Raw genomic sequence first — 115343 nt, forward strand, 5'->3', positions numbered from 1 at the left:
GGCTGTCACGGTAGGCGAAGTTGCATTCTTCCAGGGTGAAATCCCGCAGCTCGCCGGTCTGGCGATCCAGCGCGGTCAGGCCGGCGAACACGTCCTTGATCTCGACGCCATAGGCGCCGATGTTCTGCATCGGTGCCGCGCCCACGGTGCCGGGAATCAGGCTGAGGTTCTCCAGCCCCGACAACCCCTGCGCCAGGGTGTGCTGCACGAAAGGATGCCAAGGCTCGCCGGCCTCGGCTTCGATCACGACCTTGCTGCCGTCATCGCTCAGGATCCGAATCCCGTGAGTGGCCATGCGCAGCACCAGCGCCTGGATATCAGCCGTCAGCAGCAAGTTGCTGCCGCCACCGATCACCAGCAATGGCACGTCATGGGCCGACGCATACGCCAGGGCTTCTCGCACATCGGCGTCGCTGTGGGCCTCGGCAAACAACCGGGCCTGAACGTCGACACCAAAGCTATTGAACGGCTTGAGCGAAACCCGGGGTTGAACCTGCAAACTCATAACCGTCCCTTCAATTCGATCACCAGCCGATCGCTGGCGCGCTCGATCAAGTCCAGTACTTGCTCGAAACCCTGGTCGCCGTCGTAATACGGGTCCGGCACTTCATCGACGTCCGACTCGTAGCGACGCAGGAACAAGTCCAGCTCGGCCTTGCCCTTGGCCGGTTGCAGAGCCTTGAGGTTGCGCAGGTTGCTGTTGTCCATCGCCAGAATCAGGTCGTAAGTGGCGAAATCGGCGCGGGTCACTTGCTGGGCGCGCTGGGCGGACAGGTCATATCCACGCAGCTTCGCGGCGGCCTGACTGCGTTTGTCCGGGGCCTTGCCGACATGCCAGTCGCCGGTCCCGGCGGAGGCGACCTCGATGTGATCGGCCAGCCCCGCTTCGCGCAATTTATGCCGCAGCACGCCTTCGGCCGTCGGAGAACGGCAGATGTTGCCCAGGCAGACGAACAGAACGCGCATCAGGCCTCCAGCAGGCGACGAACGCGCTCAAGGTCTTCGACGGTGTCGACACCGGTGGGCGGTGCGATCAGTGCGTCGGCGACGTGAATCCGCACGCCATGCCACAAAGCACGCAGCTGCTCCAGGGATTCGGTATTTTCCAGCCAGCACGGGCCCCAGCTGACGAAGTCATGAAGGAAACCGGCGCGGTAGGCATAAATGCCAATGTGGCGGCGGTACGGCACGCCTTCCGGCACTTGCTCGCGGCTTTTGGCAAACGCGTCCCGGGCCCACGGCAAGGTAGCGCGACTGAAGGTCAGCGCCAGGCCATTGAGGTCGCTGACGACCTTGACCACGTTGGGGTTGAACAGGGTTTCGACGTCTTCGATCGGCTCGGCCAGGGTGGCCATGCGCGCTTCGGTGTGGGCGGCCAGGTTGGCCGCGACCTGATCGATCACGCTCGGCGGGATCAGCGGTTCGTCGCCCTGGACGTTGACCACGATGGCATCGGCGGCCAGGCCCAGTTTTGCGGCGACTTCCGCCAGCCGATCGGTGCCGGAATTGTGATCTTCGCGAGTCAGCACCACTTCGGCGCCAAACGAATTGCACGCCTCAACGATGCGCGCGTCATCAGTGGCGACCACGACACGCTCGGCACTGCTTTTGCTCGCCTGTTCCCAGACGTGCTGGATCATCGGCTTGCCGGCGATCAGCAGCAGCGGTTTGCCCGGCAGACGGGTGGAGGCATAACGCGATGGAATGACAACAGTAAAGGCTGTGGTCATTTATCCAGACGCTCGTCGGTGGTCAGGGTGCGGGCTTCGGTTTCGAGCATCACCGGGATGCCGTCGCGAATCGGGTAAGCCAGGCCGGCGCCCTTGCTGATCAGCTCGGTCTTGTCGGCGCTGAGCTTGAGCGGGCCTTTGGTGACCGGGCAAGCGAGGATATCGAGCAATTTGGTGTCCATGAGCATTCCCTGGATTAGAACGGAGTTAAGGCAAAAGACGAGCCGGCAACAGGCGCATCAGCTGCGTATCGAACCAGGCCACGAAGGCCGGCGATGGCGCAGCATCGACCGCCAGGTACCACCAATCGGCGGCGGCGAAGGCACGGCACTTCACCGCGTCCTTTTCGGTCATCACCAACGGCAATGACGGTGTGAAATTCAAGGCCTGCACGCTGTATTCGGCGTGGTCGGCAAACGCATGCGGCACTGGCTTCCAGTGTAGCGTTTCGAGGGTCGTGAAGAAACGCTGCGGATTGCCGATCCCGGCCACGGCGTGCAACGCCTGGCCTGCGGGGAAGTGGTCGAGGGGACGACGTTCATCGCTTTGCAGGTTGATCAGTTCGGTGGGTTGCAACTGGAAGGCAAAACCGTCTTCGCGATCATTGGTGGCGCCGTTGTACAGCACCGCGTCGACGCTTTGCAGGCGTTCGATCGGTTCACGCAAGGGGCCGGCCGGCAGGCAGCGTTTGTTGCCCAGGCCTCGGGCGGCATCGATCAGCACCAGCTCCAGGTCTCGGGCCAGCCGGTAATGCTGCATGCCGTCATCGGACAGGATGAGGTCCAGCGGCTCGCTCGCCAGCAGCGCTTTGACGGCGCTGCTGCGATCCGGGTCGATCATCAGCGGCACGCCGGTGCGCTGGACGATCAATAGCGGTTCGTCGCCAGCAATGTCGGCGCTCTGATCCGGCTCGACGCGCCACGGTAATTGCGGCGGTTTGGCGCCGTAACCCCGGCTGACCACGCCGACCCGCAAGCCGCTGCGCTGGCAGTGCTGGATCATCCACAGGATCAGCGGTGTCTTGCCGGTGCCGCCGACGGTGATGTTGCCGACCACGATCAGCGGCACAGGTGGCTGGTAGATCTCGCCCTCGCCCGCCAGAAAGCGCTTGCGCTTGTTCATGACCACGCGTCGATACAGCCACTCCAGTGGCTGCAACAGCTTCAGGGCCGGATGACCTTGGTACCACGCGGCGAGCAAGCGATCAGACATGGCCATCAGGGCGCGGGCGGTGCCGCTTCGACCGTGGTCATGCGCAAGTGGCTGAAACCCAGCTTGCCAGCGGCGTCCATGGCGGTGATGACCGACTGATGCTGGGTCTTGCCATCAGCGCTGATAGACAGCGGCAAATTGGTGTCGCCATTGGATTCTTTCTGTAACGCGTCCATCAACGTGGCCAGGTCGTTCTTCGGCAATACCTGATTGTTCACCGAGAACGCGCCTTCGGCACTGATGGCCACGTCCAGGTGTTTGACCTGCTGGTCTTCGGCAGGTGAACCGCTGACCGCTTCCGGCAGATCGACGCGCAACTGGGTTTCACGGGTAAACGTAGTGGTGACCACGAAAAACAGCAGCAGGATAAACACCACGTCGATCAGCGACGCGAGGTTGATGTCTACCGTTTCCCGCGGTTTGCGGCGGAATTTCACGCTTTGCCCTCGGCCAGGTCCACATCACGGTCGCCCTGCACCACTTCGACCAGTTTGATCGCTTCCTGCTCCATGCCCACCACCAGCTCATCGATCCGGCGTTGCAGGAATCGGTGAAAAAACACTGCCGGGATACCGACCATCAGGCCGGCGGCCGTGGTGATCAGCGCCTTGGAGATACCGCCCGCCAACACCGCGGCATTGGTGCCCATGCCCGTGCCCATGAACGCGCTGAAAATATCGATCATGCCCAGCACCGTACCCAGCAAGCCCAACAACGGGGCCATCGCGGCGATGGTGCCCAGCGCATTGATGTAGCGCTCGAGTTCATGAATCACCCGCGCGGCGGCTTCTTCGATGCACTCTTTCATGATCTCGCGACCATGCTTGGAGTTGGCAAGGCCCGCCGCCAGGATTTCGCCCAACGGTGAGTTGGCGCGCAGCTCCTTGAGTTTTTCTTTATTGAGCTGCTTGTCCTTGATCCACACCCAGACCTGCCCGAGCAAATGCTCCGGGGTCACACGGCTGGCTCGCAGGGTCCAGAGACGCTCGGCGACAATCGCCATGGCCGCGATGGAACTCAAAATGATCGGCAGCATCATCCAGCCGCCGGATTTGACCAATTCCCACACAGTGACAGTCCCCTCGAAAAAGTGCGCCACTCTAACATAGGGGTCGGATGCACCGAAGACTGTGATGTCGCATCCGGTCGGGCTTTCATAACTTGCGGTTATGGGCCGGACAGTGGCGGATCACGCCAGAAATGCCGTTCCAGACGCATCGTCCATGGCGGCTTGAACCGTCCCAGTTGCAGACGAATGGCGCCATGCGCGGCGCTGTCGTAGATCGCCATCCCGCGCTTTTGATAACGCGCTATGACCGTGGGATGCGGGTGACCAAAGGAATTGCCCTGGCCGCGGGAAATCAGTACAGCCGTGGGTTGCAACGCGGTGAGCAGCGCCATCGAAGAGGAACTGCGGCTGCCGTGGTGCGGCGATTGCAGCCAATCGGTCGGCACGGCGAGCGGACTGTCGAGCAACGCCCGTTCGGCAGCGGTGTCGATGTCGCCGGTCAACAGCAATCGCTCGCCATTGGCTTCGATCTGCAAAACACAGGATTTTTGATTGCTGTCGTGGGCGGATGTCCATTGCCAGAGCTGGAAGTTCACACCGTCCCAGTTCCATCGCCGGCCGCTTTCACAGCCCTCGGCGTGCAATTCGGCTGGCAGCGCTTCGGGATCGCCGCTCAGGACCCGCGCCACCGGCAATCCGTAGGCGACCGCGCGTGCACCGCCGGCATGATCGGCGTCAGCGTGACTGATGAGCATCAGGTCGATCCCGGCCACGCCCAGTTTGCGCAATGTCGGCAGGACCACTCGCTCTCCAAGGTCGAAATCTCCGAAACGCGGCCCGGTGTCATACAGCAATGTGTGATGGCGGGTGCGCACGAGAATGGCCAGGCCCTGGCCGACGTCCAGTTGCCAGACGTCCGCGACGCCTTCGGCAAGCATCGGGCGAGGTGGAAAAGCCAGCAACAACAGCAGCGGCCAACCCAATGGGCGCAACGGCACACCGCTGGGCAGTAATAGAAGAAAGGCCCCCAACATGCCGAGCGCCCAAATCCACACCGGCACCGCGACCGGGACCCAGGCGGGCAATCGTCCGGCCATCAATGCCAGCCCCTTGAACAAAAGGTCGACCAGACCGCCCGCCAGCCATAGCAATCCCTCGCCCACATAAGGCAGCGGCAATAACAACGTCCCGAGCAAGGCTGGCGGCAATACCACCAGACTGACCCAGGGCACCGCCAGCAAATTGGCCACCGGCCCGCTGACGCTGATCGGCAACCCGAGGATCAATAGCAACGGGCACAGTCCGATCGCAATCAGCCATTGCGCCCGGGTCCAGGTTTGCCACCAGCGCCAGGGGCCCAGCCGCCCACCAAAGGAGAAGATCAACACCGCCACCGCCGCGAAGGACAACCAGAACCCCGGCTGCAGGCTCGCCAGCGGGTCGAGCACTAAAACGCCGTTGAGCGCCAGCAACAGCGGCCACCAGGCGCCGAGGTGATGAAACCGCAGCCGCCACAACAGCACCAGACCGATCATCACGCAGGCCCGCCGCACCGGCACCTCGAAACCGGCCAGCAACCCGTAACCCAGCGCGGCAGCAAACGCCAATCCGCAGGCCCATGGCAACCAGGGCAAACGGCTCGGCCACAGACCATAGCGGGCCAGCCCGGCGATCAGCAGATACACCAGCCCCGCCAGCAGCCCGATGTGCTGCCCGGAAATCACCAATAGATGCACGGTGCCGGTGTCTTGCAGCACCTGCCAATCCTCTCGGCTCAGCCCGCCGCCGTCGCCCAATACCAAGGCTGTCAGCGCCCCCGTCCGGCCTTGGGCATCGACGGCTTGCAAGCGTTGGCGAATGCTGTCGCGCCAGGCCCATTGGGCGGAGGCAAGCCGCTGGCCATCCTTGACCGTCCCGGTAGCGCCGATGCGTTGCGCCAACAGCCAGGCGTCGTAGTCGAAGGCATGCGGATTGAGCAGCCCGGCAGGACGCTTCAATTTGACCGCCAGTCGCCAGCGTTCGCCACTGTTGACGGGCGGTCCGTCATACCAGGCAAGACGTAGGTGCCGGGGCAGCCGGGTGCTTCGGGACTGACTGTCGGTCAGCTCGAAGCGCACCACACCTTCGGCATTCTGCGGCAGGCCCGTCACCCGACCTTCGACCCAACGAGTCTCTCCGTCGAGCTTCAGCGGCAGGCGATCATCCAGCGCCCATTGCGCACTTGCGCACGCCCAACTGAAACCGAACAGGAAGAACGCCAACGGGTAAGTCCGAAACGGCAGCAGCATCAAACCCACAACCGGCAGCAACATCCATAACCAGACCGGCGGTAAAACCGGTAAAAACCGCAGGGCCAGCAGACCCAACGCCAGCGCCATCATCCCTGTGCGCATACGCCCGTCCTTGAGAGTCCCACCCTAGGCATAGCTGCCCGAACGCACGCGCACGGTTATTAATTGTCACAAAGTCTGAATGGGCGATTCATGGAATCCAGACATACTTGCCGCCTTAACCGACCGAGAAGCCTTATGCCCCGGCGCTTATTCAAACGTTACATGCCAGACCCGACCAGCATCAGGGAGCACAAATCCTTACGCTTTCTCGGCACCCTGCTGCATGACCCGAACCTCTGGCACCTCAACCGTCATTCCGTCGCACGGGCCATGGCGGTGGGTCTGTTCGCGGCTTTCCTGCCCATTCCGTTGCAGATGCTGGTCGCGGCCATTCTGGCAATTGTGGTGCGGGGCAACATGCCCATTGCCGTCAGCCTGGTCTGGCTGACCAATCCGATCACCATGCCTGCAGTGTTCTTCTGCACTTATCAGACTGGGGCGTGGTTGATGGATGTGCCAGCCAGGCATTTGCCGGACGAGCTGACCTGGGAGTGGATCAGCGGCGAGCTGTCTACTCTGTGGCAGCCATTTCTGTTGGGATCGGTGGTGACGGGTCTGGTGCTGGGCGCCCTCGCCTATTGCCTGGTGATGATGTATTGGCGCTGGTGGGTGAGCCGGCAGTGGAAACGGCGCAAGAAAAACCGGATGCAGTAAATGCAAAACGGCCTCCAATTATGGAGGCCGTTTTTTTGTGGTGTCTGGGCTGACGCCTTCGCGGTCTTACTTTAGGTACGCATCCCGCGCCCACTGACCAGCAGCCGCGCACAACCGATGTACAAAACCACGGTCGCCACCAGCATGAAGGTAATCGCCACGCTGATCCTGATGTCCGAAACGCCAAGAATGCCGTAGCGGAAGGCGTTGACCATGTGCAGCACCGGGTTCGCCAGGGACACGGTCTGCCAGAACGGCGGCAGCAAGCTGATCGAGTAGAACACCCCGCCCAGGTACGTCAGCGGTGTTAGCACGAAAGTCGGGATGATCGAGATGTCATCGAAGTTGCGTGCAAACACGGCGTTGATGAAGCCCAGCAGCGAGAAGATCGTCGCCGTCAGCACCACCACCAGAATGGTCACTCCCAGGTGATGCACCTGCAACTCGGTGAAGAACAGTGACAGCAGGGTCACGATGAGCCCGACCATCAAGCCGCGCAGCACGCCGCCCAAGGTGTAACCGATCAAAATCGTATGGGGTGACACCGGCGACACCATCAATTCCTCGATGGAACGCTGGAACTTGCTGCCGAAGAAACTCGACACCACGTTGCCGTAGGAGTTGGTGATCACCGACATCATGATCAGGCCCGGCACGATGTATTCCATATAGGTGAAGCCACCCATGTCACCGATCTGCCGGCCGATCAGGTTACCGAAGATCACGAAGTACAGGACCATGGTGATTGCCGGCGGCAGCAGGGTCTGCGGCCAGATCCGGGTAAAGCGCTTCACCTCGCGGTAAACGATAGTGTTGAGGGCAACGAGGTTGGGTTGCAGCTCGGAACTCATACCGCCACCTTCGACAGATTTTTCTCCACCAGGGACACGAACAACTCCTCAAGGCGATTGGTTTTGTTACGCAGGCTCAGCACTTCGATGTTCTGCTGCGCCAACTGGGTGAACAGCGCGGTGATGCCCATGGCCTTGTCGACCTGAACTTCGAGGGTGTGGCTGTCGAGCAGCTTGGTCGGGTAACCGAGCAACTGCGGCGCAACGCTCAGCGTGTTCTTGAGGTCGAGCAGAAAGGTTTCCACATGCAGCTGGCCGAGCAGCTGTTTCATGCTGGTGTTCTCGACAATGGTGCCGTGGTCGATGATCCCGATGTTGCGGCACAACTGCTCAGCCTCTTCCAGGTAGTGGGTGGTGAGGATGATGGTGATGCCTTTCTGGTTCAGCTCGGTGAGGAAGGTCCACATCGAGCGACGCAGTTCGATATCAACACCCGCGGTCGGTTCGTCGAGGATCAGCAAGCGCGGTTCGTGAACCAGTGCGCGGGCGATCATCAAGCGCCGCTTCATGCCGCCGGACAGCGAACGCGACGGCACATCGCGCTTGTCCCACAGCCCGAGCTGGGTCAGATACTGTTCGGCGCGCTCCTTGGCGATCTTCGGCGGGATGCCGTAGTAACCGGCCTGGGTCACGACGATGTCGAAGGTTTTTTCGAACTGGTTGAAGTTGAATTCCTGGGGCACCACGCCGATGGAGCGCTTGAGCTGCGCAGGATTCTTGTCCAGGTCGTGACCGAAGATATTCACGGTGCCGCTGGTCTTGTTCACCAGGGTCGAGAGAATGCCGATGGTCGTGGATTTGCCGGCACCGTTAGGGCCGAGCAAGGCGAAAAAGTCACCTTCGGCGACGTCCAGATCGATACCACTCAAGGCCTGGAAACCGTTGCCGTAGGTTTTGGTTAACTGCCGGATGGACAGAGCGGAACTCATATCGGATTTACGCACCAAGAAGGGAAGAAAGGGATAACTATGGGCGGGCGGCGAGCAATACAACCGCGGCGCACGAGCGCAATGGTGCTTGTCGCCGCCACACAAGTACAGTCAAGTGTGTCGATAGTGAGTATTAAGTCAACGCGGTCATAACGGCTTTTTTATACGCCGGACGCTGTTTCAGTCGTGCGTACCAGGCTTCAAGATGAGGGTGCGGCGCACGCTCGATCGGCATCTCGAACCAGGCATAAATGAAACTGCCGAGAGGGATGTCGCCCATGCCGATTTCGTCGCCGGACAGGTACGGCTTGGCCGCCAATGCCTGGTCGGCCATCACCAGCAGGTCATCGCATTCCTTGATCGCGGCATTGATGGCGGGCCAGTCCTGCTTGTCTTCCGGTGTGCGCAACACGCCCCAGAACACGGTGCGGAACGGGCCGGCAAAACTTGAGGTGGTCCAGTCCATCCACTTGTCAGCAGCAGCGCGGGCTTTCAAATCCACCGGATACCAGGCCGTGCCATCGGCGTGGCTGGCCATCAGGTAACGCACGATCGCGTTCGATTCCCAGAGCACGAAGCCGTCGTCTTCGATCACCGGCACGCGGCCGTTTGGATTCATCGCCCGGTACTGCGGCGTATCGACCACACCAAAGGCGCCGCCCGCATCGATGGCTTCATAGGCCAGGCCCAGTTCCTCGGCGGCCCACAATGGCTTTCTGACATTCGACGAATTTTTCCGACCCCAGATCTTCAGCATGACCGCCTCTTTATGGATGAATGCGCAGGCAGCATACGCCGGATCAGGCGCGGCTCAAATCGCTCTGCATATCACCCAGCAACGCTGGCAGTGTGTCGCTGAAGAGATGTGGATAGCACTTTTCCAGGTGCTCGAAAAAGAACGTTTCAGGCACGTCGGTAAACTGGCCGTGATCGATCAGGTACTCCATCAGCTGCTCGCCGTCGCGGTTGAAGGGATGAAAAACGCTGTCGTTGATGCCGTCGAATTCCAGCGGCGCCACATTGAACAATTCACAGAGTTTCTGGTTGAAGGCCGGCGTCGCCTTGACCCAGCGACCGTTCAGATACAGCTCCGTATAGCCGTGCATGGCGAACACGTCGCTCCTCAGCAATTCGAGCAACCGCGGGGTCGACAGATGGTTGCGCACGTCCGCCAGACCGATGCGAGCCGGGATCCCGCAATGTCGCGCGGCACCGGCCAGAAGCGTGGCCTTGGGCACGCAATAACTTTCCCCGGCCGCCAAGGCATAACTGCCGCGCAACGTATCCGGGTCGCGACTGAACGTATAGGGGTTGTAGCGCACGGCCTCGCGCACGGCGTAATAGAGGTTGATCGCTTGCTCAAGCGGATCGCGACTGGCGCCCCGATGTTTTTCGGCGAACTCCACCACCGAGGGGTGGTCACTATCGATGAAGCGGCCGGGACTCAGATACTCGTGCATGAGAACAATCTCCTGGGGAAGCCACGAGTCTAGCGACACCCTCAGCACAGAGATAACGACGTTTCGGCCAAACATGGGCGCATAGCCGCGTAGGAACCGAACGATTTCCCGGGCGTGTTGCCAACCCAACCTACAAAACTCATCGGTGGTTTCCCACGAATTCAATCACCTCGCTCCGACCACCCTGTTTTGCGGATGCCGTCTAAGCTCTGAAGGTTGGTTTTGCCCTGGTTCACGGAGGATTAAATATGCTGCTGTTGTGGATACTGGTTCTGGTTATCGGGATAGCTTATCTAGCCCACCGTCGCGTCGCCCCCCTGCCTGCCCTGTGCATCGTCGCCGTCTATGTTGTCGCGATGGGTGCCTTCAGCCGCGCGCCAGGCTGGCTGCTGCTGGTGTTCTGGGTGTTGATCGCAGCCGTCGCGGCGCCGTTGTTGCTGCCCGATCTGCGTCGCAAATACTTCAGCGCGCCGCTGTTCAGCTGGTTCCAGAAAACCCTGCCGCCGATGTCGCAAACCGAACGCGATGCGATCGACGCCGGGACCGTATGGTGGGACGGCGAACTGTTCAGCGGCCGCCCGGACTGGAACAAGCTGCTTTCCTACCCGAAAGTGCAGCTGAGTGAAGAGGAACAGGCCTTTATCGACGGTCCGACCGAAGAACTCTGCGCCATGGTCACCGACTGGCAGATCGGGCAAGACATGGACCTGCCGCCCGAAGCCTGGACCCACATCAAGGAAAACGGCTTCTTTGCGCTGATCATTCCCAAGGAGTTCGGCGGCAAGGGCTTCTCGGCCTATGCCCACTCCCAGGTGGCGATGAAACTGGCGACCCGCAGTGGCGACCTCGCCTCCACCGTGATGGTCCCCAACTCGCTTGGCCCCGCCGAACTGCTGCTGCATTACGGCACCGACGAACAACGTAACCATTACCTGCCACGGCTGGCCCGTGGTGACGACATCCCGTGCTTCGCACTGACCGGTCCGCTGGCGGGCTCCGATGCCGGCGCCATGCCTGACACCGGGGTGATCTGCAAAGGTGAATGGGAAGGCAAGGAAACCCTCGGTCTGCGTCTGAACTGGGAAAAGCGTTACATCACGCTGGGCCCGGTGGCCACCCTCCTCGGCCTGGCCTTCAAGGCCTATGACCCGGACCATTTGCTCGGTGACAAGGAAGACCTGGGCATCAGCCTGGCGCTGATCCCGACCGACACCGCCGGTGTTGAAATCGGCCGCCGTCACCTGCCGCTGGGTGCCGCCTTCATGAATGGTCCGAACTCCGGCAAGGACGTCTTCGTGCCGCTGGACTTCCTCATCGGCGGCCAGGAAATGCTCGGCAAGGGCTGGATGATGCTGATGAACTGCCTGTCGGTCGGGCGTTCGATTTCCCTGCCGGCAGTCGGCACCGGCGCGGCCAAGTTCACCAGTCTGGTGACCGGTCAGTACGCGCAGGTGCGTGAACAATTCAACGTGCCACTGTCGGCGTTCGAAGGTATCCAGGAAGCCATGGCGCGCATCGGCGGCAATGCCTGGATGATGGACGCCGCCCGGATGCTCACCGCCAACGCGGTGGACCTGGGCGAGAAACCGTCAGTGCTGTCGGCGATTCTCAAGTACCACCTCACCGAACGCGGCCGCGAGTGCATCAGCCACGCCATGGACGTCCACGGCGGCAAGGCGATCATCATGGGGCCGAACAACTACCTCGGTCGCAGCTGGAACGGCGCGCCCATCTTCATCACCGTCGAAGGCGCGAACATTCTCTCTCGCAACCTGATGATCTTCGGTCAGGGCGCCATTCGCTGCCATCCGTTCGTGCTCAAGGAAATGGCCCTCGCCGGCCGTGAAGACAAGGATCAGGCACTCACCGAGTTCGATGGGCTGTTGCTCAAGCACATCGGTTTCGCTGTGAGCAACGCGGCCAGCACGCTGGTGCTGAACCTCGGCTTCGGGCACTTCGAACATGCGCCCGGGAACAAGCTCAGTCAGGGTTACTTCCGCGCGCTTAATCGTCAGGCCGCTGCGTTCGCCATGCTCGCCGACCTCAGCATGATGCTGCTGGGCGGTGAACTGAAACGTCGCGAACGTCTGTCGGCGCGTCTTGGGGATGTGCTCAGCAACATGTACCTCGCTTCCGCCGCGCTCAAGCGTTATCACGATCTCGATTCGCCGGAGCACATGGCGCCACTGTTTACCTGGGCCATGGAAGAAAGCCTTAGCCAGTCGGAACGTGCGCTGGATGAATTGCTGAGCAACTTCCCGAACAAGGTGCTGGGTTGCCTGTTGCGGGTGATCGTGTTCACGTTCGGCCGTCGTCACAAAGGCCCATCGGACAAACTCGGTGCCGAAGTCGCCGCAGTGATTGGCCGTGCCAAAGGCGATCCGACGCTCGAAGAACTGCTCGGCGGTTGCTACCGTCCGCAGTCGGCGGACGACGCGGTCGGTGCCCTGCAACATGCCTGCAACCTGTTGAACGCGGCGCAGCCGTTGCAGAAAAAACTGCACGTGGCACTCAAAAGCGGTCAGGTTAAACCGGCTGCCGGCGAACATGTCATCGATGCAGGGCTGGAGGCTGGGGTGTTGCAAGCGGTGGAAGCGCAGACCCTGCGTGAAGCCGAAACCGCGCGGCGCAAGGTGATCGATGTCGATGATTTCGACAAAGAGGAACTCACGCTGGCCGACGGAAAGGTCCGCTGATCCTGTAAAAAGGGGCGTGGGGGCTTTATACTCCCGCGCCCGTTTTGCTCTTGAGGACTTATCTCGTGTCCAACGTCGTTGCCGATCATCTTGTCTTGCTCGACCACCTGCGCAGCATCCTGGTCGCCGTAGGTGAGGCCGAACAGGTTCCCGAAGAAAGCCATGCCTTGTTCCTGGAGCGCTTCGACGAACTGCGTGCATTGCTGCCGGTCGACCCGATCGAAAGCCAATACCTGGGCCAGGACATTCTGTGCCAGGTGATCACTCGCTACCCGCAAATTGCCCACCTGGTCCCGCGCGACCTGCTGTGGTACTTCGCCGGTGACTGCCTGCATTACATGCCCGATGATGAAATCGACTTGTACCAGGCACTGGAAGAGCGTCGTTTCGAAGCTGAACAGAACGATGAACCGTTCGACTGGAACCAGGAAAAACAGCTGCTGGCAATGTCGAACGACGAGCCGAAGCACTGATTCCCGTCTGGAAATGCAAAAGGCCCGCATGGTTATCATGCGGGCCTTTTTTATGGCATTTCCGAGTGGTGTAGTGTTCGAGCAGCCGCCATCGCGGGCAAGCCCGCTCCACAGGTTTTTGTGGTGAAGCTGCAATCTCAGGCATCACACACATCACTGTGGGAGCGGGCTTGCCCGCGAAGGCGTCCGTCAAAGCAACCCGTCACTCTCAGGCAACTCATACTCCGCCGCGACCTTCCCCGCCTTCCCTGGCTTGCCCAACGTCGGCTCCTTCTCCAGACACTCCACCAGATAATCAATGAACACCCGCAACTTCGGCGGTAAATAGCGCGTCGGCGAATGCAGCAACCAGGCGCCGCCATGGTAAGACGCGAGGAACGTCCAGTCCGGCAACACCTGCACAATCAACCCCTGCTCCAGCGCATAACGCGCGGTGAAGTACGGCAGGCTGCCAATCCCGATGTGCTGCAACACCGCGCCCAGTCGCACGCCCGTGTGATTCGCCGCATACCGGCCGCGGACACCGACCGTCACAGCCTTGGTGCCTTTCTTGAATTTCCAGCGCGCATCGCTCGGGGTTTCACCCAGGTAGATGCAACTGTGGTTGAGCAAGTCATGGGGATGCGTCGGCGTGCCATGTTCGGCCAGGTACTGCGGCGTAGCGCAGAGCAAATGGTCAATGGTCAGCAACTGCCGCCCGACCAATCCAGCGGGTGGTCGATCGGTAATACGGATCGCCAGATCAACGTGGTCGTCGATCAGATCCACCTGTCGATCCTCCAGCAACAACTCCACATCCACTTTGGGATAACGGCGCAGAAATTCCGGCATATGCGGGTGAATCACAAATCGGCCGACCGCTTTGGGCACGCTGACCCGCACCAGCCCTTCCGCTTCATGGGTGAACTGCCCGCTGATTTCCATCACGGACTTGGCCGCGCTGACCATCTCCTGGCAACGCTTGAACACCTCTTCGCCACCGTCGCTCAAGCGCAGTTTGCGCGTGGTTCGCTGCAGCAATCGCGTGGCCAGCGCCTTTTCCAGACGGGAGATGCTGCGACTCACCGCCGAGGGTGAAGAACCCAATTGGCGAGCTGCTTCGGAAAAGCTGCCGGTCTCGACAACCTTGACGAATATTGCCATTTCACCCAGTAGTGGCAGTGGAAGATTTATGCTCACAGCGCAACAGTCCTTTGATGTTTGAACGGATTATCACGCAATTCCACGCTTCATATAATAAAAAAAGAAACTTTAATGAGGACATGGAATATGACGCTTCGCCTCTTTTTCCATAGTGATGACCTCAAGGCCAATGTGGAAGTCCTGGATTGCACGCCCCAGGAGAACGAGTTTGCCGTGGTGCTGCGCGCCACGCTGTTTCACCCCCAGGGTGGCGGCCAGCCTTGCGATACCGGCTGGATCGGCGAAAGCCAGGTCCTGCGCGTGATGCAGGACCCGGACCGGATCATTCATTTTGTCGACCACCCGGTGAAGCTCGGCATGACCCAGATTCGGGTTGACGAGCCACGTCGCCAGTTCAATTCGCGCATGCATTCGGCCGGGCACCTGATCGGCCATTTTGTCCAGGCGCTGGGCTGGATGCCGATCAAGGCCCATCACTGGCCGGGCGAAGGACGCGTGCAATTCAAACCGGCAGAGTCGGCAAAAGAGGTGGAGGCCGAGATGATTCAGCACGCCATCGAGCAATGGGTTGCCCAAGATTTGCCACGCCTGACGTCGATGCGCGAAGGCGCCCGGGAAATTGGTTTCGGTGAACTGCCCGCCTACGGCTGCGGCGGCACCCATGTACGTAGCCTGAAGGATTTGGGCACGGTCACGATCGCTTCCCTTTCACTGAAAAAGGGAACGCTGTCAGTCCACTACAGCGTGGATTGAGCATTTGGGCGATGGCGTCCTCGTCATCGCCTGACGCCCGGGGGAGCCTGCATTCGCGGGTTCTGTTGACTATCTATAGATGGACCTAAGACATGATGCTTGACGTCGAGCGTCTCGATGAGACGTGCATAAAAAAACTGGCCAACGAAGAAGTCCTCGCCATCCGCGTCAAAGGCCTGTTGCCCCAGCCGCTGGCGATTCAGATTGGCGACAAGATTCTTGCCCCCGGCTTCGAAGGCTATATCAATGCACCGAGCATCGGTCGCATCGGCATGGCGTTTTATGAGGCGGAAAACCAGCCGTTGCTGATCGAAGATTATTTCGAGCATGCCTCGCGCAACATCACTGAGTTGCGCAACCGCTGCGCACCCTACTCGTCCCCGGTCGACACCCTGCGCTGCATGCTCGATGAGTCCTGGCCGGCGGGCGCGCATCTGGAAAATCTCTACGGTCGCAAGATGTATGTCGGGCTGTCCCGCGTGGTGAAACCGGGTGTGTGCTTCCTCGCCCATCACGACATTTTCGCCAAGGACGCCCCGGACAGTTACCAGGCCAGAAGTCTGGAAGCGCAGTTCGCCTGCAACGTTTACCTGAACATGCCGAGCGAGGGCGGCGCGCTGCAGATGTGGGACCACGACATTTCTCCGGATCAATTCGACGAAATGCGTGGCGACAGTTATGGCATCGACCCGGCCCTGCTCGGCACTCCGACCCTGGAGATTCGTCCTGAGCCGGGGGATTTCATCATGTTCAATTCGCGCTGCATGCACTCGGTGACGCCGGGCGTGGCGGATCCGCGATTGAGCCTTTCGTTCTTTGTCGGCTATCGCGGCAATGCTTCACCCCTTACTTTCTGGAGTTGAAATGCTTTCGAATTACCTGGGCGAGTTCCTGGCGCTGGCGACCATTCACTTTCTGGCTGTGGTTGCACCGGGACCGGACTTCGCGGTCACCATCCGTCAGAGTGTACGTTTCGGCCGATTGGTCGGGATCTGCACGGCACTGGGCATTGGTGCGGGGATTTCCGTGCACGTGCTTTACACCCTGCTCGGGGTCGGCGCGTTGATGCACACGACGCCCTGGCTATTGACCGTGGCCAAGGTGGTGGGCGGTGCTTACATTTTGTACCTCGGTGTCAGCCTGCTGCGCAGTAAACCCAAGTCTGTGCTTGAGGGAGACAAAGTCAGCGATGAGCCGGTCGTCGAGCAAACGTTGCTCAAGGCATTCACCACCGGGTTTCTGACCAACGCGACCAACCCCAAGGCGACGCTGTTTTTCCTGGCGATTTTCACAACGATCATCAGCGCCACCACACCGCTGAAGGTCCAGGCGCTGTACGGGGTGTGGATGTGTTTTGTGAACGCGCTGTGGTTCGTGATCGTTGCGCTGTTCTTTTCCAGCGCCCGGGTGCGACTGCTGTTCATGCGCATGGGGCATTGGTTCGAACGCACCATGGGGGTGATTCTGATCCTGTTCGCCGGGCGCCTGATTCTGTCGATGTAAAACCGTCTGAAACGCAAAAGGCCCGTTCAGTTCGACTGACGGGCCTTTTTCGTTTCTGCGCCGCTTTTGCATTTCTGTGCGACAGATCCCACTTCAGGACTCCCGTAACACTCCGTTACAGTGTTAGGTTGGAAACGTTTCTGTCTCATCGATCAGAAACCTCTCACAAACTGCCTGCAAAGGAATGCCCCCAGCAATGAATTTCTCACTCAAGCACCTGGCCGCGTCAACCCTGATTCTGGCCAGCCTTTCGTCGTTCACTCTGACCGCACAGGCCAACATCACCCCGCAACAGAGCGCGGCGATCCTCAAGACCTTCAGCGATGCATCGGTCACAGATTTCCGGCAATTCCTGGGAGGCTTGGCCACGAGCGACCTCGGCAAAACCGACAATCTCGGCCCGGCCATCAGCGCCTTCCTCGGCAACAAGACCCTCACGCCAGAACAGCAGAACGAAATCCATCGCCTGCTTGGCCTCTACGCACGAGTCAAGTACGGCGCCGCAGCCACCGAGACCCTGCGCGAACTGGTGGCCATCCCGACTTTCCGCGTCGATGGCGTTGACCAGCATGACAATCCCGAATTCATCAAGATCGCCGAGAAGATCAAGGGCCTGGCCCAGGCGTTCAACCTGAACTTCCGCAACATCGACAACCGTGTCTATGAAATCTCCCTTGAAGGCAGCAGCGATGAGGTCGTGGGCATTCACGCGCATGCCGACGTCGTGCCCGTGACGCCGGAGAACTGGATCCTGAAAGACGGCACCAAACTCGATCCGTTCAAAGTCACCCTGATCGGTGACCGCATGTATGGCCGGGGCACCGAGGATGACAAGAACGGCATCGTGGTGGCGCTGTATGCGATGAAGATCATCAAGGAAGAGAAGCTGCCGCTGGCGCGCAATTTCAAGCTGCTGGTCGACACCACCGAAGAAACCACCGGCGACGCCATCCCTTACTACTTCGAACACAACCCGACACCCAACTACAACCTGGCGCTGGATGGCGGCTACCCGGTGGTGATCGCCGAGAAAGGCTACGGCACCGTGATGGCGAACTTTGCCAAGCGTAAGGCCGAGGGCACGGGCGCTGAAATCATCTCGATGACCGGCGGCATGGCCACCAACCAGATTCCGTCGACATCGGTCGTCACCCTTTTGACTGAGAAACCTGCTGAATTGGCCGCCAGCCTGCAGAAGTCCGGCGCCGATTACGCCAAACGCAATGGCGGCAACTTCGACGTCACCGCCAAGGTCGATGGCAAAGACGTCAAACTGACGGTCACCGGCGTTTCTGCACACTCCTCCGAGCCCGAGTCCGGCGTCAATCCGGTGGCCAGGATGCTGGAGTTCATCAACAGCCAGGACGGCAAGGTCGCGCTCAAGCATAACCACATCACCGACGCCGCCCGTTATGCCTCGGATAACTGGGGCCTGGATTACCAGGGTGGGAAATTGGGGGTTGGCTTTTCCGACGCCTTCATGGGACCGCTGACCGCTTCCCTGACCTATGTCGCCATGGATGACAAAACCTTCAAGCTCGCGGTCAACCTGCGGGTGCCAAAGGGCAAGTCCCCGGAAACCCTCAAGAGCGAAATCGCCGACAAGCTTGGCGCCTGGAGCAAGAAGACCGACGTAGCGGTGGCCTTCGACTACTCGATCGCCGAGCCGATGTACCGCAATCCTGAAGGTGAATGGGTCAAGGCCTTGCTCGCCGTAGCCAGCGAAAACCTGGGCATGGAACACAAGTACGGCACCTCCGCCGGCGCCACCTCGGTCCACGAACTGCCCAATGGGGTGCAATTCGGCCTGGCTCGACCTGAGGTCAAATACACCGGCCACACCGACAACGAGTTCAAGACGGTCGACCAGTTCCTGCTGGACCTGCAGATCGTGACGGAAATGATGGGGCGCATCGGGCAGCTACCGAAGCTCTGATCGCTTGTCGGACCCGCTGTTATGGCGGGTCCGACGCGTTGATCGTGTTGATTCCAGCACCCACAAAAAAAGGACCTTGAGGTCCTTTTTTATGGATCACGCACAAACAAAAACGCCGCTCATTGCTGAGCGGCGTTTTCGTTAAATATGGAGCGGGAAACGAGACTCGAACTCGCGACCCCGACCTTGGCAAGGTCGTGCTCTACCAACTGAGCTATTCCCGCAAATGGCGTCCCCTAGGGGACTCGAACCCCTGTTACCGCCGTGAAAGGGCGGTGTCCTAGGCCACTAGACGAAGGGGACACGCTAACTGAAACACATGGTGTGTATTTCAGTGCCCAAATCCGCATCCGAAGATGTCGGCTCTGGCTTCACTCAGCCTTGCCCGAAAGCAACGCTGCTTAAAATTGGAGCGGGAAACGAGACTCGAACTCGCGACCCCGACCTTGGCAAGGTCGTGCTCTACCAACTGAGCTATTCCCGCATTGGCGTCCCCTAGGGGACTCGAACCCCTGTTACCGCCGTGAAAGGGCGGTGTCCTAGGCCACTAGACGAAGGGGACACACGTACAACATTCACTCCCTACCGCGTTTCGCTGTGTGCTTTACGCTGTAAGTGGCGCGCATTCTATGGATGGATTGAGGGGTCGTCAACCCCCAGATATAAATTTATTTAAATCAATGACTTCGCCCTGCTTTCAGCCGGGATTCCGGGTTTTCCTTCTCCTGACCTTGGGCGGCTATATTCTGGCAACCACCAAGACGTTATAGTCCGCCGCCGAAGATGATGGCAATGTGACCCACCTTTGCCAGCATTTATATAAGTAGAACCCCGGCCGATATAAAGACAGCCACAACCGATTCATCTCGTCGAGCGGCCCTATGCGCCCAAATGCCAAGCCACTACACTCGATCGCGAACCCTATAAAGAGGTCTTACCGGTGACACCACTCATGATCACCCTGCTAGTCGTAGCCGGGATTGCACTATTGATCGCCATTGGCTACATGAACCATGTGGTGGAAAACAACAAGCTGGAAAAGGCCCGTACCAAGGTTGAACTCAACGACCGCCTGCGTCGCTGCGGCGAAATCACCGAGACCTTCCCCGGTCAGCTGATGACACCGGCGCTCAAACTGCTGTTGACCCGTCTGGAGCTCAACGTCTGCCAGCGTTTGCTCAACCTGGAAAAAACCAGCTCCAACCTCAGGGCGCGGATTACCGAACTGGAAGCCCTGGCCGCGCAAGGCGAATCGATCCCGGTCAACAACCCGCCGGCACCGATCCAGACCGAAGCCAAGGCCAAGGACGTGCGTTTCCTGCTCGAAGCCCTGCACGGCCAAATCACCCGCGCGGCGCAGGACGGTTTTCTGCCGACCAACGAAGCCAAGCGCTGGATCCGCGAAGTGCGCCACATTCTGGTGCTGCTGCACATCGAGTTCTTCAACAACCTCGGCCAGCACTGCCTGCAACAAAACCAGCCAGGCCAGGCCCGCCTCGCCTTCGAGCGCGGCGTGCAATACTTGCGTAAACAGCAGGAACCCCAGGTCTACGCCGAACAGCTCGAATACCTGGAAAAACTCCTGGCTCGCGCCAACGCCATGGTGATGGACAACATCGCCGCCGTTGAAAGCGAGACCAACCAGTTGAACGCCGGCCTCAAAGAAGTCGAGGCGGATGCGGACTGGAAGAAGAAAGTGATCTACGACTGATCAGACGAAGTAAAAAGAAGCCACCGCGAGGTGGTTTTTTTTTGCGGTGGGTGTGGTGGGTGAGTAATGCCGGGGAAGATTGGTTGGCTGTCAGGTCGCGATCGCTGGCAAGCCAGCTCCCACAGGGATTTGGTGTGCATCGGCTAGAGATTGGTCGGCTGTCAGGCCGCCATCGCTGGCAAGCCAGCTCCCACAGGAATCGGCGTGTACCGCTCGCTTCTCACCACTCATTAGGCCGAGCGTTAGCTCGCCTGCTTTTGATCTTGATCTGCCCGCCCCTTTCGGGAGGCTGAGTGGAGGTGTTCATCCGGGGAGTGGCGCGCAGCGCCGTTCGACGCAGTCGAACACGCTGCATGTAGGTCGTCGCGAAGCAGACCGGAGGGCAGTGTCCCCGGATGGATACCGGAGCGAAGGTACGCCGAGCCCAGGCGAGGGGCCGGACGCTTGGGGCGAGCCTTTTTGGGTACTTTTTTGGCGTTTGAAAAAAGTGCCTCGCCGTAAGGGCGAAACCGCCAGCCGCCGTTACCGCAGGAATGGATATGTACACCAGCAAGAGACTGGTCGGCTATCAGGCCGCCATCGCGAGCAGGCTCACTCCCACATTAGATCTGTGCACATTCGCCGGGAGACAGATCAGAGCCGAAAGTGCCCAACCATCCCCTTCAACTCAACCCCCAACTGCGCCAGCTCAATACTCGACGCCGCATTCCCCTGCATCGCCAACGAAGACTGATCCGCACTCGCGCGGATACTCGTCACACTGCGATTAATCTCCTCAGCCACCGAACTCTGCTCCTCGGCAGCCGCCGCAATCTGCTGGTTCATCTGCTGAATCAACGACACCGCCGCCGCAATACTCCCCAACGCACTCTCGGTTTGCAACGCGTCACTCACCGCCAGCTTCACCAACTCACCACTGTTCTGAATCTGCTGCACCGATGACTGCGCCGCCGAACGCAAGGCGCTCACCAGACGCTCAATTTCCTCGGTCGATTGCTGAGTGCGCTTGGCCAACGCCCGAACCTCATCCGCCACGACCGCGAACCCCCTGCCCTGCTCGCCGGCCCGGGCAGCCTCGATCGCCGCATTGAGCGCCAACAGATTGGTTTGCTCGGCGACGCTCTTGATCACACTGAGCACCGTGCCGATGTTCTGGATTTCCGCACTCAAGCTTTCGATGCTCGAACTGGCCGACGTCGCCGAGTCCGCCAACTGCTCGATCCGCGCCATGCTCTGACGCACCACCTGCTGGCCACTTTCAACCTTACCGTCCGCGGTTTGCGCAGCCTGAGCGGCTTCCTCCGCGTTACGCGCCACGTCATGCACCGTCGCCGTCATCTGATTCATCGCCGTGGCGACCTGCTCGGTTTCTTCCTTCTGGCTACTGACCTCCAGATTGGTCTGCTCGGTCACCGCCGACAGCGATTGCGCCGAACTCGCCAACTGCTCGATACCGGCCTGCAAACCGCTGACGATGGTGCTCAGCCCCGCCCCCATCTGTTGCATGGCCTGCATCAACTGGCCGATTTCGTCTCGGCGCGTCACTTCGACCGTCGCACTCAAATCACCCGCGGCAATCTGCTGCGCAACACGAATCACACTGCGCAGCGGCGCCACGATCAACCGGGTAATCACCCATGCCGCAATCAACCCGACCAGCAACGCCAGGGCCGAGGAGCCGATGATCAGCAGCGAGTTCTTTTTCAGTTCGGCCTGCATCGACTGGTCTTCGGCGGCATACGCCTGATCGACCCGCTCCACCACCTGTGCAGCTCGCTGGTGCAGTTGCTCGTAGACGGTTTTTTCCTCGGCCAACAGGCCGGTGTACTCAGTCAGTTTCTCGCTGAAACTGTTGATGTGGCCCGCCACTTCATTGAGGACGGTCTGATAGCCCTCATCTTTGACCGTGGTTTTCAACTGCTCGGCCTGAACCTGCGCCTGATCGGCCTGCTCGATCTTGCCCTGGCCGGCGCTGTCGTCGCCCTTGCGGCTCTGGTCCAGACGCACGCGCGCTTCGTTCATGGCCTGCAGCATCAACCGCGACACCTGGCTGACCTGATTGGCCTGCTCGATGAACTGCCCACCGTCCTTGCCTTCGGACTCCTTCAAGGTATAGGCGCCGTCATCGGCAAGCCCGGCTTGCAGGACATCCAGGTTATTGGCCACGCTGGACACCGACCAACTGGCCATTTCCAGGGCCAGGTCCTTGGCCTGACTCAGCGAGACGAATTCGTCGAAGGCCTTGCGATAGGCCATCAGGGACTGCTCGACGTCATTCATCACCGGTACATTGGCCGCTGACGCAGCCTTGAGCTGCGTCGCCAAAGCGATCAGGCCATCAACGCCCTGGCGCAGGGCATCGGCGGTTTTCGGATTGCCGTGCAAGGCGTAATCCTGCTCAAGCAGTCGCACCTTGAGCAAACCGCTGTTGAGCGACGACATCTGCTTGAGCCCGTCGAAGCGATGACTGATGGTTTGCAGGGACCAAACGCCAATGGCTGCCACCAGAGCCGTCAGCAGCAGCACCAATACAAACCCGACACCCATTTTTTTTGCCATACCGAGGTTGGCAAAACGTCCTTGCACGGCCGAAATCATTGCACTTAGTCCCCTGACATAGTCTGTTGACGCAGATTCGCAATGGGCATACGCCAGCACAAGTCTCTGGCGTCGGAATAATGGCAAAAAGCTACGCCCACGTCGTTTTCAGAACGTTTTAGGTCGATTCGCAGCGGTTGCCTGAAAAAATGCCCGGGCTCGGGGATCGCAGGCATAAGCCACGTTGATGCGCTGCCAGTCATTGGCCTGGCCGTCAGGACTGAAGGCCGTGGCAGAAGACAGCAGCACACCGAAGCGCCTGGCCTGTTTGCGCACCTGAGCGTAGTCGGACATGCGCGATCGCGCCCAGATGAACAGTCCACCGGCTGGCTTGCCGAAAACCTCCCAATCGGCGTCTTCGAGCACTTGCAAGGCCGCCTCTCGGTCCGTATTCAAACGCTGGCGCTGACGCTGGACCAGTTTGCGATAAGCACCACTGGCCAACAGGCAAGCCAGCACCGACTCGCAGAACCTTGAGGCGCCCATGCTGCTGATCATCTTGACCTCGGCCAGTCGCGAAACAACCTCCTCACTGGCCACGACAAAGCCGACCCGCAATGAACTGCTGAGGGTTTTCGAGTAGCTGCCAATGTAGATCACGTTGTCATCGATACCCAACGCAGCGAGGCGAGTCCCGGGGCCGCGGTGCAAGTCCGCATAGACGTCATCTTCAATCACCAGCACGCCATGCATTCTGGTCAGTTGCAGAACCTGCTGTGCCACCACGGGCGTCAGGCAACTGCCCGTCGGGTTGTGGTAGAAGCTGTTGATGAATAGCGCGCGCGGCCTGTGCTTCACCAGCAACGCTTCAAGCCGTGCCGTGTCAGGCCCGCGCGGGGTGCGCGGCACCTCGATCATGGTCACGCCGTGCAGCCTGAGCAGGTCGAACAGCAACGGATACCCCGGACTTTCCACCACCGCGCAATCACCCGGCTTGAGCAAGGTGCGCACGATCAGGTCGAGCCCCTGACTGGCACCTGCTGTGGTCAGAATACGGTTTTCGTCCACGTCGACACTGAGCTGTCCAAGGCGTTTGAGGATTTGCAGACGCAAGGCAGGCAGGCCCCGTGATGGGCTGTAGTTGAACAACCCGGCCATGTCGGTACGGCTGACCTGACGAATCGCGTAGCTCAGGTCGTCCGTTTCGCGCCAGCTTTCGGGCAACCCGCCACAACCCAGTCTGAGTTCGCTCGAGAGACCGCCCTGTTTCACGTCCGCCCCTTCGAACCAGAAACAATCCTGTTGCCCCTGAACGGCCAGCGCCGGCGTGGCGACGATGAATCCGGCGCCATGACGCGAGGCCAGTACACCTTGAGTCACCAGCCGCTCACAGGCTTCGACGACGCAGGACTGACTAAGCAGATTGACCCGCGCGATGTGCCGCGCAGAAGGTAAACGCGTCCCTGGCAGCACCTCGCTCTGACGGAGCCAGACGGCCAACGCGTCGACGATTTGCTGTACGACCGGCACCAATGCCTGTCGATCGATTCTCAATTCCATGAGCAAGCAAACTCCTGTCCATTTGCGGGAAACAGTTAATCACAGGTCTGCTTGATCGGATGTGCGACAACGCCGCCAAAACCCTCGGTTCTAACCATTTGAAACACAATGTTCATCCCTTTCTCGGAACCATGAAAAAGCCCGCACGAATGCGGGCTTTTTCCTACGCTACAAACCTTGTTTGTCAGAACGCCGTAACACCACCGTCCACGGCCAGGGAGTGACCTGTGGTAAACGCCGCGCCATCGCTGCACAGATACAGCACCGCGCTGGCGATTTCCTCGACCTTGCCGATGCGTCCGACCGGGTGCATGGCGTTGGCGAATTCGCCCTTCTTCGGGTCTGCTTCATAGGCACGACGGAACATGTCGGTGTCGATCACTGCCGGGCAGACCGCATTCACACGAATCTTCTTCTTGGCGTATTCGATGGCCGCCGACTTGGTCAGGCCGATCACCGCATGTTTCGACGCCGCGTATATGCTCATCTTCGGCGCCGCACCGAGGCCCGCCACCGACGCGGTGTTGACGATCGCACCGCCGCCCTGGGCCAGCAGCAACGGCAACTGGTACTTCATGCACAACCAGACGCCTTTGACGTTGACGCCCATGATCGCGTCGAACTCATCGATCGTGCCTTCTGCCAGTTTGCCTTTTTCGATCTCGATGCCGGCGTTGTTGAAGGCATAGTCGAGACGACCGTAGGTATTCACCACTTCGTCCATCAGATTTTTTACATCGCTTTCCAGCGTGACGTTGCAGCGCACGAAGGTCGCTTCGCCACCCGCTGTACGAATCAGCGCCACGGTGCCTTCGCCCCCGGCCGTGTCCATGTCGGCCACCACCACTTTCAACCCTTCAGCGGCGAATGCCTGGGCGGTCGCGCGGCCAATACCGTTGGCAGCGCCAGTCACCACAGCGACCTGGCCGGAAAACGTCATGCTCATTGTTATGCCCTCAAAGAGAAGAATGCGGGGGATCGCGTGTTTCCAGTCTAGCCACGGGGTGTATGACACGGCAGCACTATCAGAAGCCCGGTTGTTTGCCCATGAGTTGCAGTGATAGAACGGCGGCACCGACTATCACTGCACTGGATCGATGTGCATTCGCCGCATCAGCCAAACTTGCGGCATCGATCATGAAGGGCTATCAACAAAGCTTCATTCATCTTGAGTGCCTGTCATGACTTCCCAGACCAATCGCCAGTTCCTGCTTGCCAAACGTCCGGTGGGCGCGGCTACCCGCGAGACCTTTACCTATCAAGAAGTGCCAGTCGGCGAACCGGCTGCGGGTCAGATCCTGGTCAAAAACGAATACCTGTCCCTGGACCCGGCCATGCGTGGCTGGATGAACGAGGGCAAGTCCTACATTCCTCCGGTCGGTATCGGCGAAGTCATGCGCGCATTGGGTGTAGGCAAAGTCGTTGCCTCGAACAATCCCGGCTTCGCGGTCGGGGACTACGTCAACGGTGCACTGGGCGTGCAGGATTATTTCCTCGGCGAGCCACGAGGTTTCTACAAGGTCGATCCGACACTGGCACCGCTGCCGCGTTACCTGTCCGCACTGGGCATGACCGGGATGACCGCCTACTTCGCGCTGCTCGATGTCGGCGCACCGAAGGAAGGTGACACTGTGGTGTTGTCCGGCGCCGCCGGTGCAGTGGGCAGCATTGCCGGGCAGATCGCCAAGATAAAAGGCTGCCGTGTGATCGGCATCGCGGGCGGCGCGGACAAGTGCAAGTTCCTGATCGATGAACTGGGGTTTGACGGCGTCATCGACTACAAGAACGAAGACGTGCATGCGGGCCTGAAGCGTGAATGCCCGAAAGGCGTCGACGTGTATTTCGATAACGTCGGCGGCGATATTCTCGACGCGGTGCTGGGTCGCCTGGCCATGAAAGCGCGCGTGGTGATTTGTGGCGCGATCAGCCAGTACAACAACAAGGAAGCGGTCAAGGGCCCGGCCAACTACCTGTCGTTGCTGGTCAACCGCGCGCGGATGGAAGGTTTCGTGGTGATGGACTACGCCGCGCAGTTCGCCGCCGCCGGACAGGAAATGGCCGGCTGGATGGCCAAGGGGCAGCTCAAGAGCAAGGAAGATATTGTTGAAGGGCTGGAGACGTTCCCGGAGACGCTGATGAAGTTGTTCAGCGGCGAGAATTTCGGGAAGTTGGTTCTGAAGGTTTAACGACCTGACAACAAAAAAAACCTGTGGGAGCGGGCTTGCCCGCGATGGGGGCGTGTCAGCCACCATCAATGTGTCTGATACACCGCCATCGCGGGCAAGCCCGCTCCCACAGGTTCCGCAGCGTTTAGGCGATTTCGGCCACGACGGCAGCCAACGCCTTGGCCGGATCCGCTGCCTGGCTGATCGGACGACCAATCACCAGGTAATCGGAACCGGCATCCAGCGCCTGACGCGGCGTCAGGATACGGCGCTGATCGTCCTGGGCGCTGCCCGCCGGGCGAATCCCCGGGGTCACCAGTCGCAGCGACGGGTGCGCCGATTTCAGCGCCTGGGCTTCCAGGGCCGAGCACACCAGACCGTCCATCCCGGCTTTTTCCGCCAGTGCGGCCAGGCGCAGCACCTGCTCTTGTGGCTCGATGTCCAGGCCGATACCCGCCAGATCTTCACGCTCCATGCTGGTCAGCACGGTCACGCCGATCAACAGCGGTTTAGGGCCGGTACGCTGATCGAGCACTTCACGGCAGGCGGCCATCATGCGCAGACCGCCGGAGCAGTGCACATTGACCATCCACACACCCATCTCCGCCGCCGCTTTAACCGCCATGGCGGTGGTGTTCGGGATGTCGTGGAACTTGAGGTCCAGGAACACTTCGAAACCCTTGTCACGCAGGGTGCCGACGATTTCCGAGGCGCAGCTGGTGAACAGTTCCTTGCCTACTTTGACCCGGCACAGCTTCGGGTCCAACTGGTCGGCCAGCTTCAGTGCGGCGTCACGGGTAGGGAAATCCAGGGCGACGATGATAGGAGTCTGGCAGACGGACATGTGCGGGCTCTCAGGCAGGACGAAATCGGCGCGCATTGTAGCGGAACCAGCGCCACTGCGGGACCCGATGATCGGTAAATCGTCCCGAAGACTCAAGCAAGCCTAGCCCCTGCAGCGATTGTGTCGAGTTCGATACACACACGACACGCCCACAACATCCTTGCTCGCTACCCTCGGCAGCCGCAACACGTCCTTACAGCACTTCCCGCCTCCGGGCCGGACGCCTATGCTGGAACCACAACCTCGCAGCCCATCTTTGTGGTTGGCAGCCTACCTGGCAGATGAACACACGCATGCACAGCACTCCAGCACCTCTGAATGACGATCAAAAAGCGCCCGCTGACGACAAACGCTGGAGCATTCGCGCCCTGATCGTTGACGATGACGTCCCGATCCGCGAACTGATGATCGACTACCTGGCCCGGTTCAATATTCACGCCAGCGGCGTCACCGACGGCGCCGCCATGCGCCTGGCACTGCAAGCGGAGCATTTCGACGTGGTGGTGCTCGACCTGATGCTGCCCGGTGAAGACGGGTTGTCGCTGTGCCGCTGGCTGCGCGCCGAGTCTGACATTCCGATCCTGATGCTCACCGCGCGCTGCGAACCCACTGACCGCATTATCGGCCTGGAACTGGGCGCCGATGACTACATGGCCAAGCCCTTCGAACCGCGAGAACTGGTCGCGCGGATTCAGACCATTCTGCGCAGAGTGCGCGACGACCGTACTGAACAGCGTGCGAATATTCGCTTCGACAACTGGCGCCTGAACAGCGTGCTGCGTCAGCTGATTGCCGCTGATGGCCTGGTGGTGCCGTTGTCGAACGCTGAATTCCGCCTGCTCTGGGTGTTCATCGAACGTCCGCGTCGGGTGCTCAGCCGCGAACAACTGCTGGATGCCGCCCGTGGTCGTTCGATTGAAGCGTTTGATCGCAGCATCGACTTGCTGGTCTCGCGCCTGCGCCAGAAGCTCGGCGATGACCCAAAAGCCCCGCAGCTGATCAAGACCGTTCGCGGTGAGGGTTATCTGTTCGACGCGAGGGACATCGGCTGATGCGGGCGCGCTTCGATACGCTGTTCGGCCGCCTGTTTGGCGTGCTGTTGCTGGCGATCATCCTGGCGCACCTGTTGGCGTTTGCCTGGTTTCACCATTACGGCCCTCCGCCGCCTCCGCCGCCACCGGCGTTTTCCCAAGGCATCGACGGTCAGCGTCCGCCGATGGACCCGCGCTTCGAAAACCGACCGCCGCGGCCGTGGTTCGGCGGACCGTTGGTGCCGCTGACGTTCCAGTTTGTCTCGCTGATCATTGCCGCCTGGTACGGTGCCAAACTGCTGAGTCGACCGATCCAGCGCTTGAGCGACGCTGCTGAGCGCTTGAGCGAAAACCTCGACAGCCCGCCGCTGGATGAATCCGGCCCACGGGAAGCTCGGCAAGCGGCCTACACCTTCAATCTGATGCAGAAACGCATTATCGAGCAGGTGCAGCAGCGCTCGCGGATGCTCGGCGCAGTGTCCCACGACCTGCGCACGCCGCTCTCACGTCTCAAGTTGCGTCTGGAACAGATCGACGACGACAAGCTGCAGGGCCAGATGCGCCAGGATCTGGACGACATGATCAGCATGCTCGACGCCACCCTCACCTATTTGCACGAACAGCGCACCAGCGAAGCCGAACAATGGATGGACGTGCAGGCGCTGGTGGAATCGTTGAGCGAAAACGCCCAGGATCAGGGTGCCGATGTCCAGACCAGCGGCCACTGCGCACCGTTGCAAGTGCAGCCGATGGCCTTGCGCTCATGCATCAACAATCTGCTGGACAACGCCCTGCGCTATGCCGGGCATGCGCGGATCACTCTGGAAGATAACCGCGAGCAACTGGTGATCCGCGTCATCGACCACGGCCCGGGAATTGCGGCGGACAAACGTGAAGCGGTGTTCGAGCCGTTCTTTCGTCTGGAAGGTTCGCGCAATCGCAATTCGGGCGGCGTCGGCCTGGGCATGACCATTGCCCGCGAAGCGGCGGACCGGCTGGGCGGGCAGTTGAGCCTTGAAGAAACACCCGGCGGCGGCCTCACTGCAGTGATCCACCTGCCCCGCACCTGAGCCACCCCCAAATCCCTTGTGGGAGCGAGCCTGCTCGCGATAGCGGTGTATCAGTCGCCATTGATGTTGACTGACACACCGCTATCGCGAGCAGGCTCGCTCCCACAGGGTTTGCGGCGCTTTTGATTCCTGCGCATGTGTACCACTCGGTACAAACCCCACACACCCACGACACCTTGCCCCTTGACGCTGCATAAGCCGGTGCACCCGCCGGTTTTCCATTCCAGGGAGTGAGCCCAATGATTGGTAGCGTCAGCAATTACACGAGCTATACCAGCACCAGCAGCACCTCGACCAACAGCGCCCGCAGCCAGCAATTCCAGAAAGAACTGTTCGCCAAGCTCGACAGCAACAGCGACGGCGCGGTGGATCAGGACGAGCTCAAAAGCGCTCTGTCGCAGAAAACCGATGAGGGTCTTCTGGTCAGCCTGAGCAAAAACTTTGGCGACCTTGACAGCGACGACAGCGGCAGCCTGAGCAGCGAGGAAATGGCGGCAATGGCACCACCGCCACCGCCGCCACAGCAGGTGTCCAGCGAAGAACTGTTCAGCCAGTTGGATGCGGACAGCGACGGCAGCGTGACCGCCACCGAATTGAGCAGCGCGTTGCAGGCCAGCAACAACACCTCATCAACCAGCACCGACACCAGCGCCGCATTGCTCAAAGTGCTGGACAGTGACAGCAGTGGCGCGGTCAGCAGCGATGAACTGCAAGCGGCGTTGCAAGCGGGTCGCGAGAAAACCAGCGACAGCTCCACCACGCAGTTCAACGTCAATGAAGCGCTGAACAAAATGATCGCCAACCTGAGCAAGCAGTATTCGCTTGATAACGTGGCGAGCGTGGGCAAGTACCTGAACGTATCGACCTGAGTCAAAAGCTTCGCGGGCAAGCCCGCTCCCACAGGATTCAGTGGTGTTCACGCTTTCGTGTGTTACATCCAGATCCCTGTGGGAGCGGGCTTGCTCGCGAAGAGGTCATCAGCCACGACATACGATTAAGGCTGGCGATCCTCTACCCGCGCATGACTCTTGCTCCAGTCCGTCAACAGACTGTACGCAACTGCCAGCAACGTCGGCCCGATAAACAAGCCGATAAACCCAAACGCAATCAAACCGCCAAACACGCCCAGCAACACGATCACCAACGGCAAATTCCCGCCCCGGCTGATCAGATATGGCTTCAGCACGTTGTCGACGCCGCTGATGATGAACGTGCCCCAGCACCCGAGGAACACCGCCATCCCGTACTCGCCTTTCCAGGCTAGCCACGCGGTGGCCGGAATCCACACCAACGGTGGCCCCATCGGAATCAGGCTGAGCATGAAAGTCACGATGCCCAGCACCAGCGCCCCGGGCACCCCGGCAATCAGGAACCCGATCAACGCCAGAACCGCCTGCGCCGCCGCCGTGCCGATCACTCCGTTCACCACCCGCTGCACGGTGCCCGCCACCAGATCAATGTAATAGCCGGCGCGATCGCCAATCAGCCGCTGCAGCAAGCCATGGACAAACGCTGCCAACCGCGGCCCGTCACGGTAGAAAAAGAACACGAACACAATGCTCAACGTCAGCTCGAGAATCCCGCCGCCAATCTGTGCACTGCGCGCCAGCAGCCAGTTGCCGACCTGGCCCAGATAAGGTTTGACCGCGACCATCATCGCCGCGCCTTGCTGATCGATGCTGTTCCAGATCACCACCAACCGCTCGCCCACCAAAGGCACACCCCCCAGCCAGGTCGGTGCCTCCGGCAAACCGTCCATCTGCACATCCTTTATCAGCGCCGTGGCGTCACGCACGTGGTCCGCCAGGTTGAACCCGAGCCAGACCAGCGGCACCGCCACCAGCAACATCCAGCCCAGTGTCAGCACCAGCGCGGCCAGGGATTCGCGGCCATTGAGCCAACGGGTCAGCAATCGCATCAGCGGCCAACTGGCGAACGCCAGCACCGCGCCCCAGAACAAGGCCGACCAGAACGGCGCCATCACCCAGAGGCTCGCGCCAAACAGCACCAGGAGCAGAATCTGCACCAACAGCCGATCGTTATTGAGCATGTAGGTTCTCGAAAAAATCAGTCAACAAAGAACAGGCGAACGCGCCAACCGCGTTCGCCTGATGAAGCTTATCGCAACAGTTCGATGTGCAGGCCAGGGCTTTCGACGCTGCCGGCTTCCATTCGCGCAGCGCGCACGCCCTGCCCGATCAGCGCCTGGCGCCAGGCTTCGGCATTCGGCCCGGAAACACTGACCCGCAACGTGGTATCCAGGTTCAACCCGCGGGAAAGCAACCGCAGCCAGGTGGCATCAGGATCGGCGCTCAATGTGGGGAAATCGAGTACACCGGTACTTTTCAGCTCTCGCAGCAAGGTCGCCGACGTCGGCAGCAAATCGCCCAGCGGCGCCGCGGCGTCGAATTGTTCGACGTGCAGATAGGCTTTGCGATTGCCGCGAGTGATGCTGTAAAGCGCGACGAGCGTGTTGTCCTGTGGCGCCGCCAGTCGCAGCAGCAAATACGCCTGCTGATCATCGGCGCCATAGAGCTTGGCGTTGGTGAACACTTCGTTGGCCCACAGGCTGCTTTCGCCGCAATCGCGCGCCTGGCACCAGAACAGCAACTCGGCGCCCTGCTTCTGCAAGGCTTCACGCGCCGCAGTGAAGGCATCGTTGGAGGAGTGTTCCGGCGGCAACTCGTAGGTTACCGAGGTGGTTTGCCCGCGCGCGCTGACCTGCCCATCGAAGCGCAACTGGCCACTGATTTTACGGATCGAACCCAGCGGATAAATCCGCTCGAGTTCCACCGCCGGGCGATAGTCGACGATCTGCGCATCGGCCATGCGCGGCACGATCGGCAAGTCCTGACTGCCCGGGACATCGGCGGCAAATAACATGGGGCTGAAACAACACAGCGCCAGCACACTGAATGAACGCATGGATAGACTCATCGGATCAGCATGGCCTGGGCACCTTTGACGACACTGGCATCATCGATGCGCTCGGGCACCAGCAAACCGCTCTGGACCGCCGGACGCGCTTCCATGGTCGCCATCCAGCGCTGCAAGGCCGGCAAACCGTCCACCTCGACACCGGACCACTCATGGCCCCGCACCCAAGGATAGGTGGCGATGTCGGCAATGCTGTACTCGTCCGCCAGAAACTCCATGGCTTGCAGGCGCGTGTCGAGCACCTCATAGAGGCGGCGGGTTTCATGTTGATAGCGGTCGATGGCGCCCTGGAGCTTTTCCGGAAAGTAGCGGAAAAACACGTTGGCCTGGCCCTGCATCGGGCCGATCCCACCCATCTGGAACATCAGCCATTGCAGGACGACCGAGCGCCCCTTCGGGTCCTTGGGCAGCAGTTTGCCGCTCAGTTCAGCCAGGTAAATCAGGATAGCGCCGGATTCGAACACGGCAAAATCGCCGTTGGCGCGGTCGACAATCGCCGGAATCCGGCCATTGGGATTGATCTTGAGGAAGTCCGGTGACTTCTGTTCCTTTTTGTCGAAACTCAAGGCGTGCACCGTGTAGGGCAGGCCGAGTTCCTCGAGCACGATAGAGACCTTGTGGCCATTCGGGGTCGCAGCGGTGTAGAGATCTATCATGGTTGTCTCCCATTTCAACCCGCCCAGCCTCGACAGTTGCCCGGCGCAAGTCAAGGAACGGCGAAGAACCTATTGAAACAGTCTGCGACAAGGTCGGCGCCGGGTTCGTCATTCAGGTGCAAATGATGACCGCCAGGCAGCTGTTCACGGCTAAAGGGTAGACGCTCCAGTAATTCAGGATGTTTGGCGAGCATGCCGTCCGCTGCAACCACCAACAACGCAGGACAACTGACCCGCTGGACGAAAGCCATCGCCTGTTCGGTGGTAAGACGCAACGGCGACGGTAGCGTGAGACGGTTGTCGGTGCGCCAGGTGTAACCGCCGGGCACCGGCATCAAACCCCGTTGAGCCAACAGCTCGGCCGCTTCGCGACTGACCGCCACCAAACCTTTCATGCGAGCCTCGATGGCACGGTCCAGGGTGTTGTAGACCGGTTTGCGTTTTTCCCGCAAATCCAGCTGCGCTTGCAGGGCCATGCCCATGCGTTCGGCGGCATTTTCGCCTTTGTCCGTAGGAGGAATGATGCCGTCGATCAACGCCAGATGCGTGACGCGTTCCGGCATCGACCCGGCGATGATCAACGAAGCGATCGCGCCCATGGAGTGCCCCATCAGTGCAAAACGCTTCAGGCCCAACTGTTCGGCAACTTGCAGCACGTCGTGGGCGTAATCCCACATCGCGTAACCGGCACCGGTCGGGCGATGCCCGGAGTGACCGTGACCGGCCATGTCCAGCGCGATGATGCGCAGGCCTTTGAGCTTCGGTGCCAGCCGGGCAAAGCTGTTGGCGTTGTCCAGCCAGCCGTGCAAGGCAATCACCGGCAGGCCGTCTTCGGGGCCGAACAAATGCGCGGCCAGTTCGATGTGCGGCAGGCTCAGGCGAACTTCTTCGACGACATGGCTCATGCGCAATCCTGCTGGCGACGACCTTCCCAGCGGCTGAACAGGTTTTTCAGCAGCGCGGCAGTGTCTTGCGGACGTTCGAGGGGAAACATGTGGCCGCCGGGCATGGTCAGGGACTCACCCAACGGCATGCGCCCGACGGAGCTTGCGTGATGACGCATCACCACCCGGCTCTTGTGCCCACGCACCACCGCCAACGGCACTTTCAACTGCCGTGCCTGGCCTGGACTGGTGTGCGGGACGCCGCGGTAGATGCTGATTTCCGTGGCCGGGTCGAAACGCAGGCGCAGCTTGTCGCCGACTTTTTGCAAACCGTGTTGCAGGTACGCGTCGAAGCATTCCGGATCGAAGCTGCGGAACAGGGTTTTACCCGCGAAATACAGTCGCGCCGCTTCCAGATCGGCGAACTCTTCCCGGCGCCCCAGCGTGCGGCCGGCCGGGGTCAGACGGTCGATGAAACCAAAGCGCTTGGCGGCACGGATCACCCATTGATCGGCACGGGTCAATACCGGCGAATCGAGCATCACCACGCCGCGATACAGTTCAGGGCAACGCAATGCCGCGTGCAGGTGCAACACACCGCCGAAGGAGTGACCGACGCCCCAGACCGGTTCCGGTTGCTGTTTGAGGTGATGGATCAGCTCATCCACCAGGTTGCGCCAATTGTCGTCCGCCGGGAAACGCGGATCGTGGGCGTGCTGTTCCAGATGCGTCACCTGATACTCGGGCGCCAGCGCCGCGAACAACTTGCCGTAGGTGCCCGACGGAAATCCATTGGCGTGGGCGAAAAATATCTGTTGCGACATACCGGCAAATCCATGAGCGAGAACAGGGGTTGATTGTCCGTAAGACGCGAGCCTGCGGCAATGACTGTAAGTGCCAGGAATGATGACAGTCCGGTCAAGGGAATGGCGTGTCAGATGAATCCACCCCTCACCCCAGCCCTCTCCCCACGGGGGAGAGGGGGAAAGGGAGCAGATCTGCGTTGGCTTCCAGACCTGAGTTCGACTCGATATTTCAGGTCGATGTAGCTCCAGAAACAACTCGGTCAGTCCCCTCGCCCCTTGGGGAGAGGGTTAGGGTGAGGGGGCGGAATGAATTGAAGAAACACACTCTCAGCGGGCCGGAGGATTTTCGCCCAATGGCACAACCGCCATGGTCAACCGCGACACGCAACTGGCCTTGCCCTCATCGCTGGTCAAGCGAATGTCCCAGACATGGGTCGTGCGCCCAATGTGAATCGGCTTGGCCACCGCCGTCACTCGCCCGCTGCGCAGACCTCGCAAGTGGTTGGCGTTGATTTCCAGACCCACGCAATAGAACTTGCTCGCATCGATGCACAGGTAACTGGCCATGGAACCGACCGTTTCAGCCAGCACCAGCGAGGCGCCGCCGTGCAGTAAACCGTATGGCTGATGCGTGCGGTGGTCGATGACCATGCTCGCGGTCAGGGATTCCTCATCAAAGGCTTCGAAGCGAATATCCAGCACTTCGCCGATGGTGTTTTTCTGGATTGCGTTCAACTGCTCGACGTTGGGAGTGGTACGCCACAAACTCATCGTTGCTTTCCTTTGTTGGTTTTATTCGTCGCTCAATCCTGCCACAGCACCGCCTCGCTGCGCTCGCTCCATTCTTCGAAGCGAGCGCCGTACGCCGCTTCGATCACGTTGCGCTTGATCTTCAGGGTCGGCGTCAGGAAGCCGTTTTCCACCGCCCAACTGTCCTTGACCACCACCAACCGACGCAAGCGCTCGTGTTTGTCGAGCCCGCCATTGACCTCCTCCAGCAGTTTTTCCAGGCTTGAATGCAGCCCCGCCCGCGCCGTTCCGCTGGCATCCTGCTGACCGACAGCGGACAGCACGCACAACCCCAGCGGCGCACTCAAACCATCGCCGACCACGCACACCTGTTCGATCCGCGAATGCACCGCCAGCCGGTTTTCGATCGGCGCCGGGGCGACGTATTTGCCTTTGCTGGTCTTGAAGATTTCTTTCAGCCGCCCGGTCAGGCGCAGGTAGCCCTCGGTATCTTGCTCGCCCTTGTCACCGGTGCGCAGGAAGCCGTCCTCGGTGATGGTTTCTGCGGTTTTCTCAGGGTCCTTGAAATAACCAAGCATGGTCGCGCCGCTGCGCACCATGACTTCGCCGGAGTCGGCGATCCGCACTTCAACTTCCGGGCAAGGCTTGCCGATCCAGCCGGGTTTATCGTCCCCGGGGCGGCCGATGTGGGAGTAACCGCAGCTCTCGGTCATGCCGTAGACCTCCAGCACGTCCAGCCCCAATTTGCGATACCACAGCAACAAGGTCTGCGGCACGGGTGCGGCGCCGGACAACGCCACGCGCAACGCATCCAGCCCCAACCCGGCGAGCACTTTGTGCCCGACCCGCTTGCCGATGAAGGGCAGCCCGAGCAGGAAGTCGAGGCGTTTTGCCGGGATCTTGCTGTACACGCCCATCTGGAACTTGGTCCAGATCCGCGGCACGCCAAACAATGCGGTCGGCCGCGCGCGCTGCAAATCGGTGAGGAAGGTGTCGAGGCTCTCGGCAAAGAACACGGTTTGCCCGGTGTAGATCGACGCCAACTCGACAAACATCCGCTCGGCAACGTGGCACAGCGGCAGGTAGGACAGCAGTCGGTCCGACTCGTTGAGGCCAAACAACTGAGTGCCGCGGGTGGTAGCGAACCCCAGATTGCCGAAGCTGTGCATGACGCCTTTAGGCAGCCCGGTGGTGCCGGAGGTGTAAATGATGGTCGCCAATTGATCGGCAGCGGGTTTGGGGTCGTCCTGGATCGGTGAGCTGCGCTGCAGGTCAGCCCAGCTGAAATCAAAGGTGCCAGGGGGATGCAGTGGCAGGCTGATGGTCGGCAGGTCGGCGCTGACCCCGCGGGACATGCCCGGCCAGTCATCGAGTTTACCGATGAACGCCAGCGCCGCTTCTGAGTGTTGAAGCACTTGCGCCACGGATTCGGCCGTGAGGTTCGGGTACAGCGGCACTGAAACGTGGCCGGCCATCCAGATTGCCAGGTCGGCGATGATCCAGTGGGCACAGTTTTTCGAGATCAGGGCGATGTGGCTGCCTTGGGGCAGTTCGCGGGCCCGCAGCCAGTGCGCGGCGCAGCGAGCCTGATGGCCGACGTCGGCCCAGGTCAGGGTCTCGACTTGTCCGCCGCCGGTAGGCTGGACCAGATACCGCTGGCGGGGATGACGGGCTTCACGCTCGTAAAAGACGTCCAGCGGCAAACGAAAAGCAGCTGACATGCGACTCGCTCCTTTATTTTTGGTCTGGAGCAAGCGTAGTCAACCAAGCGGTTGCTTGGTTGACTATTTCACACAAAAAAAACAGGTGCGCAGCAGAACCTGTGGGAGCGGGCTTGCTCGCGAAAGCGGTGTGTCAGGCAACATTGATAGGGACTGACACTCCCTCTTCGCGAGCAAGCCCGCTCTCACACTTGATCAGTGTCGCTCACATGTTTCGGGCACCCACCATCCCCCCCGGAAACACCAGGGTTACGGGTGTTTGATGCCTTTGAGTTTCATCGCACCGGCCAGCGGCAAGTCACCTTCGAGTTCTGCAAGGCCGGCCGTTTTCACCGCTTCCGGATCTTGCACATGCCCGTTCTGCAGGTAACCCAGCAAATTGCCTACCAGCGGGTTATGGCTGACCAGCAGCGCGTGATCGACAGACACCAACTGCTCGGCTACCGCTTGCGGACGATTGTCGGGGGTCAACCATTCAACGGTGCGGATCTCTGGCTGGAAGCCCAGCGCTTCGCGTACCAGCTGCGCGGTCTCCTGCGCTCGCAGGAAAGGACTGGCATAAATCGCGGTAATCGGCTGGCCGATCAACTCGGCGGCGGTGCGCAGCACTTCTTCACGACCGTGGGCGGTCAATGCCCGCTCGGAATCAGGACGACTGCCGTGTGGCTCGGCTTCACCATGACGCAATACCCAGAGTTTCATAGTTTCGGCTCCTCATCTCGGGCCGGATGTGGCGCGGGCGGCACGGCGTGCGGCGCTTCGCCTTCCGGTGTACGCGGCGTCGGCCAGTCGGCGAACGGCCAGGGTTTCTGGTCGCTGTGGAAGGTGCCGAAACGACCGATCTGCGCCAGGAACTGGCTCAGGCTGTCGCCGAAGTTCATCAGGCTGGCGCTCGGGGCGCCATAAATCAAACGATAGATCAGTTGCACCAGCACCACCGCGCCGAGGATGAACTGCGCCACTTGCCAGACCAGCAAGAAGACGATCATCCATAACACCCGCAGCAGAATGGACTCGTAGGTGGCCTCTGTTTTCGGATCGTTCATGTGCATCTCCCTGGAAAGCGTGATCAGTTGAAACCACTGGTGGAAATGAAGTCCACATCGGTTTTGGGTTCGCCGCGCATCAACAGTTCAATCACTTGATTGAGCGTGCGCCCTTCGAACAGGATCGCGTGCAACCCGGCGACCAGCGGCATATAGACGCCCACTTCCTGAGCCTTGGCCTTGAGCACCTTGAGCGTGTTCACGCCTTCGGCGACTTCGCCCAGGCGGGTGACCGCATCTTCAAGGCTCAACCCCTGGCCGAGGGCAAACCCGACCTGGTAGTTGCGGCTTTTCGGCGACGAGCACGTGACGATCAAGTCGCCCACGCCGGCCAGCCCCAGGAACGTCATCGGGTTGGCGCCCTGATTCACCGCGAAGCGGGTCATTTCCGCCAACGCGCGAGTGATCAGCATGCTCTTGGTGTTTTCGCCCATGCCCAGCGCCACCGCCATGCCGGCGATGATCGCGTACACATTTTTCAGTGCCCCGCCCAACTCCACGCCAAAACGGTCGGCGCTGGCGTAAACGCGGAAGGTGCGACCATGCAGCGCTTCCTGGACTCGTTGGCAGAGTTCTTCGTCTTCGCTGGCGACCACCGTGGCGGTCAGCGCGTGTTCGGCGATTTCACGGGCCAGGTTCGGCCCGGACAGCACGCCGATGCGCGCTTGCGGGGCGATTTCCTCGAGGATCTCGCTCATCAGCTTGAAGGTGTGGGCTTCGATGCCTTTGGTCAGGCTGACCAGCAATTTGCCGTTCAAACGGTCGGCGTGCGGGACCAGTACCGAGCGCAGCGCGCTGGACGGCAGCGCGACAAAGCACAGGTCGCAGGCGTCCAGGGTCGCTTGCAAGTCGGTCACCGGTTCGACTGCCGGAAGAATCTTGATGCCTTTGAGGTAACGCGGGTTCTCGCGATTGACCCGAATGGACTCGGCCTGTTCGGGATCACGCATCCACTGCCGGACCTGATGCCCGTTCTCGGCCAACAGATTAGCCACGGCGGTACCAAAACTTCCGCCCCCCAGGACCGCAATTGGGCGCTGTTCAGTCATATGCAATCCGTTAATCCATACCAGTGGCGATGTCGGCATTATACGGAGCGTCCCAGTGGCGGCCAGCCCCCGCATCAATTACCGATACTTGTAGGAAGAAGACCAATAAATCCTAGGAAAATGCCGGCATCGTGAATGGAAAAGTCGACCAGCTCGGTTAACATGCGCGCCAACTCATCGTTATCAAGGACGTTTCGTGTCGTTTGGCTCCCCTTCACCCCGCTCGCCGCTGGTTCTGGCACTGATTTTCAGCTCGCCATTGCTGGCCGACGACTTGTTCCTCGACAACGAAACGCTGCCGCAAGTGCTCACGGCCACCCGCCTGAAGCAGTCGCCGGCCGCCGTCCCGGGGAGCATGACGGTGATCGACAGCGAGCTGATCAACGCCAGCGGCGCGCGGGACATCAGCGAATTGCTGCGGCTGGTGCCGGGCATGATGGTCGGCAATATCAGCGGCAATCAGGCGACGGTGAATTACCACGGCACCAACGCCACAGAAGCGCGGCGCATGCAGGTGCTGATCGACGGCCGTTCGGTATACCGCGCCGGCCTGGCCACGGTGGACTGGAGTGATATTCCGGTGGCCATGGAAGACATCGAGCGCATCGAGGTTTTCCGCGGCCCCAACACCGTCAGCTATGGCGCCAATGCGCTGATGGCGGTGGTCAACATCATCACCCGCAACCCGGCCGACAGCCACGGCACGCGGATGAAAGTCACTCGTGGCCAGCGCGGCATCAACGACTTTTATGCCAGCCAGGGCACGGGGTGGGACGGCGGCGACCTGCGCCTGTCGTTGTCCGGCCAGGAAGACGACGGCTTCGACACCGATCGCAACGGCGCCGATTATCGCGACAGCCGCCGTCTGAACCGCTTCAACCTGGCCGTCAGCCAGACGCTGAACGAAAACCAGAGCATCGACTGGCAGTTGAACGCCAAGGACGGGACCAACCAGCGGCCTTATACCTACCGCCCGGTATTCTCCGGGATTACCGCGGCCGGGAACAATTCCGACGTCGTCGCCAAGGACTACGCCGGTTCGTTGCGCTGGAACCTGGATATCAATCCCGATCACAGCCTTTATATCCAGGGTTCGGCCCAGCACTGGGACCGCCAGCAGACCTGGCGCGCCTGCGATGCCGAGGTTTCGTTCAGCCCGGAACTGACCGAACTCTGGCAGCTCAACCCGAACTACACCGAACGCCTGGCGCGCAACATGGAACGCTTTACCGGGCCCGGCGCACCGGCCGGCACGGCGGCGGAACAAGCGCTGGGCAATCAAGTGCTGGCGCAATGGCGCAACGGCGCCCGGCAAACCCTCTGTGGCGACATCGACCAGAGCGCACGGGAGTCGCGCTACGACCTTGAACTGCAAGACACCCTCAGCCTGTCCGACAGTCTGCGACTGGTCAGTGGCATGAACTATCGTTACGACCGGGCAGATTCCGAAACCTACTTCAATGGCACGCTCGACGACACCACCTGGCGGGCATTCGGCCAACTCGAGTGGCGCGCCACCGAGCACTGGTTGCTGCAGGGTGGAGCCATGTTCGAAGACACGCAATTGACCGGCAGTTCGTTGACCCCTCGGGTGGCGGTCAATTACCTGATCAACCCGCGCCACGGCCTGCGCGCGGTGTACTCGGAAGCGATCCGTTCCCCGGACATGTTCGAGAACAACGTCAACTGGAGTTACCAGGTGACCAACCTGCGACCCAGTGCCTACGGCCAGACCAGCGCCCGTTATTTCGTCAAGACCCGCGGCCCCGGCGACCTCGAACAAGAACGCATGCGCTCGCGCGAACTGGGCTACAACGGCTACTTCGCGGAGCTTGGGCTGACGGTCGATGTGAAGCTGTTCTACGACGAAATCAGCGGCATGATCAGCGAGCCGCTGCGCAACAATCAGTACATCGCCAGCAATTCCAACAGCTCGCGTTTCAAGGGCACCGAAACCCAGCTGGACTGGCGCCTGAGCAGCGCCGACCGGCTGCGCCTGACTTACGCCTACGTCGATGCCGAGGCGAGCAATCCGCAAGATGAGCAACTGACGGCGCGCAACAGCGGTTCCGCCGGCTGGCTGCGCAATTGGGGTCACGGCTGGAACAGCGCCCTCTTCTATTACGGGGACGACGCCCTCAACGGCTACCGTTTCGAACGCGTCGATACGCGCATCGCCAAACGCATCGGCCTGGGCAAGGCCAGCCTGGAACTGGCCGGTGTGCTCCAGCAGCGCCTCGACCATCAACCCACCACCTTCGTCGACAACAACTACGACGAGCGTCGGGTGCTCTACTTCAGCGCGGAGCTGACGTTTTAAATGCTGCATCGCCGGTCGCGGAAGTCGCCAAGCCTTGGCCGCCTGCTGGCAGGGTTGTGCCTGACGTTTGCCGGCCTGCTCGGCAGCCTGTCGGCACAAGCCGTCGACATTCTGCTGACCGGCACCGAAGACAGTCCCGGCGTGCAATCCTTTGTGCAGGCGCTGAGCGGCATGCGCCCTGCCGACAGCGTGCGTTTCCAGGCACTGGACAGCTTGCCGACGCCGGGCAAACTATCCGCCGATACCCGTTTGATCCTGCTCGATCTGCCGAGCCTCGACTGGCGCCTGCAGGAGACTCAAGGTCCGCCGACTTTGGTGCTGCGCATCAGTCGCCTGCAAGCCCACCAACGTTTCGGCGCTGACTTTCCAACGAACCTCAGCCTGCTCTGGAGCGATCCACCGCTGGATCGGCAATTGCGCCTGATCCGGCTCATCCTGCCCGAGGCCCGACGCATCGGCGTGCTGTACGACAGTCACAGCGAATTCCTGCTCAAGGAATTGCGTCTGTCGGCACAAGCGTTGGGCCTTGAAGTGATTGCCGAGCGATGGGACAACACCAACGACAGCCGCCCCTTACAGGATTTGCTGAAGAACTGCGATGTGCTGCTGGGCCTCGACGACTCCGATTTGTACAACCCCAAAACCGCAAAAAACCTGCTGTTGAGCAGCTACTCGCGACAACTTGCGCTGGTCGGCCCCAACGCCGCGTTCGTCAAGGCCGGCAGCCTGGCCAGCACCTACAGCGATCAGAACGATTGGCTGGAAGTGCTCGACGCATTGCTCAATCGCCCGCCCACTGCCTGGCCGCGTGCGTTGTATCCGCAACACTTCAAAGTGTTAAGTAATCCGCAGGTGGCTCGTTCATTGGGTATTGAACAGGTGACTGAAGCGTTTGTCGCAGCACAGTTGGCCGAAGGAGAACGCCGCCCATGACCTTCCGTCGCGGATGGGACATCAATACCCGCACGCAGATCATCAGCCTCGGCCCCGCCCTGTTGCTGACCTTGCTGCTGATCAGTTTCTTCACCTTCGTGCGGATCCAGGACTTGCGTCAGGAGCTCAACCACACCGGCCAGCTGATCGCCAACCAACTGGCGCCCGCGACGGAATACGGGGTGATCTCGGGCAACAACGAGGTGCTCGAAAGCTTGCTCAAGGCCACGCTGGCCACGCCAAACGTGCGCTTTCTGGAAGTCCAGGACAGCGCCAACCGGATTCTGGTGTATGTCGAGCAACCGTCGGAAACCCACGCTCGCTCGCACCAGGTCGAAGTGTTCCAGGCGCCGGTACGGCTGCAACGGATCGCCCTGAACAATGATTTTTTCCAGGGCAGCAAAGCCGATAACACGGCGCCGCCCGAAGACTATCTGGGCCGGGTGATCGTCGGTTTGTCCAATGACGCCTTCAGCCAGCGCCAGCAGGAAATCCTGTTCAAGGCCGGGATCCTCGCCTTGTTCGCGCTGCTATTTACCTTTCTGGTGGCCCGGCGCCTGGCCGGCAGCCTGTCGCAGCCGATCCGCGACATCGGCCACGCCGTGAAGGCGATTCAGGACGGCGACTATAAAACGCCGCTGCCGATTGTCGACGACACCGAATTGGGCGCGTTGTCGCAGCACATCAACAACCTCGCGCAGGGCCTCGAGCAGGCCAGCCGTGAGCAGCATCAGGCCATGGCGCAATTGATCCAGACTCGCGAAGAAGCGGAAAAGGCCAACAACGCCAAATCCGATTTCCTAGCGATGATGAGCCACGAACTGCGCACGCCGATGAATGGTGTGCTGGGCATGCTGCAACTGCTGGAAACCACCGACATGACCGAGGAGCAGATCGAGTATGCGGCGCTGGCGTCGGAGTCCACTGAACACCTGCTCAAAGTCATCAACGATATTCTCGACTTCTCGCGCATCGAGCGTTCGGAACTGGAGCTTGAACACATTCCGTTCAACCTCGCGGACCTGATCAGCAGCTGCGCCCAGTCGTTCCAGCACAGCGCGGCGCAACGCCGGCTCGATCTGGCTCTGGCGATTCCCGAGGACATGCGCGCCCTGCAGGTTCAGGGCGACCCGACGCGGATCCGGCAAATTCTGGTCAACCTGGTGGGCAACGCGCTGAAATTCACCGAGCAAGGCCGCGTCAGCATCGAACCGCAGTGGCAGTCACTGGATCACGAACTGCTGTGGTTCACCTGCACCGTGCGCGACAGCGGGATTGGCATCTCGGCCGAAAGCCTGGAATTGATGTTCAATGCGTTCCAGCAAGCCGACAGTTCTATTTCAAGGCGTTACGGCGGCACCGGGCTGGGATTGCCGATTGCCCGCACACTGGCCGAACGCATGGGCGGCACCTTGCGCGCGCAGAGTGAAGAAGGCCGCGGCTCGGTGTTCACCCTGGAAATACCGCTGGCCCTGTATAAGCAATCGCTGCCGGAATTGAAGCCACGAACACAGGCTGGCGACGGCCATGGTGAAGGGCGCAATGTGTTGCTGGTGGAGGACAACCCGGTCAACCAGACGGTCATCGAAGCAATGTTGCGCAGCCTGGGCTTTACTGTCAGCGTCGCGACCGATGGCGCACAGGCGGTACGAAGTGCCGAGAGCCTGATTTTCGAAGCGATTCTGATGGATTGCCGACTGCCGATCATCGACGGCTACGAAGCCACCCGCCAGATCCGCCGGTTGCCCGGTTGTGCAGACTTGCCGATCATCGCCCTGACTGCCAATGCCTTGCAGGGTGATCGTGAGGCATGTTTATCCGCCGGAATGAACGATTACTTGGCCAAGCCGTTCAAACGCACTGATCTGCAGCAAATTCTGCAGCGTTGGGTGCAGTAGTGCAGGCCTTTCGACCATCTGCGACTGGCGTGAAAGGCGAAAGTGCGGCAGTCTTAGGCACCCGAACAGGCCCGAAAAGGGGCTTGAATAATAATTTCAGTGCACAAGTGTACATTCATGTCCTTGGTGCTGTGACTTTCACCACAACGCAATAGTCTATGAGTAGGCTGCTGATTCGAGGCATGAACGCCTCGGTCGGCCGGGAAGATTTGCCCCACCCTGCCGCATGGGACTATTGAGGAGCTCGCATGACCCAACAAAACGCCTTTACTCGGGAAGACCTGCTGCGCTGCAGTCGCGGTGAGCTGTTCGGCCCAGGTAACGCACAACTGCCCGCCCCGAACATGCTGATGGTGGATCGCATCACCCATATCAGTGCCGAGGGTGGCAAGTACGGCAAAGGTGAATTGGTCGCCGAGCTGGATATCACTCCGGACCTGTGGTTTTTCGCCTGCCACTTCGAAGGTGATCCGGTGATGCCAGGCTGCCTGGGCCTCGACGCCATGTGGCAACTGGTCGGCTTCTTCCTCGGCTGGCAAGGCCTGCCGGGCCGCGGCCGTGCGCTGGGTTCGGGCGAAGTGAAATTCTTTGGCCAGGTCCTGCCGACCGCCAAGAAAGTCACCTATAACATTCAGATCAAGCGCGTGCTCAAGGGCAAGCTGAACCTGGCCATCGCCGATGGTTCGGTCAGTGTCGACGGCCGCGAGATCTACACCGCCGAAGGCCTTCGGGTCGGCGTTTTTACCTCCACTGACAACTTCTAAGGGTTATCCGCATGCGCCGCGTCGTTATCACTGGTCTGGGCATCGTATCGTGCCTGGGCAATGACAAAGAGACCGTCTCCGCTAACCTGCGTGCAAGCCGCCCTGGCATCCGGTTCAACCCGGAATATGCCGAAATGGGTCTGCGTAGCCAGGTTTCCGGCTCCATTGACCTTCCCCTCGAAGAGCTGATCGATCGCAAGATCTATCGCTTCGTCGGCCACGCGGCGGCGTACGCCTACCTGGCCATGAAAGATGCCATCGCAGACTCCGGCCTGACCGATGAGCAAGTCTCCAACCCGCGTACCGGCCTGATCGCCGGTTCCGGTGGCGCCTCCACGCTGAACCAGATGGAAGCGCTGGATATCCTGCGCGAGAAAGGCGTGAAGCGCGTTGGCCCATACCGTGTAACGCGGACCATGAGCAGCACCGTTTCCGCTTGCCTGGCCACGCCGTTCAAGATCAAGGGCCTGAACTACTCCATCGCGTCTGCCTGCGCCACCAGTGCTCACTGCATCGGTAACGCCATGGAACAGATCCAGATGGGCAAGCAGGACGTCGTGTTCGCCGGCGGTGGTGAAGAAGAGCATTGGAGCCAGTCGTTCCTGTTCGACGCCATGGGCGCACTGTCCAGCCAGTACAACGAAACCCCGGAAAAAGCTTCCCGTGCCTACGACGCCAAGCGTGACGGTTTCGTCATCGCCGGCGGTGGCGGCATGGTCGTGGTCGAAGAGCTGGAACATGCTCTGGCCCGCGGCGCGAAGATTTACGCGGAAATCGTTGGCTACGGCGCGACCTCCGACGGCTACGACATGGTCGCTCCAAGCGGCGAAGGCGCCATCCGCTGCATGCAGATGGCCATGTCCACCGTTGATACTCCGATCGACTACCTGAACACCCACGGCACTTCGACTCCGGTCGGCGACGTCGCGGAAATGAAAGGTGTGCGTGAAGTGTTCGGCGACAAGGCTCCAGCCATCAGCTCCACCAAGAGCCTGTCGGGTCACTCCCTGGGCGCCGCCGGCGTTCACGAAGCGATCTACTGCATGCTGATGATGGAAGGCAACTTCATGGCGGGTTCCGCCAACATCGACGAACTGGACCCGGAAGTGGCTGACATGCCGATCCTGACCAAGACTCGCGAAGACGCCACCATCAACACCGTGATGAGCAACAGCTTCGGCTTCGGTGGCACCAACGCCACCCTGGTACTGAAGCGCTGGGCCGGCAAGTAATACCCCGCCGTCTCGCAGCACACAAAAACGCCCCGACTGGTTCGGGGCGTTTTTTTGTGCCTGAAAAAATGTGGAACGCCGCGATTCCTGTGGGAGTGAGCCTGCTCGCGATAGCGGACTTCCAGGCAATTAATGTATCGGCTGAAACACCGTCATCGCCAGCAGGCTAGCTCCCACAGGGTCGGCGTTAAACCTGCATTTTCCTGGTCGCAAACATGAAGCTTTTGTCATGAAACTCAACACCCTGCGACCGAATGCCGCGTGTTTGGCGGGCTGCAGGACTTTTGTCGATTTCGCAAAAATTCGTTACCGAACTCAGTCGTTTACTTAGCAGGCTAACAAAACATATAACAGAGTCCTGCACACGCCTTGCTGCAGATAACAGAGATTGGAGCTAGCAGATGACTGTAAAAGTAACTGAACGCGACGATTCACATAAATCCCATGAAGGCATCGCCGCCGGTATCCGGATTTGGGATGTACATCAACAAGACATGCTGGTGGGGATGTTTCATTCCGAAACCGACGCCCACAGCTACAAGGCCGAACTGGAAATACAGGAGCAGCAACGAGCGCTCCGATCCGCATAAGCAACTACAGCATTGAAAACGACAAACCCCGCCATGAGCGGGGTTTGTCGTTGTTGCAGTCTTTAAAGCCTTACCACATCAGATCGTCAGGGATCTGATAGGCCGCGTACGGATCGTCCTCGGCAGCGACTTCTTCCTTCTTGACGTTCATCTGCACGATGCGTTGTGGATCGCGTTCCTGGATCTTCAGGGCGGCCTCACGGGGGATCACTTCGTAACCGCCAGCGTGGTGCACGATCGCCAGGAAGCCATTGCTCAACTGGTTACGCATCAGCGTGTTGACGGATATGCGCTTGACCTTCTTGTCGTCAACGAAGTTGTAGTAGTCCTCGGTGGTCAGCTTCGGCAGGCGCGAGACTTCGATCAATTGCTTGATCTGCGCCGCACGGGCTTTGGCCTCGACTTTCTCCTGCTGCTGGCGGTTCAGCTCCTGGTCGCGCTTGACCTTCTCGGCCATCGCTTCCTGGGCTGCACGCTGCTGCGAGTCATCGAGTTCAATCTGGCCTTTATGGGCCAGGCGTTGCTGCTTCTGCTTCTCTTTGCCGACCTGTTTGGCCTGCTTTTGGTTGACCAGCCCTGCTTTGAGCAACTGGTCGCGAAGGGAAATGCTCATGGTGCTTATTTCTCACTTAGGCCACTGCTCAACCGCAGCTGGGCAAATTCTTTTCCTGACGTTTGGCTTCGCCCCACAAGGCGTCCAACTCTTCGAGGGTGCAATCTTCCATGGGACGGTGGGTGTCGCGCAATGCCTGTTCGATAAAACGGAAGCGTCTTTCGAACTTGCTGTTGGCGCCACGCAGTGCGGTTTCCGGATCGACCTTCAAATGACGCGCCAGATTGACCACGGAAAACAGCAGGTCACCGACTTCATCGGCAATCGCTGCCGAGTCGTTGTCGGCCATGGCTTCGAGCACTTCATCGAGTTCTTCACGAACCTTGTCCAGCACCGGCAAGGCGTCCGGCCAGTCGAAACCGACCTGCCCTGCGCGCTTCTGCAACTTCGCTGAGCGCGACAATGCAGGCAGTGCGGCCGGCACATCATCGAGCAAGGACAGCTGTTCGGGTGCGGCTGATTTCTCGGCGCGTTCTTCAGCCTTGATCTCTTCCCAGCGCTGCTTGACCTGTTCTTCACTCAGACGCGGAACGTCCAGCGGCGCGTACAGATCGCCGGTGGGAAACACGTGAGGATGACGACGGATCAGCTTGCGGGTGATGCTGTCGATCACGCCGGCGAATTCAAAACGCCCTTCTTCCCGGGCCAGCTGGCTGTAATAAACCACCTGGAACAGCAAATCGCCCAGCTCACCCTGCAAGTGATCGAAGTCACCGCGCTCGATGGCGTCAGCGACTTCGTAGGCTTCCTCGAGGGTGTGCGGGACGATGGTGGCGTAGGTTTGCTTGATATCCCACGGACAGCCGAACTGCGGGTCGCGCAGACGGCTCATCAGGTGCAGCAAGTCTTCAAGTGAATACATCAATCAGTCTCTACATCTGCAATGCGGTATGTCGGACGCAACCGTAACCCTGTAGGAGCGAGGCTTGCCCGCGAAGGCGGTATGTCAGGTATGACGCCTTCGCGGGCAAGCCTCGCTCCTACAGAGATCATCATCACGGCGTACGGTTACGCCGGGTTTCGATGATGTTCGGCAACTGGGAAATCCGCCCCAGCAACCGCCCCAGTGCATCCAGCCCCGGAATCTCGATGGTCAGGGACATCAACGCGGTGTTGTCCTCTTTGTTCGAGCGGGTGTTGACCGCCAGCACGTTGATCCGCTCGTTGAGCAGCACTTGCGAGACGTCACGCAGCAGACCGGAGCGGTCGTAGGCGCGGATGATGATGTCCACCGGATAGGTGAGCACCGGCACCGGGCCCCAGCTGACCTGGATGATCCGCTCCGGCTCGCGCCCGCCCAGTTGCAGCACCGAGGCGCAGTCCTGACGGTGAATGCTCACGCCGCGGCCCTGGGTGATGTAGCCGACGATGGCATCGCCCGGCAACGGCTGACAGCAACCGGCCATTTGCGTCATGAGATTGCCGACGCCCTGGATCTGAATGTCGCCACGCTTGCCCGGTTTGTAGCCAGTGGCTTTGCGCGGAATCAATTCCAGCTGCTCGTTGCCGCGTTCCGGCTCGACCAGTTGCTGCGCCAGGTTCACCAGTTGCGCCAGACGCAAATCACCGGCGCCCAACGCGGCGTACATGTCCTCGGCGGTCTTCATGTTGGCCTTGTCGGCCAGCTTGTCGAAGTCCACCGCCGGCAGACCGAGGCGACTCAACTCACGTTCGAGCAACGTTTTACCGGCCGCGACGTTCTGATCGCGCGCCTGCAACTTGAACCAGTGAACAATCTTCGCCCGCGCCCGCGAGGTGGTGATGTAACCCAGGTTCGGGTTCAGCCAGTCACGGCTCGGAGTACCGTGCTTGCTGGTGATGATCTCGACTTGCTCACCGGTTTGCAGGCTGTAGTTGAGCGGTACGATGCGCCCGTTGATCTTCGCGCCACGGCAGTTGTGGCCGATCTCGGTGTGCACGCGGTAGGCGAAGTCCAGCGGTGTCGCGCCTTTCGGCAAGTCGATGGCGTGACCGTCCGGGGTGAAGATGTAGACCCGATCCGGCTCGATATCGACCCGCAGTTGTTCGGCCAGACCGCCGATATCGCCCAGCTCTTCATGCCACTCGAGGACCTGACGCAGCCAGGAGATTTTCTCTTCGTAGTGGTTGGAGCCGGATTTGACGTCGGTGCCCTTGTACTTCCAGTGCGCGCAAACGCCCAACTCGGCTTCTTCGTGCATGGCGTGGGTGCGGATCTGCACTTCCAGCACCTTGCCCTCGGGGCCGATCACCGCGGTGTGCAGCGAGCGGTAGCCGTTCTCTTTCGGGTTGGCGATGTAGTCGTCGAACTCTTTCGGGATGTGCCGCCACAAGGTGTGGACGATGCCGAGCGCGGTGTAGCAGTCGCGCATTTCCGGCACCAGCACACGCACGGCGCGCACGTCGTAGATCTGGCTGAACTCCAGACCCTTGCGCTGCATTTTGCGCCAGATCGAATAGATGTGTTTGGCCCGACCGCTGATGTCGGCGTCGACGCCGGTGGCCTGCAATTCGACTTTCAGCTGGTTCATCACATCGGCGATGAAGCGCTCGCGATCCAGCCGTCGCTCGTGGAGCAACTTGGCGATCTGCTTGTACTGATCGGGCTCGAGGTAACGGAAGGACAAGTCCTCCAGTTCCCACTTGATATGACCGATACCGAGACGGTGAGCCAGCGGCGCGTAGATGTCGAAGACTTCACGGGCAACGCGGTTGCGCTTCTCGTCGTCGGCGGTTTTCACCGCACGGATCGCGCAGGTGCGTTCGGCCAGTTTGATCAGCGCGACGCGAACGTCGTCGACCATGGCCACGAGCATTTTGCGCAGGTTCTCGACCTGCCCCTGAGTGCCCAGCACCAACGATTGACGGGGGCTCAGGCTGGCGCTGATCGCCGCCATGCGCAACACGCCGTCGATGAGTTTGGCGACCACCGGACCAAAGCGCTGGCTGACCGCCGGCAGTTCGATCTGGCCTTCGCGCACGCCGCGGTACAGGACCGCCGCGACCAACGAATCCTGATCCAGTTTGAGGTCGGCGAGAATCTCGGCGATCTCAAGGCCCGTGCGGAAACTCGAGGTCCCTTCGGACCATAGATTCTTCGCCGCATTGGCTTGTTGTTCAGACACGCGAGCGAACTCGCACGCTTCCTTCAAGGCTTCGCGATCCAGTGCCAGATCGACACTGACCGCATGATCGAGCCAAGCCTCGAGATTGATACTGCCGTCGGTGTTGATCGGCTGGTGTGCTCTCACCTGTACCATCTTGCTTACCTTCCCTACGACGCAGATTCAATGCGTCAATTCGCTGACCTTCATTGCCCGATTGCCCTCACGGGGCTATGCGAGAGCAGCACGGGCGGCCAGTCGGACCAGACGAGCCGTCCTAGCTCGCTTCAAATAACGCCATGGCCTCGACATGTGCCGTCTGAGGAAACATATCGAGAATCCCGGCACGTTTTAACCGGTAGCCCTGCTTGATCAATTCGGCCGTATCGCGCGCCAGCGTTGCCGGGTTGCACGATACGTACACCAATCGTTTGGCGCCCAGGGACGCCAGCTTGCGCACGACCTCGAAAGCACCGTCTCGCGGTGGGTCCAAGAGTACCGCACAAAAGCCTTCGCGCGCCCATTCGGCATCGGACAAAGGCTGGGATAAATCGGCCTGAAAAAACTTTGCGTTATGCAGATTATTGCTAGCCGCATTGTCGGCGGCCCGCTCGACCATCGCCTGCACGCCTTCCACCGCCACCACTTCGCGAACGGCTTTGGCCAAGGGCAAGGCAAAGTTACCCAACCCACAGAATAGATCGAGAACCCGCTCATCCGAGGTCGGCTTCAACCAGTCCAGCGCCTGGGCAATCATCGCTTCGTTGACCCCGGCGTTGACCTGGATGAAATCCCCCGGCCGGTACGCCAGGTTCAAATCCCACTGCTCCAGGCGATAACCCAGCGACTGATCGGCCTCGACCGGTTGCGGGTCGCCGTCTCCATGCAGCCACAACTGAGCGTCATGGAACGCGCAGAAATCCTTGAGGATTGTCAGGTCGGCTTCGGACAACGGCGCCATGTGCCGCAGCAAAACGGCCAGCGACGATCCGGCGAACAATTCCACATGCCCCAGCGCCTGAGGTTTGCTCAAGCGTCGAAGCATTTCCGGCAAGCGGGTCATGATCGGCTGCAACGGCTGGACCAGCACCGTGCATTCGTTGATGGCCACGATGTCCTGACTGCCTGCCGCTCGGAATCCGACTTCGAGTTTCTTCGCTTTCATGTCCCAACGCACCGCCACTCGGGCGCGACGGCGGTAACCGAATTCCGGACCGCTCAACGGCGCTGCCCATTCCTGGGGTTCGACACCGGCGACCTTGGACAGTTGCTCGGCGAGCATGCGCTGCTTGAGGGCGAGTTGTTCGGTGTGCGGCAGATGCTGCACGCTGCAACCGCCGCAGCGACCGGCATGCGGACACGGTGCCGGGCGACGCAATTCGCTGGCCTGGAACACCCGTTCGGTGCGCGCCTCGACCACTTTGCCGTGAGCGCCCAACACGCGCGCCTCGATTTCTTCACCGGCCAATGCGCCGATGACGAACCAGGTGCGACCTTCGAAAAACGCGATACCGCGACCGTCATTGGCCAGGCGCTCAATGTTCAAGCGCTGCTTTTTGCCGGTCGGAATTTGCGGGGCCTTGCTGCCACCGGTGGGTTGGAAGCGCAGGCCTCTCTCTTGCTTGGCCATCAGTTGGGCGCGTCGAAAATGCCGGTCGACAAGTAACGGTCGCCACGGTCGCAGATGATCGCGACGATCACCGCGTTTTCAACTTCCTGGGACAGGCGCAGCATCGCTGCCACGGCACCGCCCGAGGACACACCGCAGAAGATGCCTTCTTCGCGAGCCAGACGACGGGTCACGTCTTCGGCTTCGCTTTGCGCCATGTCGACGATCCGGTCCACGCGATCGGCCTGGTAGATCTTCGGCAGGTATTCCTGCGGCCAGCGACGGATGCCCGGAATCGCCGAACCTTCCATCGGTTGCAGGCCGATGATCTGCACGTTGTCGTTCTGCTCTTTCAAGTAGCGCGACACGCCCATGATGGTGCCGGTGGTGCCCATCGAACTGACGAAGTGAGTGATGGAGCCTTCGGTCTGGCGCCAGATTTCCGGACCGGTGGTGGTGTAGTGCGCCTCGGGGTTATCACCGTTGGCGAACTGGTCCAGCACCTTGCCGCGGCCTTCGGCTTCCATTCGCTGAGCGAGGTCGCGCGCGCCTTCCATGCCTTCTTCCTGGGTCACCAGGATCAGCTCGGCGCCATAGGCCGTCATCGCGGCTTTACGTTCGGCGCTGGAGTTGTCCGGCATGATCAGGATCATCTTGTAACCCTTGATCGCGGCAGCCATGGCCAGCGCGATACCGGTGTTACCCGAGGTCGCTTCGATCAGCGTATCGCCGGCGTGGATCTGCCCGCGCAATTCAGCGCGGGTAATCATCGACAGCGCCGGTCGGTCCTTGACCGAACCCGCCGGGTTATTCCCTTCGAGCTTGAGCAAAAGGGTATTGCTGGTGGCGCCAGGCAGACGCTGCAAACGGACCAGCGGAGTGTTGCCGACGCAATCGGCGATGGTTGGGTACTGCAAGGTCATGGCGTATTCGCAATCCAGACTGCGGGGGCGCCTATCATACCGGCAAACGTTCGCAGGCCATATCACGCAAAGTGCGGTGCTTATGGCTTATGGGAATAAGCAACGATGATCAGGTTGCTCGGCTAGGGAATTGTCGCACCGGTGGTGCGACTTTTTCGGGATGGTGACCCGACCGGCCTAATCGCGGGCAAGCCCGCTCCCACAGGGTTCTATGTTGGTTAAACAGTTTGTGGCTTACACGCGGTCATTGTGGGAGCGGCGGTGCGACGATTCGACTTGCCCGCGATGGTGTCATCACTGACGCCATCGCTCTCAGCCACTAACCGAATATTTAGCCGCAGCCCACGCCCAGTGTTCTGCGCCCAAAGACTCCCGCCCTGACGCTTCACCGCATTCCTCGCGATGCTCAGTCCCAACCCGAACCCGCCATCCCCCGGCCGTGAACCGTCGAGTCGAATGAACGGGCAGAAGATCCGCTCCAGATCCGCCTCAGCCACTCCTCCACCCTCATCCTCCAGCCACAAATGCCAGAAGTCGCCGTCACGTTGCCCGCCGAAACGCACGATGCCGCCACTGGGTGAATGACGAATGGCATTGCGCAGAATGTTTTCCAGCGCCTGGGCCAAGGTGTTGAGATTGCCCCGGACCCAGCACGATGAATCCACCGCACACTGCAACTGACTCGCCGGCCAGGCGCTTTCATAGCAGGCGTTTTCCGTGAGCATTTCCCACAGCGCCTGGACCTGAATCGCTTCGTCGGGCAACGGCGCGCGCTCGGTGTCGAGCCAGGCCAGTTGCAGCGTGTCTTCAACCAAACGCTGCATGCCATCGACTTCTCGCCCGATGCGCTCGCGCAATTGCGCCAGCCCTTGCTCGCTTTCGCTGGCGACCCGCAGACGGCTCAGCGGCGTTCGCAGTTCGTGGGACAAGTCGCGCAGCAATTGCTGTTGCAGGGCCACGGTGCTCTGCAGTCGCTCGGCCATGTGATCGAACGCCCGGCCCAGTTCACCGAGTTCATCTGTTCGATTGGTGGTGTGTCTCGACAGACGCACGTTCAACTGATCGGCGCGCCAGGCGTTGGCCTGTTCGCGTAAATGGTTCAGCGGCACGACCAGCAATCGATAAAGACCGACGCACAATAAAAGGGTGAACAGGCCGGGGATCACGCCGTTGGTGATCACGCGCCAAAACACCCGGTATTGGCCGGGCATGAAGCGTTGGGGCAGTTCGATGACCAGACTGCCAGCGGTCGGATCGCCGGGAAACGGCACCCGCAGCCACGGCTGGCGTTTCTTGTGTATGGGCCAATCCAGGCCGCGCAGAAAGGTCAGACGCTCGATCTCCTTGTTCGTCAGCGCCTGGCTGCTCAATGACTGTAAATCGCCGCCAATCACACCGGCCCAGCCCGCTTCGCGCTGGCGCATGGTGTGCAGCCAGCGATCCACACCCGCACGCTGGTCCTGGCGCCACGCCTGTTCGACTTCGGCGGCATAACTCGTCAGCGTGCCTCGAGCTTCATCCGACAGGAACTGGTTTCGCTGCTCCATGTAGCGACCCCAGGACCAACTCAGCCAGATCATCAGCAGACAGAACGCCACCAACAGACACGCCAGTTTCCAGAACAGCGAGTGCCGGCCGGGCAGGTCAGACCATTTCATCGCCGGCACTCAACACGTAACCCTTGCCCCAGACCGTGCGCACTTCGCGCTCGGTGTAGCCGATGCCTTTGAGTTTGCGACGGATCTGGCTGATGTGCATATCGAGGCTGCGATCATGGGCCGCGAAACCGCGTTGCAGCACGTGCTGATAAAGGAAAGCTTTGCTCAGCACTTCATCGCCATTGCGATTCAGTGTGTCGAGCAATCGATACTCGCTGCGGGTCAGTCCGGCGGCGTGCTCACCATAGGAAACGTCACAGAGTTCGTCATCGAAACGCAAGCTGTCGACCGAAGCCGCGACCGCTGCCGGCTCTGGTCGACGGTCGAGCGCCACCCGGCGCAGGATCGCTTCGATGCGCACCCGCAACTCGGCCATGCTGAAGGGTTTGGGCAGGTAATCATCGGCCCCGAGGCGAAAACCGCTGATGCGATCCGCCTCGGCGCCCAGCGCCGACATCAGCACCACCGGGGTCGAATGGCTCTGGCGCAGTTGCGTCAGCACGTTCAACCCGTTCAGGCCAGGCAGCAAAATATCCATCAACACCACGTCAAAGGGCCGCTGACGGGCAATGTCCAGGCCTTCCTGTCCGTTCTGGCACCAGGTCACCTGAAAACCGCAACGACCCAGATGCTCGTGCACGTAGGCGCCGAGGACGAGGTCGTCTTCAATGGACAGGATGCGCGGGTGGCCAACAGAGATGGGAGTCATGAGTATCTGCAAATAATTCTCAGTTGGCGATTATTCAAGATTGCCTGCCGATGGGCAACCCAAGGTTTGCCCATGGCGCAAAAGCGCCGATCCGGCCGACGAATGACGACATCAATTTTACGAAGATTGCCTGCCTGCAAATCGCTACACTGGCCCGATGGCGCGTGCCGGATGTACGTGCAGGTCAATCAATAGCTGGATGCAGGAGAGATGCGTGCTCAAGAAACTGGGAATTAAAGGCCGCGTGCTGTTGCTGACCCTGTTGCCGACCACCCTGATGGCGCTGGTCCTGGGCGGCTATTTCACCTGGACGCAGCAATCGGACCTGCAAACCCAATTGATGCAGCGCGGCGAGATGATCGCCGAACAGCTCGCGCCCTTGGTCGCCCCGGCCATGGGCCACAAAGACAATGAGTTGCTGGAGCGCATCGCCACCCAGTCGCTGGAAACGCCGGACGTACGCGCCGTGACCTTCCTCGCTCCCGACCGCACGCCCGTGGCCCACGCCGGCCCGACCATGCTCAACCCCGCGCCGATGGGCAGTGGCTCGCAGATGCTGCGCCGAAGTGGCAACGATGCGACGCGTTATCTGCTGCCGGTATTCGGCAAGCACCGCAACCTCGCGGGCGATTTGATACCTGATGAAGCCGAGCGTCTGCTGGGCTGGGTCGAGCTCGAACTGTCCCACAGCGGCATGCTGCTGCGCGGTTACCGCAGCCTGTTCGCCAGCCTGCTGCTGATCGGCGCGGGCCTGGCCGGTGCGGCACTGCTCGCCTTGCGCATGGGCCGGACCATCAATCGGCCGATCAGCCAGATCAAACTGGCGGTGGCGCAACTCAAGGACGGTCACCTGGAAACCCGCCTGCCGCCCCTTGGCAGTCAGGAACTGGATGAACTCGCGTCCGGCATCAACCGCATGGCCGGCACCCTGCAAAACGCTCAGGAAGAATTGCAGAACAGCGTCGACCAGGCCACCGAAGACGTGCGCCAGAACCTGGAAACCATCGAGATCCAGAACATCGAGCTGGATCTGGCGCGCAAAGAAGCCCTGGAAGCGAGCCGGATCAAATCCGAATTCCTGGCCAACATGAGCCATGAAATCCGCACGCCGCTCAATGGCATTCTCGGCTTCACGCACCTCTTGCAAAAAAGCGAGCTGACCCCGCGCCAGCTCGACTATCTGGGCACCATAGAGAAGTCTGCCGACAGCCTGCTGGGGATCATCAACGAGATTCTCGACTTCTCGAAAATCGAGGCCGGCAAACTGGTGCTCGACAATATTCCGTTCAACCTGCGCGACCTGCTGCAAGACACCCTGACCATCCTCGCCCCGGCCGCCCATGCCAAACAGCTTGAGCTGGTGAGCCTGGTGTATCGCGACACGCCGTTGTCGCTGGTGGGCGATCCGCTGCGACTCAAGCAGATCCTCACGAACCTGGTGAGCAACGCGATCAAGTTCACCCGCGAAGGCACCATCGTCGCCCGGGCCATGCTCGAAGAAGAGCACGAAGACAGCGTACAACTGCGCATCAGCATTCAGGACACCGGCATCGGCCTGTCGAACCAGGACGTGCGCGCGTTGTTCCAGGCGTTCAGCCAGGCCGACAACTCGCTGTCCCGTCAGCCTGGGGGCACCGGCCTTGGGCTGGTGATTTCCAAGCGCCTGATCGAACAGATGGGCGGCGAGATCGGCGTCGACAGTACACCGGGCGAAGGCTCGGAGTTCTGGATCAGCCTGAGCCTGCCCAAGACCCGTGACGACGCTGAAGACCTGCCCGGTCCTCCGCTGCTCGGACGCCGTGTGGCGGTGCTGGAAAATCATGAACTGGCCCGTCAGGCCTTGCAGCATCAGCTGGAAGATTGCGGCCTGGTCGTGACGCCGTTCAACACTCTGGAAAGCCTGGCCAATGGCGTCACCGGCGCGCATCAGACCGATCAGGCAATCGATCTGGCGGTGCTCGGCATCACCAGCAACGATATGCCGCCGGAGCGCCTCAACCAACACATCTGGGACCTCGAACACCTGGGCTGCAAAGTGTTGGTGCTGTGCCCGACCACCGAACAGACGCTGTTCCACCTCTCGGTGCCCAACCCGCACAGTCAGTTGCAGGCCAAACCGGCCTGCACCCGCAAGTTGCGCCGGGCGTTGTCCGATCTGGTCAACCCGCGCCAGCAGCGCAGCGAACCCGGCGAACCGGTTTCCAGCCGCGCACCAAAAGTGCTGTGCGTCGACGACAATCCGGCCAACCTGCTGCTGGTGCAAACCCTGCTCGAAGACATGGGCGCCAAGGTGCTCGCGGTCGAAAGCGGTTACGCGGCCGTCAAAGCGGTGCAAAGCGAAACGTTTGACCTGGTCTTGATGGACGTGCAGATGCCCGGCATGGACGGGCGTCAAAGCACCGAGGCGATTCGCCAGTGGGAAAGCGAGCGGCATTGCACGCCGCTGCCGATCGTCGCCCTCACCGCCCACGCCATGGCCAACGAAAAACGCGCGCTGCTGCAAAGCGGCATGGACGACTACCTGACCAAACCGATCAGCGAACGGCAACTGGCCCAGGTGGTGTTGAAGTGGACCGGCCTGGCGTTGCGCAATCACGGGCCGGAGCGTTCCAGTGACAGCCATGGCGGCGCCCATGAATTGCAGGTGCTCGACCACGACGAAGGCTTGCGCCTGGCCGCTGGCAAAGCCGATCTTGCCGCGGACATGCTGGCGATGTTGCTGGCCTCCCTGGAAGCCGACCGCGAGGCGATTCGTATGGCCCGGGAAACCAATGACCACAACGCCCTGATCGAACGCGTCCACCGCTTGCACGGCGCGACCCGTTATTGCGGCGTCCCGCAACTGCGTGCCGCCTGCCAGCGCAGCGAAACCCTGCTCAAGCAACAGGACCCGAAAGCCCCCGGCGCACTGGAAGAACTCGACCGGGCGATCAATCGCCTGGCTGCCCACGCCCGGATCAACGCTTGATGCAGCGCAATGGCACCGAACACCCTCGGCGCTAAGCTCACCGGTCCTGTAGCAGCTGGCGAAGCCCTGTGGCGAGGGGATTTATCCCCGTTCGGCTGCGAAGCAGTCGTGAAACCATTCAACCACGGTGTTTCAGGAAAACCGTGCATACCGGGTTTACGACTGCTGCGCAGCCGAACGGGGATAAATCCCCTCGCCACTGGGCTTCTCCAGCGGCTACATAAAAGCGTGAATCAGTTATCCAGGAGGACCGCATGCGCACGATTCTTTTCAGCAGCCAGACCTACGACCGCGACAGTTTCCTCGGCGCCGAGCTGCCCGCCGGTATCGAGTTGCACTTTCAATCGGCGCGGCTGAGCCTCGATACCGTGGCGTTGGCGGAGTATCACGAGGTGGTCTGCGCCTTCATCAATGATGACTTGAGCGCCCCGGTGCTGGAACGTCTGGCTGCGGGCGGCACACGCTTGATCGCCCTGCGTTCGGCCGGCTACAACCATGTCGACCTGGCGGTGGCGAAGCTGCTGGGACTTTCGATTGTGCGGGTTCCGGCCTACTCGCCGCACGCGGTGGCCGAGCACGCGGTGGCCTTGATCCTGGCGCTCAACCGGCGCCTGCACCGCGCCTACAACCGCACCCGCGAAGGGGATTTCAGCCTGCACGGTCTGACCGGTTTCGACCTGGTGGGCAAGACTGTCGGCGTGGTCGGCACCGGACAGATCGGCGCGACTTTCGCGAAAATCATGAACGGGTTCGGCTGCCGGTTGCTGGCCTTCGACCCCTACCCTAACCCGCAAGTCGAAGCCCTCGGCGCTCGTTACCTGAGCTTGCCCGAGCTGCTCGCCGAATCACAGATCATCAGCCTGCACTGCCCGCTCAACGAGCAGAGCAAACACTTGATCAACCGCGAGTCACTGGCGCACATGCAGCCTGGCGCAATGTTGATCAACACCGGCCGTGGAGGTCTGGTGGACACGCCGGCGCTGATCGACGCGTTGAAGGACGGTCAATTGGGTTATCTGGGGCTGGATGTCTATGAAGAAGAGGCGCAGCTGTTTTTCGAAGACCGCTCCGACCTGCCGTTGCAGGACGATGTGCTGGCGCGGCTGCTGACCTTTCCCAACGTGATCATCACCGCGCACCAGGCCTTCCTGACCCGCGAAGCCCTGGACGCGATTGCCACGACGACCCTGCAGAACATCGCGGCCTGGGCTGCCGGCACGCCGCAGAATCGGGTCGAGGGCTGAGCCGGTCAGGCCTTGGACAAGAGGATCATCAAGCCCAGCCAGCCGAACCCCAGCAAGCGTTGCCCCACGGAATGCCCGCGACGCAGCAGGAACCAGACAAAAAACGGCGGCAGAAAGAAAATCATCAATTTCAGCCACAGCTCCACCGGACGCACGCCGTTGGGGACGGGCATCGGCGCCGCCATTTCAGCTGGGGCTTCAGTTTTGCGTTTACGTCCGAACGCGGCCGGGGTCACCCTGGCGACTTTCTCGTCGGCCGGCAAACGCCCGAAAGAAAGGGGTGCCTGCACAGGCGCTGCCGTCGAAGTGGCCGCTTGCACCGTTCCCGCCGGTGCACCGCAATGAATGCAAGCAGGCGCCGTGGAGCTGATGCTTTGCTTGCACTCATAACATTCGATTAACGCCATGTCCGTTCCTTAGAAATGCAAAAGCGGCAGTGTGCCATGAGTCGGCAGGCAATTTGAACCAGATCGAAGGTCATCCGCCCGCGCCATGCTGCGTGCAGGCCCGTGATAGCATACCGCGCATATTTGGAGGACCCATGGTCGAACACGATTTCCGCTACAGCCTGATGAACCCGCAACACACCCTCACCGAATGCCGCGCCCTTGTGCCGGGGCGTTATCAAGTCACCGGCAACGGCGGCTCGATTCGTAATAACGACGTGCTGGTCGTGACCCTCAAGGGCGCCAAGGACTTGTCCATGCGCCTGACCGTGGAAACGGTTCGTCACTTGATCAACCCGCCCGGCCAATGGGTCGCGGTGGCCAGTGGTCCGGTGTTCGGCGAATTGGCGATCCACACCTGGAAAGTCAACTGCGACAGCTGCGCCAAAGAGTTGAGCTTCGAGTTCGCAGTCGACGCCAAACTGGGCAACAAGGCTGAAAAACCGGCCGCCACCGCGCGGATTGCCGAGTTGGGCTGGTCCACCGTTGGCGACAAGCACCTGTGCCCGACATGCCAGGAGCCCGCGTGATGAAACGCCTCGCCCTGACCGCCCTGGTCGGTGCCAGCCTGCTGGGCTGCGCCGCCGAGCCGGTAAAATTGCAACAAAACCGCAGCTACATCCTGGAATGGATCGGCGAACGTCCGTTGATGGATTACAGCCACCTGACCATCACCCTCGGTGAAGACGGCCGGGCTTACGGCAATGGCGGCTGCAACCACTGGTTTGCGCCGTACACGCTGGAAGGCGACAAGCTGAGCTTCGGCAGAATCGGCAGCACCCGCAAAATGTGCGCGCCGGCGGTGATGGAGCAGGAAAAACGCTTCATGCAGGCTTTGGAAAACGTGCAGCGCTGGGATGTATCGCCAATCGAGCAGATGCGCTTCTGGCCGGCGCAAGGCAAGCCGTTGCGTTGGTGGCTTGAAGAGGGTTGATCACCCTGGCCTGTGGCCAAGTAAATACCTGTGGCGAGGGAGCTTTTGTGGTGAGGGGATTTATCCCCGTTGGACTGCGCAGCAGTCCCTTTTTTGGGGTCGCTGCGCAACCCAACGGGGATAAATCCCCTCGCCACAAAAGCCCCGAACCACAAAGCCCCTCACCATGGAAGCGCCCTAGCCACAAAGCCCTGCGCAGTCAGTTAAGCGCCTGCAACGCCTCAAGCTTGGCCATCACCCCTGCCGCTGTCTGCTCGCCCATCAATTGCTCACGCACCTTGCCCTTGTTATCGATGATGTACGTCACCGGCAACGCTTCGCTACGCGGCAACTCGAAAAGATCCGCCGGGTCCGACGCCAGCACGGTGAACTTGATCCCCAGTTTTTCACTGGCGCTTTTCAGCTCTTCCCCCTGCACATTGTCAAAATTGACCCCGAACACACCAATCTTCTTGTCCTTCAACTGATCCGCCAAGCCATTCAACTCCGGGATCTCGGTCCGGCACGGGCCACACCATTCGGCCCAGTAATTGAGCACCACCCATTGTTTGTCCAGACGTTCGGCGGCGACTTTCTGGCCGTTCTGGTCGATGCCATAGTCGTTGCCACAGCCCCCCAGCATCAACGTCCCGATGATCGCCAATGCTGCTGCCAGTCGTCTTGTCATGTCGTAATCCTTGTTCAAAATTGAATGCGCCTGCGACCCATCGCCTCCCGAGGTTCTGGATTACGCGCTGCACAGTTAGAATAGCCGCCACCTTACGCAAGATGCGACCCGCACATGACCGATCTGACGCTTTATCACAATCCGCGCTGCTCGAAATCCCGCGGTGCGCTCGAACTGCTGCAAGCCCGTGGCTTGACGCCGACCGTGGTCCGCTACCTGGAAACCCCGCTGGACGCCGCGCAAATCCAGAGCCTGCTGGGCAAGCTTGGCATCAGCGCCCGGCAACTGCTGCGCACCGGCGAGGACGAGTACAAAACCCTCAACCTGGCCGACAGCAACCTCGGCGAGGCGCAATTGATCGCCGCCATCGCCGCTCATCCGAAGCTCATGGAGCGACCGATTCTCGAAGTCGGCGACAAAGCCATCATCGGCCGTCCGCCGGAGAAAGTATTGGAGTTGCTGCCGTGAGCGCACCGTACATTCTGGTTCTGTATTACAGCCGCAGCGGCTCGACCAATGAGATGGCCCGGCAGATTGCCCGCGGCGTCGAGCAGGCCGGGATGGAAGCGCGCCTGCGCACGGTCCCGCCGATCTCCACTGAATGCGAAGCCGTGTCGCCGGACATCCCCGACGAAGGCGCGCTGTACGCCAGCCTCGATGACTTAAAGAACTGCGCGGGCCTGGCCATGGGCAGCCCGACCCGGTTCGGCAACATGGCGGCGCCGCTCAAGTACTTCCTCGACGGCACCAGCAATCTTTGGCTGACCGGCGCCCTCGTGGGCAAACCGGCCGGGGTGTTCACCTCCACCGCGAGCCTGCACGGCGGTCAGGAAACCACGTTGCTGTCGATGATGTTGCCGTTGTTGCACCACGGCATGCTGATCACCGGCCTGCCTTACAGCGAATCGGCGCTGCTGGAAACCCGTGGCGGCGGCACGCCGTATGGCGCCAGTCATCACGCCGGGGCGGATGGCAAAAGCGGTTTGAATGAACATGAAGTCGCGCTGTGCCGGGCCTTGGGCCTGCGTCTGGCGAAGACTGCGCAAAAACTGGGGAACTGACGTGGCGAAGAAGCCGAAGATTCTGCCCTCCATCGAATGGCTCGAACCGCGGGTCCGGGCGATGCGGGTGATCAGCCTGCTGTGCTTTTTCGGCCTGGTGGGGCTGCTGTGCGCGTATTACCTGGTGTTTGCCGACCTGCACGGCGCCCGGCCGTGGGTGATTTTGCTGATCGAATTGGTGCCGCTGCTGTTGCTGGCGCCGGGGATGATCATCGGCAGCGCGCGCGGGCATTCGTGGATGTGTTTTGTGGTGAACCTGTATTTCATCAAGGGCGCATTGGCCGCGTATGACCCGAACCGGCAGCTGTTTGGCTTGCTGGAGATGGGCGCGAGCCTGGCGGTGTTTTGTTCGGCGCTGTTGTATGTGCGGTGGCGGTTTCAGTTGAATCGCAAACTGGCGGGTGAAGGCGAGATTTCCGCCGCCTGACAGATTGCAATCGCTAGCAGGCTAGCTCCCACAGGGGGACTTGTTTGCGCCACAGATCCAATGTGGGAGCCAGCCTGCTGGCGATTGCCGCGACTCGGTCTCAATGGTTGACGGTGTAGGCCAACATCATCGAAATCTGGCTCATCGCCCGCCCGCCACTCTGTTCATGCCACTGGTTGAACACATCCTGCACCAACGCCAGGTCCCGCTGGCTGGTCGGCACCTTGTCGACGATCTTCTGCGCATTCAACCCCGCGACCACGTCGTAGCTCGGCACGAACGTGTCCTTGCCGACCATGCGCAGGAAGCGCGGCGCCGACAACCCGCCCAATTGATGGCCGCGTTTTTTCAGGTAGGTCCACAGCCCGACGATATCGGTTACCGGCCAATCAGCGATCAGTTCGCCAAAGCTGCCCTTCTCATGCGCCACGTCCAGCACGAACTGCGCATTGCGCGGCACGCTCTTGAGTTTGCCCAGGTGACGGATGATCCGCGCGTCCTGCATCAGGCGCTCAAGGTGTTCGGCGCTCATCAACACGACCTTTTCCGGATCGAACTTGAAGAACACTTCTTCGAACGACGGCCACTTGGCGTCCACCAGGCTGTGCTTGAGCCCGGCGCGGAACACGCGCAGCGCCATGGTCGAGAGGTAGCGGTCGTCGCTAATCTTGCGCAATTGCGCCGGGGTCTTGGGAACGGGCAGATGGGCTTCCAGTTCAGCTGCCGAGCCAAAGCGGTTCAGACAGTATTCGTGCAGCCACTTGTAATCGCGCATGCCCTCTCCTGATGAATAAGTGAAATAGATCCCTGTGGGAGCCAGCCTGCTGGCGATGGCTGAAGGTCAGTCAACAATGATTTGTCTGACCCACCGCCATCGCCAGCAGGCTGGCTCCCACAGTGATTATGTTTAGAGGTTGACCACGTTGACGAAGCGCGAAGCCGCCGTTTCGTCGATCTTGAGGCTGGTGAAGTCGAACAGGTTGCGGTCCGCCAGTTGCGACGGAATCACGTTCTGCAGGCTGCGGAAAATGCTTTCGGTACGGCCCGGGGTCTTGCGTTCCCACTCTTGCAGCATGTCCTTGACCACCTGACGCTGCAGGTTTTCCTGGGAGCCGCAGAGGTTGCACGGAATGATCGGGAATTGCTTGAAGTCCGAGTAAGCCTGGATGTCTTTCTCGTTGCAGTAGGCCAGCGGGCGGATCACCACGTTGCGGCCATCGTCGGCGCGCAGTTTTGGCGGCATGGCCTTGAGCGAACCGTTGAAGAACATGTTGAGGAAGAACGTCTCGACGATGTCGTCGCGGTGATGACCGAGGGCCATTTTGGTCGCGCCGATTTCGTCGGCAAAGGTGTAGAGCGTGCCGCGACGCAGGCGCGAGCACAGCGAGCAGGTGGTCTTGCCTTCCGGAATCAACTCCTTGACCACCGAGTAAGTGTCTTTCTCGACGATGTGGTACTCGATGCCCAGCTCTTTGAGGTAGGCCGGCAGCACGTGCTCAGGGAAGCCTGGCTGCTTCTGGTCCATGTTCACGGCCACGATCTCGAACTTGATCGGAGCGACCTTCTGCAGGTGCAAGAGCACGTCGAGCATGGTGTAACTGTCCTTGCCACCGGACAGGCAGACCATGACCTTGTCGCCGTCTTCAATCATGTTGAAATCGGCAACAGCCTCACCCGCCTGGCGGCGAAGGCGCTTTTGCAGTTTGTTCTGGTTGACCGTGAGAGTGCCCATGACGCGAAATCCGTGAGGTGTGACGAAAGGCCGGCATTTTACGCAAAAACCCATCGTCGGCGAAGTACCTGGCGACGGCACTTTATCTGAGCTGAGCATACCCCTGTGGCGAGGGAGCTTGCTCCCGCTGGGTCGCGCAGCGGCCCCAAAACCATCCTGTCCCATTGTGTCAGGCAACCCCCATCGACCGTTTTTTGCGACTGCTGCGCAGCCGAACGGGAGCAAGCTCCCTCGCCACAATGGTTACGCAAGATCCTGCGGCGATAAACAGCAGTGTTTACAGCGCAATTTGCTCTAACGCCCTGCAACCTGCGTCGTTAAGACCTTTCTATACTGCGACATAAGGTCGCATACATATTCAGACCTATTACTTACTTGGCCACTTTGGCCTGTAGGCGCTCCACTGGGGGGCGACGGTAAAAACAAGAGGAGTGACTGGCATGATCCATCACGTAGTGGGGCTCTTCACCCACCCCGACCAGGAATGGAAAGAAATCCGTGGCGACCAAGAGGAAAGCATCAGCCACATGTACCTGACCCACACGCTGATTCTGGCGGCGATCCCCGCCGTGTCGGCGTTTATCGGCACCACTCAGGTCGGCTGGGTGATCGGCAACCGAGCGCCGGTCATGCTGACCCAGGAAAGCGCGCTATGGATGACGATCATGTCGTACCTGGCGATGCTCGGCGGCGTCGCGGTCATGGGCGCATTCATCCACTGGATGGCCCGTACCTATGACGCCAATCCAAGTCTGGCCCGCTGCGTTGCATTTGCGACCTACACCGCGACCCCGCTGTTCATCGGCGGTCTGGCGGCGCTGTACCCACACATGTGGCTGGGGATGATCGTCGGGACGGCGGCCATCTGCTACACGGTGTACTTGCTGTATGTAGGGCTACCCACTTTCATGAACATTCCATCAGACGAGGGCTTCCTGTTTTCCAGTTCGGTACTTGCCGTAGGCCTGGTGGTGCTGGTCGCCATCATGGCGTTTACAGTGATTGTCTGGGGACTCGGCGTGGGGCCGGTCTATACCAATTAGCAACACATCACCCAAAAACAAGATCTGCCAACACAGGCCGCCGCAAGGCGGCCTTCTAATGTAAGGAGTAACGACCATTCGGCGCCTCGGCGATTCGCAAGGCCCCGGCGTTGCGGCATACTCGACGTCTCTGGAGATCCATCAAGCATGCCCGAGCAACTCAATACCCGCGTCGAAGACTGTTACCAACTAGCCGAATCCTTTTTCAAACGACCTTTCAAACGCCCCGTGGTGAGCCTCAAGCTGCGCGGTCAAAAAGCCGGTGTCGCGCATTTGCACGAGAACCTGCTGCGCTTCAATCCGCAGCTGTACCGGGAAAACACTGAAGACTTCCTCAAGCAGACAGTGGCCCATGAAGTGGCGCACCTGATCGCCCATCAACTGTTTGGCGACCGCATTCAGCCGCACGGTGAAGAGTGGCAATTGATCATGCGCGGCGTGTACGAACTGCCGCCCAACCGCTGCCACACCTACGACGTCAAACGCCGCAGCGTGACCCGCTACATCTACAAATGCCCGTGCGTCGACAGCGATTTCCCGTTTTCGGCGCAGCGCCATGGCCTGGTGCGGCAAGGGCGGCGGTATTTGTGCCGGCGGTGCCGGAGCACGTTGGTGTTTAGTGGGGAGATGCGGGTTGAATAGCCAGATCTGTGGTGGCTGGTCTGGCCTCATCGCGGGCAAGCCCGCTCCCACAGGTATTGATTTCGAGCACAAGATTTGTGAACGACACAGATCCTGTGGGAGCGAGGCTTGCCCGCGAAGAGGCCGATACAGACGCTAAAGAATCACCTTGGCACGGCGCAAATCGGCAATCCGCTCAGCACTAAACCCCAGCTCCCCCAGCACCTGATCCGTATGCTGCCCCAGCGTCGCGCCAATGTGCTTCGGCTCCGGCAACCCCTCGGAAAACTTCAACGGACAAGCCATCTGCCGCTGCGTAGAACCATCCCCCCGCGGCACCTCGGTCACCAACTCCCGAGCCCTCAACTGCGGATGCCGCACCGCCTCACCCAGACTCAGCACCGGTTCGACACAGGCATCGAGTTCGGCAAACAGCGCGCACAAGTCCGAATAGTCGTGCTTTTCAAATTCCGTTTTCAGCGCCTCTTTGAGCTTCTTCTGCTGGGCTGGTTGAGGTGACAAGCCCAGAGCCGCCAACTCCTCCAGCCCCAGCGCCGTACACAGTCGCTTCATGAACACCGGTTCCAGGCTGCCTACCGACAGCCAGCGCCCGTCCCGCGAACGGTAATAGTCGTAGAAACTGCCACCATTGAGCATCTGGTCCTCCCTGCCCGGCTCCACGCCACAGGCCAGGTACCCGGCGCCGGCCATCGCGTTGAGGCTGAAGGCGCAGTCGGTCATGCTCACATCCAGATGCTGCCCCACCCCGCTGTGCTGCCGCGCGATCACCGCCGCCAGCAACCCGATCACGCCGTGCAGCGAGCCACCGGCGATATCCGCCACCTGCATGCCCAACGGCAGCGGCCCGCTTTCGGTGCGGCCGGTGTAGCTGGCCAGCCCCGCCAACGCCAGGTAGTTGATGTCGTGGCCGGCGCGGTCCTTGTAGGGGCCGGTCTGGCCGTAGCCGGTAATCGACACGTAGATCAGCCGTGGATTGATCACCTTCAAGGCTTCATAGCCCAGGCCCAGGCGCTCCATCACTCCGGGGCGGAACTGCTCCAGCACGATGTCGTGGTCCGCCAGCAACTGCTTGATCACCTCCAGTGCGTCAGGCTGCTTGAGGTCCAGCGCCAGGCTGCGCTTGTTGCGATTGAGGTAGGCGTGACTCGCCGAGACCCCGTGATCGTGCGGCGGCAACACCCGCAGCAGATCCATGCGCGTCGGCGATTCGATGCGCAAGACTTCCGCGCCCATGTCCGCCAGCAGCAACGAGGCAAACGGCCCCGGCAGCAGTGTCGAGAAATCCAGAACCTTGAGTGATGCCAGTGGACCGGGCATGAGTAATCTCCGTGAACGATGCCTCCAGCCTAGGCAGGCAATGGCATTGCAGCAATCACCTGAAGTGTCAGCAGCTGTGACCGTTACGCTCAATTCCCGGGCATGAAAAAACCCGCCGAAGCGGGTTTTTCATGACAGCCAGTCTTACTTGACGTTGCTTGGGGTTGGGCCTTCGGCCACGCCCAGGTCGTCTTCTTCACGAGTGTCGGAGATACCGCGACCACCGGAAGCCAACTCGACTTGCAGCTTGTCTTCGTCCAGCTCTTTCACCCACTTGGCCACGACCAGGGTCGCAACAGCGTTACCAACAAGGTTGGTCAGCGCGCGGGCTTCAGACATGAAGCGGTCGATACCGAGGATCAGCGCCAGGCCGGCAACCGGCAGGTGACCCACGGCAGACAGGGTAGCGGCCAGCACGATGAAACCACTGCCGGTTACGCCCGCAGCACCTTTGGAGGACAACAACAGCACCAGCAACAGAGTGATCTGGTGGGTGATGTCCATTTGGGTGTCGGTCGCCTGAGCGATGAACACTGCGGCCATGGTCAGGTAGATCGAAGTACCGTCGAGGTTGAACGAATAACCCGTCGGGATCACCAGACCGACAACGGATTTCTGCGCGCCCAGGCGTTCCATCTTGATCAGCATGCGCGGCAGCGCGGATTCCGAAGAGGAAGTGCCCAGTACGATCAGCAGTTCTTCACGGATGTAGCGAATCAATTTGATTACGCTGAAGCCGTGCGCGCGGCAGATGCCGCCCAGTACCACGAGCACGAACAGGATGCAGGTGATGTAGAAGCAGATCATCAACTGACCCAGTTGCACCAGCGAGCCTACACCGTAAGCACCAATGGTGAAGGCCATGGCACCAAAGGCACCAACCGGGGCGAGCTTCATGATCATGTTGATGATGTTGAACATCACGTGGGCAAAGCGATCGATGAAGTCCAGAACCGGCTTGCCGTAGGCACCCAGTCGATGCAGGGCGAAACCGAAGATCACCGAGAACATCAGCACTTGCAGGATATCGCCGTTGGCGAACGCACCGACGATGGTGTTCGGGATCACATTGAGGATAAAGGCAACGATGCTCTGGTCTTTACCGGCCGAAATGAAACCAGCGATTTTGCTGGTATCCAGCGTCGTCACGTCGATGTGCATGCCGGCGCCCGGTTGCACAACGTTGACCACGACCAGACCGATCAGCAAGGCAATGGTGGAAACGATTTCGAAGTACAGCAGCGCATAACCGCCGGTCTTGCCGACCGACTTCATGTTCTGCATGCCGGCGATACCGCTGACGACCGTACAGAAAATGATCGGCGCGATGACCATTTTGATCAGTTTGATGAACCCGTCACCCAGTGGCTTGAGGGCCACACCGGTCTGCGGGTAGAAGTGACCAAGCAGGATGCCGATGGCAATTGCAACGATCACCTGGAAATACAGGGATTTGTACAGTGGCTGACGAGTCGTCATTGCAAAGTTCCTCAAGAGTGCCCCGTGACAACATCCATCTGTTGCCCAAGACACTTCAATTGCGAACCCTCCTGCACTGGAGGGATTTGTTTTGTCGAGCTGCACAACGGCAGGCATCTGCTTGCTGTATCGCAAGGCCCGTGCCACGTTTCAAAAAATGCCTGCAAGCCTTATGACATCAAGGGTTACAGGTTCAACCTGTCACTGACCGGCAATAGCAATGTGGCGGATTTCCGCCCATCGATCCGACCTCGTCCTACAATTTGGCGGATATCCGCCTGTTCATCATCAGGAGCGACAGCTACCATCCGTCGATCAATGGGTCGGACCTGCCTGCTATGCGTGAACGCACCATCGCCAGTCATTTCGCCCGTGCCGTCCTTGGTGGCGCGCGCCGGTTGGGTTATGACTATTCAGAGCTGTTGCAGCAATTGGGGATCAGCCCCGAATTGCTCGAAGAGCCGCGCGCGCGGATTGCGCCGGAGCAGTTCACGCGATTGATCCAGGGTTTGTGGCTGGCCCTCGACGACGAGTACCTGGGCTTCGGACCGACGCCGAGTAAAACCGGCACCTTCGCGATGATGTGCCACGCCGTGATCCACTGCCGCAACCTCGATAAGGCCCTGCATCGCGGCCTGTTGTTCTATAGCCTGTTCCCCGACGGTCCGAGCCTGACTCTGACCCGCGAGGACGAAATGATCCGTCTGAGTCTCGATGATTCGAAATTCCACGACCCGGACCATTTCCTCACCGAAAGCCAGTTGATGGTGTGGCATCGCCTCGGCAGCTGGCTGATCGGCCAGCGCATTCGGCTGGAGCAGGCGACGTTCAGCTACCCAAGGCCCGAACACGGTGCCGAATACGACCTGCTGTTCCCCTGCCCCATGGTGTTTTCCTCGGCGCAGAGCAGCCTGCTGTTTCACAGCCGCTACCTGAACATGCCGTTGTTGCAGGACGAACGCACCCTCAAGCATTTCCTCCAACACTCCCCCGCCGACCTGCTCTCGCGCCCGGATGATGGCGACAGTTTGAGCAGCCAGTTACGCCGCTTGCTCAGTCGCGACAGTTCACGCTGGCCGGATCTTGAGGCCGTCGCCGCTCACCTGCACATCAGCCCGCAGACCTTGCGCCGACACTTGCGTGAAGAAGGGTCGAGTTTCCAGGAGTTGAAGGATCAGTTGCGCCGGGACATTGCGATTTATCACCTGGGGCGGGCGGATCTGTCGTTGCAACAGATTGCCGAGCAGCTGGGGTTTTCCGAGCCTTCGGCGTTTCACCGGGCGTTCAAGAAGTGGACGGGGCTGACGCCGGGGGCCTATCGCGCGCAAGAGAATTGAATTTTCGGTTGAACTGACCGGCCCCTTCGCGAGCAAGCCCCCACCTTTGATCTCGGGTATCCACAAATTCTGTGGTCACCGAAGCCCCCTGTGGGAGCGGGCTTGAACTGGTCAAGTAAATCCGGACACCGTTTACGGTGCTTATGCCGCTTTTTGCTCCATAGCTATGGGCGACAGGTAGTTGTTGTAGCTGTGTAGCCGGGTGCGGTTGTAGTACATGAAGAAGCGGACCATGTCGGTTTGTGCTTCCTCGCTCGTGCCATAGCCGCCGCGAGGCACCCATTCTGACTTCAGGGTGCCGAAAAACCGCTCTGTTGGCGCATTGTCCCAGCACTGACCACGATGGCTCATGCTTTGCAAAATGCCATGGCGCATCAGCTCCTCTTGAAACTTGCGACTGGTGTACTGACAACCTTGATCCGAATGAAACATCAATCCAGGTGAGCACGTTCGAAGCTCTGTGGCCATGCGCAGCGCCTTGCTGACCAGGTTGGCATCATTGATCAGGGAAAACGCCCAACCGATCACTCGGCGCGCAAACAGGTCGATCACGACGGCCAGATGAACCCAGCGCTTACCCACCATCAAGCTTGTAACGTCGCCACACCAGACTTGATTGACCGCCGCCGGCTTGAAATTGCGCTTAAGCAGATTGGGCGCGACAAATGCTTCCACTCCTTTGGACCTGAACGGGTGAGGCTGGCGTTGCTTACTGACAATGTTGGCCTCTCTCATCAGCGCCTGAACAAGGCTTCTGCCGACCGCTATGTTTTGGGCCTTCAGATTTTTGCTAATCGTTCTGGACCCCATGGCTTCGCGGCTTTCGCTGTGCAACTCAACCACTTTCCCTTTGAGCTCTTCGCGCCTGATCCTTGGTCTGGCACGCCGCTGCATCCATTCATAAAAGCTGCTGCGCTTCACATCGAAAACGCGACACAGGGTGGCGGTCGGAAATGACTCTCTTAGCTCCGCGATCATCGAAAACGATCGGGGTCCGACATCAAGAGAGCGGTAGCCTTTTTTAAGATATCGGCTTCCATTTCCATGCGCTTGATCTTAGCTTTCAAGTCCTGAATCTGGCGCTGATCCTCGGTAATGGCCTTGGTGCCTTGAATCGGCTCCCCCTTGTGTTCCTTGCGAACCTGATCTACCCAGCGCCGTAACGCGGTGGCACTGATGTCCAGCGAGGCGCAGACTTCCTGTACCGAACAATGATCATCAATCACCATGCTGGCCGCACGGTGTTTGAACTCGCGGGAAAAGACTCTTCTTTCTTTCATGGAACCTCCAAATTGGCGAAATCATATCGCCCTTAAGAGGTGTCCGGAATTATTAGGCCAGTTCAGCTTGCTCGCGAAGAACGAGGACGCGGTCTACCTGACCAAACGACTAAGGCGGATCAAGCCGATCCAGCATCCGATTCACCGCCAACTCCCCAAGCATCACCACCTGCTGAATCCCCAGCACGGTGTTGCGATGCGGCCCTTCCATCAACCCCGCGAAATTACTCAGCATCACGCTCGCCGACGCCATGGATTCACAGGCGTTAACCAGCAGGGTTTCGTCATCGGTATCAGGGGCCACGAGATAAATGGTGCTGGGTTTGCGCGGGGTGTCTTGGGGAATGGCTGGTTTGAGGTAGTAATCGAGGGCGCGGTCGGCGGCTTCGTTGAGTTTTTTGGGGTCGGTGGAATCGTACGGCGAAACGTCGTCGGTTTCGGGTGGGTTGGGCGTAATTTTGAACATGTGAAGCTCCGTGGTTGGTTGAGCCGCCACGACCTATCGCTAAACAAGTAAAGGTGGCGGCTGTACGCAGGTTAGCGATCCGGGACACAGAAACCCCGGGTAGACCCGAAGGTCTCCCACGCACAGCCACCATTACGCGAATTGCAGGCACTGAAAACTGCAATCACAACTTGGGCGCTTTTGCGTCTGTGTAGAGGATCGGATCGCTAAACCCGATCGCTGATTCGTCAGCGACCCGGAAACAATAAAACCCACGCCCCAGACGCACAAGCCGGCGGATTCTGGCGTAGTCGTAGGCAGCGGCGCAAGGATGTGTAGCCTGAGTGAGTGTCTGGAGATGTCTTTTAAACAGCGCTGTTTATTGACCTTGCCTGCACGCTTTGTAGTGAATGGGCCGACCTCATCGCGGGCAAGCCCGCTCCCACAGGTTTCGAGTCTGAACACAAAATTTGTGGACGACATATCCCCCTGTGGGAGCGGGCTTGCCCGCGATGAAGCCCGCAAGAACACCATCAAATACCGGATCAAACCACCGGAAAATGAATCCGGAACGCCGCCCCGCCCATCGGCGAATCCCCGAGCGTCAGCTTCGCGCTGTAGCTCTCGATAATGTCCTTCACCACCGCCAACCCGATCCCCTGCCCCGGATGCTGGCGATCCAGCCGCTCGCCCCTTTGCAGAATCCGCGCGCGCTGATCCGGCGGAACGCCCGGCCCGTCATCTTCAACGCACAGCTCAACGCCGCTCAGGGTTTCGCGCACGCTGATGCGCACTTCGCTCAGGCACAGCCGATAGGCGTTTTCCAGCAGGTTGCCCATCATTTCCAACAGCGCGCCTTGCTCGATCGGCACGTAGCACTGATCCGGCAAATCGAAAGCGACGCGCACGCGTTTGTCGCGGTAGACCTTGTCCAGCGTGTCGCACAGGCTTTGCAGCACCGGTTGCAGGCGCACTTGGTGGCGCACCAAGCCGCTTTTGCGCAGGCTGGCGCGTTGCAGTTGATAGCCGATCTGCTGGCTCATGCGTTCGATCTGGGTTTGCAGCACCCAGGCCTGATCGCGGTCTTCCGGGCGTTGGGCCATGTCTTCGCTGACACCTTGCAGCACGGTCAGCGGGGTTTTCAGGCTGTGGGCGAGGTCGTCGAGGGAATCGCGGTAGCGGCTGCGCTGTTCGCGTTCGCTGTGCAGCAAGCGGTTGAGGGAGCCGGTCAGGCGCAGCAGCTCGCGCGGGTGTTGTTCGCTGAGGCTTTCGCGGGCACCGCTTTCGATTTCATCGAGTTCCTGACTGAGCCGCCGCAAGGCTTGCAGACCCCAGGTCAGGCCAATCCACAGCAACGCCAGCAGCACCAGCAACGCGGCGCCGAAACCGAGGTAGAGGTTTTCGCGCAGGCCTTCGAGGGTGACTTCGTATTCGTGCACCGGTTGCAGGGCGACGATGCTGAACGCCGCGCTTTTGCCGCCGAGCAGTTTGACTTCGACGTCGTAGACGAAGAATTCCTGACCGTCGGCCTCGCTAATGCGCGCGAACTCATTGCCGCGTCCGTCGTAACGCGGTTTGTAGTTGATCTTCTCTTCGCCGGTGGCCTTCGAGCGCCAGACCAAATGACCTTCGCGGTCATAGATGTAGCCGAGCAAGCGGCTGTCAGTCAGGTTGAAGCGCTCATCGGGCAACTGCGCCGGCATCTGCAGGGCGTTGTTTTCGATCCGCGCTGCGGAAATCAACGTGTTTACGTCCGACGCCAGGCGTTGCTCGATGGAATCCTGCAACGCCAGGCTGAACGCGCCCTGCATCGCTGGCAGCAACGCCAGCATAAACAACACCGCCAGGGTGGCGGCGGCAAGCATCAAGCGGACACGAAGGGAGCGAATCAACTGCAGCGCTCATTGAACAGGTAGCCGAGGCCACGCACGGTGTCGATCGGTTTGAAACCTGCCGGGCCTTCGAGTTTGCGGCGCAGACGGCCGACCAGCACTTCGATGACGTTCGGATCGCGCTCGTCGTCGTCCGGGTAGAGCTGCTCCATCAAGCGGTCCTTGGCCACCACTTGCTGGTGATGGCGCATCAGGTACTCGAGGATTCGGTACTCGTAGGCGGTCAGCGCCAGCGGTTGTTCATCGAGGGACGCCTGTTTGCGATTGAGGTCCAGCAGCAGCGGCCCGGCGACGATGGTCGACTGGGTGAAGCCGCTGGAGCGGCGCAGCAAGGCATTAAGGCGTGCGTCGAGTTCTTCGAACTGGAACGGCTTGACCACGTAATCGTCGGCGCCGGCGGCAAGGCCTTCGACCTTGTCCTGCCAGTTTCCGCGCGCGGTGAGGATCAGGATCGGGAAGGTCTTGCCGCGCGAGCGCAGTTGGCGGATCAGGTCGAGCCCGCTCATGCCCGGCAGGCCGAGGTCGATCACCGCCAGGTCGTGGTTGAACTGCTCGGTCTGGTACAGCGCCTCTTCGGCGTTGGCCACGGACTCGACCACGTGGCCGCTGTCCGTCAGGCGGGTTTGCAGGTGATGGCGCAACAGCGCTTCATCTTCGACGACCAGCAGTTTCATAACGCTCTCCTAGGCAAATCGTTTTCTCCAGCAGCACAGCTTTCAGTCATAGCGCAGAACCTGTGGGAGCGGGCTTGCCCGCGATAGCGATCTGGCTGACACATTAATAGTGAATGTGCCGCCGCTATCGCGGGCAAGCCCGCTCCCACAGGGATTGCGCTTAACTATCTGGCATTCGCGCATCCCTTTATCAGAAAGCGTAGTTGGCCGACAGGTAGGTCTGGGCGCTGCTGGTCAGGTCCAGCGAACCCTGTTTGCTGCCGCCGCGCTCGCTCATTTCGGTGCTGGCGTTGCTGCGCAGGTAACGGTAACCCATCTCGACCGAGGTGTTTTGCGACACTTGCTGCAATACGCCGACCTGGCCGCCAATGGCGTAACCGATGTTGCTGTCGCGGCTGAAACCCGGGGACTCCTGGGTCATTTTGGTCAGACCGGCCGTGGCACCACCGAACAATTTGGTGCTGCCGCCCACCGGGTAGAACAGATCGTAACTGCCCAACAGGTTTTCCTGACGCAGTTTAATGCCATTGTGCGAGCCCGACACGTTATCGTAAGTGGCATAGTAACGAGCCTGGCTGTTTTGCTGGCCCAGACGCACACCCCAAGTGGTGTCCTTGCCGATCACGCCGTCGGCGTTCGGGTGGTTGAGGTTGTCGTTCAGGGCGTGGGACTTTTTGACCTTGTCGCTGGTCTGTCCAAGAGTAAGGCTGGCGAAATTATCGTTGGAGGCGAAAGCTGCGGTGCTCGCGCCCATGACGGTGAAAGCCAGAAGCAGTTTTTTGAAGTGAGTCATTGGGGAATTTCCTCATGCGCTATTTGCTTTTTGGGTACGGGGCAAGGTTACTCACCCCGCCCTGAACTCCCCCTGAACGCACTCTGAACCTGAGCTGAACCAACTCCACCCGACTGTTTTAATGACTTTTATGCAGGAGCATCCGACCATGCGCGTTTTCCTCGCCCTCGTCTTACTGGCCTTGAGCGGGCTCGGCCAAGCCGCGATCAAGACTCAGGAAATCCCCTATCAGAGCCCCGACGGCACCCAGCTGATCGGCTATTACGCTTACGACGATGCTATTAAAGGTCAACGTCCGGGCGTGGTCGTGGTGCACGAATGGTGGGGCCTCAACGATTACACCAAGCGCCGCGCCCGCGATCTGGCCGGCCTGGGTTACAGCGCCCTGGCCATCGACATGTATGGCGATGGCAAGAACACCGAGCATCCCAAGGACGCCATGGCCTTCATGCAAGCGGCGTTGAAGGACAGTGCCGCGTCCAGCGCCCGCTTCCAGGCCGGGCTCGATTTGCTGAAGAAACAGCCACAGACCAATCCGGATAAAGTCGCCGCCATCGGTTACTGCTTCGGTGGTGCCGTGGTGCTGAATGCGGCCCGTCAGGGTGTGCCGTTGGCGGGCGTGGTGAGTTTCCACGGGGCGCTGGCGACAAAAACGCCTGCAACACCGGGCAGTGTGAAGGCGAAGATTCTGGTGGAGCACGGGGCACTGGACAGCATGGTGACGGCGGATAACGTCGCGGCGTTCAAGGCCGAGATGGACAAGGCCGGGGCTGACTATCAGTTCGTCAACCTGGAGGGTGCCAAGCATGGGTTCAGTAATCCGGATGCGGATCGGTTGGGCCATGGCGATCATGGCGGGCCGGATATCGGGTACAGCAAGGCGGCGGATGAAAAGTCCTGGGCGGATATGCAGGCGTTCTTCAAGAAGATTTTTTGGCTGAAAAGGTAGCCCCTATGGCTAGGGGCTTTTGTGGTGAGGGGATTTATCCCCGTTGGGTGGCAAAGCCGCCCCAAAACCTGCAACCGCATTTCAGCAGGGGCACCGCGATTGCCGGGTTTACGACTGCTGCGCAGCCGAGCGGGAGCAAGCTCCCTCGCCACAAACGCGGTTGCCACTACCCAGCCTGAGAGCAACCCGGCAAAATGCCCGCCATGAATCCCGTCCCCGCCCTACCCATCTGCTGCACCCCGCTCGATGCCCATTGGCCGCTGCCGTTTGTGCTGCCCGATACGGTGCTGTTGAGCACGCACTTCGACACCTCGCAACTGGCCAGCGATGATTTCCAGCGCAGCGCCATCGAGCCGCCGGCGAGCATCCAGCGTTCGGTGGCCAAGCGTCAGGCTGAGTTTCTGGCCGGTCGGGTTTGCGCCCGGGCGGCGTTGCAGCAGTTGGAAGGGTTGAGTTTCAGCCCGGCCATCGGTGAAGACCGCGCGCCGGTGTGGCCCGCGCACATCACTGGCTCGATCACCCACAGCACCGGCCGGGCTGCGGCGATTGTGGCCAATAAGACCCACTGGCGCGGGTTGGGGATGGACCTGGAAAACCTGCTCAACCCCGAACGGGCCGAGCGCCTGGCCGGGGAAATCCTCACCCCGGCGGAGTTGCAACGCATGGCCGCAGGCCCCCGTGATCAGTTGGCGATGTGGGTGACGTTGACGTTTTCGGTGAAGGAGAGTTTGTTCAAGGCGCTGTATCCGATTGTTCGGCAGCGGTTTTATTTTGAGCATGCTGAAGTGCTGGAATGGACCGAGACGGGTGAAGTGCGGCTGCGATTGCTGACCGACCTGTCCAGTGAGTGGCGCAATGGCACTGAGCTGGATGCGCAGTTTGCGGTAGTGGATGGGCAGTTGTTGAGTCTGGTCAGTATCAAGGCCTGAGGATTTGCGGTGTATTGAAGGGCCTCATCGCGAGCAGGCTCGCTCCCACACTGGATCTATGTCACACCGAAAATCCCTGTGGGAGCGAGCCTGCTCGCGATGAGGCCAGCCCAGACAACCGAGATCTCACCGCCTCTCCTGATTCCGCGGCCAACTCAGGCTGAAACACGCCCCGCCCAGACTCTTGCTCTTGCTGATCAACGCTCGCCCGTCATGCCAGTGGATAATCCGCCGCACGATCGACAACCCCAGCCCATGCCCACCCGACGCGCGGGTACGGCTGTCATCCAGACGCAGGAACGGCGTGAAGATTTTCTCCCACGCCGACTCCGGCACGCCCGGTCCGTCATCTTCGATGTCCACCCGGCAACGCTGCTGCCCCACCTGATAACTGACGGTCACCCGCGACGAGGCATGGCGCATGGCGTTGCTCACCAGGTTCTGGATAGCCCGGTGTAAATAGCGCGGTTCGGCCTCGACCCAGGCGTCGTCGCAATCGGCAGCCGACAAACACAAACCGCGCTGCACGGTGACGTCAGCGCGTAACGGCGCCAGTTCTTCGATCACCTGATTGACCAACGCATCCAGATCGATCCGCTGGAAATTCAGCGCCGGAGAACCCTGCTCCAGCCGCGCATAGGTCAGCATCTCGTCGACGAGCTTGTCGAGGTCCTCGATGTCGTGATCCATGCCTTCGCGGTATTTCTCCAGCGCCTGTGGCGTGGTGGCCGAGCCGATCATCTCCAGGCCAAAACGCAGGCGTGCCACCGGGGTGCGCAATTCGTGAGACACAGCGCGCACCAGTTCACGCTGGATCGCCAGCAACTGTTGCAAGTGCTCGGCCATGCCATTGAACGCTGAAGCCAGCCGTCCCACCGAGTCCGCGCCGCGCGCCGGCACGCGAGTTTCCAGGCTGCCCTTGGCGATGCGCGTGGCGGCGGCTTCGAGGCCACGCAAGCGGCGCTCAAGTTGTCGCACCAATAGATAGACGATCAAACCGATCAGGCTCAAACCGAGGGCCGCGATCAGCACCAGCCATTCCGGTGGATACGGATTCATCTGATACAGCGGGCCGATTTCCAAAACCCACGGCGTGCCGACCATGCCGGCAAACACGCGGATCGAGTCGCCGCCCTTGCCCAGCGCCATCACCGTGTCGCCTTCAGAGATTCGGCGGCTCTGGTCTTCGTCCATGTCCGCCTGGTCGACGGTAACCAGCCGCAAGTCGAAACCGAAGCCCTTGTCTTGTTTCAGTTGCGCCAGGCGCTTGGGCTGCTCGGCCACCGGCACGCGCACCAATTCGTCGGCCAGCAGGTAGATAGTCGCTCGCGCCAGTTGCTCGCTGATCTGTTGAACCTCTCCGGTGAGCACCAACTGTTCCCTGTCGCTGACCAGTCGATACACCTTCGCCGCATGCGGGCCGGTCTGTTCCACCAGCGCCTGACCGCGCAGCACGCGGGTGCGCTGCGTCAGGTCGAGGTCGGTCTGGGCAAAGGTCTTCAGCGCCAAGGGAATCCCGAGCAAACGTTCCCACACCAGCAAGGCTCGGTGGCGCTCGGTTTCGTTCATCGGATTGAGGTTGTCGGCCATCAGCGAAAAGGTGCCGTGGGCCAGGCGCTCGCGATATTGTTCGCTGCGCACCTGATTGAGCAGGTGCAAAGCCAGTACGCCGAGCACCGCGACCAGAATCAGCGCCGCGCACATGCCGCCGTAGATGCGCAGGAAGATCGAGTTCACAGGGTGCAGGCTTCCGGAACGAACAGATAACCCTTGCTGCGGATGGTTTTGATCAGTCGCGGATGCTCCGGATCGTCACCGATTTTCGGGCGGATGCGCGAGATGCGCACGTCGATGGAGCGGTCCTGGCCGTCATAGCCGATGCCGCGCAGCGCGGTGAAAATCTCTTCCCGGGACAGGATGCGCCCGGCGTTGGCCACCAGCAGCCACAGCAGGTCAAATTCGGCGCTGGTCAGTTCGATGCCGTTGTCATTCAGCCAGGCCTCGCGCAAAGCGTTGTCCACCACCAGCGGGCCGAACTGCAGGCGTCGTTGTTTTTCCGGGGCCACTTCAGGGGCTTCGCTGCGGCGCAACAGGGCCTGGATGCGCGCCAGCAGCAGGCGTGGACGCACCGGTTTGCACACGTAATCGTCGGCGCCCAGGTCGAGGCCGAGGATCTGGTCGGTGTCGTCGGTGCGGGCGGTGAGCATCAGGATCGGGCCGTCATATTTGTCGCGGACCTTGCGGCAGATGCTCAGGCCGTCTTCGCCGGGCAGCATCAGGTCGAGGATCACCAGGTCCGGCTTTTCATTAATGATGCGGGCTGCGGCCAGGGCGCCGTTGCCCTCGATCGATACGCGCAGGCCATTGGCTTCCAGGTAATCGCGGGTCAGTTCGGCCAGACGCTGGTCGTCCTCCACAATCAATACCTGCCAGGCTTCTTGCTCCACGGTGACCTCTGCTTGCCAACAACACTTATAAGGAAGGATCCACCCGTCTTTTTGTAATGATTGGGGAGGATAAGAATGCATACACACAGGCCGATTGTATAAACGCCGAACGCCGAGAACACAAGCCGGCAAATGCGTTCGGACAACCCGGTTTTTTGTGATAGGGTTCGCGCCCTTAAAAATCCGAATGACTGTTTTCGATCGCTGAAAATCAGTGGAAAACAGTCCGCTCCAGCTAGGTCGCGGCCTACACGCCCGTTCCACCTTTCACACACAATTTACGCACAGGTTTATCCACAGGTAGTACGTTGCAACACCCTCCAAAACGCATTATCTTGTAGCACGGCGCCAAAAAAACCCTACATGTAGGGTTTTGACTTAAAAAGCCCAACCACATTTCAGACCAGAAACTCAAGCGCTTTATTGCTGTTTCCGGTTGAACCAAGCGTGATTTTGAAAGCCCAAACCGCACCTGCGGATGGCACCGTTTTTTTAGGCCGGAACAGCCGGAACGGTACGGGTGTTGCAGTCATTACTGTCACCCTGAATGGAATCCGGTTTCGAGCCCTGGCTCGCGACCAAAGACTTCGGCAAGGAAGCGGCATCATTAGCCTTTTCCTACTGTCCCGAAGTTGTTATGCCCGACGCCCGTCGGTTGTAGTGCTTCAGGACAGAACGGTGGGCACCATGAAGGTGCTCAAACAAACATAGAGAATGTGGAGACACTCCCCCATGCAAACCGACACAACTCGCGAGAACCCGCAGGGCACCTTGCCGCAGGCCGCTGATTCGACTTCGGATCTGTCCGCCACCGCGCCTGGCCAACTGCGCGTGATCAAGCGTAACGGCACTGTCGTTCCTTACACCGATGACAAGATCACCGTCGCGATCACCAAAGCGTTTCTCGCAGTTGAGGGCGGCACCGCTGCCGCCTCGTCGCGAATCCATGACACCGTTGCCCGCCTGACCGAACAAGTCACCGCGACCTTCAAGCGTCGCATGCCGTCGGGCGGCACCATCCACATCGAAGAAATCCAGGACCAGGTCGAACTGGCCCTGATGCGTGCCGGCGAGCAGAAAGTAGCCCGCGACTACGTGATCTACCGTGACGGTCGTTCGAAAGAACGCGCTGCCCACGCACCAGCTGAAGAAGCCGTCAACGCTCACCCGTCGATCCGCATTACCCGCGCCGATGGCACCTTTGCTCCTCTGGACATGGGCCGCCTGAACACCATCGTCACCGAAGCGTGCGAAGGCCTGGAAGAAGTCGACGGCGACCTGATCCAGCGCGAAACCCTGAAAAACCTGTACGACGGCGTGGCCCTGACCGACGTCAACACCGCCCTGGTGATGACCGCCCGTACCCTGGTCGAGCGTGAGCCGAACTACTCGTTCGTCACCGCCCGCCTGCTGATGGACACCCTGCGTGCCGAAGGCCTGAGCTTCCTGGAAGTTGCCGAAAGCGCGACCCACCACGAAATGGTCGACCTGTACGCCAAGGCGCTTCCGGCCTATATCGCGAAAGGTATCGAATTCGAATTGCTGAACCCGATCCTGGCCACCTTTGACCTGGAAAAACTCGGCAAGGCGATCAACCACGAGCGCGATCAGCAGTTCACGTACCTGGGCCTGCAAACCCTGTACGACCGTTACTTCATCCACAAGGACGGTATCCGCTTCGAACTGCCGCAGATCTTCTTCATGCGCGTGGCCATGGGCCTGGCGATCGAAGAGAAGCAGAAAGAAGACCGCGCGATCGAGTTCTACAACCTGCTGTCGTCCTTCGACTACATGTCGTCGACTCCGACCCTGTTCAACGCCGGCACCCTGCGTCCACAGTTGTCGAGCTGCTACCTGACCACCGTGCCGGATGACCTGTCGGGCATCTACCACGCGATCCACGACAACGCCATGTTGTCGAAATTCGCCGGCGGCCTGGGCAACGACTGGACCCCGGTTCGTGCCTTGGGTTCGTACATCAAGGGCACCAACGGCAAATCCCAGGGCGTTGTTCCGTTCCTGAAAGTAGTGAACGACACCGCCGTTGCCGTTAACCAGGGTGGCAAGCGCAAAGGCGCTGTCTGTGCCTACCTGGAAACCTGGCACATGGACATCGAAGAGTTCATCGAACTCCGTAAGAACACCGGTGATGACCGTCGTCGTACCCACGACATGAACACCGCCAACTGGATCCCTGACCTGTTCATGAAGCGCGTCTTCGATGACGGCAAGTGGACCCTGTTCTCGCCGTCCGAAGTACCGGACCTGCACGACCTGACCGGCAAGGCCTTCGAAGAGCGTTACGAGTACTACGAAGCCCTGACCGAGTACCCAGGCAAGGTCAAACTGTTCAAGACCATCCAGGCCAAAGACCTGTGGCGCAAAATGCTGTCCATGCTGTTTGAAACCGGCCACCCATGGCTGACCTTCAAAGACCCGTGCAACCTGCGCAGCCCGCAGCAGCACGTGGGCGTGGTCCACAGCTCGAACCTGTGCACCGAGATCACCTTGAACACCAACAAGGACGAGATCGCCGTTTGCAACCTGGGCTCGATCAACCTGCCGAACCACATCGTCAACGGCAAGCTGGACACCGCCAAGCTGGAACGCACCGTGAACACCGCCGTTCGCATGCTCGATAACGTGATCGACATCAACTACTACTCGGTGCCACAAGCGAAGAACTCCAACTTCAAGCACCGTCCGGTTGGTCTGGGCATCATGGGCTTCCAGGACGCTTTGTACCTGCAGCACATTCCTTACGGTTCCGACGCGGCCGTCGAGTTCGCCGACAAGTCGATGGAAGCGGTCAGCTACTACGCGATCCAGGCTTCCTGCGACCTGGCCGACGAGCGCGGCGCCTACGAGACGTTCCAGGGTTCGCTGTGGTCCAAAGGCATCCTGCCGCTGGACTCGCAACAGATCCTGATCGAGCAACGTGGCCAGAAGTACATCGATGTTGACCTGAACGAATCCCTGGACTGGGCACCGGTTCGTGCCCGTGTGCAGAAAGGCATTCGTAACTCCAACATCATGGCCATCGCACCGACCGCGACCATCGCCAACATCACTGGCGTCTCGCAGTCGATCGAACCGACCTACCAGAACCTCTACGTGAAATCGAACCTGTCGGGCGAATTCACCGTGATCAACCCGTACCTGGTTCGCGACCTGAAGGCTCGCGGTCTGTGGGACTCGGTCATGATCAACGACCTGAAGTACTACGACGGTTCGGTGCAACAGATCGAGCGCATCCCGCAAGAACTCAAAGAGCTCTACGCGACTGCCTTCGAAGTGGACACCAAGTGGATCGTTGATGCGGCAAGCCGTCGTCAGAAGTGGATCGACCAGGCTCAGTCGCTGAACCTGTACATCGCTGGCGCTTCGGGCAAGAAGCTGGACGTGACCTACCGCATGGCCTGGTACCGTGGTCTGAAAACCACTTACTACCTCCGCGCCCTGGCCGCGACCAGCACCGAGAAGTCGACCATCAACACCGGCAAGCTGAACGCTGTTTCCAGCGGCGGCAACCACGGTGAAGATTCGGTCCTGGCAGCGCCTGCCGGCCCTGCTCCAGTGCCGAAGGCTTGCGCCATCGACGAGCCGGATTGCGAAGCTTGCCAATAAGCTGAGCCGGTGAGCGCCGCAAGGCGCTGACCTGGAGACCCCCGATCAGTCCTCTGGATTGCCGGGGGTTTTCTTTTGCCTGCCTTTTAAGATCAAGAGATCGCAGCCTCGTTTCACTCGACAGCTCCTACAGGGGGCGTGTACACCGGGGCATTCCGCGTTTGCCCGATCCATGTAGGAGCTGTCGAGTGAAACGAGGCTGCGATCTTTTGATCCTGATTCCACCAGGACAAAAAAAAACCCCTCTCACGAGGGGCTTCTTATGCAGCGCTATCCAGCATCAGGTCATCTGAATGATGGTCTGCATGATGGTGCTCTGAGTAGAGATGGTCTTGGCGTTTGCCTGGTAGTTGCTCTGCGCCTTGATCAAATCAACCAGCTCGTTGGTCAGGTTGACGTTGGACTCTTCCAGGGAGTTGGACACTACCGCACCCAGCGTACCGGTTTTCGGTGCATCGACACCGGCCACGCCCGAGGCGAAGGTTTCTTTCCAGCGCGTACCACCGATTGGCTGCAAGCCTTGCTCGTTGGCGAAGCTGGCGACCGCTACCTGGCCGATAGCCTTGGTTTGCTGGTTGCTGAAGTTGGCGGTCATTATGCCGCTTTCGTCGATGGTCAGGCTGGAGATCTGGCCAGTGGCGTAGCCGTCCTGATACTGCTGGGTACGAGCAGTCGCCGAGTTGAAAGAGGTGGTTTTGGTCATGTCGAATTTCACCCCCCCAGTGGCCGGAACCGAACCATTAGGACCCCAGACTTTTGGCGTCACGCTGCCGTTGGTTACCACGCCTGGCACCCAACCGGTCAGATTGAAGGTTTTGCCGGTCACGGCAAAACCCGCACTGCCGGTCATGGTGTTGACGGTACCGTCAGAGTTGAAGGTCACGGTGGCAGTCACTGGCACCGGTGGTTCGGTGGCCGGATTGGAAGGCGAACGACCGTCCACGTAGGTGTACACGGTCCACGCGTTAGTACCGGTTTTTACGTAATACTGATCCAGAGTGTGCTGGTTACCCTGGCTGTCGTAGATCGGCGTGGAGATTGGCTTGTTATAGCTCAATGGCTCGGCCGGGTTGAACGGCGTAACGGTCGGAAGGGTTTCCGAAGAGTTAAGGTTCATGGTCTGGTCGACACGAGTGGTCGCCTTTGGCGACAGGCTCGAGGTGTCGATCTTCAGGTCGGTCAGCACGCCGTTGATGATCTTGCCGTTGTCATCAACGCCATAGCCTTGCAGACGGTTGCCGTTGTTGTCGACGACGTAGTTTTCAGCGTCAGTCTTGAACGCACCGGCACGGGTGTAGCTCAGGGAGCCGTTGTCGCTGAGGATGAAGAAGCCGTTGCCCTGGATGCCCATGTCCAACACGTTGCCAGTGTTGTTCACGTCACCCTGGCCGAACTGCTGGGCAACGTTGGCCAGACGCACGCCGTTGCCGACGGTCTTGCTGCCGGTACCCAGGCGGGTGGCCGAATACACGTCTTCGAATTCTGCACGGGACGATTTGAAACCGGTGGTCGCGACGTTGGCGATGTTGTTGCCGGTCACGTCCAGTTGTTTGTTGGCTGCATAGAGACCGCTAAGGCCGATATTGAAAGACATATTCCACTCCTTTGTGCCGTGTTAGTCGGCTCTATATACCAATGGTCTGTACTTTGGACAGGGCAATACTGCCCAGGCCTGCCAGGTTCAGCATCAACTCACCGCCGGTCTGGCTGATGGTCACGCTGTTGACGGTTGCCGGCAGGTAAGTCACCAGCGAGGTCGCCTTGCTGTCGTAAGTCGCGGTGGCGGCAAATTTGTAAGTGCCGGCCTTGGCCACTTCGCCCGCATCGTTCTTGCCGTCCCAGATGAAGCTGGCGTTGCCGGCTTTCTGGCTGCCCAAATCGAGGGTGCGGACCACTTTGCCATCGGCGTCGGTGATCTTGATCGTGACCGGATCCACCGATGCCGGTACCACCGCCGTGCCGTTGAAGCTCTTGGAGGTATCGACGACGGCTGTGTCGGTCTGCGCAACCACCGAACGGCCCACCAGCGAGGACGCTTGCAGCGCTTGCGAGGAGTTGTAGTTGCCGGCAATGCCGCTGACCGTATCGTTCAGCGTGGTGATGCCTTCCAGGCTACTGAACTGTGCCAGTTGCGCTACAAAGTCACCGTTGTCCTGAGGCTCGAGCGGGTTCTGGTTCTTCAGCTGGGTGACCAGCAATTGCAGGAACGCATCCTTGCCCAACGCCTGCTTGCCGGTGGCGCTGTTCGTCGCCGAGGCCAGACCGTCGCTGCTGGTGTTATTGGTCTTGACCGAAGAATTGGCCAGGACGTCCTTGATGCTCACGCCGCTGGTGGTATCGGTAACACTCATCTGAGTCGCCCCTTATCACTGACCGAGGGTCAGGACCTTCTGCATCATGGTTTTGGCGGTGTTCATCATTTCGGCGTTGGTCTGGAACGAACGACTGGCGGAAATCATGTCGGCCATTTCTTCGACGACGTTGACGTTCGGGTAGTAGACGTAGCCCTTGGCATCGGCGGCTGGATGGTTCGGCTCGTAACGCGCGTCAAGGTTGCTCTGATCTTCGACCACGCCCAGCACTTGCACGCCTTGACCGGCGGCGTCCTGGTTCTGGAACAGCGAATCGCTGCCGCCGCTCTGGCCACCCTGGAACATGGTGGCGAACACCGGGTGACGAGCGCGATAGGTCTGGTCGATGCTCGATGAGACGGTTTCGGCGTTGGCGATGTTCGAAGCCACGGTGTTCAAGCGAGTGGTCTGGGCGCTCATGCCGCTACCGGCAATGTTGAAAACACTGGATAGAGACATGAATTACTCTCCGCGCAGGGCTGACACCAGCCCTTTGAATTTGCTGTTGAGCAGGGTGAAGCTGGCCTGGAAGCCCACGGCGTTTTCCGCGTAGTTCGACTGTTCCAGTTGGGCGTCCACGGTGTTCTGGTCGATCGACGGCTGCATCGGCGTGCGATACATCAGCGACTCGTCGCCATTGCCAAGGCCTTCGGCCTCGATATGGCGGTTGTTGGTCATGTTCAAGGCAAACGTGCCGCCCTTGGATTTCTCGTTCTGTGCGGCGAGCACTTTGGAGAATTCCAGGTCCCGAGCCTTGTAGTTCGGGGTGTCGGCGTTGGCGATGTTGTTGGCCAGGACTTCGGCACGCTGGGCGCGGAAGCCCAGGGCTTGTTCGTGGATACCGAGCGCTTTATCGAAGCTGATGCTCATGTCGGGAAACCTTCGGGTGACCTGATTTTTCGTAACAGAGACATAGCAAGCCGCGTGCCAATTCAAAAAAGCCCGGAAACCGGGGCTTTGCGGGCAGTGGCAAGGCGGCAATGCCAGAAAAGCGGCAACCGATTTCCGCCGCCTGCCGCTTTTCTGCCGCTTTGCGCAATCAGAAGAACACCCTATGACCTGTGGGAGCGGGCTTGCCCGCGATGGAGGTGTCACAGGTTGCGTTGATGTCGACTGATACGACGCTATCGCGGGCAAGCCCGCTCCCACAGGGGTATGTGGTGTTGGTGAGATATTGGCAGGCAAAAAAAACGGGAGCCGCTGAGGGCTCCCGTTTTTTGATGCTGCCAACCAATCACTTCGCCTGGTAAATGATCCCCGGGCTGCACTGGACCATCTGGTAATGATCCGGCAAACCGTTCAGCGCTTCGGAGGCGCCGAGGAACAGATAGCCGCCCGGCTTGAGCGTGCTGTGAATACGCAACAGGATGTCTTTCTTCACCTCGGCGGAGAAGTAGATCAGCACGTTGCGGCAGAACACGATGTCGAACTTGCCCAGAGCCGCGTAGCTGTCCAGCAGGTTGAACGAGCGAAACTCCACGCGACTCTTGATCGGCGCCTTGATGGCCCAGCGTCCCGGCCCTTTCGGGTCGAAGTAACGCTGAAGACGCTCGGGCGACAGACCACGACCGATGGCCAGACTGTCGTACTCGCCGGTCTTGCAGTTGGTGAGCATGGTGCCGGACAGATCGGTCGCGACAATTTGCGCGCCCATCTTCAACTGGCCCATGTTGACCCGCTCGAACTCGTCGATCGACATCGACAGCGAATACGGTTCCTGACCCGACGAGCACGCCGCCGACCAGATCCGCAGACGCTGGCCGGGGGCCGCCTTGATCGCTTCGGGCAGCACCTTGTTCTTCAAGACTTCAAACGGATAGGTGTCACGAAACCACAGGGTTTCGTTGGTGGTCATGGCATCCACCACCATCTCGCGCAAACCGCTGCGCGGCTGGGTCTGGATGCGCTGGACCAGCTCACCCAGGGACTTGATGCCTTGCTGCTCCATCAGTTTGTTGAGACGGCTCGAGACCAGGTACTGCTTGTTTTCACCGAGCAAAATGCCACAGGCTTTTTCCAGGAATACCCGGAACTGTTCGAAATCCAAATTACCCGTAGACAAAGATGCCGCCTCTTAAATCGTGTTAACCACCAGGGGCAGAAGGCCCCTAGCTGATATCTGCTGCTTTGATCCGGTCAACTACCCGGGATGCCAGGTCATCAGGACGGAATTTGGCAAGGAAGTCATCTGCGCCGACTTTCTTGACCATCGCCTGATTGAACACACCTGACAACGAAGTATGCAGGATGATATGAAGCTTTTGCATGCGCGGGTCGTTTCGGATCTCGGCCGTCAGGGTGTACCCGTCCATTTCCGGCATCTCGATGTCGGAAATCATCATCAGGAACTCTTCTTCCGGCTTCTTGCCCTCATCGACCAGCTTGCGCAAGTAATCCAGCGCTTGCCTGCCGTCGTTCAACGCCACCACTTCGACGCCGACCGTCTGCAGGCAACGGGTCACCTGCTTGCGCGCCACCGACGAGTCATCGACCGTCAATACCCGCAATGACAACGCCTTGTGCTGGGTTTCGACATCCACTACGCCGACCGAAATCGCTTCCGGTGTCGGCGCCACTTCCGCCAGCACTTTCTCGACGTCGATGATTTCGACTAACTGATTGTCGACCCGAGTCACAGCCGTCAGGTAATGATCGCGTCCCGTGCCCTTGGGTGGCGGGTGAATCTCCTCCCAGTTCATGTTGACGATGCGCTCCACCGATCGCACCAGGAAACCCTGGGTCTTGGTGTTGTACTCCGTGATGATCACGAACGGGTTGCTTTGATCTTTAAGCGCACCGGAGCCGGTCGCCATCGCCAGATCAAGAATCGGAATGGTCGCCCCCCGGATATTTGCCACACCGCACACGACAGGACTGGACTTGGGCATCAGGGTCAGCTTGGGGCATTGCAGCACCTCACGTACCTTGAACACGTTGATCCCATACAGCTGCTGGCCGTCAAGACGGAACAACAACAGCTCAAGGCGATTCTGCCCAACCAGTTGCGTGCGCTGGTTTACCGCATCCATTACACCAGCCATGCACAGACTCCTACACCAACGCTTAAGTGTGTTGCGACGCACATTTATTGCTAAACGGCACGGCGCTTGCTTTTTAACTCTTATGAACACAGAACCGACATTTTTCCGACGCCTGACATCAACTTCCCGCAAATGGCTTTGCGCGATGTCGGCCGTTTGCCTGTTCAACGCTGGCAGCCCTGCCCTTGCTGACGCGGTTACCTTGCCTGACATGCTTATCGGCGTCACTCAGGGCTTTCTTGAATTCACCGTAGAGGACTATTTGGCCACCAGTCAAACGGAAGGCCGCTACGAAATCGAGGTCAGCCAGCTCGATCCGCGACTGCGCATGCCCATGTGCGACAAGGAATTGACAGCGACCCTGGAGAGCCCGGCGACCCCGATCGGACGGGTCACGGTCAAGGTCCGCTGCGACAGCACATCCCCCTGGACCGTCTTCGTGCCCGCTCAAGTCCGCCTGTTTCGGGACGTTGTCACGACCACGCGGCCGCTCAAACGCGCGGGGGTCATCGAGCCTGGCGATGTCATGTTGCGCGAGCGGGACATCAGCCAGATCAACCAGGGTTACTTCACGTCCATGGACCAGGCTGTCGGGCAGAAACTTACCCGACCAACGGTCGCCAATCAGGTGCTGACGCTGGTTCATCTCGAACAGGCCGAGGTCATCAGCAAGGGCGATCAAGTGGTGATCACCGCCCGCAGTGGTACGCTCAGTGTGCGTATGCCGGGCGAAGCCTTGTCCAACGGCGGCTTGCGTGAACAGATTCGAGTGAAAAACCTTAACTCCCAGCGGGTCATCAAGGCGCAAGTCATGGCGCCTGGCCAGGTGGAAGTGGCCATGTAGAACGATCTGTGGGTGAAAGATGGCGCGCCGCCCGGCTGTTCCCTAAACTGTGCCGCAGGCAGGACAAGCGCTGGCGCATGCACGCTCATTGATAAATGGGCCTAAAGTTTTCGCAGGGAGAGCCGAAAACATGGCAAGCGTCCAAATACCCAGAGGTTTTTATCATGGTCATCGATTTCAGCCGTTTGAACAGTTCCTCATCACTTACCGGTAGTACGCGTACCAGCACCGCGAAGGAAACTGCCGAAACCGGCAAATCCGCGCCGCTGAATACCCCGGCCGAACAGGCCAGTACCGCCAAAAGCGGGGAATCGGTACACCTCAGCAATGAGGCTCAACAGTTGCAGAAGGTCACTGACAAGCTGCGCGATCAGCCTGCCGTCGACAATGCCCGCGTGGCCGAGTTGAAAGCAGCGATTGCCGATGGCAGCTATAAAGTCGACAGCAACCGTGTAGCCAGCAAACTGCTCAACTTCGAAGCCCAGCGCTAGGCCACGGCCTGCGCCAGGCTTTTGGACGCTTAAACCCCAAGGCCAGCCATGCACGACACTAATTTACTGCAACTGATCACCGACGACTTTGCTCCAGCGCAATACTTGCTGGAGTTACTGCAAACCGAATCCATCGCTTTGCACGGTCGCGACATGCCGCTGCTCGAAGACATTCTGGCGCAGAAACAGGCAATGATCATTCTGCTTGAACAGCATGGCCGCAAGCGCAGCGAAATCCTTGCCAGCCTGAACCTGCCGATCAATCGTAGTGGCCTGGAGCAACTCGCCAGCCAGTCGAGTATCGGCGATCAGTTGCTGGAACAGAGCGACAAACTGACCGATCTCCTGGCTCAATGCCAGGCGGCCAACATCAATAATGGCCAGTCGATCCTGGTCCAGCAGGCCGCCACGGCCAATCAGCTGAAAATCCTCACCGGCGGCGAACCGCCAGCGCTTTACGATGCCCGCGGATCAACCTCCATGCTAGCGAAGCCGCGCCCGCTTAGTCAGGCTTGAGCCTGTTAATGAGCACGCTCTATCAAGACGCGTCACATGCTGGCAGTATGCTGGCAAGTCGCAGTCAAATTTTGTCTGGAGAATGATGAACCGTGTTCAATGCCTTAAACGCGGACGATGCTCCGCAGCCACCCAAGGTGCTATCCACGCCGATGGAGATCGCCGGTAACCTGCGGCAGCTGCAAGAGAGCCATGACCCGCTGATCATCACGTTCCACGAACGCAGCCAGCGCTTCCAGAGCTATCTGGTGGACGTCGACCGTGACGGCAACCGAATTGCCCTGGACGAGATGGTGCCTCGCGACGGCGAACGTTTTCTGCTGGCTGGCGAACCCTTCCGTGTTGAAGGCTTCCACGACGGCGTGCGCATCGCGTGGGAAAGCAACGGTCCGCTGACCATCGATGAGTCCGGTGGTCGCTGCTACCGCGGCACCCTCCCCGATGAAGTGGTCTACCACCAGCGCCGCAATGCCTTCCGGGCTGCGTTGAAGCTGGCGCAACTGGTCGATGTCGAACTGGGCGGTGAAAAGCTCAAGTTCCCGATCAGAGGCAAGCTGCTCGACATTTCCGCCACTGGCTGCAAGCTGCGCTTTGAAGGTGACATCACCGCCAGGCTGCAACTGGGTCAGGTCTACGACCGCTTTATCGCCGACCTGCCCTTCGGCAGCATGACCGCGCCGGTGGAACTGCGTTACCTGCACTTCGAAGAAAGAATCTCCACCACCTTCGCCGGCATCCGCTTCCACAACATGAGCGGTCAGGTGCAGCGCCAGGTCGAACGGTTCGTCTATCAGCTTCAGCGTGAAGCGCGCCGTTTCGACAAAGACGACATGTAATACGGCGCTTCAACAAAAACGGGCAGTCCCTTGCGGTGACTGCCCGTTTTTTTATGCGCCGGTTTAAGGCCTGGCTTCGGTGAAACTCTGCTCGCGACCCGCGTCCGGGTCTTCGGGTGGTGGATCGGTGTCGGGATCCGGTTCGGGTTCAGGTTCAGGTTCAGGTTCCGGCTCAGGGTTGATCGGGTTCTGCATCTGATCCTGTACCACCTGCTCATCGACCCGTGGGTCAAGGCACGCCACCAGCGGCGAACTCGACATGCTGTCCGGCATGGCCACGTGATGCAGTGGCGCATCTTCGACCTGGTGCAGGTTGGTGACCGCTTTCGGGCGAATCCGCCACACCAGCACCAACGCGAAGAAACTGAAGAAGGCATACAACATGTGGCTGCCGAACAGCTTCATCAGGACCCCGGCCACCAACGGCCCGATACTGGCGCCAACGCCGTAGGTCACCAGCAACATCGCGGTCAGGGACACGCGGCGATCACCTTCGACGTGGTCATTGGAAAACGCCACGGCCAGCGGATACAGGCAGAACATCACCAGCGAACAGAAGAACCCGGCGACAAACAGAACCTCCAGCGGCACCTGCTGCATGATGGCCAGCGGCAACGCGGTCAGGGCCAGGACCACCGCAAAGCAGCGGATCAGCAACGCCCGGTCATAACGGTCGGACAGCCAGCCCAACGGCCACTGCACCAGCAGCCCGGCGAAAATGCAGCTACCCATGAACAGACCGACCTGCTCGGTGGATAACCCTTGTTGCGAGGCATACAGCGGCGCCAGACCGTAGAAGGAGCCAATGATCAGCCCCGCCCCCAGCACCGTGCTCAACGACTGCGGCACCCGTTTGATGAAGAACCGCGGTTCCATCGGCGCCGGATGCAAGGGCGCCGGGTGAATCCGCCGGGTCAGTGCCACCGGCACCAGGCACAGCGCGAAGCACAACGCGACCAGCATCAACAGTTCCAGGCCCAGGGCCGGGTGCATGACCAGAATCAACTGACCAAGTACCAACCCCAGATACGAGGCGATCATGTAGCCGCTGAACACCGTACCGCGCTGCGACGCTTCGGCCTGCTCATTGAGCCAGCTTTCGATGACCATGTACTGGCACATCATGCCGAGGCCGACGATCACCCGCAGGAAAATCCAGGCCGGCAGCCAGTCGACCAGGCCGTGGCCCAGCACCGCCGCGCCGACAATCCCGGCGCAGGCCGAATAGGCGCGAATATGCCCGACCCGGGCGATCAGCCGGTGACCGATCTTGCCGCCCAGTACCAGGCCGAAATAGTTGGCCGCCATCAACGCACCGACCCACAGGCTGTCGACGTTATCCGCCGCCAGGCGCAAGCCCAGGTACGTACTCAGCAAGCCTGAACCGATCAACATCATCAGCGAGGCAAAATAAAGCGCTCGAAAAGGTTTCCAGATTTGGCGCATCGGCGTTCCGAGCGGCTCCTTGCGGTGAGAAACGGGCTATCCGAAAAGATAGCCCGAAGACGACAGGTCGTCAGGCCTGGGCGGCCAGGACACGGCGCTCCCAGGGAGTAATTTCATCAAAGAAGCTGGTCAATTCCATGGTCTTCGAAGCGACGTAGCCTTCGATGAACTCCTTGCCAAACAGTTCCTTCGCCAATTGGCTACGTTTCAGACGCTCAAGAGCGGCATGCAAGGTACACGGCAACGAAAGATTATCCGGCACCTCGAATTCGCCCTGGATCGCCTCGCTCGGCTCCAGTTGGTTTTCGATGCCATACAAACCGGCGGCCAGGCTGGCAGCGATCGCCAGGTACGGATTGGCATCGGCCCCCGGCAAGCGGTTCTCGACCCGACGAGCGGCCGGCGAACTGGCGGGAATGCGCAATCCGGCGGCACGATTGTCATGGGACCAGCAGGCGTTGTTCGGCGAGGCAAACGGATGGCACAAGCGCTGATAGGAGTTCACGTTCGGCGCAAACAGCGCGGTGAAATCCGCCATGCCGGACTGCTGGCCACCGATGAAATGACGGAAGGTCGCCGTCGGCTCGCCGGCCTCGTCGCTGAACACGTTACGCCCGCTGCCGATCTCGACGATGCTCTGGTGAATGTGCATCGAACTGCCCGGCGTGTGCGCCAGCGGCTTGGCCATGCACACCACGGTCAAACCGTGCTTGAGCGCGACTTCCTTGAGCAGATGCTTGAACAGGAATGTCTGATCGGCCAGCAACAAAGGATCGCCGTGCAGCAAGTTGATCTCGAACTGACTGACGCCCATCTCGTGCATGAAGGTGTCACGGGGCAAGCCGAGAGCCGCCATGCAGGCGTAGACCTCACTGAAGAACGGCCGCAAGCCATTATTGGAACTGACGCTGAACGCCGAATGACCTTCCTCGCGTCGACCGTCCAGTCCCAGTGGCGGCTGGAACGGTTGCGTCGGGTCGGGATTGGGCGCGAACACGAAGAATTCCAGCTCGGTCGCCACCACTGGCGCCAGACCGAGGGCCGCATAACGGGCGATGACCGCTTTGAGTTGGCCACGGGTCGACAGCTTCGAGCTTTCGCCTGTCAGTTCATCAGCGTCACAAATGGCCAATGCCCGCGGTTGTTGGCTCCAGGGCAAGTGGTGGATGTGCGCCGGGTCCGGCACCAGCGCCAGGTCGCCATCATCACTGCCGTAAAAACGTGCAGGCGGATATCCGCCCATGATGCATTGCAGCAGCACACCCCGCGCCATCTGCAAACGACGTCCTTCGACAAACCCCGCGGCGGTCATGACCTTGCCCCGGGGCACGCCGTTCAAATCCGGCGTAACACATTCAATCTCATCAATGCCCGTCAATCGCTGCGCGAGTGAACCCTGGCCATCGGTTGTCATGACGCAATCCTTTGTAATTGTGCGAGCCGCGAACGGCGACCCGTACAAAATAGGCTCCGCCTGTTCGGAATATCAAGCAGCGTACACAAAAAGAAACGTCAGGGCAGATAGAGGCTGAACACACCGCCGCCCAACGGGCCGCCGTTGCTGATTCGGGTGCGCCCGCCCACGCCATTGCGCTGGTGCAGCGCGGCGATTCGTCCGGCGAAGTACAGGCCCAGGCCGGTGCTGCTACTGCTGTAGTTGATGCCCTGCACATAGTCGGCCTGAAGCTCGATCATCTCGGCCGGGTAACCGTCGCCATCGTCGTTGATGGTCAGCACCAACTCACCGGCCTCGTCGCCGACGCTGATCAACAGCGCCTGACGCGCGTAACGAATGGCGTTGGTGATGGTGTTGGCCAGCACCGAGGCCACCAGCTCCCGGTCAAAGAAGCCCAGCGGGCTCAGCGGGTCAACTTCATAGGTCGCGACAATGCCGCGACTCGCGAACACTTCCTGATGACAGGCCAGCTGCGCTTCGAGGAAGTCATCCAGATCATGGTAGGCCGGCTGCAACGGCAGCTGATTGACGCCCAACTTGTACAGCCCCAACAACTGCACCAACATGCCGTTGAGGTGAGCGAATTCGTACTCGATAACGCCCTGCTCCGGGCTGCGCTGCTCGGGAGCTGGCAAGCGGGCCAGCCATTGGCTGTGAGCCTGCATCAGCATGGCCAGCGAGTTCTTCATGTCGTGCACGGTGGAGGCAATCACCGTCGAGAAATCCAGTGTCGTGTTGTCTTGGCTCATCCGCTGAACGCCTTGATTTTCAGTTTCTGGTAGCGCGGATAACGCGCGTCGGTGTCGGGCATCATGCCGACCAGTTTCAGGCAGCTCCGACATTCATCCAGCTCGGCCGACGGTACGCTGGTGTCCGTGCCGTGCAGCAGCGACTGCGCCATGTTCAGCGCAATACTGATGTTCTTCGGTTGCATGTGCAGGGCCTTGCGAAACACCGCCCGGGCTTCGGCCAGGTTGCCGGTCTTGTACACCTGCACGCCTTGACGGTTGAGTTCGGAGGCCGCGTTGCTCTGGCTGAGGATCGTCGGGTCATCGGTCAGTTTGGCGATGCCTTGCATCACCACCGGGTCGTCACCGTAGATTTCCGCGCAGTTTTTCAGCATCGACGCGCCGGCGCTCGCCTGACCAAGCATTTGCAACTGCTTGGCCACCAGCAGCGCCGCTTCGGCGCTCATGAACTGCTCCATGCCATCGAGGCGCATCATCGCCTGCTCGGTGAGCTTCTCGGCGGTTTCGGCGTCGTTGAGCAACAGGCTGGTGGCTTTCATCAAGCGCGCACGAATCTGCAGGCCAGGGTCGGAAGGATTCTCCTTGGCCACCAGACTGAGGGTCGTGTTGATTTCGAGGCGGGTGCGGGTGTCCAGGCCTTTTTCGCTGCCTTTGCTGATCAACGCGTGGGCCAGGCCCAGGTTGCTTTCGGCATCCTTGAAACGTGACTGCGCGCCCTGGGACACAGCCTGGCGATAAGCCTTGGAGGCCGTGTCGAAATCCTCGTTGGTCATCGCCAATTTGCCCAGCAACGCTTGGCGGCGCACGGCCAGCGGCGACAGGCGAATGGCTTCTTCCAATACTTTCTGCGCGCCCTTGGTATCGCCTTCGACCACCAGCACGTCGGCCATGCCGTCATACAGCGCCGGCATCATCGGAAACACTTTCAGGGCTTTTTCGTAGACGCCCTTGGCCTGACTGACCTGGCCGCGCTTGAACAGCAACTTGCCCAGCCCGGCAAACGCCCACGGCAAGGGACGATCGGCAATGATGCTGTCGTAGAGGCGTTCCAGCGCTTCGTTCTGATTCAGGTCGCGCAAGGCGTCCGCGCGGTAACGCAGGCACAGCGGCGAATAACGGATGTCCTTCTTGCACAGCTCGATGCAGGCATTGAGCACTTCGAGCGGTTTGCCACGATCGAGCGCTTGCAGGATCGGTTTGAGCAGATTCTTGCGTTGTTCCAGACGCTCCAGGCGCTGGGCCAGGCCGGAGCGGTTGAACGGCTTGGTCAGATACGCATCGGGCTCGTGTTCCAGTGCGCTGAGGACCATGGCCTGGCTGGTTTCGGCAGTGACCATGACGAACACGCTTTCATGGCTGATCAGCTTCTCGATCATCAAGTCTTCGAGGACTTGCTGACCGTTCTTCTTGCCGTCGCCAAGGTGGAAATCCTGCAGGATGAAATCGTAGGCCTTCTGCGAACACATGCGCAGCGCCTGCTCCCCGGTGTCCGCAGTGTCGACGTCCTTGACCCCCAGTTCACGCAGCATGGACCTGACGGAACTGCGGAAATCCGAGAAATCATCGACGATCAGAAAACTCTTTTGGTGATACGACAGCATCGAAGATTTCCAGGCAATTTGAGAAGAAGACCATGACCGTTCGGGTTATCGGCCAAGGGTGCCGTTCCCTTGAGAACTCCAGCCCATCAAGTGTCTCTAAATATTTGAAGGTGTTATTGAAAAACGGGATTATCCTGCTTTATTGGAGTGCGTTTATCTCCTCCTGGGCTCAACTCATCCCCCGTTGCCGGTAAAAGGCTGAAGTCATGACCACCACTCCTCCAACCTCCACCAATCCAGAGCGAAAGGCCCTGAGCCCCAGCACACTGGACTTCCCGGTGGTCGGCATTGGTGCGTCGGCGGGTGGTCTACAAGCCATCAAACTGTTTTTCGAGAACATGCCCCACGACAACGGCATGGCCTTCGTGATCATTCTTCACCTGTCGCCTGACCATCAGAGCATCGCGGACAAAATCATCCAGGAGTCGACCCGGATGCCGGTGCTGCAGGTCACCGAAACAGTCGCCATCGAGAAAAACCATGTCTACGTCATCTCACCCGCTCAGCGGCTGACCATGAATGACGGCATGCTTGAAGTCAGCAGCAACGACCCGCGCGAAGGGCGCCATGCCTCGATCGATCTGTTCTTCCGCGATCTGGCCGAAGTCCACCGCGAGCGCGCATTCTGCCTGGTGCTGTCGGGCAGCGGTTCCGATGGCGCAGTCGGTTTGTCACGGATCAAGGAGCACGGCGGCATCACCGTGGCCCAGACGCCGGAAGATGCCGAGTTTGACGGCATGCCCCGCGCCGCCATCGAGACCGGCAATGTCGACTTGGTGTTGCCGGTGGTGGAAATGCCGCAAAAGCTGCTGGAGCTGTGGCAAAACTCCCAGGAAATCAGCTTGCCTACCGCCAATGACCCGGAACTGCAAACCTTCGCCTCCGTGTCCGAGCGTGATGCGATACTCGCCGAACAGATGCTCCACGACATTCTGATCCAGTTGCGTACCGGCACCGGCCATGACTTCAAGCACTACAAACGCGCGACCGTGTTGCGGCGGATCGAGCGGCGGATGCAGGTCACGGCGCAACCCGACCTGGGCGCCTATTTCCGCTACCTGCAAAACAATCCCGAAGAAACCAAGTCCCTACTGGGCGACATGTTGATTGGCGTGACCAACTTCTTCCGCGATCGCGAGGCGTTCGAAGCCCTGGAACGAGACGTGCTGCCGCAACTGGTCAGCGCCGCCGTGTCGGCACAGCCCGAAAAAGAAGAAATCCGCGTCTGGTCCGCCGGCTGCTCCACGGGCGAGGAAGCCTACAGCCTGGCGATGCTGCTCAACGATCAACTGCAACTGGACGCCAGCAAGGCCTCGCTGCAACTGTTCGCCACCGATATCGACGAGCGTGCGATCAGCATCGGCCGAGCCGGCATGTACCCGCAAGCGATCGTCACCGATGTGCCGCCGACGCGCCTGCGGCATTACTTCGTCAAGGAAGACGACCATTACCGGATTCGCAAGGAGATCCGCGAAAAGGTCTTGTTTGCCAAGCACAGCCTGTTATCTGACCCGCCCTTCTCGCAGATCGACCTGATCGTCTGCCGCAATCTGCTGATCTATCTGGATCGCGAAGTACAGCGTGAAATCCTGCAGATGTTCCACTTTGCACTGCGCCCGGGCGGTTTCCTGTTCCTGGGCTCTTCCGAGAGCGCGGACGCTTGCCACGAACTGTTCGCCCCGGTGGACAAACGCAACCGCATCTTCCGCGCCAAGACCGGCACCGCCAACAGCCGACGCACCCCGACCATGCCCCGTGGCGGTTACGTGCGTACCAATATTTCCCGTGAGGCACCGCAAAGCGCGGTGCAGCGCAAATTGTCCTTCGCCGACATTCATCAGCGCGCCCTCGAATGCGCCGCGCCACCTAGCATGATTGTCGACGCCAACGCCGACATCCTGCACATGAGCGAAAGTGCCGGGCGCTTCCTGCGCCACGTGGGCGGTGAATTGTCGCGCAACCTGCTGACGCTGATCCTTCCCGAGTTGCGTCTGGAGATTCGCACTACGCTGTTTCAGGTCCAGCAGAGCGGTTTGGTTGTGAAATCCCGCGCGGTGCCGATCAGCCGTGACAACCGGCGCTACAAGGTCGACCTGATGGCGCAACCTTATAAGGACGAAGAGTCGGACGGCGAGTTTGTCCTGGTGATTTTCGAAGAGGCCGAAGTTGATCCTTCGGAACAGGCCGCCACCACCCTGCTGCAAACTGAAAGCCGGGTGCTGTCCAACCTTGAACGCGAACTGCAACGCACCAAACTGCATTTGCAGGACACCATTGAACAATCGGAAGTCTCCAGCGAAGAGCTCAAGGCTTCTAACGAAGAAATGCAGGCGATCAACGAAGAACTACGCTCGGCCACCGAAGAACTGGAAACCAGCAAGGAAGAACTGCAGGCGATCAACGAAGAGCTGCTGACGGTCAACTACGAGCTGAAAACCAAAGTCGAAGAAACCGACAAGATCAACGACTACCTGACCAACCTGATCGCCTCAACCGACATTGCCACGGTGTTCGTCGACCGCAACATGCGGATCAAATGGTTCACCCCGCGCGCCACGGACATCTTCAGCATGTTGCCGGTGGATACCGGCCGCTCGTTGCTCGACATCACCCATCGCCTGCACTACGACGATCTGGCGGGCGACGCGGCATTGGTCTTTGAATCATTGAACATGATCGAGCGCGAGGTCAGCAGCACCGACAACCGCTGGTACATCGCCCGCCTGCTGCCCTACCGCTCCAGCGAAGACCATATCGACGGCACGGTGCTGACCTTCATCGACATCACCAAACGCCGCGCCGCCGAAGAAGAACTGCGCCTGGGCGAAGAACGCATGCGCCTGGTGGCTGAAAGCACCCGTGATTACGCGATCATCACCCTTGATGAGAAAGGGGTGATCACCAGCTGGAACAAAGGCGCCGAGCTGATCTTCGGCCACAGCAAGACCGAAGCCGAAGGCGCTTACTACGATTTCATTTTCTCGCCGGAAGATCGCGCCGCCGGTGTGCCTGAAAACGAACTGCTGGCCGTGCGCACCCACGGCCGCAACGATGACGAGCGCTGGCACATGCGCAAGGATGGCAGCCGGTTCTTTTGCAGTGGCGAAGTGACCCTGCTCAGCGGCGACAACCTGCAAGGCTACGTGAAGATTGCCCGGGACCTGACCGGCCACAAGCGTCAGCATGAAGCGCAGAGCCAGGAGCTAGCCGAGACCCGCAACACCAATTACCTCAAGGATGAGTTCTTCGCGGTCATGTCCCACGAGCTCAAGCATCCTCTGAACCTGATCCAGCTCAACGCGGAATTGCTGCGACGCCTGCCCGTGACCAAATCCCTGGCGCCCGCCGCCAAGGCCGTGAACACGATCTGCGATGCGGTCAACAGCCAGGCGCGGATCATCGATGACCTGCTGGATGTCGCCCGGGTCCGTACCGGCAAGCTCAAGCTGCAACCGGTAGCCGTCGACCTGGTCAGCGTGCTGCGGGACATCCACACCGTGGTCCTCAACGAGCAGCACGACACCAAGGTCGAGTTGATCGTGCCTTCGCAGCCCTTGATGGTCCGTGCCGACCCGACGCGCCTGGAACAGATCATCTGGAACCTGGTGAACAACGCGCTGAAATTCACCCCGCCCACCGGGCATGTGCAATTGATCGCCAGCCAGGCCGGGAACAAGGTGCGGCTCGATGTCAAAGACGACGGCGCCGGCATCGCTGCCGAGAATCTTGAGCACGTGTTCGACCTGTTTGGGCAGGCCGAAAAGCAACATGCCACGCACAACCGTGAAGGGCTGGGGATTGGTCTTTCGCTGGTTCGTCAATTGACCGAGGCACAACGAGGCACGGTTGAGGTGACCTCACCCGGATTGGGTGCCGGTTGTACGTTCAGCGTCTATTTGCCGCTGGCCAAAACCAATGGTGAAGCTCAAGCCGCCACCCCTGTTGAAGAAGCGGCCGGAAGGTTGAGCGGTTTGACCATCCTGCTGGTCGACGACTCGGCCGAGGTGCTGGAAACCCTGAAGATGCTGCTCGAGATGGAAGACGCGCAAGTGATTGCCTTCGATCGTCCGGTGGCCGCTCTGGACGCCGCAAAAAGCACGCGCTTCGACCTCATCATTTCGGACCTGGGCATGCCGGTCATGAACGGTCACGAGCTGATGAGCGCATTACGCCAGTTGCCGTTGCTCAAGGATGTGCCGGCCATTGCGCTGACGGGCTACGGTGCCAACAGTGACATTCAGAAATCCCGGCAATCGGGCTTTGACCAGCACATTGGCAAACCGGTGTCTTACGATAACCTGATTGAAACCATCGAGGCGTTGCGACGCTCTTCGTGTTTACCGATCGGCAAATGAGTCAGCGCAAATAGGCGCGTTGTACGCTGATGCGGCGGTCAATCGCCTGCCGCAGACGCTCCTTGTGGTCCGCCCAGACCATGGGATCGACTTTGGTGGCGCGCATCAGTTCGAGCATCGCGGCTTTGGCAGCCAGGTATTCCGACCAGGCGTCTTCGGAGCGGATTTTCAAACGCTCACGCTCGGTCATTTCCATGCGCCGCAAGGCCAATGTCGGCTCATCGGTGATCACCGTGCCTAGCGTCAACTGCACCCGGTGCGGCGCGACAAACGCCTGAGTGTCTGCCACCAGCTCCCTCGCCCGCTGAGCGCCCCACTTCAGCGCGATGCAGTAATATTCCTCCGCGCCCCGGTTGTGAAACTCCTCGCAAATTGCCCAGCCACTGTCGGCATAGATGCCGATAAAAACCTGAGTCATGCCCTCTTGGCCAACCCGCGCCTGAACCTCGACCTGCACACCATCGCTGAGGACTTCTTCATGGATGTGGTGAGGTAGCCGGGTGTTGGTCCATAACCAGAAATGTGCGCCTCTGTGTCGCATTGCTTCGCCCCCTCAGTGGTAGGAGGAGTAAGGCACAGCAATGACGGACTTGCCATGTAGATCGTCGGTTGAACGGGCACAAAAAAGCCCCGCGGGAGGATTTCTCCGGCGGGGCTGTTTCTTACAGCGCGAGGCTGAAATCAGATGGTGTCCCAGGGCAGGTTCGAACTGCCAACCTTCCCCTTAGGAGGGGGATGCTCTATCCAATTGAGCTACTGAGACACAGGTCACCCGCAAGAAGTGCGGTGCGAGGGACGGCGTGCATGTTAACGGGCAGGCCTGATTTTGTCATGTCGTCCGTATGGCTTTTTAAGTGTAGGCAGACGCCCTTCTTCGTCGTGGCTTAATTTACCGTGCAAATTGCATCCTCTCAAAATGCCATCATTGCAATTTGCAACGAGCACCCCTCTGGGTAATAAGTTAATTCTTTGTTTTTAAAGGATTTAATAGCCGTTAAACTCTTGGCACGCGGGCTGCTTTAGCTGTTCTCACGAACAACCGAGGTCAGCCTCATGAACAGCGTCCTTTTACTCTCGAATGCGATCGCTCTTACCGTCCTCCTGGGTGGTCATTTTGCCCCCGAGAACGGCGCTGAGCAGATCGCGCATCGGATGCCCCATTACCTCCAGCTGCAAAAAGCCCCGCAATTGGCGGTCATGAACGATCAGCGCGGCTTTGTTGGCCAGGACGTGAACCAGCACAATTACCCGTTGGTATCTCAGTCTTCGGAACGCTTGGTATTTTGAATCACCCCCATCAGGAGCACAGCATGTCCAAATCAGCCGCAGGATGTTTGATCCTTGCCTTACTGAGCGGCATTGTTCATTTGTCATTGGTCCCGGACACGGTCGCTACCCTGCCCCTGATTGCCTGCGGCGTATTCGGTGCGTTATTCGTGCTTGCGCTGATTGTCGGGCGCAAAATCAAGTTCGATCCGGTTTTACGCTGAGCTTCAGCAGGTTCAGAAGATTTTCAACAGTGACCGCCAGTTCGCCAGAATTGTCGAGCCGATGGATCTTCGTGTCACCGAGTGAGTCGTCCGCCGCAAACAGACCGTTGCGGCGCAACCTTGCTTCAATCTCCTCAACGCTCTCCCGACCACGTCGCAGCAAGCGTTCGCGCAGCACTTCATCCTTGACCGTCAACAGCACCGGCAGCAGCGTCGGATAGCGTTGCAGCGCCTCACCCAGGTGACCGCGAGAGCCGTTGACCACTACATGTCGGCCGTCTTTCAGCCAGTGGTCGATCTGGCGCGGAATGCCGTAATCCAGACCGTTGGCGTGCCACGACAGGGCGAAGTCGCCCATTGCCTGGCGTCGCTGGAAGTCTTCACGGGAAACTCCGATGGCGTCTTCACCTACGGATTCAGCCGAGCGCGTGATGACCCGTCGCACCACTTCGCCATTCATCGAGCGTAAAGGCTGTCGAGCCGCTTCGATGAGGCTGTCCTTGCCGGATCCGGAAGGCCCCATCAAGTAAATCAACGTGCCATCCATCCTGAATCACCCTCCTCTGCGGGTCTGCCACTAGTAAATCGGCCATTTGCCACTATCCTGTAGAAGGTAAGGACCAAGGATCGAATCCGCGTAGCATGCACCTTCAGGCGTCTTCGGGCATCACCTGTCGGGCAGAGGACGCGGTCAGCGATGCGGGCAAGGGGCAAAGTTTTCCAACCAGTCCACATTTCTGATAAGCGTGCTGGCATAACGCCTTTACCCAGCGCAATATTTGTCACAGAATTGACGCCAATGATCTGGCTGCTTTGAGGCATGATGCGAGCCTCTATCAATTCAGGTTGAACATTTGGCCAGAGACCTTGTCCTATCAGACATCCTGCGGCCAATCCCGAGAACCGCTCCCCTGAACTAACCGGTTAAATATATGCGCCCATTGAAACAGGCAATTTATTCCAGCCGTACGGCTGACAAGTTCGTCGTACGTCTGCCAGACGGAATGCGTGAACGCATTGCCGAAGTGGCTCGCAATCATCATCGCAGCATGAACTCCGAAATCATTGCGCGCCTTGAGCAGAGTCTTATTCAGGAAGGTGCACTGGGCGAAGAGTTGAGCATGCGCCTGGACAGCCCTGAGCTGTCATTGCACGAACGTGAACTGCTTCAACGCTTCCGCCAACTCTCTCACCGTCAGCAAAATGCTCTTGTTTCGCTGATTGCCCATGACGCCGAAATGGCCGCAGACGCTTCCTGATTCAACCCGAACGCTCAAGCCAGCATAATCGCTGGCTTTTTTTTGCCTGAAATCCGGCAATAAAATGTATGGTCAGCCCATCTCCTGCAACCTCATGGGCTGTTTTCGGTAAAGCTGGCTTGCGCTAATGTATCCGGGCTCATTGTGAGCGTTGCTGCAACAACGCTCGGCCCTCGATGAGTAGCCGCTCCCGACTGTCCTGAAAAAACCCTCAGCCTCTAAAGCTGATTTTATTGCCAGGTTCTCAGTCGGGCCGTTTGCCGTTTACTGTCATCAGTCAGTGACGTCGCAAAAGCCGGTAGTAAAGCTGTACGTTCAAGCGTTCGGATGTGGGTCGTACTGGCCGCCTTTGGCCAGTACCGCCCACACGATTCGCGCCAGTTTGTTCGCCAGCGCGCACGCGACGACATTGGAGTGTCGACGCGTCAGAAGCTCCCGAACCCAAGGCCCAATGGCGTCTTCCCGCTTATCGATATGCTGCATGATGGATCGCGCGCCCTGCACCAGCAGTTGGCGGATGTGCTTGTCGCCTCGCTTGCTGATCCCCAGAAGCACTGTCTTTCCGCCCGTCGAATATTGCCTCGGCACCAGCCCTAGCGAAGCGGCAAAATCGCGTCCACTTCGATAGTTCGACGCATCGCCTACATCGGCCAATACCGCACTGGCGGTGATGGGACCGATGCCAGGAATACTCTGCAAACGACTCCCGGCATCGTCTTCTTTCAACTGTTGCTTCAGATCGGACTCGATGTCCTTGATTTCATCATTCAGCTGTTGAATTTGATGATGGAGACGCATCACTACGCCCTTTAGGCGCAACGGAACCGGGTGCTGCGGGTCGTCCAACAGCGCCGGCACGCGGTGCAACGCAGCGGCACCTATAGGCAGGCTGATCCCGAACTCCAGCAGAAAGCCATGAATCTGGTTGGTCGCGACGGTTCGCTGGCCAATCAAAGATTTACGGACACGATGCAGGGCTGAAAGCGTTTGTTGCTCTGCGGTTTTGATCGAGCAGAAGCGCATCGCGGGGCGGCTCGCCGCCTCGCAAATCGCTTCGGCATCAATGAAGTCGTTTTTGTTGCCTTTGACGAACGGTTTGACGTGCTGCGGGGCGATCAGCTTCACCTCGTGGCCCAATGCACCGATCTGTCGAGCCAGCCAGTGGGCGCCACCGCACGACTCCATCACCACCGTGCAGGCCGGTAACTGGGCCAATGTGCTGAGCAATTGGCCGCGGTTGGTTTTCTTGCGCAATACCTGATGACCTTTGGCGTCCTGGCCATGTAGGTGGAAACTGTGTTTGCCAATGTCGATACCGAGAAGCGTCATCGTGTTCATGAGAGATCCTCCGCCGAAAACGAGAAAAGCCCTGCAAGCGTAAACCTGCAGGGCTTCTCGGTCAGGCTGACCATCTCATTAAACCCGCCGGTTGGCGGGTTTCGAGTAAATGGAAATCAGAGCAGGAAGATCGTCGCCAACCCAAGGAAGATGAAGAACCCGCCGCTGTCAGTCATGGCGGTGATCATCACGCTGGCGCCCATGGCAGGATCGCGCCCGAGCCTCGCCAGCGTCATCGGAATCAAAACACCCATCAACGCCGCCAGCAACAGGTTAAGCGTCATCGCGGCGGTCATCACCACGCCCAGGGACCAACTGCCATAAAGCAGATAGGCCACGACGCCAATCACACCGCCCCAAACCAGGCCATTGATCAAACCGACGACCAACTCTTTACGCATCAGTCGTGACGTATTGCCGGTGCTCACCTGGTCCAGCGCCATGGCTCGAACGATCATGGTGATGGTCTGGTTGCCCGAGTTGCCACCGATACCGGCCACGATCGGCATCAATGCCGCCAGCGCCACCAGTTTTTCGATGGAGCCTTCGAACAGGCCGATCACCCGGGATGCGATAAACGCGGTGATCAGGTTGACCGCCAGCCAGGCCCAACGGTTACGCAGGGATTTCCAGACGGAGGCGAAGATATCTTCTTCTTCGCGCAGACCCGCCATGTTGAGCACTTCGTTCTCGCTCTCTTCACGGATCAGGTCGACCATTTCGTCGATGGTCAGACGGCCGATAAGCTTGCCGTTCTTGTCGACCACAGGCGCCGAGATCAAGTCGTAACGTTCGAACGCCTGAGCGGCGTCGTAGGCGTCCTCGTCCGGGTGAAAACTCACCGGGTCGCTGGCCATGACTTCCGACACCTGTTTTTCAGGGTCGTTGACCAGCAAACGCTTGATCGGCAGCACGCCCTTGAGCACACCGTCGTAATCGACCACAAACAGTTTGTCGGTGTGGCCCGGCAGCTCCTTGAGACGACGCAGGTAACGCAGAACCACTTCGAGACTGACATCCTCACGGATGGTCACCATCTCGAAGTCCATCAGCGCACCGACTTGTTCCTCGTCATAAGACAACGCGGAGCGGACGCGCTCACGCTGTTGACTATCGAGGGTTTCCATCAGCTCGTGGACGACATCTCGCGGCAGCTCGGAAGCCAGGTCAGCAAGTTCGTCGGCATCCATGTCCTTGGCCGCAGCCAGGAGCTCGTGATCGTCCATGTCGGCGATCAGGGTTTCACGAACCGAGTCGGATACTTCGAGGAGGATGTCGCCGTCGCGATCAGCCTTGACCAACTGCCAGAGCGTCAGACGATCGTCCAGCGGCAAGGCTTCAAGAATGTAGGCAACGTCGGCGGAGTGCAGATCATCGAGCTTGCGTTGCAACTCGACGAGGTTTTGCCGGTGAACGAGGTTCTCGACCCGCTCGTGATGCGGACCTTCCTGGCGATGAGTCAGGTCTTCGACCACCCGCTGACGCTGCAGCAGCTCAACGACTTGAGCGAGGCGGTCCTGCAAGCTTTCCTGCGTTTTCTTTACTTCAACTTCGGACATAGGCGAACTCCACTCCCAGCAGCGGGGCACGCCGGAAGGATCAATCAGTCAATTCATGATTGGAAAAACGGGGTACTGAGTAACTACTGGGTAAGTCCATGGAGGTATTCCACAAGCCCCGGCGGGGCTGACGGGCGCAATGATACACCGCCCGACCGTTTTAAACGTTAAAAAATCTTGGCTGAAACAAGCGGTTGCAAGACAAAGCTGAGTGCAGTCCTGACCTCTCCAACTGCGACGACTCATTCTGAAAAGAAAACACACCCTCGTCGAAAAATGTAGCGGCTACCCTGACATGGACCGTCATGGAGGACGTTTAATGCCATCGATCAGCCTTTATTTTTTACTGCTTGCCCTGCTCTGCCTTTCGCCCCGCTTACAAGCCGCCACCATTCACCGTTGCGAAGCAACCGACGGCCGCCTCACCTTCACCACCTTGAGTTGCACGGACGGCGAAAGTCTCTCTCTGCAAGATGTGCGCACCTTCAAACCCGTTAACCCGGTAGCGATGATGCCGGAGGCGGACACTCGGGAAACACCCAGAGCGAAAACCAGAAGGAAGGAACCAACCGTTGTCGGTCAGGCTGAGGACAAGTGTGGAAACCTGATGACTGCCAAGGAACGGCGCGAAGCAATCATCAACCAACGGATCGTCGCCGGCATGACGCAACAGGACGTCGAGAGTGCTCTGGGCAAGCCAGACAAGATCAGTATTCGCAATTCGGCCACGAGCTACCGTTATGACCTCAAGCGAGGTCGCAGCGCACACGTCGAGTTCGATGAGAAAGGATGCACGAAGGGAAAAGCCAAATCCCAGACGGCAAAAAGCCCGCGTTAAACGCGGGCTTTTTGGTGTTTGGTGCACTCGACAGGATTCGAACCTGTGACCGCTCGGTTCGTAGCCGAGTACTCTATCCAGCTGAGCTACGAGTGCATTTGTGTTTTTATACCAGATCACAACTGGTTGGAGCCAAGTTATTCACATTACTGCAAACAACCCTTAAATGGTGCACTCGACAGGATTCGAACCTGTGACCGCTCGGTTCGTAGCCGAGTACTCTATCCAGCTGAGCTACGAGTGCATTTGTTGCCGCGCATTATAGGCCGTCTAATCTCTATGTAAAGCACTTTTTCTAGTAATTTCAAACACTTACCGAAAAAGCCAGATTACAACGTACTACGCAAATAATGGCGGAGAACGGGGGATTCGAACCCCCGACACCCTTTTGAGGTGTACTCCCTTAGCAGGGGAGCGCCTTCGGCCACTCGGCCAGCTCTCCGCAACACGGGGCGTATATTAACCAGCTTCTTCCCCGTTTGCAAACATAAAAAACGATAAAAATTAATGGCTTGGTTCGTCGTCCTTCTCTTTCTTGATCCGCAAGTAAATTTCCTCACGGTGAACCGCAACCTCTTTAGGTGCGTTAACGCCAATACGCACTTGATTTCCTTTAACGCCGAGCACGGTCACGGTGATTTCGCCATCACCAATAATCAGGCTTTCTGCGCACCGACGAGTCAGAATCAGCATACCTTTCTCCTCACGCATTTCATTTCAGGGACAACAGTCTGCAAAAAAAAGGCACTCGACCTACAACCGGAACGATCGCAGCCCTACATGCCTGAGTATTGACCAGCGCGAGCAAAAGAACAGTTCCTGGGTCGCGCTATTCAAAAAAGACAAAGGGCGCGGTCAGACCGCGCCCTTTGGCAAACGCATCACTCGCCCGTTCGGGCCGGTGCGTCCAGTTCGAAAGCCGTGTGCAGAGCGCGCACAGCCAGTTCCAGATACTTCTCTTCGATCACAACGGAGACTTTGATTTCCGACGTCGAGATCATCTGGATGTTGATGCTTTCTTTGGCCAGGGATTCGAACATGCGGCTGGCCACGCCTGCGTGGGAACGCATGCCGACGCCGACGATCGAGACCTTGGCGATCTTGATGTCACCCACGACCTCACGGGCACCGATCTCGCGAGCGGTGTTTTCCAGCACGGTTTGTGCGGCCTGGAAGTCATTGCGGTGCACGGTGAAGGTGAAGTCGGTGGTGTTATCGTGCGCAACGTTCTGCACGATCATGTCGACTTCGATGTTCGCGGCACTGATCGGGCCGAGAATCTTGAATGCAACGCCCGGGGTGTCTGGCACACCACGGATGGTCAGCTTGGCTTCATCGCGATTGAAAGCGATGCCGGAAATGATCGGCTGTTCCATGGTTTCCTCTTCATCAATAGTAATGAGGGTGCCCGGACCCTCCTTGAAGCTGTGCAGTACGCGCAGCGGAACGTTGTACTTGCCGGCGAATTCCACCGCACGGATCTGCAACACCTTGGAACCGAGGCTGGCCATTTCCAGCATCTCTTCGAAGGTAATCTTGTCCAGGCGCTGGGCCACGGACACCACACGCGGGTCGGTGGTGTAGACGCCGTCGACATCGGTGTAGATCTGGCATTCATCAGCCTTCAAGGCTGCTGCCAGCGCCACGCCGGTGGTGTCGGAACCGCCACGACCAAGGGTGGTGATGTTGCCGTGCTCGTCGACGCCCTGGAAACCGGCGACAACAACGACACGACCTGCCTTCAGATCACCGCGAATCTTCTGGTCATCAATCTGCAAGATACGCGCTTTATTGTGCGCGCTGTCCGTCAGAATCCGCACCTGATTGCCTGTGTACGACACCGCCGGCACGCCGCGCTTGATCAGCGCCATGGCCAACAGTGCAATCGTCACCTGCTCGCCCGTGGAGACGATCACATCCAGCTCACGCGGAACCGGTTGGCCGTCGCCACTGATTTGCTTGGCCAGATCGATCAGACGGTTGGTTTCGCCGCTCATTGCAGACAGGACAACCACCAGGTCATCGCCGGCATCGCGGAATTTCTTAACCTTGTCGGCGACCTGCTCGATTCTCTCGACAGTGCCGACGGAGGTGCCTCCAAATTTCTGTACGATCAAAGCCATTTCAAAGCCGCCTCTGCCCATGAAGGGCGCCCAAATAATCACTCAAACAGCGTTCCGGCCCGCCACTAGACTGCGGGCCTGACACCCTGCCTTATAAACCCTGCTCTACAAATGGAACAGTCAGGGCCAGTGCCGCATCCAGTGCGCCAGCGTCAGTACCACCGCCCTGCGCCATGTCTGGACGACCACCGCCCTTCCCGCCCACTGCCGCAGCGGCTTGCTTCATCAAATCACCGGCTTTGAGTTGGCCAGTCAGGTCTTTGGTTACGCCTGCAACCAGAACGACCTTTTCCTCATGGACACTGCCGAGCAGGATCACTGCGCGGCCGAGTTTGTTTTTCAGCTGATCGACCAGCGCCAGCAGCGCCTTGGCGTCCTGACCGTCCAGACGCACGGCCAGCACTTTCACGCCTTTGACGTCCAAGGCAGAGGCCGACAGATCGTCGCCCGCCGCGCTGGCAGCCTTGGCTTGCAACTGCTCGAGTTGCTTCTCCAGCAGACGGTTGCGCTCCAGCACAGCCGACAGCTTGTCGATCAGGTTGTCGCGGCTGCCCTTGACCAGGTTGGCCGCTTCCTTGAGTTGTTCTTCTGCAGCGTTCAAGTAAGCCAGCGCCGCGGCACCGGTGACTGCCTCGATACGACGCACACCAGAAGCCACACCGCCTTCGCTGATGATTTTCAGCAGGCCGATGTCGCCGGTACGGTTGGCGTGGATGCCACCGCACAGCTCGACGGAGAAATCACCGCCCATGCTCAGCACGCGCACGTTGTCGCCGTACTTCTCGCCAAACAGCGCCATGGCGCCTTTTTTCTTGGCGGTTTCGATGTCGGTTTCTTCGGTTTCAACCGCTGAGTTCTTGCGGATCTCGGCGTTGACGATGTCTTCCAGCGCTTTCAATTGCTCAGGCTTGATGGCTTCGAAGTGGCTGAAGTCGAAGCGAAGGCGCTGACTGTCGACCAGCGAGCCTTTCTGCTGAACGTGATCGCCCAGCACTTTACGCAACGCGGCGTGCAGCAAGTGAGTGGCCGAGTGGTTCAGCGAAGTGGCGTGACGTACGTCGGCTTCAACGTGGGTTTCGACCGGCGAACCGATGGTCAGGCTACCAGACGCCAACACACCGTGGTGCAGGAACGCGCCGCCGGTCTTGGTGGTGTCACGCACATCAAAGCGGCCGTTGCCGCCTTGCAGATAACCGCAATCGCCGATCTGGCCGCCGGATTCAGCGTAGAACGGCGTCTGATTGAGAACGACCACGCCCTCTTCGCCTTCGCTGAGTACGTCGACCGCCTGGCCTTCTTTATAGAGGCCAACGACTTTCGCCGAACCGCTGGTGGCTTTGTAACCGGTGAATTCGGTGGCCACATCAACCTTGACCAGGCTGTTGTAGTCCATGCCGAAGGAGCTGGCGGAACGGGCACGGACGCGCTGGGCTTCCATTTCGCGCTCGAAACCTTCTTCGTCGATGGTCAGGCTGCGCTCGCGAGCGATGTCGCCGGTCAGGTCCATCGGGAAGCCATAGGTGTCGTAGAGTTTGAACACCACGTCGCCCGGCACCACGTCGCCTTTGAGTTCGGCCAGATCCTGTTCGAGGATTTTCAGGCCCTGCTCCAGAGTCTTGGCGAACTGCTCTTCTTCGGCTTTCAGGACGCGTTCGATGTGCGCCTGCTGGGATTTCAGCTCAGGGAAGGCTTCGCCCATTTCGGCGACCAGTGCCGCGACGATCTGGTAGAAGAAGCTGCCCTTGGCGCCCAGTTTGTTGCCGTGACGGCAGGCGCGGCGGATGATCCGGCGCAGCACATAACCGCGGCCTTCGTTGGACGGCAGCACGCCATCGGCAATCAGGAAGCCGCAGGAACGAATGTGGTCAGCCACGACTTTCAGGGAAGCCTGAGCGTCGTTGGTGCAGCCGATGGCCTTGGCCGATGCGGTCAGCAGGCTCTGGAACAGGTCGATTTCATAGTTCGAGTGAACGTGCTGCAGCACGGCACTGATCCGCTCCAGGCCCATGCCGGTGTCGACCGACGGTGCTGGCAGCGGGTGCAACACGCCGTCGGCGGTGCGGTTGAACTGCATGAACACGTTGTTCCAGATCTCGATGTAACGGTCGCCGTCTTCTTCCGGCGAGCCCGGCGGGCCACCCCAGATGTCGGCGCCGTGATCGTAGAAGATCTCGGTGCAAGGACCGCACGGGCCGGTATCGCCCATGGTCCAGAAGTTATCGGAAGCGTATGGCGCGCCCTTGTTGTCACCGATGCGAACCATGCGCTCGGCCGGAACCCCGATTTCCTTGGTCCAGATGTCGTACGCCTCATCATCGCTGGCGTAGACGGTGACCCAGAGCTTTTCCTTTGGCAGGTTCAGCCACTTGTCGGAGGTCAGGAAGTTCCAGGCGTAGGTGATCGCATCGCGCTTGAAGTAATCACCGAAGCTGAAGTTACCCAGCATTTCGAAGAAGGTGTGGTGACGGGCGGTATAACCGACGTTTTCCAGGTCGTTGTGCTTGCCGCCGGCGCGCACGCATTTCTGGCTGGAGACAGCGCGGGTGTACGCGCGCTTTTCCTGGCCCAGGAAGCAGTCCTTGAACTGGTTCATCCCCGCGTTAGTGAACAGCAGGGTTGGGTCGTTGCCCGGAATCAAAGAGCTGGAGGCTACACGGGTGTGGCCTTGCTCTTCGAAGAAGCGAAGGAAGGCTTCACGGATTTCTGCGCTTTTCATTAGGTTCTTCCACGGAGGCTGCGGCCAAAGGCCTGTGCGAAACGTCAACAGACGAAGCGACGGCAAAGGGCCGCATTATATCGGCCCAGCGCGCGGGGTACAGCGTGTTTATACGATAGAAACGGTCAATTGGACCGCCAAGGCGATCAGTTGCGAGAAAAGTCGACGAATGTCGCCACGACTTGTTCGATTTGAGCGCGGTTGACGTCCATGTGCGTGACCATGCGCAGACGTCCGGCAGCACTCAGTTTGATCCCGCGCTCGGCCGCAAAAGCCTTGATCGCCTCAGCCTTGTCGCCCATGTTCACGTACACCATGTTGGTCTGCACCGGCTCGACTTCGTAACCGGCCTTTTGCAGTTCATCGGCCAGAAATTGCGCATTGGCATGATCGTCGGCCAGACGCTGAACGTTGTTATCCAGCGCATAGAGCCCCGCCGCCGCCAACAGACCCGCCTGGCGCATGCCGCCACCGACCATCTTGCGCAGGCGGCGTGCCTTGCCGATCAACTCCGCCGAGCCGCACAACACCGAACCGATCGGCGCGCCCAGGCCTTTGGACAGGCAGACCGAGACCGAATCGAAGTGTTGAGTGATCTCGCGGGCATCGACACCCAGTTTGACGGCTGCGTTGTAGAGACGAGCGCCATCCAGGTGCAGCTGCAAACCATGCGCACGAGTAAAGCTGCGCGCCCGGGCGAGATATTCCAGCGGCAGCACTTTGCCCTGCATGGTGTTTTCCAGCGCCAGCAACCGCGTACGGGCGAAATGGAAGTCGTCCGGTTTGATCGCGGCAGCGACGTGTGCCAGGTCCAGCGAACCATCGGCCTGTACTTCCAGCGGTTGCGGCTGGATCGAACCGAGGACCGCCGCGCCGCCACCTTCGTACTTATAGGTGTGTGCCTGCTGGCCGACGATGTATTCGTCACCGCGTTCGCAATGGGCCATCAGGCCCAGCAGGTTGCTCATGGTGCCTGTCGGCACGAACAACGCAGCGGCAAAACCCAGCCGTTTTGCCAGTTCCGCTTCCAGACGATTGACCGTCGGATCTTCGCCATAGACGTCGTCACCGGTGGCCGCACTGGCCATCGCGTCAAGCATCCCGGCGGTCGGTTGGGTAACGGTGTCGCTGCGAAGATCGATAACGCTCATGAATCTGGCCTCGTTAAGCAGGGGAAAATCCCTTTCAGTCAGGATTACTGCGGCCATGAGGACGATTAATCAACCCCAGGCGAAGGAAAAGACGCGTCAAGCGAACGAAAAAGTCGATAGCAATCATCAGATAGCAGCAATGCACGGCTCGGAAATATGTGTTAAAAACGCTTCGCCGCCAGACAAACTGGCGGCAAAACGTTCTCAGGGCGGGGTGCAACTCCCCACCGGCGGTAATTGCGCGCAATGCGCATAGCCCGCGAGCGCTTGGTGACAGACATGGCTTCGGTGGTGTCTGGCGACAAGGTCAGCAGACCCGGTGTGATCCCGGGGCCGACGGTCATAGTCCGGATGAAGAGAGAACGGGATTGGCGCCAAAGGGCCGTCCGCGGGCATTCGTGCGAGCGTGCGCACCCTTAAATCCCATTCGATTCATATGCCCTGTTTTTTACATAAACAGGAGTCAGAACATGCAACCCACCGCAATCGATAGCAAAAGCAAAAACCATCAGGGCGAGCGCGTTGCGTTCATCCAGGCCTGCTGGCACAAGGAAATCGTCGATCAAAGCCGTAAGGGCTTCGTTGCCGAAATGATTGCCCAGGGTTATCAGGAGTCCGACATCGATTTCTTCGAAGTCGGCGGCGCCTTTGAAATTCCACTGCACGCCAAGCTGCTGGCCAAGTCCGGTCGTTACGCTGGCATCGTCGCGGCCGGCCTGGTGGTCGACGGCGGCATCTACCGTCATGAATTCGTCGCCCAATCGGTGATCAGCGGCCTGATGCAGGTTCAGCTGGAAACCGAAGTGCCGATGTTCTCTGTGGTTTTGACCCCGCACCACTTCCACGCTGGCGAAGAGCACCAGAAGTTCTTCTTCGAGCATTTCGTGCATAAAGGTCAGGAAGCGGCGAAGACGTGCGCGGATACGCTGCACAAGATGCGGGCGTTGCGTCGCAGCGAGCCCCGCGCGGTAGCCGTCTAAACACCGGCCATAACTGTGGGAGCTAGCC

General features: G+C 59.8%; 107 protein-coding genes, 8 tRNA genes, 1 pseudogene and 1 riboswitch (1 of these 117 cut by a window edge). Of the genes and pseudogenes, 41 read left to right on the plus strand and 75 right to left on the minus strand.

Features of this window, described 5'->3' with window-relative positions:
* From murB to ACA060_RS21120, 8 genes are all read right to left on the minus strand, one after another.
* A protein-coding gene (gene murB, locus ACA060_RS21085; RefSeq protein WP_497312978.1) for a UDP-N-acetylmuramate dehydrogenase crosses the window boundary here: on the minus strand, positions 1–505 show its 5' end (the start). It extends 515 nt beyond the left edge of the window; only the first 505 of its 1020 coding nucleotides appear in the window; it begins with the start codon at positions 503–505; the stop codon falls past the left edge of the window.
* On the minus strand, positions 502–966 hold the full coding sequence (locus ACA060_RS21090; protein ID WP_109633869.1) for a low molecular weight protein-tyrosine-phosphatase: 465 nt from the start codon (positions 964–966) through the stop codon (positions 502–504). The genes murB and ACA060_RS21090 overlap by 4 nt, the downstream gene beginning before the upstream one ends.
* Complete coding sequence (gene kdsB, locus ACA060_RS21095; protein ID WP_497312980.1) at positions 966–1730, minus strand: 3-deoxy-manno-octulosonate cytidylyltransferase; 765 nt, start codon at positions 1728–1730, stop codon at positions 966–968. Before kdsB ends, ACA060_RS21090 begins: the two co-directional genes overlap by 1 nt.
* Positions 1727–1912: a Trm112 family protein gene (locus ACA060_RS21100; protein ID WP_010461887.1), complete on the minus strand. Its 186-nt coding sequence runs from the start codon at positions 1910–1912 to the stop codon at positions 1727–1729. The genes kdsB and ACA060_RS21100 overlap by 4 nt, the downstream gene beginning before the upstream one ends.
* A gap of 25 nt (positions 1913–1937) precedes the next feature.
* Entirely contained in the window at positions 1938–2948 is a 1011-nt protein-coding gene (gene lpxK, locus ACA060_RS21105) for a tetraacyldisaccharide 4'-kinase (protein WP_497312982.1), read from the minus strand.
* A complete protein-coding gene (pocB, locus tag ACA060_RS21110) occupies positions 2948–3379 on the minus strand; it encodes a flagellar polar localization protein PocB (protein WP_109633873.1) in 432 nt (143 codons plus the stop codon). The genes lpxK and pocB overlap by 1 nt, the downstream gene beginning before the upstream one ends.
* Positions 3376–4011: a flagellar polar localization protein PocA gene (gene pocA / locus ACA060_RS21115; RefSeq protein WP_162556235.1), complete on the minus strand. Its 636-nt coding sequence runs from the start codon at positions 4009–4011 to the stop codon at positions 3376–3378. The genes pocB and pocA overlap by 4 nt, the downstream gene beginning before the upstream one ends.
* A 98-nt stretch (positions 4012–4109) precedes the next feature.
* Positions 4110–6344 carry a DNA internalization-related competence protein ComEC/Rec2 gene (locus ACA060_RS21120; RefSeq protein WP_497312984.1) on the minus strand — a complete coding sequence of 745 codons (2235 nt, stop codon included), beginning with the start codon at positions 6342–6344 and terminating at the stop codon, positions 4110–4112.
* A gap of 135 nt (positions 6345–6479) precedes the next feature.
* Between ACA060_RS21120 and ACA060_RS21125 the strand changes: the two genes are divergently transcribed.
* Positions 6480–6998: a DUF2062 domain-containing protein gene (locus tag ACA060_RS21125; protein WP_497312986.1), complete on the plus strand. Its 519-nt coding sequence runs from the start codon at positions 6480–6482 to the stop codon at positions 6996–6998.
* 71 nt (positions 6999–7069) lie between these two features.
* Here ACA060_RS21125 and ACA060_RS21130 read toward each other — a convergent pair whose 3' ends face one another.
* The 4 genes from ACA060_RS21130 to ACA060_RS21145 form a co-directional block, all read right to left on the minus strand.
* Positions 7070–7849 carry an ABC transporter permease gene (locus tag ACA060_RS21130; RefSeq protein ID WP_010461900.1) on the minus strand — a complete coding sequence of 260 codons (780 nt, stop codon included), beginning with the start codon at positions 7847–7849 and terminating at the stop codon, positions 7070–7072.
* Positions 7846–8778: an ABC transporter ATP-binding protein gene (locus ACA060_RS21135; protein WP_109633878.1), complete on the minus strand. Its 933-nt coding sequence runs from the start codon at positions 8776–8778 to the stop codon at positions 7846–7848. Before ACA060_RS21135 ends, ACA060_RS21130 begins: the two co-directional genes overlap by 4 nt.
* Positions 8779–8911: 133 nt before the next feature.
* On the minus strand, positions 8912–9535 hold the full coding sequence (locus tag ACA060_RS21140) for a glutathione S-transferase family protein (RefSeq protein ID WP_497312989.1): 624 nt from the start codon (positions 9533–9535) through the stop codon (positions 8912–8914).
* A 43-nt stretch (positions 9536–9578) separates the two neighbouring features.
* Entirely contained in the window at positions 9579–10238 is a 660-nt protein-coding gene (locus tag ACA060_RS21145; RefSeq protein ID WP_497312991.1) for a transglutaminase-like domain-containing protein, read from the minus strand.
* 248 nt (positions 10239–10486) lie between these two features.
* Between ACA060_RS21145 and ACA060_RS21150 the strand changes: the two genes are divergently transcribed.
* A complete protein-coding gene (locus tag ACA060_RS21150) occupies positions 10487–12934 on the plus strand; it encodes an acyl-CoA dehydrogenase (protein WP_497312993.1) in 2448 nt (815 codons plus the stop codon).
* 65 nt (positions 12935–12999) lie between these two features.
* The gene (locus ACA060_RS21155; protein WP_010461909.1) at positions 13000–13407 is read left to right on the plus strand and encodes a PA2817 family protein; all 408 of its coding nucleotides are present in this window, start codon (positions 13000–13002) and stop codon (positions 13405–13407) included.
* Between the two features lie 189 nt (positions 13408–13596).
* Here ACA060_RS21155 and ACA060_RS21160 read toward each other — a convergent pair whose 3' ends face one another.
* On the minus strand, positions 13597–14586 hold the full coding sequence (locus tag ACA060_RS21160) for a LysR family transcriptional regulator (RefSeq protein ID WP_497312995.1): 990 nt from the start codon (positions 14584–14586) through the stop codon (positions 13597–13599).
* 90 nt (positions 14587–14676) lie between these two features.
* Here ACA060_RS21160 and ACA060_RS21165 point away from each other — a divergent pair, with 90 nt between their 5' ends.
* The 4 genes from ACA060_RS21165 to ACA060_RS21180 all read left to right on the plus strand — a co-directional run bounded on the left by ACA060_RS21165 (position 14677) and on the right by ACA060_RS21180 (position 18742).
* Complete coding sequence (locus tag ACA060_RS21165) at positions 14677–15303, plus strand: alanyl-tRNA editing protein (protein ID WP_497312997.1); 627 nt, start codon at positions 14677–14679, stop codon at positions 15301–15303.
* Positions 15304–15395: 92 nt separating this feature from the next.
* Positions 15396–16166, plus strand: coding sequence for a 2OG-Fe(II)-dependent halogenase WelO5 family protein (locus ACA060_RS21170; RefSeq protein WP_109633888.1), 771 nt, complete (start codon positions 15396–15398; stop codon positions 16164–16166).
* Between the two features lies 1 nt (position 16167).
* A complete protein-coding gene (locus ACA060_RS21175; protein ID WP_109633890.1) occupies positions 16168–16806 on the plus strand; it encodes a LysE family translocator in 639 nt (212 codons plus the stop codon).
* A 196-nt stretch (positions 16807–17002) separates the two neighbouring features.
* Positions 17003–18742, plus strand: a complete 1740-nt coding sequence (locus tag ACA060_RS21180) for a dipeptidase (protein WP_497312999.1) — start codon at positions 17003–17005, stop codon at positions 18740–18742.
* Positions 18743–18890: 148 nt separating this feature from the next.
* Here ACA060_RS21180 and ACA060_RS21185 read toward each other — a convergent pair.
* From ACA060_RS21185 to ACA060_RS21200, 4 genes are all read right to left on the minus strand, one after another.
* Positions 18891–18966 (minus strand) — tRNA-Gly (locus ACA060_RS21185).
* Positions 18967–18969: 3 nt separating this feature from the next.
* Positions 18970–19045, minus strand: a tRNA-Glu gene (locus tag ACA060_RS21190).
* 105 nt (positions 19046–19150) lie between these two features.
* Positions 19151–19226 (minus strand) — tRNA-Gly (locus tag ACA060_RS21195).
* A 2-nt stretch (positions 19227–19228) separates the two neighbouring features.
* Positions 19229–19304 (minus strand) — tRNA-Glu (locus tag ACA060_RS21200).
* A gap of 378 nt (positions 19305–19682) precedes the next feature.
* On the opposite strand from ACA060_RS21200, the gene ACA060_RS21205 reads away from it, so the two are divergent.
* Positions 19683–20453, plus strand: a complete 771-nt coding sequence (locus ACA060_RS21205) for a hypothetical protein (protein WP_497313001.1) — start codon at positions 19683–19685, stop codon at positions 20451–20453.
* Between the two features lie 633 nt (positions 20454–21086).
* Here the strand turns inward: ACA060_RS21205 and ACA060_RS21210 are convergent.
* The 4 genes and pseudogenes from ACA060_RS21210 to ACA060_RS21225 form a co-directional block, all read right to left on the minus strand.
* Positions 21087–21968, minus strand: coding sequence for a methyl-accepting chemotaxis protein (locus ACA060_RS21210; protein ID WP_371922089.1), 882 nt, complete (start codon positions 21966–21968; stop codon positions 21087–21089).
* Positions 21948–23051 (minus strand): annotated as a pseudogene (locus ACA060_RS21215) (HAMP domain-containing protein); the annotation flags it as partial. The gene ACA060_RS21210 and the pseudogene ACA060_RS21215, both read right to left, overlap by 21 nt.
* A 108-nt stretch (positions 23052–23159) precedes the next feature.
* Positions 23160–24551, minus strand: coding sequence for an aminotransferase-like domain-containing protein (locus tag ACA060_RS21220; protein ID WP_497313003.1), 1392 nt, complete (start codon positions 24549–24551; stop codon positions 23160–23162).
* 184 nt (positions 24552–24735) lie between these two features.
* Complete coding sequence (locus tag ACA060_RS21225) at positions 24736–25497, minus strand: SDR family oxidoreductase (protein WP_461991780.1); 762 nt, start codon at positions 25495–25497, stop codon at positions 24736–24738.
* Between the two features lie 235 nt (positions 25498–25732).
* Here ACA060_RS21225 and ACA060_RS21230 point away from each other — a divergent pair, with 235 nt between their 5' ends.
* Entirely contained in the window at positions 25733–26737 is a 1005-nt protein-coding gene (locus ACA060_RS21230) for an NADP-dependent oxidoreductase (RefSeq protein ID WP_109633901.1), read from the plus strand.
* 124 nt (positions 26738–26861) lie between these two features.
* Here ACA060_RS21230 and pyrF read toward each other — a convergent pair whose 3' ends face one another.
* Complete coding sequence (gene pyrF, locus ACA060_RS21235; protein WP_497318326.1) at positions 26862–27560, minus strand: orotidine-5'-phosphate decarboxylase; 699 nt, start codon at positions 27558–27560, stop codon at positions 26862–26864.
* Positions 27561–27853: 293 nt separating this feature from the next.
* On the opposite strand from pyrF, the gene ACA060_RS21240 reads away from it, so the two are divergent.
* From ACA060_RS21240 to xopAW, 3 genes are all read left to right on the plus strand, one after another.
* On the plus strand, positions 27854–28612 hold the full coding sequence (locus ACA060_RS21240; RefSeq protein ID WP_077749216.1) for a response regulator: 759 nt from the start codon (positions 27854–27856) through the stop codon (positions 28610–28612).
* On the plus strand, positions 28612–29661 hold the full coding sequence (locus ACA060_RS21245; RefSeq protein WP_497313006.1) for a sensor histidine kinase: 1050 nt from the start codon (positions 28612–28614) through the stop codon (positions 29659–29661). Before ACA060_RS21240 ends, ACA060_RS21245 begins: the two co-directional genes overlap by 1 nt.
* A gap of 239 nt (positions 29662–29900) precedes the next feature.
* Entirely contained in the window at positions 29901–30530 is a 630-nt protein-coding gene (gene xopAW / locus ACA060_RS21250; RefSeq protein ID WP_497313008.1) for a XopAW family type III secretion system calcium-binding effector, read from the plus strand.
* Between the two features lie 125 nt (positions 30531–30655).
* Here the strand turns inward: xopAW and ACA060_RS21255 are convergent, their stop codons facing one another.
* The 10 genes from ACA060_RS21255 to ACA060_RS21300 all read right to left on the minus strand — a co-directional run bounded on the left by ACA060_RS21255 (position 30656) and on the right by ACA060_RS21300 (position 39510).
* On the minus strand, positions 30656–31711 hold the full coding sequence (locus ACA060_RS21255; protein WP_497313010.1) for an AI-2E family transporter: 1056 nt from the start codon (positions 31709–31711) through the stop codon (positions 30656–30658).
* Positions 31712–31779: 68 nt separating this feature from the next.
* Entirely contained in the window at positions 31780–32586 is an 807-nt protein-coding gene (locus tag ACA060_RS21260) for a DUF4892 domain-containing protein (protein WP_109633908.1), read from the minus strand.
* 8 nt (positions 32587–32594) lie between these two features.
* Entirely contained in the window at positions 32595–33254 is a 660-nt protein-coding gene (locus ACA060_RS21265) for a glutathione S-transferase family protein (RefSeq protein ID WP_497313012.1), read from the minus strand.
* Positions 33255–33304: 50 nt separating this feature from the next.
* Positions 33305–34159, minus strand: a complete 855-nt coding sequence (locus ACA060_RS21270; protein WP_010457064.1) for an alpha/beta hydrolase — start codon at positions 34157–34159, stop codon at positions 33305–33307.
* Positions 34156–34962, minus strand: coding sequence for an alpha/beta fold hydrolase (locus ACA060_RS21275; protein ID WP_162556236.1), 807 nt, complete (start codon positions 34960–34962; stop codon positions 34156–34158). The genes ACA060_RS21270 and ACA060_RS21275 overlap by 4 nt, the downstream gene beginning before the upstream one ends.
* Positions 34963–35271: 309 nt before the next feature.
* Positions 35272–35715 carry a hotdog fold thioesterase gene (locus ACA060_RS21280; RefSeq protein ID WP_497313013.1) on the minus strand — a complete coding sequence of 148 codons (444 nt, stop codon included), beginning with the start codon at positions 35713–35715 and terminating at the stop codon, positions 35272–35274.
* A 32-nt stretch (positions 35716–35747) separates the two neighbouring features.
* Positions 35748–37415 carry an AMP-binding protein gene (locus ACA060_RS21285; RefSeq protein ID WP_109633916.1) on the minus strand — a complete coding sequence of 556 codons (1668 nt, stop codon included), beginning with the start codon at positions 37413–37415 and terminating at the stop codon, positions 35748–35750.
* A 249-nt stretch (positions 37416–37664) separates the two neighbouring features.
* A complete protein-coding gene (sixA, locus tag ACA060_RS21290) occupies positions 37665–38117 on the minus strand; it encodes a phosphohistidine phosphatase SixA (protein ID WP_109633918.1) in 453 nt (150 codons plus the stop codon).
* Complete coding sequence (locus ACA060_RS21295) at positions 38114–38461, minus strand: DUF4389 domain-containing protein (RefSeq protein WP_010457073.1); 348 nt, start codon at positions 38459–38461, stop codon at positions 38114–38116. The genes sixA and ACA060_RS21295 overlap by 4 nt, the downstream gene beginning before the upstream one ends.
* Before the next feature lie 23 nt (positions 38462–38484).
* On the minus strand, positions 38485–39510 hold the full coding sequence (locus ACA060_RS21300) for an NAD(P)H-dependent glycerol-3-phosphate dehydrogenase (protein WP_109633922.1): 1026 nt from the start codon (positions 39508–39510) through the stop codon (positions 38485–38487).
* Between the two features lie 196 nt (positions 39511–39706).
* On the opposite strand from ACA060_RS21300, the gene ACA060_RS21305 reads away from it, so the two are divergent.
* From ACA060_RS21305 to ACA060_RS21330, 6 genes are all read left to right on the plus strand, one after another.
* Complete coding sequence (locus ACA060_RS21305; RefSeq protein WP_109633924.1) at positions 39707–41830, plus strand: TonB-dependent receptor plug domain-containing protein; 2124 nt, start codon at positions 39707–39709, stop codon at positions 41828–41830.
* Positions 41831–42763, plus strand: a complete 933-nt coding sequence (locus ACA060_RS21310) for an ABC transporter substrate-binding protein (protein ID WP_497313017.1) — start codon at positions 41831–41833, stop codon at positions 42761–42763. It begins immediately after the preceding gene.
* The gene (locus ACA060_RS21315; protein ID WP_109633927.1) at positions 42760–44661 is read left to right on the plus strand and encodes an ATP-binding protein; all 1902 of its coding nucleotides are present in this window, start codon (positions 42760–42762) and stop codon (positions 44659–44661) included. Before ACA060_RS21310 ends, ACA060_RS21315 begins: the two co-directional genes overlap by 4 nt.
* Positions 44662–44909: 248 nt before the next feature.
* Positions 44910–45425, plus strand: a complete 516-nt coding sequence (gene fabA, locus ACA060_RS21320) for a 3-hydroxyacyl-[acyl-carrier-protein] dehydratase FabA (RefSeq protein WP_008148022.1) — start codon at positions 44910–44912, stop codon at positions 45423–45425.
* Between the two features lie 11 nt (positions 45426–45436).
* Complete coding sequence (gene fabB, locus ACA060_RS21325) at positions 45437–46657, plus strand: beta-ketoacyl-ACP synthase I (RefSeq protein WP_109633929.1); 1221 nt, start codon at positions 45437–45439, stop codon at positions 46655–46657.
* Positions 46658–47058: 401 nt separating this feature from the next.
* Entirely contained in the window at positions 47059–47247 is a 189-nt protein-coding gene (locus ACA060_RS21330; protein WP_497313020.1) for a hypothetical protein, read from the plus strand.
* Positions 47248–47317: 70 nt separating this feature from the next.
* On the opposite strand, the gene ACA060_RS21335 is transcribed toward ACA060_RS21330, so the two are convergent.
* The 7 genes from ACA060_RS21335 to ACA060_RS21365 form a co-directional block, all read right to left on the minus strand.
* A complete protein-coding gene (locus ACA060_RS21335; protein ID WP_109633931.1) occupies positions 47318–47860 on the minus strand; it encodes a DUF2058 domain-containing protein in 543 nt (180 codons plus the stop codon).
* A gap of 28 nt (positions 47861–47888) precedes the next feature.
* On the minus strand, positions 47889–48722 hold the full coding sequence (gene mazG, locus ACA060_RS21340) for a nucleoside triphosphate pyrophosphohydrolase (RefSeq protein ID WP_403105999.1): 834 nt from the start codon (positions 48720–48722) through the stop codon (positions 47889–47891).
* 133 nt (positions 48723–48855) lie between these two features.
* On the minus strand, positions 48856–51099 hold the full coding sequence (relA, locus tag ACA060_RS21345; protein WP_497313022.1) for a GTP diphosphokinase: 2244 nt from the start codon (positions 51097–51099) through the stop codon (positions 48856–48858).
* A 121-nt stretch (positions 51100–51220) separates the two neighbouring features.
* Positions 51221–52573: a 23S rRNA (uracil(1939)-C(5))-methyltransferase RlmD gene (gene rlmD, locus ACA060_RS21350; protein WP_109633934.1), complete on the minus strand. Its 1353-nt coding sequence runs from the start codon at positions 52571–52573 to the stop codon at positions 51221–51223.
* A complete protein-coding gene (cysM, locus tag ACA060_RS21355; protein WP_497313024.1) occupies positions 52573–53475 on the minus strand; it encodes a cysteine synthase CysM in 903 nt (300 codons plus the stop codon). Before cysM ends, rlmD begins: the two co-directional genes overlap by 1 nt.
* Before the next feature lie 218 nt (positions 53476–53693).
* Positions 53694–55133 (minus strand): sensor histidine kinase, encoded by a 1440-nt coding sequence (locus tag ACA060_RS21360; RefSeq protein WP_497313026.1) that lies wholly within the window; start codon positions 55131–55133, stop codon positions 53694–53696.
* Entirely contained in the window at positions 55120–55842 is a 723-nt protein-coding gene (locus tag ACA060_RS21365) for a response regulator transcription factor (RefSeq protein ID WP_497313028.1), read from the minus strand. Before ACA060_RS21365 ends, ACA060_RS21360 begins: the two co-directional genes overlap by 14 nt.
* 214 nt (positions 55843–56056) lie before the next feature.
* On the opposite strand from ACA060_RS21365, the gene ACA060_RS21370 reads away from it, so the two are divergent.
* Together ACA060_RS21370 and ACA060_RS21375 are read left to right on the plus strand one after the other, a co-directional pair.
* Positions 56057–58810: a response regulator gene (locus ACA060_RS21370; protein ID WP_497313030.1), complete on the plus strand. Its 2754-nt coding sequence runs from the start codon at positions 56057–56059 to the stop codon at positions 58808–58810.
* Between the two features lie 254 nt (positions 58811–59064).
* Complete coding sequence (locus ACA060_RS21375; protein WP_109633944.1) at positions 59065–60054, plus strand: 2-hydroxyacid dehydrogenase; 990 nt, start codon at positions 59065–59067, stop codon at positions 60052–60054.
* A 5-nt stretch (positions 60055–60059) separates the two neighbouring features.
* Here ACA060_RS21375 and ACA060_RS21380 read toward each other — a convergent pair whose 3' ends face one another.
* Positions 60060–60461, minus strand: a complete 402-nt coding sequence (locus ACA060_RS21380) for a hypothetical protein (RefSeq protein ID WP_109633945.1) — start codon at positions 60459–60461, stop codon at positions 60060–60062.
* 134 nt (positions 60462–60595) lie between these two features.
* On the opposite strand from ACA060_RS21380, the gene ACA060_RS21385 reads away from it, so the two are divergent.
* Together ACA060_RS21385 and ACA060_RS21390 are read left to right on the plus strand one after the other, a co-directional pair.
* A complete protein-coding gene (locus ACA060_RS21385) occupies positions 60596–61030 on the plus strand; it encodes a hypothetical protein (RefSeq protein ID WP_497313032.1) in 435 nt (144 codons plus the stop codon).
* Positions 61030–61434 carry an META domain-containing protein gene (locus ACA060_RS21390; protein WP_109633948.1) on the plus strand — a complete coding sequence of 135 codons (405 nt, stop codon included), beginning with the start codon at positions 61030–61032 and terminating at the stop codon, positions 61432–61434. Before ACA060_RS21385 ends, ACA060_RS21390 begins: the two co-directional genes overlap by 1 nt.
* A 199-nt stretch (positions 61435–61633) precedes the next feature.
* Here ACA060_RS21390 and ACA060_RS21395 read toward each other — a convergent pair whose 3' ends face one another.
* Positions 61634–62101, minus strand: coding sequence for a TlpA disulfide reductase family protein (locus tag ACA060_RS21395; protein ID WP_497313034.1), 468 nt, complete (start codon positions 62099–62101; stop codon positions 61634–61636).
* Positions 62102–62215: 114 nt separating this feature from the next.
* On the opposite strand from ACA060_RS21395, the gene arsC reads away from it, so the two are divergent.
* The 3 genes from arsC to ACA060_RS21410 are packed head-to-tail and all read left to right on the plus strand — an operon-like array spanning position 62216 to position 63589.
* Entirely contained in the window at positions 62216–62569 is a 354-nt protein-coding gene (arsC, locus tag ACA060_RS21400; protein ID WP_497313036.1) for an arsenate reductase (glutaredoxin), read from the plus strand.
* On the plus strand, positions 62566–63162 hold the full coding sequence (gene wrbA, locus ACA060_RS21405; protein WP_109633953.1) for an NAD(P)H:quinone oxidoreductase: 597 nt from the start codon (positions 62566–62568) through the stop codon (positions 63160–63162). Before arsC ends, wrbA begins: the two co-directional genes overlap by 4 nt.
* 1 nt (position 63163) lies before the next feature.
* Entirely contained in the window at positions 63164–63589 is a 426-nt protein-coding gene (locus ACA060_RS21410) for a DUF2069 domain-containing protein (RefSeq protein WP_438661066.1), read from the plus strand.
* A gap of 100 nt (positions 63590–63689) precedes the next feature.
* Here ACA060_RS21410 and ACA060_RS21415 read toward each other — a convergent pair whose 3' ends face one another.
* Entirely contained in the window at positions 63690–64364 is a 675-nt protein-coding gene (locus tag ACA060_RS21415; RefSeq protein WP_109633955.1) for a DNA-3-methyladenine glycosylase I, read from the minus strand.
* Between the two features lie 132 nt (positions 64365–64496).
* On the minus strand, positions 64497–65321 hold the full coding sequence (ttcA, locus tag ACA060_RS21420; protein ID WP_497313039.1) for a tRNA 2-thiocytidine(32) synthetase TtcA: 825 nt from the start codon (positions 65319–65321) through the stop codon (positions 64497–64499).
* A gap of 440 nt (positions 65322–65761) precedes the next feature.
* Between ttcA and ACA060_RS21425 the strand changes: the two genes are divergently transcribed.
* Together ACA060_RS21425 and ACA060_RS21430 are read left to right on the plus strand one after the other, a co-directional pair.
* Positions 65762–66364, plus strand: coding sequence for a Yip1 family protein (locus tag ACA060_RS21425; protein ID WP_010457124.1), 603 nt, complete (start codon positions 65762–65764; stop codon positions 66362–66364).
* A 147-nt stretch (positions 66365–66511) separates the two neighbouring features.
* Positions 66512–67006, plus strand: a complete 495-nt coding sequence (locus ACA060_RS21430; RefSeq protein WP_046046499.1) for a SprT family zinc-dependent metalloprotease — start codon at positions 66512–66514, stop codon at positions 67004–67006.
* Between the two features lie 135 nt (positions 67007–67141).
* On the opposite strand, the gene ACA060_RS21435 is transcribed toward ACA060_RS21430, so the two are convergent.
* A complete protein-coding gene (locus ACA060_RS21435) occupies positions 67142–68323 on the minus strand; it encodes a CaiB/BaiF CoA transferase family protein (protein WP_497313042.1) in 1182 nt (393 codons plus the stop codon).
* 144 nt (positions 68324–68467) lie between these two features.
* Positions 68468–69802, minus strand: a complete 1335-nt coding sequence (locus tag ACA060_RS21440) for a dicarboxylate/amino acid:cation symporter (RefSeq protein ID WP_109633962.1) — start codon at positions 69800–69802, stop codon at positions 68468–68470.
* Positions 69803–70140: 338 nt separating this feature from the next.
* On the opposite strand from ACA060_RS21440, the gene ACA060_RS21445 reads away from it, so the two are divergent.
* Positions 70141–71139: an AraC family transcriptional regulator gene (locus ACA060_RS21445; RefSeq protein ID WP_109633963.1), complete on the plus strand. Its 999-nt coding sequence runs from the start codon at positions 70141–70143 to the stop codon at positions 71137–71139.
* A 141-nt stretch (positions 71140–71280) separates the two neighbouring features.
* Here the strand turns inward: ACA060_RS21445 and ACA060_RS21450 are convergent, their stop codons facing one another.
* The 6 genes from ACA060_RS21450 to ACA060_RS21475 all read right to left on the minus strand — a co-directional run bounded on the left by ACA060_RS21450 (position 71281) and on the right by ACA060_RS21475 (position 76223).
* A complete protein-coding gene (locus ACA060_RS21450; RefSeq protein WP_497313044.1) occupies positions 71281–72117 on the minus strand; it encodes an IS3 family transposase in 837 nt (278 codons plus the stop codon).
* On the minus strand, positions 72114–72419 hold the full coding sequence (locus ACA060_RS21455; protein ID WP_497313046.1) for a transposase: 306 nt from the start codon (positions 72417–72419) through the stop codon (positions 72114–72116). The genes ACA060_RS21450 and ACA060_RS21455 overlap by 4 nt, the downstream gene beginning before the upstream one ends.
* A 109-nt stretch (positions 72420–72528) precedes the next feature.
* On the minus strand, positions 72529–72885 hold the full coding sequence (locus ACA060_RS21460; protein ID WP_497313048.1) for a DUF6124 family protein: 357 nt from the start codon (positions 72883–72885) through the stop codon (positions 72529–72531).
* 524 nt (positions 72886–73409) lie between these two features.
* Positions 73410–74756, minus strand: a complete 1347-nt coding sequence (locus tag ACA060_RS21465; protein WP_109633967.1) for an ATP-binding protein — start codon at positions 74754–74756, stop codon at positions 73410–73412.
* Positions 74753–75430 carry a response regulator transcription factor gene (locus ACA060_RS21470; protein WP_109633969.1) on the minus strand — a complete coding sequence of 226 codons (678 nt, stop codon included), beginning with the start codon at positions 75428–75430 and terminating at the stop codon, positions 74753–74755. Before ACA060_RS21470 ends, ACA060_RS21465 begins: the two co-directional genes overlap by 4 nt.
* Positions 75431–75620: 190 nt before the next feature.
* Positions 75621–76223, minus strand: coding sequence for a hypothetical protein (locus ACA060_RS21475; protein WP_497313051.1), 603 nt, complete (start codon positions 76221–76223; stop codon positions 75621–75623).
* Positions 76224–76371: 148 nt separating this feature from the next.
* Here ACA060_RS21475 and ACA060_RS21480 point away from each other — a divergent pair, with 148 nt between their 5' ends.
* Both ACA060_RS21480 and ACA060_RS21485 read left to right on the plus strand, forming a co-directional pair.
* Entirely contained in the window at positions 76372–77172 is an 801-nt protein-coding gene (locus ACA060_RS21480) for a dienelactone hydrolase family protein (protein WP_497313053.1), read from the plus strand.
* Positions 77173–77375: 203 nt separating this feature from the next.
* Positions 77376–78101 (plus strand): 4'-phosphopantetheinyl transferase family protein, encoded by a 726-nt coding sequence (locus ACA060_RS21485; RefSeq protein WP_218277766.1) that lies wholly within the window; start codon positions 77376–77378, stop codon positions 78099–78101.
* Between the two features lie 126 nt (positions 78102–78227).
* On the opposite strand, the gene ACA060_RS21490 is transcribed toward ACA060_RS21485, so the two are convergent.
* Positions 78228–79838 (minus strand): ATP-binding protein, encoded by a 1611-nt coding sequence (locus ACA060_RS21490; protein ID WP_497313055.1) that lies wholly within the window; start codon positions 79836–79838, stop codon positions 78228–78230.
* Positions 79835–80548: a response regulator gene (locus tag ACA060_RS21495; protein WP_109633978.1), complete on the minus strand. Its 714-nt coding sequence runs from the start codon at positions 80546–80548 to the stop codon at positions 79835–79837. Before ACA060_RS21495 ends, ACA060_RS21490 begins: the two co-directional genes overlap by 4 nt.
* A 732-nt stretch (positions 80549–81280) precedes the next feature.
* Here ACA060_RS21495 and ACA060_RS21500 point away from each other — a divergent pair.
* The gene (locus tag ACA060_RS21500) at positions 81281–84175 is read left to right on the plus strand and encodes a ribonucleoside-diphosphate reductase subunit alpha (RefSeq protein WP_109633979.1); all 2895 of its coding nucleotides are present in this window, start codon (positions 81281–81283) and stop codon (positions 84173–84175) included.
* Between the two features lie 280 nt (positions 84176–84455).
* Here ACA060_RS21500 and flgE read toward each other — a convergent pair whose 3' ends face one another.
* The 6 genes from flgE to ACA060_RS21530 form a co-directional block, all read right to left on the minus strand.
* Complete coding sequence (gene flgE / locus ACA060_RS21505) at positions 84456–85769, minus strand: flagellar hook protein FlgE (RefSeq protein WP_497313058.1); 1314 nt, start codon at positions 85767–85769, stop codon at positions 84456–84458.
* A 31-nt stretch (positions 85770–85800) separates the two neighbouring features.
* Complete coding sequence (gene flgD / locus ACA060_RS21510; protein WP_497313060.1) at positions 85801–86526, minus strand: flagellar hook assembly protein FlgD; 726 nt, start codon at positions 86524–86526, stop codon at positions 85801–85803.
* Between the two features lie 15 nt (positions 86527–86541).
* Positions 86542–86985: a flagellar basal body rod protein FlgC gene (flgC, locus tag ACA060_RS21515; protein WP_010457154.1), complete on the minus strand. Its 444-nt coding sequence runs from the start codon at positions 86983–86985 to the stop codon at positions 86542–86544.
* 3 nt (positions 86986–86988) lie between these two features.
* Positions 86989–87396: a flagellar basal body rod protein FlgB gene (gene flgB / locus ACA060_RS21520; RefSeq protein ID WP_109633987.1), complete on the minus strand. Its 408-nt coding sequence runs from the start codon at positions 87394–87396 to the stop codon at positions 86989–86991.
* Between the two features lie 364 nt (positions 87397–87760).
* A complete protein-coding gene (gene cheR, locus ACA060_RS21525) occupies positions 87761–88588 on the minus strand; it encodes a protein-glutamate O-methyltransferase CheR (RefSeq protein WP_010457158.1) in 828 nt (275 codons plus the stop codon).
* Between the two features lie 46 nt (positions 88589–88634).
* On the minus strand, positions 88635–89567 hold the full coding sequence (locus ACA060_RS21530; RefSeq protein WP_403106493.1) for a chemotaxis protein CheV: 933 nt from the start codon (positions 89565–89567) through the stop codon (positions 88635–88637).
* An 82-nt stretch (positions 89568–89649) separates the two neighbouring features.
* Here ACA060_RS21530 and flgA point away from each other — a divergent pair, with 82 nt between their 5' ends.
* From flgA to ACA060_RS21550, 4 genes are all read left to right on the plus strand, one after another.
* Positions 89650–90411, plus strand: a complete 762-nt coding sequence (gene flgA / locus ACA060_RS21535; RefSeq protein WP_497313062.1) for a flagellar basal body P-ring formation chaperone FlgA — start codon at positions 89650–89652, stop codon at positions 90409–90411.
* A gap of 164 nt (positions 90412–90575) precedes the next feature.
* Positions 90576–90902, plus strand: coding sequence for a flagellar biosynthesis anti-sigma factor FlgM (gene flgM / locus ACA060_RS21540; RefSeq protein ID WP_109633993.1), 327 nt, complete (start codon positions 90576–90578; stop codon positions 90900–90902).
* A gap of 48 nt (positions 90903–90950) precedes the next feature.
* Entirely contained in the window at positions 90951–91418 is a 468-nt protein-coding gene (locus ACA060_RS21545) for a flagella synthesis protein FlgN (RefSeq protein ID WP_497313064.1), read from the plus strand.
* A 92-nt stretch (positions 91419–91510) separates the two neighbouring features.
* Positions 91511–92254, plus strand: a complete 744-nt coding sequence (locus ACA060_RS21550) for a flagellar brake protein (RefSeq protein WP_497313066.1) — start codon at positions 91511–91513, stop codon at positions 92252–92254.
* Positions 92255–92317: 63 nt separating this feature from the next.
* Here ACA060_RS21550 and ACA060_RS21555 read toward each other — a convergent pair whose 3' ends face one another.
* From ACA060_RS21555 to ACA060_RS21570, 4 genes are all read right to left on the minus strand, one after another.
* Entirely contained in the window at positions 92318–93700 is a 1383-nt protein-coding gene (locus ACA060_RS21555) for an MFS transporter (RefSeq protein WP_497313068.1), read from the minus strand.
* A gap of 70 nt (positions 93701–93770) precedes the next feature.
* Positions 93771–95012: a glutamine synthetase family protein gene (locus ACA060_RS21560; protein ID WP_497318328.1), complete on the minus strand. Its 1242-nt coding sequence runs from the start codon at positions 95010–95012 to the stop codon at positions 93771–93773.
* 200 nt (positions 95013–95212) lie between these two features.
* Positions 95213–95905: a sensor histidine kinase gene (locus ACA060_RS21565; protein ID WP_497313070.1), complete on the minus strand. Its 693-nt coding sequence runs from the start codon at positions 95903–95905 to the stop codon at positions 95213–95215.
* Positions 95902–97506 (minus strand): response regulator, encoded by a 1605-nt coding sequence (locus ACA060_RS21570; RefSeq protein WP_497313072.1) that lies wholly within the window; start codon positions 97504–97506, stop codon positions 95902–95904. The genes ACA060_RS21565 and ACA060_RS21570 overlap by 4 nt, the downstream gene beginning before the upstream one ends.
* Before the next feature lie 206 nt (positions 97507–97712).
* Between ACA060_RS21570 and ACA060_RS21575 the strand changes: the two genes are divergently transcribed.
* Positions 97713–101861 (plus strand): CheR family methyltransferase, encoded by a 4149-nt coding sequence (locus ACA060_RS21575; protein WP_497313074.1) that lies wholly within the window; start codon positions 97713–97715, stop codon positions 101859–101861.
* 1 nt (position 101862) lies between these two features.
* Here the strand turns inward: ACA060_RS21575 and ACA060_RS21580 are convergent, their stop codons facing one another.
* The gene (locus tag ACA060_RS21580) at positions 101863–102402 is read right to left on the minus strand and encodes a hypothetical protein (RefSeq protein WP_497313076.1); all 540 of its coding nucleotides are present in this window, start codon (positions 102400–102402) and stop codon (positions 101863–101865) included.
* A gap of 145 nt (positions 102403–102547) precedes the next feature.
* Positions 102548–102624, minus strand: a tRNA-Arg gene (locus ACA060_RS21585).
* Between the two features lie 290 nt (positions 102625–102914).
* On the opposite strand from ACA060_RS21585, the gene ACA060_RS21590 reads away from it, so the two are divergent.
* Both ACA060_RS21590 and ACA060_RS21595 read left to right on the plus strand, forming a co-directional pair.
* Complete coding sequence (locus tag ACA060_RS21590; RefSeq protein ID WP_109634073.1) at positions 102915–103148, plus strand: hypothetical protein; 234 nt, start codon at positions 102915–102917, stop codon at positions 103146–103148.
* A gap of 23 nt (positions 103149–103171) precedes the next feature.
* Positions 103172–103351 carry a PA3371 family protein gene (locus ACA060_RS21595; protein WP_497313078.1) on the plus strand — a complete coding sequence of 60 codons (180 nt, stop codon included), beginning with the start codon at positions 103172–103174 and terminating at the stop codon, positions 103349–103351.
* Here ACA060_RS21595 and phnN read toward each other — a convergent pair.
* On the minus strand, positions 103326–103898 hold the full coding sequence (phnN, locus tag ACA060_RS21600) for a phosphonate metabolism protein/1,5-bisphosphokinase (PRPP-forming) PhnN (RefSeq protein WP_497313080.1): 573 nt from the start codon (positions 103896–103898) through the stop codon (positions 103326–103328). The genes ACA060_RS21595 and phnN overlap by 26 nt on opposite strands.
* 385 nt (positions 103899–104283) lie before the next feature.
* On the opposite strand from phnN, the gene ACA060_RS21605 reads away from it, so the two are divergent.
* Positions 104284–104610, plus strand: a complete 327-nt coding sequence (locus tag ACA060_RS21605) for an Arc family DNA-binding protein (RefSeq protein ID WP_003178899.1) — start codon at positions 104284–104286, stop codon at positions 104608–104610.
* Between the two features lie 315 nt (positions 104611–104925).
* Here the strand turns inward: ACA060_RS21605 and ACA060_RS21610 are convergent, their stop codons facing one another.
* Positions 104926–105948, minus strand: coding sequence for an IS110 family RNA-guided transposase (locus ACA060_RS21610; RefSeq protein ID WP_497312317.1), 1023 nt, complete (start codon positions 105946–105948; stop codon positions 104926–104928).
* Positions 105949–106064: 116 nt separating this feature from the next.
* Entirely contained in the window at positions 106065–107507 is a 1443-nt protein-coding gene (mgtE, locus tag ACA060_RS21615; RefSeq protein WP_109634081.1) for a magnesium transporter, read from the minus strand.
* Between the two features lie 319 nt (positions 107508–107826).
* On the opposite strand from mgtE, the gene ACA060_RS21620 reads away from it, so the two are divergent.
* Positions 107827–108345, plus strand: coding sequence for a cell envelope protein SmpA (locus ACA060_RS21620; protein ID WP_497313082.1), 519 nt, complete (start codon positions 107827–107829; stop codon positions 108343–108345).
* A gap of 19 nt (positions 108346–108364) precedes the next feature.
* On the opposite strand, the gene ACA060_RS21625 is transcribed toward ACA060_RS21620, so the two are convergent.
* The 7 genes from ACA060_RS21625 to ltaE form a co-directional block, all read right to left on the minus strand.
* A tRNA-Arg gene (locus ACA060_RS21625) sits at positions 108365–108441 on the minus strand.
* Positions 108442–108512: 71 nt separating this feature from the next.
* Positions 108513–108589: transfer RNA gene (locus tag ACA060_RS21630), tRNA-Arg, on the minus strand.
* A gap of 107 nt (positions 108590–108696) precedes the next feature.
* Positions 108697–108787: transfer RNA gene (locus tag ACA060_RS21635), tRNA-Ser, on the minus strand.
* 62 nt (positions 108788–108849) lie between these two features.
* Positions 108850–109038 carry a carbon storage regulator CsrA gene (gene csrA / locus ACA060_RS21640; RefSeq protein WP_003178872.1) on the minus strand — a complete coding sequence of 63 codons (189 nt, stop codon included), beginning with the start codon at positions 109036–109038 and terminating at the stop codon, positions 108850–108852.
* Between the two features lie 188 nt (positions 109039–109226).
* The gene (locus ACA060_RS21645; RefSeq protein WP_008033100.1) at positions 109227–110468 is read right to left on the minus strand and encodes an aspartate kinase; all 1242 of its coding nucleotides are present in this window, start codon (positions 110466–110468) and stop codon (positions 109227–109229) included.
* Between the two features lie 91 nt (positions 110469–110559).
* Positions 110560–113184, minus strand: a complete 2625-nt coding sequence (alaS, locus tag ACA060_RS21650) for an alanine--tRNA ligase (protein ID WP_109634085.1) — start codon at positions 113182–113184, stop codon at positions 110560–110562.
* A 146-nt stretch (positions 113185–113330) separates the two neighbouring features.
* Entirely contained in the window at positions 113331–114335 is a 1005-nt protein-coding gene (gene ltaE / locus ACA060_RS21655) for a low-specificity L-threonine aldolase (protein WP_497313084.1), read from the minus strand.
* 196 nt (positions 114336–114531) lie between these two features.
* Positions 114532–114703, plus strand: a riboswitch (FMN riboswitch).
* Positions 114704–114805: 102 nt separating this feature from the next.
* On the opposite strand from ltaE, the gene ACA060_RS21660 reads away from it, so the two are divergent.
* Positions 114806–115315, plus strand: a complete 510-nt coding sequence (locus ACA060_RS21660; RefSeq protein WP_497313086.1) for a 6,7-dimethyl-8-ribityllumazine synthase — start codon at positions 114806–114808, stop codon at positions 115313–115315.
* The last annotated feature ends 28 nt before the right edge of the window (positions 115316–115343 follow it).

The sequence above is a fragment of the Pseudomonas sp. LBUM1671 genome, assembly GCF_059695685.1.

Bases quoted from the DNA above. Each gene is read 5' to 3' on its own strand.
- ACA060_RS21380 (WP_109633945.1), bottom strand. From the start codon at position 60,461: ATGGCGTTAATCGAATGTTATGAGTGCAAGCAAAGCATCAGCTCCACG.
- ACA060_RS21255 (WP_497313010.1), bottom strand. From the start codon at position 31,711: ATGCTCAATAACGATCGGCTGTTGGTGCAGATTCTGCTCCTGGTGCTG.
- ACA060_RS21230 (WP_109633901.1), top strand. From the start codon at position 25,733: ATGACTTCCCAGACCAATCGCCAGTTCCTGCTTGCCAAACGTCCGGTG.
- flgE (WP_497313058.1), bottom strand. From the start codon at position 85,769: ATGTCTTTCAATATCGGCCTTAGCGGTCTCTATGCAGCCAACAAACAA.
- ACA060_RS21170 (WP_109633888.1), top strand. From the start codon at position 15,396: ATGATGCTTGACGTCGAGCGTCTCGATGAGACGTGCATAAAAAAACTG.
- lpxK (WP_497312982.1), bottom strand. From the start codon at position 2,948: ATGGCCATGTCTGATCGCTTGCTCGCCGCGTGGTACCAAGGTCATCCG.
- flgC (WP_010457154.1), bottom strand. From the start codon at position 86,985: ATGTCTCTATCCAGTGTTTTCAACATTGCCGGTAGCGGCATGAGCGCC.
- phnN (WP_497313080.1), bottom strand. From the start codon at position 103,898: ATGGATGGCACGTTGATTTACTTGATGGGGCCTTCCGGATCCGGCAAG.
- ACA060_RS21150 (WP_497312993.1), top strand. From the start codon at position 10,487: ATGCTGCTGTTGTGGATACTGGTTCTGGTTATCGGGATAGCTTATCTA.
- fabA (WP_008148022.1), top strand. From the start codon at position 44,910: ATGACCCAACAAAACGCCTTTACTCGGGAAGACCTGCTGCGCTGCAGT.
- relA (WP_497313022.1), bottom strand. From the start codon at position 51,099: ATGGTACAGGTGAGAGCACACCAGCCGATCAACACCGACGGCAGTATC.
- ACA060_RS21450 (WP_497313044.1), bottom strand. From the start codon at position 72,117: ATGATCGCGGAGCTAAGAGAGTCATTTCCGACCGCCACCCTGTGTCGC.
- ACA060_RS21555 (WP_497313068.1), bottom strand. From the start codon at position 93,700: ATGCGCCAAATCTGGAAACCTTTTCGAGCGCTTTATTTTGCCTCGCTG.
- ACA060_RS21565 (WP_497313070.1), bottom strand. From the start codon at position 95,905: ATGAGCCAAGACAACACGACACTGGATTTCTCGACGGTGATTGCCTCC.
- ACA060_RS21240 (WP_077749216.1), top strand. From the start codon at position 27,854: ATGCACAGCACTCCAGCACCTCTGAATGACGATCAAAAAGCGCCCGCT.
- alaS (WP_109634085.1), bottom strand. From the start codon at position 113,184: ATGAAAAGCGCAGAAATCCGTGAAGCCTTCCTTCGCTTCTTCGAAGAG.
- ACA060_RS21180 (WP_497312999.1), top strand. From the start codon at position 17,003: ATGAATTTCTCACTCAAGCACCTGGCCGCGTCAACCCTGATTCTGGCC.
- ACA060_RS21610 (WP_497312317.1), bottom strand. From the start codon at position 105,948: ATGAACACGATGACGCTTCTCGGTATCGACATTGGCAAACACAGTTTC.
- mazG (WP_403105999.1), bottom strand. From the start codon at position 48,722: ATGTATTCACTTGAAGACTTGCTGCACCTGATGAGCCGTCTGCGCGAC.
- ACA060_RS21415 (WP_109633955.1), bottom strand. From the start codon at position 64,364: ATGCGCGATTACAAGTGGCTGCACGAATACTGTCTGAACCGCTTTGGC.
- ACA060_RS21500 (WP_109633979.1), top strand. From the start codon at position 81,281: ATGCAAACCGACACAACTCGCGAGAACCCGCAGGGCACCTTGCCGCAG.
- xopAW (WP_497313008.1), top strand. From the start codon at position 29,901: ATGATTGGTAGCGTCAGCAATTACACGAGCTATACCAGCACCAGCAGC.
- ACA060_RS21645 (WP_008033100.1), bottom strand. From the start codon at position 110,468: ATGGCTTTGATCGTACAGAAATTTGGAGGCACCTCCGTCGGCACTGTC.
- ACA060_RS21100 (WP_010461887.1), bottom strand. From the start codon at position 1,912: ATGGACACCAAATTGCTCGATATCCTCGCTTGCCCGGTCACCAAAGGC.
- ACA060_RS21590 (WP_109634073.1), top strand. From the start codon at position 102,915: ATGAACAGCGTCCTTTTACTCTCGAATGCGATCGCTCTTACCGTCCTC.
- ACA060_RS21620 (WP_497313082.1), top strand. From the start codon at position 107,827: ATGCCATCGATCAGCCTTTATTTTTTACTGCTTGCCCTGCTCTGCCTT.
- ACA060_RS21315 (WP_109633927.1), top strand. From the start codon at position 42,760: ATGACCTTCCGTCGCGGATGGGACATCAATACCCGCACGCAGATCATC.
- ACA060_RS21445 (WP_109633963.1), top strand. From the start codon at position 70,141: ATGCGTGAACGCACCATCGCCAGTCATTTCGCCCGTGCCGTCCTTGGT.
- ACA060_RS21175 (WP_109633890.1), top strand. From the start codon at position 16,168: ATGCTTTCGAATTACCTGGGCGAGTTCCTGGCGCTGGCGACCATTCAC.
- cysM (WP_497313024.1), bottom strand. From the start codon at position 53,475: ATGACCTTGCAGTACCCAACCATCGCCGATTGCGTCGGCAACACTCCG.
- ACA060_RS21485 (WP_218277766.1), top strand. From the start codon at position 77,376: ATGAATCCCGTCCCCGCCCTACCCATCTGCTGCACCCCGCTCGATGCC.
- ACA060_RS21480 (WP_497313053.1), top strand. From the start codon at position 76,372: ATGCGCGTTTTCCTCGCCCTCGTCTTACTGGCCTTGAGCGGGCTCGGC.
- ACA060_RS21300 (WP_109633922.1), bottom strand. From the start codon at position 39,510: ATGACTGAACAGCGCCCAATTGCGGTCCTGGGGGGCGGAAGTTTTGGT.
- ACA060_RS21455 (WP_497313046.1), bottom strand. From the start codon at position 72,419: ATGAAAGAAAGAAGAGTCTTTTCCCGCGAGTTCAAACACCGTGCGGCC.
- arsC (WP_497313036.1), top strand. From the start codon at position 62,216: ATGACCGATCTGACGCTTTATCACAATCCGCGCTGCTCGAAATCCCGC.
- ttcA (WP_497313039.1), bottom strand. From the start codon at position 65,321: ATGGGCACTCTCACGGTCAACCAGAACAAACTGCAAAAGCGCCTTCGC.
- ACA060_RS21430 (WP_046046499.1), top strand. From the start codon at position 66,512: ATGCCCGAGCAACTCAATACCCGCGTCGAAGACTGTTACCAACTAGCC.
- pyrF (WP_497318326.1), bottom strand. From the start codon at position 27,560: ATGTCCGTCTGCCAGACTCCTATCATCGTCGCCCTGGATTTCCCTACC.
- ACA060_RS21330 (WP_497313020.1), top strand. From the start codon at position 47,059: ATGACTGTAAAAGTAACTGAACGCGACGATTCACATAAATCCCATGAA.
- ACA060_RS21245 (WP_497313006.1), top strand. From the start codon at position 28,612: ATGCGGGCGCGCTTCGATACGCTGTTCGGCCGCCTGTTTGGCGTGCTG.
- ACA060_RS21395 (WP_497313034.1), bottom strand. From the start codon at position 62,101: ATGACAAGACGACTGGCAGCAGCATTGGCGATCATCGGGACGTTGATG.
- flgM (WP_109633993.1), top strand. From the start codon at position 90,576: ATGGTCATCGATTTCAGCCGTTTGAACAGTTCCTCATCACTTACCGGT.
- ACA060_RS21295 (WP_010457073.1), bottom strand. From the start codon at position 38,461: ATGAACGATCCGAAAACAGAGGCCACCTACGAGTCCATTCTGCTGCGG.
- flgB (WP_109633987.1), bottom strand. From the start codon at position 87,396: ATGAGCATCAGCTTCGATAAAGCGCTCGGTATCCACGAACAAGCCCTG.
- rlmD (WP_109633934.1), bottom strand. From the start codon at position 52,573: ATGGCCAAGCAAGAGAGAGGCCTGCGCTTCCAACCCACCGGTGGCAGC.
- ACA060_RS21530 (WP_403106493.1), bottom strand. From the start codon at position 89,567: ATGGCTGGTGTAATGGATGCGGTAAACCAGCGCACGCAACTGGTTGGG.
- flgA (WP_497313062.1), top strand. From the start codon at position 89,650: ATGAACACAGAACCGACATTTTTCCGACGCCTGACATCAACTTCCCGC.
- ACA060_RS21120 (WP_497312984.1), bottom strand. From the start codon at position 6,344: ATGCGCACAGGGATGATGGCGCTGGCGTTGGGTCTGCTGGCCCTGCGG.
- ACA060_RS21140 (WP_497312989.1), bottom strand. From the start codon at position 9,535: ATGCTGAAGATCTGGGGTCGGAAAAATTCGTCGAATGTCAGAAAGCCA.
- ACA060_RS21280 (WP_497313013.1), bottom strand. From the start codon at position 35,715: ATGAGTTTGTGGCGTACCACTCCCAACGTCGAGCAGTTGAACGCAATC.
- ACA060_RS21130 (WP_010461900.1), bottom strand. From the start codon at position 7,849: ATGAGTTCCGAGCTGCAACCCAACCTCGTTGCCCTCAACACTATCGTT.
- ACA060_RS21570 (WP_497313072.1), bottom strand. From the start codon at position 97,506: ATGCTGTCGTATCACCAAAAGAGTTTTCTGATCGTCGATGATTTCTCG.
- ACA060_RS21390 (WP_109633948.1), top strand. From the start codon at position 61,030: ATGAAACGCCTCGCCCTGACCGCCCTGGTCGGTGCCAGCCTGCTGGGC.
- ACA060_RS21275 (WP_162556236.1), bottom strand. From the start codon at position 34,962: ATGTCGCAACAGATATTTTTCGCCCACGCCAATGGATTTCCGTCGGGC.
- ACA060_RS21575 (WP_497313074.1), top strand. From the start codon at position 97,713: ATGACCACCACTCCTCCAACCTCCACCAATCCAGAGCGAAAGGCCCTG.
- fabB (WP_109633929.1), top strand. From the start codon at position 45,437: ATGCGCCGCGTCGTTATCACTGGTCTGGGCATCGTATCGTGCCTGGGC.
- flgD (WP_497313060.1), bottom strand. From the start codon at position 86,526: ATGAGTGTTACCGATACCACCAGCGGCGTGAGCATCAAGGACGTCCTG.
- ACA060_RS21225 (WP_461991780.1), bottom strand. From the start codon at position 25,497: ATGAGCATGACGTTTTCCGGCCAGGTCGCTGTGGTGACTGGCGCTGCC.
- ACA060_RS21595 (WP_497313078.1), top strand. From the start codon at position 103,172: ATGTCCAAATCAGCCGCAGGATGTTTGATCCTTGCCTTACTGAGCGGC.
- ACA060_RS21285 (WP_109633916.1), bottom strand. From the start codon at position 37,415: ATGTCAGCTGCTTTTCGTTTGCCGCTGGACGTCTTTTACGAGCGTGAA.
- ACA060_RS21580 (WP_497313076.1), bottom strand. From the start codon at position 102,402: ATGCGACACAGAGGCGCACATTTCTGGTTATGGACCAACACCCGGCTA.
- ACA060_RS21265 (WP_497313012.1), bottom strand. From the start codon at position 33,254: ATGATAGATCTCTACACCGCTGCGACCCCGAATGGCCACAAGGTCTCT.
- ACA060_RS21270 (WP_010457064.1), bottom strand. From the start codon at position 34,159: ATGAGCCATGTCGTCGAAGAAGTTCGCCTGAGCCTGCCGCACATCGAA.
- ACA060_RS21220 (WP_497313003.1), bottom strand. From the start codon at position 24,551: ATGGAATTGAGAATCGATCGACAGGCATTGGTGCCGGTCGTACAGCAA.
- ACA060_RS21260 (WP_109633908.1), bottom strand. From the start codon at position 32,586: ATGCGTTCATTCAGTGTGCTGGCGCTGTGTTGTTTCAGCCCCATGTTA.
- ACA060_RS21560 (WP_497318328.1), bottom strand. From the start codon at position 95,012: ATGACCGCCGCGGGGTTTGTCGAAGGACGTCGTTTGCAGATGGCGCGG.
- ACA060_RS21425 (WP_010457124.1), top strand. From the start codon at position 65,762: ATGATCCATCACGTAGTGGGGCTCTTCACCCACCCCGACCAGGAATGG.
- ACA060_RS21165 (WP_497312997.1), top strand. From the start codon at position 14,677: ATGACGCTTCGCCTCTTTTTCCATAGTGATGACCTCAAGGCCAATGTG.
- ltaE (WP_497313084.1), bottom strand. From the start codon at position 114,335: ATGAGCGTTATCGATCTTCGCAGCGACACCGTTACCCAACCGACCGCC.
- ACA060_RS21440 (WP_109633962.1), bottom strand. From the start codon at position 69,802: ATGACGACTCGTCAGCCACTGTACAAATCCCTGTATTTCCAGGTGATC.
- ACA060_RS21310 (WP_497313017.1), top strand. From the start codon at position 41,831: ATGCTGCATCGCCGGTCGCGGAAGTCGCCAAGCCTTGGCCGCCTGCTG.
- mgtE (WP_109634081.1), bottom strand. From the start codon at position 107,507: ATGTCCGAAGTTGAAGTAAAGAAAACGCAGGAAAGCTTGCAGGACCGC.
- csrA (WP_003178872.1), bottom strand. From the start codon at position 109,038: ATGCTGATTCTGACTCGTCGGTGCGCAGAAAGCCTGATTATTGGTGAT.
- ACA060_RS21210 (WP_371922089.1), bottom strand. From the start codon at position 21,968: ATGCAGGCCATGCAACAGATGGGGGCGGGGCTGAGCACCATCGTCAGC.
- ACA060_RS21365 (WP_497313028.1), bottom strand. From the start codon at position 55,842: ATGACTCCCATCTCTGTTGGCCACCCGCGCATCCTGTCCATTGAAGAC.
- ACA060_RS21660 (WP_497313086.1), top strand. From the start codon at position 114,806: ATGCAACCCACCGCAATCGATAGCAAAAGCAAAAACCATCAGGGCGAG.
- ACA060_RS21435 (WP_497313042.1), bottom strand. From the start codon at position 68,323: ATGCCCGGTCCACTGGCATCACTCAAGGTTCTGGATTTCTCGACACTG.
- ACA060_RS21125 (WP_497312986.1), top strand. From the start codon at position 6,480: ATGCCCCGGCGCTTATTCAAACGTTACATGCCAGACCCGACCAGCATC.
- ACA060_RS21375 (WP_109633944.1), top strand. From the start codon at position 59,065: ATGCGCACGATTCTTTTCAGCAGCCAGACCTACGACCGCGACAGTTTC.
- kdsB (WP_497312980.1), bottom strand. From the start codon at position 1,730: ATGACCACAGCCTTTACTGTTGTCATTCCATCGCGTTATGCCTCCACC.
- ACA060_RS21145 (WP_497312991.1), bottom strand. From the start codon at position 10,238: ATGCACGAGTATCTGAGTCCCGGCCGCTTCATCGATAGTGACCACCCC.
- ACA060_RS21135 (WP_109633878.1), bottom strand. From the start codon at position 8,778: ATGAGTTCCGCTCTGTCCATCCGGCAGTTAACCAAAACCTACGGCAAC.
- ACA060_RS21545 (WP_497313064.1), top strand. From the start codon at position 90,951: ATGCACGACACTAATTTACTGCAACTGATCACCGACGACTTTGCTCCA.
- ACA060_RS21090 (WP_109633869.1), bottom strand. From the start codon at position 966: ATGCGCGTTCTGTTCGTCTGCCTGGGCAACATCTGCCGTTCTCCGACG.
- ACA060_RS21335 (WP_109633931.1), bottom strand. From the start codon at position 47,860: ATGAGCATTTCCCTTCGCGACCAGTTGCTCAAAGCAGGGCTGGTCAAC.
- ACA060_RS21360 (WP_497313026.1), bottom strand. From the start codon at position 55,133: ATGAAATGGTCTGACCTGCCCGGCCGGCACTCGCTGTTCTGGAAACTG.
- ACA060_RS21470 (WP_109633969.1), bottom strand. From the start codon at position 75,430: ATGAAACTGCTGGTCGTCGAAGATGAAGCGCTGTTGCGCCATCACCTG.
- ACA060_RS21605 (WP_003178899.1), top strand. From the start codon at position 104,284: ATGCGCCCATTGAAACAGGCAATTTATTCCAGCCGTACGGCTGACAAG.
- ACA060_RS21475 (WP_497313051.1), bottom strand. From the start codon at position 76,223: ATGACTCACTTCAAAAAACTGCTTCTGGCTTTCACCGTCATGGGCGCG.
- sixA (WP_109633918.1), bottom strand. From the start codon at position 38,117: ATGAAACTCTGGGTATTGCGTCATGGTGAAGCCGAGCCACACGGCAGT.
- ACA060_RS21385 (WP_497313032.1), top strand. From the start codon at position 60,596: ATGGTCGAACACGATTTCCGCTACAGCCTGATGAACCCGCAACACACC.
- ACA060_RS21460 (WP_497313048.1), bottom strand. From the start codon at position 72,885: ATGTTCAAAATTACGCCCAACCCACCCGAAACCGACGACGTTTCGCCG.